This window comes from Paenarthrobacter nitroguajacolicus (assembly GCF_029952445.1).
Taxonomy (GTDB): Bacteria; Actinomycetota; Actinomycetes; order Actinomycetales; family Micrococcaceae; genus Arthrobacter; species Arthrobacter nitroguajacolicus_B.
On the sequence record NZ_JAQPPK010000024.1, the window covers coordinates 1 to 85,850 of the forward strand.

The window sequence follows — 85,850 nt, forward strand, 5'->3', positions numbered from 1 at the left end:
GCACTACCGCGACGCCGGCCCAGGCGGCCGCGACCGGGACGAGCAGCCAGAGCCTGAACGGGACGGTCGCCACCAGGGCGCCGACGACGACGCCGACCACCAGCACCACGCCCGCCTGCGCCTGCATGGCCAGGCGTAACCGAACCGGCTCGTGTCGGCCGTAAAGGGCGGTGAAGGCGCCGATCGCCGCATACAGCAGCAGATCGCCGCGGCCGGACGCCAGGCAAGCCACCAGCGGCACGAAGATTGCCAGGCTGGCGCGGAGGGCGGTCCAATGGGCGCCGGCATGCGGGCCCAGGTCGAAGACTGCCGCCCACCAGGACCGTGCGGCGGTGGCTTGCGTCATTCTAACCTCCCAAAGTAGTACAGGAATGAAGTACTTCAAGGTTACTACACTTGTGAATTACTATTGTGGTTGACCGCGGCGGGGTGGGAGGAGCCGGATGGATCAGGACCCGGACGTACTTTCCGATCACGGCGACGTCGTGGATCGGATGCAGCGTGAGTGGGCCCGGCTGCGCCCCGACCTGAGCTTCGCCAGCCTTGGTGTGATCCACCGCGTGCTGCGCGCGTCCCGTCTCATCCTCGAGGCCAGTGACGCTTTCCTCGCCGATTATGGGCTCACCCGCGGCGAGCTGGACGTGCTTTCGGCGCTGCGCCGCACGGACGAACCTCTGAGCCCAACGACACTGGCCCACACGCTGCTTGTCCCGCGTTCCGCGATCACCATGCGGCTGAAGTCCCTCCAGGTTCGGGGATTGCTGAGCCGGACGGCCAACCCGGCCGACGGCCGCTCGTCCCTGCTCGTCCTCACGGACGCTGGCTCAGCGCTGGTGGACGAGGTGATCCCCGCCCAGCTCGCCCTCGAAGATGCCCTGCTTGCCGAAATCCCGCCCGGGGTTGTGGAAGGCTTGGTCGATCCCCTGCGAGCGCTGACCTCCGTGTGGGAGCAAGGACGCGGCCACCAAGCCGGGTCCAGCAAGAACGGGCGGAGCGGCGCAGCGCCAACGTCCCCGGGCCGCTAAAAGTCCTCCAGGCCTCCACTGACTCGTTCAATAATCAGCGCACTCTGCGTCCGGATTGCCGGCAGTTCGTTGCCACGTCCGCAGATGATGAGTCCGGCGTCTGCGGCCTCGAGGGGTGAACTTGGAAGGACCAGCCCATCCGCGCGCAGGTTCACCAGCGATTCGATGAGGCGGAACACAAGGTCTCCGGGGTTCCCGGCCGCGCCCGCGGAGGGAGCGCTGGCGAGGACTCCCAGAGTCCCATAGATCGCGCGAAGTTCGCGCCGGCTTGCCAGGAATTGTTCGTATTGACCACCGCGGGCTTCTGGGAGGTGGTACAGGATACCCAGGTTCCAGCGGGAGCTGCAGAGTTGGGTGCCGTCGTAGAGCGCAAGGGCGTGCAAGACCACCTCGGCGGACGCTGAACCGCTGGAAACGCCGGACACAGCCTTCGCGAACGACAGGCTGGCGGCCACCGTACTTTCCAAGAGGTCCTTGAGAATGTCGTCCTTGGTTTTGAAGTGGTGGTACAGCGAGGACTGCCTCATTCCTACGGCGTCCGCAATTGAGCGGGTGGAGGTGTTGGCGAAGCCTTGGGTGGTGAAGAGTTCTGCCGCTGCGTCGAGGATTTCTTCCCTGGCGGTGGCGCCGGGGCGGGATGGTTGCTGGTTACGTGGGCGTCCCGGTCCGGCTGAAGTCACCCCTCATTCTTGCACCCGCCTGCCCGCCTTAGACTCCGCGGAACCGCTGCCTCCAAGGTGGTGAGGAAGCGGAAATGTAACCGAAACAGGATGTCTATGCGCCTTTTACAGAGGTGAAACTGTTTGGGGACATCGCACTGGAAAACTATCAATTGACCGGTAATCAGCAGCTTTCGGCCGAGCGCTGCAGTGCCGGACGGTTTTTACCCTTCATCCCGTTCCAGCCCCGGAGAAACCGATGACCTCAACCGTAGTTCCAGCCGTCCATGTGGATGATGCGGACCTCACGTCACTTGGCTACGAGCCCACTCTGCACCGCAAACTCGGCCGTTACGCCTCGTTCGCTGCAGGCTTCTCGTTCGTCTCGATCCTCACCACGATCTTCCAGCTGTTCGCTTTCGGCTACTCATTTGCCGGCCCCGCGTTCTTTTGGACCTGGCCCGTAGTGCTGGTTGGCCAGCTCCTGGTCGCCTTGAACTTCGCTGAACTCGCCGCCCGCTATCCGCTCTCCGGAGCCGTCTACCAGTGGGCGCGCCGGATGGGCGGTGAAGCGGTGGGTTGGTTTGCCGGCTGGTTCATGGCCATCGCCCAGGTCGTTACCGCCGCGGCTGCTGCCATTGCCCTGCAGGTGGTCCTGCCCCAGCTCTGGGACGGCTTCCAGGTGGTCGGCGGCGATCCGGCCCTCAACACGGTCACGGGCGCCTCGAACGCAGTCGTCCTGGGCGCCGTGCTGCTGGTAGCTACCACCATCATTAATTCCCTTGGTGTGAAGCTCATGGCCCACGTGAACTCTGTCGGCGTTACTTGCGAAATCGTCGGCGTGGCCGCCGTCGTGCTTGCTTTGATCAGCGCGGCTCAACGCGGTCCGGAGGTCGTGGCGGACACCACCGTGCTCCGGTCCTCGGACCTTGGCGCTGTGGGTGCCTTCCTGGTTTCGGGCCTGATGGCCGCCTACGTCATGGTCGGCTTCAATTCGGCAGGTGAACTGTCCGAAGAAACCAAGGACCCCCGCCGGACGGCGCCACGCACCATCCTCTCGGCGCTCCTGATCTCCGGAATCGGCGGTGCCCTCATGATCATCACCGCCCTGATGGCCGCACCGAGCCTCGACGACGGCCGGCTCGCCACCGAAGGCCTTCCCTATGTCCTCACCGCAGTCCTTGGCACTTTCTGGGGCAAGGTCCTGCTGGTGGATGTGGCCATTGCCATCTTCGTCTGCACCCTGGCCATCCAAACCGCAGGCTCCCGCCTCGTTTTCTCCATGGCCCGCGACGGCAAGCTCCCCGCATCCGCGCTTCTTTCCTCAGTGCACCCATCCCGCGGCACGCCCATGTGGCCGTCCATCGCCATCGGCGCCCTCGCTGTTGCCGTGCTGGCCATCAACGTCGGCAATGCAGCGCTGTTCACCACGCTCAGCAGCGTCTGCATCGTGATGGTCTACCTCGCATACCTGATGGTCACCGTGCCGCAGTTGGTGAACCGGCTCCGCGGTGACTGGGGTCAGGTTGCACAGACCACCCCCGCAGGTCTCTTCTCACTGGGCCGCTGGGGACTGCCGGTGAACATCCTCGCCGTCCTCTATGGCGCCGTGATGGTGGTCAACCTGGCCTGGCCCAGGCCGGAAGTGTATGACCCCACAGGCGAGAACCCGGTCCTCCTCTACTCGGCACCGCTCATGGTGGCGCTGGTCCTGGTCCTCGGTCTCTGGGTCAGGCGCCGGACATTGGCAACCAAGGCGTAAGCCGCGAATTCCCCTGACCTTAAGAAACCAGCACAGGATTGACATGACACAAGTAACCGATCGCCCCGCAGGCACAGCCACCACGGCAGGCGCACGCGCCCATGCCAGGGAACAGCACGGCAGGACTGCCAAGGCAATGCGCCACGTACCTGCCGCATCCGCTCCCGCCCACCTCCTGGACGCAGCGCCCGACGGCGTGGTCCCCACTTGGGCGGAATCGCTCGCTTTTGGCCGGTACACCACCTTGGCCCTGGCGCGGGGCACCAGAGTCAAGCTCACCGACGTCGGCGGGGACGCATGTGTGCACACACTCCTCTACCGCGGTGGTGCACTGCATGAACGCCTCAACGTGGCCGACACCGTGAAAGTCCATTGGCAGGCCTATCCCGCTGCCGGACATCCGCTGCTCTCTGATGCTGGCCGGGTCATGGCCACGATCGTCACTGACAGCTCCGCACACCATGACGCGTTGACGGGTGCCACCACGCTGGCCGGCAACACCGCGAAGTACGGAGCCGGGAGTCCCCACAGTGCCTCACCGGCCGCACGTGAACTGCTCACCCTGGGCGCACTCAAGAACGGCTTGGGTGTCCGGGATGTTGCCCCGTCAATCTCCTTCTTCAAGGGCATCAAGGTGGACCCCAGCGGCACCATCACGTTCACCGGAAGCTCGGGGCCACGTGCCGCCGTCGAACTGCTCCTCCACATGGACGCCGTTCTGGTCCTCGCCAACACCGCCCATCCGCTGGATCCGCGGGACGCGTTCAGCGGCACGGCCGTGGACATCACTGCCTGGCAGGCGCCACAGGACCTTGTCGCCCTGGAAGCCGGCACCCTGCTCGGCCCGCTCGCCCCGGAGCACCTGCAGGCTCTCCGCAACACCGAACACGACCTCACCGCAAGGAACGCCCGATGACCACAGCAATCACCACCCAGAGCTTTCCTGGAGCCTCCGAAACCGCCCTTGCCGTCGGCCCTGTGATTCTGGACGAGTTCGTTCAGGCGCGTGGCCCTTGGTCGGCAGTCGTGGCCGCCGGGGACGTGCTGACCATTGTGGACCTGGAAGGCAACCAGGCGGTGGACTGCCTCCTCTACGCAGCCGGAGACACCGCGGTCCGCTACTCGGCAGCCGTTACCATCGCGGCCCAGGAATCGATTGTCCTGACCACTGGTTCGGTCCTCAGGGCGGACACGGGCGCGCCACTCATGACCGTGGTGGCGGATGAAGTTGGCGTCCACGACACCATCGGCGGGGCCTGTTCGCAGGAATCCAACACCCTCCGCTACGGCCAGCACACCCGCGAACAGCACGCCTGCGTGGAGAACTTCCTCATCGAGGGCTCGCGCTGGGGCCTGGGAAAACGAGACCTGGTGTCCAACATCAACTGGTTCATGAACGTCCCGGTAGACCCCGATGGCGCCCTTGGCATAGTTGACGGGCTGTCCGCCCCCGGCAAGAGGATTGCCCTGCGCGCCGAGATGGACACGTTGGTTCTTGTCTCCAACTGCCCCCAGATCAACAACCCCTGCAACGGATTCCACCCCACGCCCGCCCGCATGATTGTCACCCGACCGGAGGCAGCACGATGAACACCTTTGACACCCTCCTGATCGCCAACCGCGGCGAAATCGCTTGCCGGATCATCGAATCCGCCAGGAAGCTGGGACTTCGGACAGTAGTGGTCTTCTCGGAAGCAGACCGGGGCGCCAAGCACGTCCTGCTTGCCGACGAAGCCGTCCTCCTGGGGCCGGCACCCGCCAAAGACTCCTACCTGCGCGTCGACGCGATCCTTGAAGCGGCCAGGTCCACCGGCGCCGGTGCGATCCACCCCGGCTACGGCTTCCTGTCGGAGGACGCAGGCTTCGCCGAAGCCGTGGAGGCGGCCGGGCTTGTCTTCGTCGGCCCCACGGCCGCGCAGCTGCGGATTTTCGGCACCAAACATACCGCGCGCGACGCCGCCCGGTCGGCCGGGGTGCCCATGATCGCCGGGTCGGGGCTGCTGGAGAATGTGGACGCCGCCGTCGCGGCAGGCCAGGAGATCGGGTTCCCGCTGATGCTCAAGGCCACCGGTGGTGGTGGCGGCATAGGCATGACCGTGTGCCGTTCCGAAACAGAACTCGCGGAGAGTTTTCCCCGTGTTGCCCGCCTCGCGGACGCAAGCTTCGGGACCGCCGGCGTCTTCGCCGAACGGTATGTGGAAAACGCCCGGCACATCGAGGTCCAGGTCTTTGGCGACGGCAAGGGGCGCGTCGTCAGCCTTGGCGACAGGGACTGCTCCCTCCAGCGACGGCACCAGAAGGTCCTTGAGGAAGCCCCTGCGCCCGACCTTCCGGATGAGCTGCGTGAAGAACTCCACCGCACCTCCCGTGCCCTCTGCGCTTCCCTTTCCTACCGTTCCGCCGGCACCGTCGAGTTCGTCTACGACTCCACGCGCCAGGAAGCGTCCTTCCTGGAAGTCAATGCCCGGCTCCAAGTCGAGCACCCAGTCACCGAAGCTGTGACCGGCGTCGACCTGGTGGAGTGGATGCTGCGCCTCGCCCAAGGCGGCGCGCAAGCCGACGCCGTCCTCGCCGACGTCCCGGACGCCCTGCCGGTGACCGGCCACGCCGTTGAAGCGCGTGTGTATGCCGAGGACCCGGCCCGGGGCTTCCAGCCGAGCGCCGGCATCATCACGAACGCCACCTACCCGGGCGCGGAAGCAGCACGGGTTGATGCATGGGCCGGGACCGGAACCGAGGTTTCCACCAACTACGATCCGCTGCTCGGAAAAATCATCACTTCGGGCACGGACCGGACGGCCGCCTTCGACCAGCTGGCCCTGGCGCTTCGCAGCACGAGGATCGACGGCATCGAGACCAACCTGGGCATGCTCCGTGCCGCCGCCGACCTGGATGAGGTCCGCAGGGTCAGTCACTCCACCAGCACCCTGGACAACGTGGGGGATCCTGAACCACGTATTACCGTTAACAGCCCCGGACTGCAGTCGAGTGTCCAGGACTGGCCCGGAAGGACCGGTCTCTGGCAGATCGGCGTGCCGCCGAGCGGACCGATGGATGATCTCTCCTTCCGCCTGGGGAATACCGCACTTGGAAACGCCGAGGGCGCGCCCGGCCTTGAGTTCACCATGACAGGGCCGAGCCTCACCTTCACCCATGCCACCACCGTCTGTGTCACCGGGGCCGAGGTTGCGGTCACTGTTGACGGGCGCGACGTACCCGCCTGGACACCGGTCACTGTGCCGGCAGGCCGAACACTCGACGTCGGCACGGCGAACGGCAGGGGCCTGCGAGGCTACATCCTGTTCCAAGGAGGGCTGGACGTGCCCGAATACCTGGGCAGTGCCTCCACCTTCACACTGGGCCAGTTCGGTGGCCACGCCGGGCGCGTCCTGCGTGCCGGTGACGTGCTCCGTACGGTGATCTCCGCCGTCGGGCATGTACCGACGGCGGTTGTTCCGCTGGACAGCCGTCCCGCGCTCACCTCCACGTGGGAACTGACGGTCGTCGAGGGGCCGCACGGTGCCCCCGAGTTCTTCCAGCGCGAGGACATCGAGGAGCTGTACGCCACGGACTACGAGGTGCACTTCAATTCGGCCCGCACCGGCGTCAGGCTCATCGGACCCAAGCCGCGTTGGGCCCGGACCGACGGCGGCGAGGCGGGGCTGCACCCCTCCAACATTCACGACACCGCTTACTCAGTGGGCGCCCTGGACTTCACCGGGGACACCCCCATCCTGCTCGGGCCTGACGGCCCCAGCCTTGGCGGCTTCGTTTGCCCGGTCACCGTAGTCACCGCAGATCGATGGAAGCTCGGCCAGCTTCGGCCAGGGGACAAAGTCAGGTTTGTCCCGGTCACAGTCACCCAAGCCCCCTCTGCCAAGGACCTTGGGCCTGGCCGCCAGCTGGTGCTGCCGGGGGATACTGCATGGTCGTCATTGACGGGAACTACCAGCCGTCCTCCCCGCGGCGACGGCGACGACGGCGTACTGGGCAGGGCGCCGGAGGTCGACGGCAGGCCTGCCGTGACTTACCGTCGTTCCGGCGACGACAACCTGCTGGTCGAATACGGTGAGATGGTACTGGACCTTGGGCTCCGCGCACGGGTCCACGCTCTGCACCAGCACCTTGAACAGCTTCGGGTTCCCGGGATCGTTGACCTGACCCCCGGGATCCGGTCGCTGCAGATCAAGGTTGACCCCTCTGTTCTGTCCACGAAGCGGCTGCTCAATGTGGTTCGGGAGGTCGAAGCCGTGCTCCCGGCAAGCTCCGAACTGGTGGTCCCGAGCCGGACGGTCCGGCTTCCGCTCTCCTGGGACGATCCGGCTACTCGCGAGGCCATCGAACGGTACATGGCCGGTGTTCGGGATGACGCACCGTGGTGCCCATGGAACATCGAGTTCATCCGCAGGATCAACGGCCTCGACTCCGTCAATGATGTCTTTGATACGGTTTTCGACGCCGACTACCTGGTCCTCGGGCTGGGGGATGTGTACCTCGGCGCGCCAGTGGCCACCCCCTTGGATCCGCGGCACCGGCTGGTGACCACCAAGTACAACCCGGCCCGCACCTGGACCCCGGAGAACGCGGTGGGAATCGGCGGGGCGTACATGTGCATCTACGGCATGGAGGGCCCCGGCGGCTACCAGTTCGTTGGCCGCACCACCCAAGTGTGGTCCCGGTACGCGGACTCTGCGCCCTTTGAGCCTGGATCGCCATGGCTGCTTCGCTTCTTCGACCGCATTTCCTGGTACCCGGTCAGTCCAGAGGAACTCCTGGACCTCCGGGCCGACATGGCAGCCGGCCGCGGCCGCGGCGTGGAAATCGAAGACGGCACCTTCTCCCTGGCCGAGCACGAGACCTTCCTGGCTGAGAACTGCGAGTCCATTGAGGCATTCCGCCAGAAGCAGGGCGCAGCCTTCGCAGTGGAACGGCAGGCATGGGCCGATGCCGGCGAGTTCGACCGTGCGGAAGCATTGGTCGGCATTGAGGCCCCCGCTGTAGAGGAGGCTGTAGTCCCCGAAGGCGGTTCCCTGGTTTCGGCGCCCTTCGCTGCCAGTGTGTGGAAAGTGGACGTTGCGGAAGGCGAACGGGTAGCGAAGGGCCAGCCGCTGGTGTCATTGGAGGCCATGAAGATGGAAACCATCCTTGAAGCCCCCTGCGATGGCGTGGTGCTCCGTGTCCTCCCGAAGGCCGGATCCCAAGTGGTAGCCGGGGAAGCGGTTGTGGTGCTCGGCGGGATGGAGCTGGAGCCCGACGGCGACGACCTGCAAGCACCCGAACTGGAAGAAGCAGCAGTATGAACACGGTTATGAACGGCAGTGCTACCGCCCGTGTGCATGCCGCACTGGCAGCGATCGACACGGTGGACCGCCCCGAAATCTGGATCACGCTACGGACACCGCAGGAGCTGTTGGCCGAGGCGGCGCGCATTGACGCCGCAGTTGCCGGGGGCGCGGACTTGCCTTTGGCCGGTCTCCTGCTGGCGGTGAAGAACAATGTTGACGTCGCCGGAATCCCAACTACGGCGGGGTGCCCCGGCTTTGCCTATACACCGACGGAGGACGCGGAAGCGGTTGCCCGTCTCCGGGCAGCCGGCGCACTCGTGCTCGGGACAACCAACCTGGACCAGTTCGCCACCGGCCTGGCGGGGACCCGCAGCCCCTACGGTGCAGTTCGGGACTCACGGCGCCCGGAGTACATCTCCGGTGGTTCCAGTTCCGGTTCCGCTGTTGCCGTTGCCCTCGGACTGGTGGACATAGCGATCGGAACAGACACTGCAGGCTCCGGCCGAGTCCCCGCAGGCCTGCAGGGCATTGTGGGTATCAAACCGACGCTGGATGTCGTCTCTACCGTCGGCGTTGTGCCTGCCTGCCGGTCCTGGGACGCCGTCACCATCTTCGCCCGGCACCTGGCCACCGCCGAACTGGCCATGGGCATCATGGCCGGAAACTCGCGGGCTTGGCCGGCGGACATCCGGCTCGCCGCGCCGCAGAGACCCCGGGTGGCTTACCCGGCGGCCCTTCCGGCCCTCCCGGAAGCCTGGGCGACCGAGTTCGCCCGCCACGTAGACCGGCTGCAGGCTTCCGGTGTGGACACCGAACCAATCGGATTCGACGCCTTCCTCGAGGCAGCCCGGTTGCTGTACGACGGCGGCCTGGTCGCCGAACGCTACGCCGCGGTGGGCAGCTTCCTGGAAACGCTCGACGCCGGAACCAAGGCTTCCGGGGACATCGATCCCACTGTTGCGGCCATCATCGGGGCGGCCGGCAACGTGCCGGCGCATCGTTATGTTGGCGACACCGCCCGGCTGGAAGCGCTGAAACGGGAGGCCCTGGCGGCCCTCGACGGCTTCGATGCGCTGCTGATTCCCACCACAGCCTTCCACCCAACAATTGCTCAAGTAGCCGCTGATCCCGTCGGAGTGAATTCGCTGATGGGCACCTACACCAACTTCTGCAACCTGTTCGATCTGTGTGCGGTGGCCGTCCCGGCAGGGGAGGTGGACGGTGCCCAGTTCGGGCTAACCGTGGTGGGCAGGACATTCGACGATGCCGTGGTTGCCGAACTTGCCCGTAGCCTCGAAATCACACCCGCTCCGCCCGAGCTTTTTGCTTCCGGAGCCGCAGGGGAGTCCTGCGTGGAAGGCGGCAGGCCGCCGTCGTCCCTTCCTTGGCCAGTGGCTGCGGGTGCAGTGGCTGTTCCGTTGGTGGTGATTGGGGCGCACCGCCGGGGCCAGCCATTGGCTCCACAGCTGGAGGAACTTGGCGGCGTGTGGGACGGGCCCGTTCGGACAGCACCCCGATACCGAATGGTCGCCCTTGACACGAATCCGCCGAAGCCCGGAATGTACCGCTCGTCCGAAGGGGCCGAACTGGTGGGTGAACGCTGGTTCGTGTCCGAGGGAGGATTGGGAAATTTCCTTGCAAACTTGCCGGAACCTATGCTGCTGGGACGGGTCGAACTCGCCGACGGCACGACGGCGGTCGGATTCGCGTGCGACTCCCTGGCAGCCGCGACCGGAAAGGACATCACCCACTACGGAGACTGGCTCGCTTACCTTCAGGACCCCGACAACGCCCACGGGAAGCCGTCCCGGAGATTGCGGCATGGCCTGGGTGACGCCGTCCTGGCGGGGTTTGCCCGCGGAGGTCCCAGCTAAACCGGACCGATACGCGAAACGTCTGGATTTCCTGTCACGGAAGTCCTCGCAGATGCTCCCTATCCCGTGGTAGAGGCTCCGATCCTTCCGTCAAGCCAATACTGCTGTTCGATCGAGTCAAACGGTTACGTGTCCAAAAACGGAGGCGCTAGGCCGACTGTGGCATGGCATGTGGAAGTTGTTCCGGTAGGCGGTGGTTTTGTTGGTGTTCCAGCCTGCGATGATGCCGGCTCCGAGCATGTGGTCGATGAGGGGTGCGAAGCGGTAGCCGGGGTCGGTCCCTCCTTGCGCCTACATCTGCTCATGCGTGTGAGTGGCAGTAGCGACATGACGCGGATCCGGAAGCGCTCTAGATGTGCAGGGGCATTTCGAGGTGAGAGTTCGGCGGCAATGGTCGGCGAGTGCCATCGAATGGTTCTTGGCCGTATCCTCGAAGCGCACCACGCAAGCGAGCGGGACGCCGTCCCGACGCAGATGAGCGCTCCAGGTTGTTAGCGGCCATGAAAAACTGCCCATCGGTGGCCATGAGATCTGCCCACTTTCTTACTGAACCGACCGCGTCTTGAGCGGTGGGGGCCTCTTCCCGGGATTTGATGACGGTGTCTAAGCGCACCAAAGTCGCCAGAAAGAGGCCCTGTATGAAGTCTGACGGAGAAATCATGGAAATACTTACTGCCTACGATCTGACTGGATCGTTGCGGGCAACCGCGGAACTGACGGGCTGTTCCCATCACACTGTTGCCAGGCATGTTGCTGCCCTGGACGCAGGGCGCCCGATCGCTGAGCCCGCAGCCAGGGACCGTGTCACGGACGGGTTCTTGCCCAAGATTGAGGAATGGGTCGAGTCGTCCAAAGGCCGGATCCGCGCCGATAGAGCCCACGAAAAGTTGCTGGCCATGGGCTATGAGGGTTCGGAACGTTCGGCCCGACGGGCGATTGCACGGGCCAAGGCCGCGTGGCGGTTGGGTCACGTGCGGTTCACCGGCCGTGGATTACCGAGCCGGGGATGTGGCTGCAGTACGACTTCGGTGACGGGCCCCGGATCAATAGGGTGAAGACCGTCCTGTTCGTTGCCTGGTTGGCGTTCTCGAGGTTCCGGCTTGTGATCCCGTTGCGGGACCGGACCGCGCCGAGCGTGTTCGCCGCCCTGGACCGGTGCTTCCGGGTCTTGGGCGGGGCTCCGACCTACGTCCTGACCGATAACGAGAAGACTGTGACCACGGCCCACGTTGCCGGGGTGCCGGTGCGGAACCAGCAGACCCTGGACTTCGCCCGCCACTACGGGGTCACGGTACTGACCTGTCAACCAGCGGACCCGGCGAGCAAAGGCGGTGTCGAAGCATCGGTGAAGCTGGCCAAAGCCGATCTCGTTCCCAAAGACACGAACCTGTGCGCAGACTACGGCTCCTTTGCCGAGCTTGAGGCGGCCTGCGAGGCGTTCATGGACGAGGTGAACAACCGGGAGCACCGCACCATCCGGCGCAAACCCGCCGCAGCGCTGGCTGAGGAACAATCCAGGCAGCACCGGATCCCCGATGCAGCACCGGATCCCCGATGCAGCGCACACGGTCGCGTTCGGGCTGGCCCGCACGGTTCCGGAGAACACCCCGATGGTCACGTTCGAGAATGCTCAGTATTCCGTTCCAGCGCATCTGCTCGGGTCCCGGGTGTTTGTCCGCACCCATGGCGCCGGCCCAGATGAACAGATCATCATCGTCCATCACGGCGCCGCCGGTCCCGTTGAGGTCGCCCGCCATCACCGGGCACGACCAGGCAGCCCTGCCATGGCCGATGAACACTTCCCGGGAACCAGAACCAGGATCCCGGGTGACTATGCAGTCAAAGCGCGCAGCGCGGACGAGGCCGAGTTCCTGGCCATCGGTGAAGGGGCTTCTCGAGGCCGCCGCTGCTGGCACCGCACGGATGAACGTGAAGATGGCCGAGGCGGTGACCTTGGCCAAAATTGCCGGCACTATCGAAGTCGACAAAGCTCTAGGCAACGCGGCCTTCCGGGGCGCTTCGCGCACGGGGATCTGGCCTCGATCCTGAAGGCCGCCAAGTCCCGCACCACCACCCACGCCGCTAACGAGAGCACTTCCCTGACTCAGGGCACCAGCGCCAGGGCAGCCATGGGTGCCCGTCCGTTCACCACACCCATCACTTTGCAGGAGGGCCCTGATGAGCCCGGTCACAACCCCGGACACCAGCGCACCGGCACTGCCAGCGGAGCTGGAAGCGTTGATGCGGCAACTGAAAATGCCCCATGCCCGGGCCCTTGCCCCGGAACTGATCGCGACCGCACGCGCCCAGCGCTGGGAACCCTTCGAGGTCATCAAAGCCCTCTTCGCGGAGGAAACCGCCGGCCGGGCACCGTCCATGCTCGCTACCCGCCGCAAAAGCAGTGGGGTTCCCCACAGGCAAAACCTTCGACGCCTGGGACCCAGTAGTCTCCTCAATGCCCGCGCCTACTCAACAAGCCCTTCGCACCTTGGAATGGATCACCCGCCGGGAAGACCTCGTCGTCTGCGGGCCTTCGGGAACCGGGAAAACATTCTTCCTCGAAGCCCTCGGCCAACAAGCAGTCGAGGCCGGCATGCGGGTCGCCTGGTTCAGGCTAGAAGACCTTGGCGCCTTGATTCGGGCCCACCGCACCGACGACGACGTCACCCGAGCCGTGACCAGAATCCTCCGCGCCGAACTCGTCGTCATCGATGACATCGGTCTGCTGCCCGTAGCCACCGACGCCGCCGAAGGACTCTACCGGGTCGTCGACGCAGCATAGGAAAACGTTCCGTCGCGATCTCCTCGAACCTTGCACCCCGCCGGCTTCGACGAACTCATGCCCAAAACCCTCGCCACCGCCTCCGTTGACCGGCTCCTGCACCACGCCCACGTCTGCCAAACCAGCGGCGGCTCCATCCGCCTCACCCACGCCCTCGCAGGAAAAGGAGTCACCCAACTGGACTAACACCACCCAACAATGGACAACCCCGCCGAGAACCCTCAGTGGGCAGATCTGTTGGCCATCATCGGGCAGTTTTACTGGCCACCAGCAGGCACATCAACTGGCCGCCCGTGGGCAGAAACTAATGGCCATTGACAGCGGCAGGCTCAGGGAGCTCGCAGGAGCTGGGTAGACCCTGTAAGGAAGCGCGCAATATGCCCGCGTCCTGGCAATTAGTCATCGCTGGATCGTCCGTTTGCTCGTTCTTGACGCCACCGCAGGAGTTCTTCGAAGGCGAACCTTGCACTGGCAGTGCGTCGCGCCGCTCCCTCGATAGGTTGAGGAGGTGCCACGAGGTTAGCTCGGTCCGCACCATCCTCACCGGAGTACCGTTCCAAGGAGGCTCGCCATGAAAATTGTCTCGCAGTACGGAATACGTCAGATCGGGCCGGGTGATGGAGCATGATTGAGGTTGCATTGTCGGTGATACTGAAAGCCAAACCCGGCAAGGAGAAGGACGTCGCGGATTTCCTCCGTTCCGGGCGCTCGGTCGTTGAACAGGAGCCGGGTACACGCGCTTGGTTCGCCCTCCAGTTTGACGAATCGACTTTCGGAGTATTTGACGTTTTCCCCGATGACGAGGCCCGCCAAACACACCTCTCTGGGGGAGTCGGGCAGGCACTTGCCGCTCAGGGAGCAGAGCTGTTCAGCGCGGAACCGAACATACAGAACATCGACGTGCTCGCCTACAAGCTTCCCGGTGACGGCGGATAGAGGACGCAAGCCGCCCCTGTGCACCCACCTCATGCACAGGTTTAGGAGCGGAGGGTGACACGCTCGGATAGCAGCCGTGCCGAGGCGTTCAGCGACGCCGTCATCGCGATAGTCATCACGCTCCTGGTCCTTGAGCTCACGCCGCCAGAGACCGAGCCTGGCGGGCTTTTGGCTGGATTGCTGGGGCAATGGCCCGCTTATCTGGCGTATGCGGCCTCCTACATCTATCTGGCCGAGATCTGGCTCAATCACAAATCCGCGTTCTCCCGTATTCGGCAGATGGATATCGGCCTACAGTGGGCCAATCTGGCAATCCTCGCCACGCTCGCCCTTTTGCCTTGGCCGACAGCCGTGATCATCGATACAGCCAAGACTGGTAATCTGGCCGACGAGCGGGTCGCGGTCGCGCTGTACGCGATTGTCGGCGCACTGCTGTGCCTGTCATGGCTGGTGTTCTTCTCGCACTTGGCACGCCATCCTGAGCTCACCGAGGAGGAAGTGGAGGGTTCCTACTTCGCGCGCGAGCGACCACGTGCCCTTGCCGGGGTGGTGCTGTACCTCGCGGCGGGAACGGTAGGTGTCCTCGTCCATCCGTTGGTCGCATCGGTGATTTTCGTGATCCTGCCTGTTTTCTACGGTCTCACCAGCCACGGGTTTGATCACAGGCCGGACTTCCTCCGAGGTCTTTAGGCCGCTGTCCGCCAGCTGTAATCGCGTTACCTTGCCGCACTGACTTTGCAAGCGGGATTCCCGGCCCCTAGGGTACTAAGGAAGCTTACCTTTTTTGGTTGAGTGAAGTAGTCGCCGATCAACATCGAGGAGAACGTGCAGTGCCAGCTGAGGACAACATCAAGATTCCAGGGGCTCCGTCTATTGAGCAGCCCGCCGTAGAAGAGCCCACAGCGGCGCGTGAGCCGTTGCCGCCGAAGCCTGATCAGCAGGGGCCGGAGGCCGTGTCAGCCACGGGGAGCCCCACCGGCGCACCCGCAAACTCACGTGCCCAGTCCGGCCAGTACCTGACAACGGCCCAAGGTCTGAGGCTCGGAGATACAGACCATTCCTTGAAGGCCGGGCCGCGCGGCCCGATTTTGCTGCAGGACCATCACTTGCGTGAGAAGATCACTCACTTTGATCACGAGAGAATTCCCGAGCGTGTGGTTCACGCCAGAGGAGCCGGGGCGCATGGAACGTTCCGCTCTTACGGCACGGCTTCGAAAATCACCAGGGCAGGGTTCCTTGCGCCGGATGTAGAAACCCCGGTGTTCGTGAGGTTTTCCACTGTTCTGGGATCCAGAGGGTCAGCCGACACGGTCCGTGACACCCGTGGCTTTTCCACGAAGTTCTACACGGATGAGGGTACCTACGACCTGGTGGGGAATAACATTCCAGTTTTCTTCATTCAGGACGGCATCAAGTTCCCGGACCTCATTCACGCGGGGAAACCGCATCCTGACAGGGAAATCCCGCAGGCTCAGAGTGCGCACGACACATTTTGGGATTTTGTTTCGTTGCATACCGAAGCGCAAGCCCACACGATGTGGAATATGTCGGACCGCGGAATTCCCCGTTCCTACCGGACCATGGAAGGGTTCGGCGTCCACACATTCCGGTTGGTGGATGCTGCAGGTAAGACCACTCTGGTGAAATTCCACTGGAAGCCGAAGTTGGGTGTTCACTCATTGGTGTGGGAGGAGGCCCAGATTATTAACGGCATGGATCCCGATTTCCACCGTCGTGATCTGGCGGATGCGATCGAATCAGGAGCGTACCCGGAGTGGGAGCTTGGCATCCAGACGTTCCCGGACACTGAAGATCAAATGTTTGAAGGTATCGACCTTCTGGATCCCACCAAGTTCATCCCTGAGGAACTGGCTCCGGTTCAGCCGATCGGGCTGATGACGCTGAACGCCAACCCGACCAACTACTTTGCCGAGACCGAGCAGGTAGCCTTCCACCCGGGACACCTCGTCCCAGGCATCGATGTCACTAATGATCCGCTGCTCCAGGTCCGCCTGTTCTCATACCTGGACACGCAGATTTCACGGCTCGGTGGACCGAACTTCGCCCAAATTCCCATCAATCGGCCCCACGCCCCGGTCAACGACATGCTGCGGGACGGGATGCACCAGACTGCCGTGCATGGGGGAGTGGCCCCTTACCATCCGAATTCCCTTGATGGTGGTTGCCCGTTCATGGCCGGGCAGGACGTGGGAGCATTCGTGGACGTACCTGAGGAAATCGCGGCAGGACTTAAGGAACGGAGAAACCCGGCGTCCTTCGATGACCACTTCAGTCAAGCCCGGCTGTTCTTCCGCAGTTTGACGTCGGTAGAGCAGGACCACGTGATTCAGGCCTACACGTTTGAGCTTGGCAAGTGCTATGAAGCGGTGATCCGGGAACGGCAACTCGTGGCGCTGGCTAACATTGATGCCGGGCTTTGCGCTGCCGTCGCCAAGGGCCTCGGGATGCCGGCTCCCACGGCCACCGTTGACACGCCGGACGTGGAGCCCAGCCCCGCTGTGTCCCAGATTGGCGGGAAATGGCCTGTTGCTGGTCGCGTCGTGGGCATCATCGCGGACAGTGAAGGTGACATGTCGCTGGTGGCCGCAGCACGCGATGCGGTTGACGCGGCAGGCATGGTCCCCCTTGTCATTGCGCCGTCCGGTGGCGTGTTGGAGCCGAAGCATGGTCCCGCAGTGACTGTCCAAAGGAGCTACCTCACAGCACGCTCGATCGAGTTCGACGCAATAATTGCAGCTGGCGGAGGCATTCCGGCAGCCGATGCCATTCCGGGCCGCGATGCCAAGGCTGGTGAACCGGGTGCGACCTCTGATCCGCGTGTGGTTCTCATGGTCTCTGAAGCTTTCCGTCATGGCAAAGCCATTGGCGCCTGGGGTCCAGGTGCCGCAGTTCTGGATGCGGCCGGCGTCCCTCACGATGCCCCCGGAATCATCAGTGGAGAAGGCCCGGACACGGTGATTCCGGTGGTCCGGGAACTGCTTTCTGCACACCGGGCGTGGGAGCGGTTCCCGGCGGCAGGATCAGTTTCGTAGCACTTCCTGTAGAACGCTGTTAAGTTCGACGGCGGTGGGTTGCCCATGCGGGCCAGCCCGCCGCCGTCGTAATTTCCCGGGTGACGGTTGCCCAGAAGTTGTACCCCGGAAACTTGATGCGGGAAACTGGGCCGGTGGCGTGACTGTTCTTCTGTGTCGTCCGGGGCCTGGTGCTGTGCGGGGCAGATCAGTCGACGAGATGGTCATCCTCAGCGCGCCGGATGACCATGGTTCCAGCTGCGGTTTCTTCGCGGAGTGAACGAATGATCTGGGCCTGTGCCTCTTCCACTTGTGACGCCCGAACGGGGCCGGCGGAGGCCATCTCAAATGCCAGGATTTCGCTATTTCGAGCAGAGATATTGTTGCGGACCGTTTCGAGGACCACGCCTGAAGCGCCTTTGAGGGCGATTCCCAGGATCGCTGGACTGACGTTTCGCAGGAGCCGCTGAATGTCCCGCCGCTCGAGCCTGACAATGTCCTTGAATGTCAGCATTTGAGCGCGGACATCGCCAGCGAGTTCAGCGTCAAGCACTTCCAAACCTTCCAAAACCGTGCGTTCTGTCTTTGTGTCCGCCCGGGTGATGATGTCTACAAGCGGCTGGATGCCGCCGACGTTTTCGGAGGGCTTCCCATGTGAGACCGCCGATCCTGCACGCTGTTTCAGCACATCGGCCACGATCGTGACCACTTCGGGTATTCACGGGCTTTGGCTCCGCCCAACCTTTGCTTGGGTTAGCTCAGATGGCAGGGAGTTGCGCGCGTACGAGACGCAATCGTACCTAGGGTACGTAGGAGTCTCATTACTCTGGTCTGCAGAGCAGGAGCACGTGGATTCATTCTTCCCCCACGTTCGCCCCGTTCTGAACGTGGTGAAAGCCACGGATGAGATGATGAAAATCATCGCCGATTTGGAGAGAAAATAGAGTCCCCCCGACTTCACGGGACCAAGGTTAACGTCGCATCAAAGGATCCGCAGCCGGACACTATAGCGCCCTTGATTCCGGCCTGATTGGGGGTGCCGCTCTAAGAGCATAGCCGGGTAGCACGCCGGCAAGCCTGACCGGGGCGAGGCCGTAGAGCCGCTTCAATTACTCGCTCTTGGCATGGCCCGGAGATATGCAGCGTACAAGCCTGCCATTGATAGACCTTCGCCTGCACAACGAGCTTTGGCGGTTACGAAGAGCTCCTCGAATACTGCCGAGGGAAACGGGTGAATCTTCCCCGCTCCAGCGTGGGCCTCGTCGGAGTGGATGCAGGTCATGGACCAGGGCCGGCAAAGCCGCCCTGGAGCTGACCTTGCGGCGTTGCAGCGCCTCGAAGTCCAGCCGGTCCTTGTTCCATGTGACCGCTTCACCGTCCAGGACCACGCCGGGCGGGACCTGTGCGAAGACGGAGCCGGAGCCGTCATAAAAGAAGGCTGTGCGGCGATTCTTGACGAACAATCAGGCGAAAGTGATATCTCTCACGTAGCCTCAGTTCCATGCCCCGTTTCTTGCCTGCTGTTGTGGCTACAACAGCGATCGTCTTTGCCTGTTCCGCGCTTTCTCAGTCTACTGGTTCGGCTTATGCCGCGCCGGACGTGCCAGCCACGATACAAACAGGGACCAACCCCCACGCCGTGGCAGTAAACGCGACGACCAATAAGATTTACGTAGCAAATTCCGGTGATAGTTCCGTCACGGTCATCGATGGGTCAACGAACAGCACTACTGCCGTGAGCGCCGGCGCCAGGCCAATCGGCCTCGTAGTTAATCCCGTCACCAACAAAACGTACGTGGCAAACAGTGACAGTAACTCAGTGACTGTGATCGACGGTGCAACGAATGCCACCGTTACCGTTCCGGTCGGCACTCAGCCCAATGACATTGCCGTCAATACCAAGACGAACAAGGTCTACGTCGCCAACCTTCTGGCGGGTTCAGTAACAGTCCTCGACGGTCTCACCCACGCGACGATCGACGTTGCTACCGGCAACTGGCCGACGGACCTGGTGGTAAATGATGTGACCAACAAGATCTACGTTACAAACCACAATGACAACACGGTGACGGTCATTGACGGACTCTCCAATGACACCGTGAAAGTCCCTACCGGAGAAGGGCCCCGGGACCCCGCGGTCAATGTTGTTACCAACAAGGTATACGTACCGAACAGTTACGGCGGATCCGTGACTGTGATCGAGGGTGCCTCAAATGCGACGTCAACCATCAATCTTCCGATCCCCCCATGGGCCCTCGCCTTAAATTCAACCACCAATAAAATTTTCGCCGCTAACTACCTCGACGTCGGTGCCATCATCGATGGCGCTACTCTGTCTGTGGCGGAAAAGAGTTTCGGCTCTTCAGCGATGGAAATGGTAGTCAACGAATCCACCAACCAACTTTTCAGCGTAAATTACCCCACCAACACGGTCACCGTGTTGGATGGTGCCAGCAACACAACCAAGACGATCCCCGTTGGTGCAGGTCCCAGTGCCCTGGCCCTCAACGAGGCCACCGGCGTGGTCTACGTGGCCAACTCCGACGGCAACTCCGTCTCAGCCCTTCACGTCGAACCCGGGCCGGCGATGGGGCGAAGCGACTATAACGGCGACGGTCATCCCGACGTCCTCGCCAGCGATACCTCTGGTGTGCTCTGGCTCTATCCTGGCAACGGCACAGGTGGTTGGCTTCCACGCGTCCAGGCCGGTCAGGGCTGGAATGTCATGACGTCAATCATCGGTCCGGGTGACTTCAATGGGGACGGTCATCCGGACGTCTTGGCCCGGGACTCTGCTGGAACCCTTTGGCTTTACCCGGGTAATGGCGCCGGTGGTTGGCTTGCGCGTGTCCAGGCCGGTCAGGGCTGGAATGTCATGACGTCAATCATCGGTCCGGGTGACTTCAATGGGGACGGTCATCCGGACGTCTTGGCCCGGGACTCTGCTGGAACCCTTTGGCTTTACCCGGGTAATGGCGCCGGTGGTTGGCTTGCGCGTGTCCAGGCCGGTCAGGGCTGGAATGTCATGACGTCAATCATCGGTCCCGGTGACTTTAATGGCGATGGTCGTGCCGATGTGCTGGCTCGGGACTCTGCTGGAACCCTTTGGCTTTACCCGGGTAATGGCGCCGGTGGTTGGCTTGCGCGTGTCCAGGCCGGTCAGGGCTGGAATGTCATGACGTCAATCACCGGTCCCGGTGACTTTAATGGCGATGGTCGTGCCGATGTGCTGGCTCGGGACGCTGCTGGAACCCTTTGGCTTTACCCGGGTAATGGCGCCGGTGGTTGGCTTGCGCGTGTCCAGGCCGGTCAGGGCTGGAATGTCATGACGTCAATCGTCTGATGGAAGTTTCTGCGCCAGCATGATCCGGATTCCGCTGGGGTCGCGAAGATAGGTCAGCCTGTAAACATCCTGGTAGTTCGCCACGCCACGGAGCGGATGGCACGCATGCTTCGCGGCGATCTAAGCGGCAACGATGGAGGTTTTCGAAGAGCTCAGAAGCTCGCTGATCCGCGCCGCACGCGCTTCCTTAGCGCTGCCCTCGAAGGTCTCCCTGCGCGAAGAGCATTCCGAAGACGAGCTTCCTTGTGGCTGGTTTCCCTGTCGTGTCCTTTCGCAACGTGAATCTCCGGGTGGCGCCATCTCTCCACGGGCGCCCTGACCGGGGCTATACGGTAAGAATGAGGGATGACCAGGAGCCCGTTAGAGCCTCCAGTGAAGCTACCCGTCTTTCCTGGTATGTGTTTTTGGTGGGCTATTCAGTCAGACAACTTCCCGGATGTGTATCCCGAAGGAACCTTTGGGCGCCGTTGTTAGTTAGGGCTGGTCAACGGATTTCTTCCTTGGAATCGCTGCGAGATGTCCGGCCAGGCGACCTTGTCCTTCACTATTCCCGGCCCGCGGTCCGGGGCATCAGCCGGGTGGCCACGCCCCCAGTGCTGGCATACACACCGGCCCGTGGATACAGAGAACCCGAGGAAATGCCGGGAACATCGGTCCTCACGTGAAGTCCACCTAGCATGGGCGGAAAGTCCTCCAAGCGTTGCCGAAAGGACAAGGCCCCTGCATGACGCCTCTTCGGAGGGGTTTTGCTTTAACGTGTGTACATTCTGGCTGGTCGGGTCCCTCTGACCGGCGTGGGGTGTGCCTGGCGCCGTGGGTCGCCCGTTTGGTTGTGGGGCGCGGGTCCAGGGTCGTGGCCGGACGGCCCTCCGCAGTCTCTGTATTGGGGCAATGGGTTCCTGTCTCGGTCCGTCCGGTAGGACGTTGTTGTCCTACACCCCTTCATGGATGGGGGAGCTGAGTGCAACATGACTTCGAGGTCCTGCGCCGAAGTTCTTGTTTTGGCTCGTTTATGCTGGAGTTGAGAGGCGGCACTCGGGAGAGGTTTGTCTCGCCAAAGGGAGTGTGGATATTGTCCACACTTAATTCGACATTATCGCGTGTGAGGGCCAGAGCGACGTGACGCCCGTTCGCATGTGTGATGGCAAAGATCCGCACAAGTCACTCGTGCTGTAGGCCTCAAGACGCATAGTGCATCATCCTGACGCTTCTACCCTCCTGTTGCGAGTCTCTCCCCGCGCCCATCCAGATCGAGCGTGTAGACCACCAGCTGCACCTTGGGCGCGGGCCGTTCCTTCTCACGTTCGGGCCTGCGGACGTAGCCCAGCCGGCGGTAGAGGCGTTGGGAAGGTTCATTGTCGACGGCGGTGTCCAGCACCACGCGCGCGGCACCACGGTCTGCGGCAAGGCGCGCGGATTCGTCGAGGAGTTTTTGGCCAAGACCAGTCCGGCGTGCTTCCGGCAGCACAGCCAGCAACCTGAGTTCCACCTCACCTTCTTCAGCCTGTCGGCTAAGGCTGGAACCAAACGGCAGAAGGCTGGCCGTGCCCACCAGACGCCCGCTATCTTCGTCTTCGGCGACCAGAAGGACTCCTTCGCGGGCCCGTGCCGCGGCATCCAGCAGGAGTTCCAGCCTCTGTTCGTCCGGCTGGTGAGCGCCGGGGAGGTGGTGGCCAAAGCCTTCGTACGTCAGCCGCCCTACGGCGTCGTACTCTTCGGGGCGCGCCTGTCGAATCACGTAGGTGCCGGTGGCGACGGTTGGTGTGGTGGTCATGATTGTCCTTTCGGCTGCGGATCGAGTCCGAGGTGCGATTTCAGGGTTGTGCCCGCGTACTCAGTCCGCGCGAGTCCACGCTCCTGGAGCAGCGGGATGACCCCGGAAGCGAAGCGCTCCAAGTCCTGTGGCAGGAGCGAGAACATGAGGTTGAAGCCATCCGCGGCTCCTTCCGCATGCCAGCGTTCCAACGAGTCGGCTACGTGCTGGGGGGTGCCAATGAAGTCGTAGTTCCTTTTGTCACCTGTGAGGATGGAGTAGAGGTCCTTGAGGGTGACCGCATCCTCGCGGCCGTGGATCTGTTCGCCCGCGGACCGGAAATCTGTTCTGGGGTTGGTGATGGTGGGGATGCCCGACTGGGCCACTGTGGCATCGGCTCCCAGTCCCGTGAAGTCGAGCTGACCGGTGAAGTACTCCTGCAGGAAGTCCAGTACCTGCTGGTCGGTGATGAGGTTGTCCAACTCGCGGATATGTTCCACAGCTTCCTCACGGGTATCCGCGACCACGGGTGAGATTGCCTGATAGACAAATAGTTCGTCGGGGTTACGGCCGAACGCCGATGCCTGCGCACGCACCGATTCCCGGTAGGTTCTGGCCTGCGGAATATCTGGATGGCTCGCGAAAAGGGCGTTCGCGAATCGTGCGCCCAATCTTTGGCCAGGTCCCGAGGTTCCAGCCTGGGCCAGCAAGGGGGAGTGCTGCGGCGAGGGGCCGATGTTCAAGGGTCCCGCAACTTTGAAGAACTCACCTTGATAGCCCACACGGTTGAGTTTGTGACGGTCGAAAAAAGTCCCGGCTTCCTTGTCGTAGAGGAAGGCGTCCGTATCCCAGGAACTCCAGAGGCCTTGGGTTACCTCAACGAACTCCTCGGCGCGGCGGTAGCGGAGGCTGTGATCGAGGTGGTCCCGGGCGCTGAAATTGGCTGCCGTGCTGTTGGTGAGATCCCTTGTGGTGACAATGTTCCAGCCGACCCGCCCACCGCTGATGTGGTCCGCGGTCAGGGCGGCGCGGGCGAAGTTGAAGGGCTCGTCGTAGGAGGTTGATGAGGTCGCAATGAGACCGATGTTGCTGGTAACGGCGCCGAGGGCGGTGACAAGGCCTATGGGGTCAAAGCGGTTGAGAATGCCGGGGTTGGAGGTTTCGTCGATGGCGAGGGAGTCGCCCAGGAAGATGGCGTCGAACTTGGCGGCCTCAGCTGTCCTGGCCAGCTGCACCTGGTGGGCAAAATCTATGCTGGCCTGCGGGAAAGCTGTTTCGTGGCGCCATGACGCCAGATGGATGCCCGTGCCTACAAGGTAGGCGAAGAAATGGATCTGCTGGCGTTCACGCGTAAGTGTCTGGTTCATGGCCCTGTTCCGGGTTGATTGCGGGGACGCCTGTGTGGCGCAGACGCCCCCGCAAACAGCTACTTGGTCTTCTTGATGGCTGCTTCTTCGGCGGTGAGGACTTCCTGCAGCTTGGCAGCAGTCCAGTCGGCCTTGAACTGCAGGTTCCCGTCGTTGAGCTTGGTGACCGAAGCTTCAACTTCGGGTGTGTGATAGGCGTCCACGATCTTCTTCCAGGTGGGGTCGTCCTTGCGGTCCGACTTCACAACGAAGCCGTTGATGTAGGGTGCCAGGGAGTCCGAGTTCAGGTCCTCCTTGAAGATGATCTTGTCGTCGCCGAGGCCGCCTTTCTGGGCCTGCGTGTTGTTAACGACGGCGGCATCGGTGGTGCCCTTCAGGGCATTCACCGTTTGGTTGCTGTCAACCGGGACAACCTTGATCTTGCTCGAGGTGATCTCAGCAGGTGTGGACAGCGAGTTGCCGCCATCCTTGAGCTGCAGCAATCCGGCAGTCTGCAGATTCAGCAATGCCCGGGCCTGGTTCGTGGGGTTGTTGGGGATGGCAACCTCGGCGTCGGCCGGCAGTTCCTCCACGGATTTGAACTTCTCCGAGTACAGCGCAAGCGGATACACCGCAGTGGCACCCACCGGAACCAGTGTGCCGTTACTGTTCACGTTGAACTGGGACAGGTACTTCAGGTGCTGGAACAGATTGATGTCCACTTGCCCCTGCTGGGTCGCCGTATTGATTTGGGCGCCGTCAGTGAAGTTCTTGACCTCCAGGTCGACGCCCTGGTCCTTGAGCTTGTTCTTCAAAATGGTCCAGTGCTCTTCAGCACCGTCGTCCACGCCGATGACCACCTTGGTGTTTCCCGTGGTTGACGAACCACTGGAAGCACCCCCGCATGCCGAGAGCGATATGGCGGCGATCAGGCCGACGGCGGCAACTAACAGGCGGTTCTTCATGGTGCTTCTCCATACAAGGGTATTGATGCGAATGAAAGGTACGGGGTGTTCCCCCTGCCTCACGCTAGGCAGTTGGGCGGGTGGGAACCGAACGCCTTCGCAACACTCCGTCGCCTGCCGTTAAGGAAAGAAACCGCAGGTCACAGGGGGTCACTGGGTTCGATCCGAGGCCGGGGGCGCTGTTGGAATGGGCATCCAATCAACCCAAAAGGAGGCTGCGGTGAGCGCGATCGTTTCGCTGCGCGGCGTCAGCAAGGTGTTCCCGGTCCAAGGTGGCAAACGCACAGGCCAACGCACGGAGCCGGTCCGGGCCGTCGACCATGTCACGCTGGACATCGACGAGGGAACGGTCGTAGGCATTGTTGGTTACTCCGGCGCCGGCAAATCCACATTGGTTCGCCTGCTCAACGGCTTGGAAAGACCCACCGAGGGGCAGGTGTTCGTCAAAGGACAGGACATCTCCTCGCTGCCTGAAAGCCAGCTGAGGAAGGTGCGCGCCGGAACCGGAATGATCTTCCAGCAGTTCAACCTCTTGAAGTCCCGGACTGTTTTCGGGAACGTTGCCTACCCGTTGAAGGTGGCCGGCTGGCCAAAAGACCGGATCAAGCCGCGCGTCGACGAGCTGCTGGAGTTCGTGGGCATCGCGGACAAAGCCGGTTCCTACCCGCGGCGGCTCTCCGGCGGGCAGCAGCAACGCGTGGGCATCGCCCGTGCGCTGGCGAACGCCCCGGACATTCTGCTCGCGGATGAAGCCACGAGTGCCCTGGACCCGGAGACCACCCGCGACGTCCTGCGCCTGCTCCGACGCATCAACAAAGAACTCGGCACCACCGTTGTGGTGATCACCCACGAAATGCACGTCGTCCGCGAAATCTGCGACACCGTGGTGATGATGGAATCCGGTCGCGTAGTGGAAGCCGGGCCTACGTACACAGTCTTCGCTGATCCCCAGAGCGGCTCCACCCAACGCTTCGTCTCCACAGCTGTCCACGGCACACCGGAACCGGAAACCGTCAGCCGCCTCTCTGCGGCGCATCCCGGCCAGCTTGTCTCCATCGGCATTTCCGAGGCTGCGCCCACGCCCCTGGTTTCCGCCACGTTCGAGCGCCACGGTGTGGGCTCAAGTGTGGTCTTCGGCGGGGTTACCGAGATCCAGAACAAGATCCTCGGCACACTCACGTACGAACTCACCGGCAGCGATCACGCGATCGACGCGGCGCTCGCCGACTTAGGCGAGGTAACCGCCGTCGAACGCCAAACGGCCGCCGTCGAGCGACAGACGCCACCTGCCGACGGCGCCGTGCCGCACCTACCCGTCCCTGCCAACGCCGGAGAACAGCCATGACCGACTGGACGACCCTCCTGCCCGTCCTGGGCGAATCCTTCCAACAGACCATTTACATGGTGGTCATTACCGTGCTGCTCAGCGGCGTTGCCGGACTTGCGCTTGGCGTCACGCTCTACGCCACCAGGCCGGGAAACCTGTTTGCCAACAAGGCCGTGTTCTCCTTCCTGAATTTTCTGGTCAACATCATCCGGCCAATCCCGTTCATCATCTTCATCACGGCGATCGCACCGCTGACGTTGATCGTCATGGGAACGACCATCGGAACGACGGCGGCCATCCTTCCCATGGCGCTGATGGCCGGCGTCGTGATTGGGCGTGTCGTGGAGCAGAACCTCGTGGCCTCCGATCCCGGCGTGGTGGAAGCGGCCCGGGCAATGGGCGATAACCGGCTGCACATTCTCTGGGCCGTGGTAATTCCGGAGTCGCTTGCGCCACTCATCCTGGGGTACACCTTCATGATCATCGCGATCGTGGACGTGTCAGCCATGGCCGGGTACATCGGCGGCGGTGGCCTGGGAAACTTCGCCATCATGTACGGCTACCAGCAGTTCAACTGGGAAGTCACGCTGGTGACCGTTCTGATCATCATCGTCATGGTGCAGGCCGCGCAGTTGCTGGGCAACTTCCTGGCCCAGCGCATCCTCCGCCGCTAACTCTTTCAGGAGAAACCTTTATGCCTATCGAATTCCTCGGCATGGGTGCCGGCAACGACTCCACGGAGACCACGCCCGCCACCACGCCCTTCTTCGATCCCGCCTACGCGGTCCACATCGCTAAGATCCACGAAGACAACAACTGGGACCACGTCCTGTTCGCGTACAACTCGGCGACGCAGGATCCTTCCGTCCATGCGGCATGGGTGGCCGCCCACACCGAGCGAATACAGTTGCGTCTGGCGCACCGGCCCAACGTCTCCCATCCGACATTTGCAGCGCGCTCCTTTCTGACCTTGGACCATATTGCCAAGGGTCGCTTGACCGTCCATTTCATTACCGGCGGGAGCCAGGCGGATCAGGCCCGCGAGGGTGATTTCCTGGCCAAGGATGCACGATATGGACGGACGCAGGAGTACATGCAGATCGTCCGGCGGGCCTGGTCGGGCGACTCCTTTGATTGGGACGGCGAGCACTACCGCTTCGAGAATTTCGCTTCGGGCCTGGGCCCATTCAGCGGGAAGCGGCCAGGAATATCGTTCGGCGGATCATCGGATGCCGCCTGGGATGTGGGCGCTGCTGAGGCTGACATCTACGCTTTGTTTGGGGAACCGCTGGCCGATGCGGCTTCGCAGCAGGAGCAGATCCTGGCACGTGCCGCTTCATTGGGGCGCGTTGAACCGTTGCGTTGGCAGATTGCCTTCCGGCCAATCGTGGCGTCCACCGATGAGCTTGCGTGGGAGAAAGCGCAGGCCATCCTTGGGACATTCCAGGCCCGGCGTTCCGCCGGAGAGGTGATCGATCCCGTGCGTCACTATACGGGGAAGGCCGAAGCGGCCGGAACCCAACGGCTCCTCGCGGCAGCGGAGCGTGGAGACCATCACGACCGGGCACTCTGGACAGCGCTCGCCAAGGCTGCGGGCGGCGGAGGCGGAAGTGCGACGGCGTTGGTTGGCTCGTATGACACCGTCACGCAGGCCATCCTCGACTACCATGAGCTCGGTTTCGAGATCTTCGGCCTCCGCGGGTATGACTTCATAAAGGACGCCGTCGAGTTTGGCCAACATGTGATCCCCCAGCTGAAGCAGGAAGTCGCTCATCGGGAACAGGACAGGTCCGCCGAGGAGCTCCGGGCGAACCAGGCAGCGGCCCGTGGCCGCCTGCTTCAAGACCGTTCCTCTCTCACGTAATCACCCGTTTTCCCGCTCCCTCTTTCACGTAGGCACCTGTTCGGTGCAGTCCACTCTCACGATCCGCGTCCGCAGGAGGTGACTGAGGGTTTGGGGTCAGCTGAGGACGGCGGCAATCCGGCCGTCGACCAGGACCGCGAGCACTTCCGGGACCCCGCCCGCCTGGGAGCCGGCCAGTGGCTGGCCTGCGGCAACCGTGCGGTACGGGATACCTGCTGCAAGCGCCGGAGCAGTAGGGTCAACGTCGCCGAGTGATCGCAGGCTCACTACTCCCATCACTTCACGCGGGTGAACCGTCCCGAAGCTATCTCCCCGCTCCAGAACAAGGAACGCAGGCTCGTGAAGGTCCACGTCGCGCGCATGAAGTTCGACGGCGGCCGCAGCGACTGTCAGGCCGCTCGCCAGAAGGTGAACTCCCCTAAGCGCATTGGTGAGCAGGGAGCGTATGGTTCCTGGTGGCGCCGAACCAGACGCTGACCCTCGCGCATGCTCCTGTCGGGGCACCCGGAGTGGCCGCAGGTTTCTACCAGCTCAGCCAACGATTCGCCGCTGCATTGTGCTCAGCAGCGGCGGCAGGCATGTTCCTGCAGGCCCACGGAGAGTCTCGCGGCGAAGCCTCCAGGGCGGCCTTCCATCAGGGCATCGTGATGTGCTGCAGCCTCTTGGGCGTCGCCCTGCTGGCGGGCGGACTCGATTGGCTGCGTGAGGCGCGGGACCGCAAAAGGCGAGTGCCGCCGTCGTGACTTCCGGGAAGGAAGCCGCGACGACTGCGGCAATGCTCACGCCCGACCGCCCGACGGCGGCAGGTACTCAGCGCTCGGAGGCCACCGAACCGGTGGACGCCTGAGTTGTTTCGACGGGCGGGGCCGTGGGACCGGTGGTCGGGACGCCCGCGTCGCGAAGGGCCGGAAACCCGCCGTCGACATGGACCGCGTTGGCATATCCGAGGACTTTGAGCTTCTGCGCGACGGGCCTAGAGCCGTTGACGGAGCCGCAGAACACCACGATCTTTTGTTCCTGCCCGCTAACGTGCGGCAGGCGATGAGACGATGCAGGGCTGAAGTCTTCGTCCACATGCTCACGGTTGACCACCACGGCACCGGGGACGGCCCCGGTGCTGGCGCGGCCGCCCTCGCTGCGGACGTCAATGAGCAAGGCACCTTCTTCGATGAGCTTGGCCGCCTCTTCAGCCGTGATGAGCTGGGTGTCTTCCTGTACTGCTGTTTCGATGGACATGAATGTTCCTTTTGTTGGTGGGCGGAAAAGAGGGGAGCTAGAGACCCCAGGCCTCGGCGAGCAATTGGTAGGAGTTCTGCCGGTCGATGGGGTCGTGGGCAATAGTGGTGATGAGCAGTTCCTGGGCGCCGGTGGCGCGCTGCAGCGTCCGCAGTCCCTCGCTGACCTGACGGGGATCGCCGACGAACCTTGTGTCCAGGCGGTCCTTGATGAGGTCCTCGCCGGCGGTATCCAGGCGCAATTCCAAGGCATCTTCGGGGGAGGGGTACGCAATGGCGCCGTGGCCGCTGCGGATGCCGTAAACCCATTGCGCGTAACCCCGGGCCAAACGTTGGGCATGGCGTTCGTCCGGGGCCACCAGGACGTCGGCCGAAACAATTACGTGCGGTTCCTGGAGTGTGGCTGACGGCTTGAAGTGGGAGCGGTACTCCGCAACGGAGTCCAGCACGCCCGCTGGCGCGACGTGGTAATTCGCCCCGAAGGGGAGTCCCAGCTTACCGGCCAACCGTGCACTGGGACCGGCGGTTGAGCCGTGGACCCAGAACTGGGGCGACTGGCCCAGGGCAGGAGTTGCCGTTACTTCCTCGCCGTGCTGGGTCCTGTACTCGCCAGTGAAAAACCCGATGATGTCCTGGACATCGTTCTCGAAATTGTCCGTGTCGCCGGGGAAACGGCCCAGCAATTCACCCTGCAAGCGGAACTTGCGGGGAAGGACGGCGCCAAAGATCGGGCGAGGTGCGGGGACCAGCAGTCCGTCGACCACGCGATCGACGGCATCTGTGGATGTCGCTGCCGGAACTACTCCGGGAGCCGGCTCGCTGGGCGATTTCGGCGGGCCTGAACGTCCGAAGCCAAGGTCCAGCCGGTCCGGAAACACTGCCGCGAGCGTTCCGATGCTCTCGGCAATCTGGAGCGGCCTGTAATTTCCCAGCAGGGTGGCCGCAGTCCCAACACGGATGGCCTTGGTGGCGGACGCTACCAAACCGGCCAGGACATGTGGGGCTGATCCTGCGACGCCGGTGTTGAGGTGGTGCTCAGCCAGCCAGTACCGCGAGTATCCCAAAGCCTCGGCAGCGACGCCAAGGGCAACGGTGCTTCGCAACGCATCGCCGGGAGTCTGCCCGGCAGACACCGGGCTGAGGTCAAGGACTGACAGTGGGGTAACTGAAGGCTTCGGCATGTCACGACACTACGGATGAGCCACCAGCGGCCAAAGCCGGCCCGTCACCGTTCTCAACCCTGCTAAATCCAGCGAAACCCGGCGAAACGGGCCGTCACAGGAGGGCTGTAACTGCCCTGAAAAGCCTGGCACCAAGGCGTCCGGTCAGAAGCCACGGCCCGCACCGCCCAACGGGCGGATCTGGATGTGAAGGTCCGAAAGGCGCATGGTTAACGAGTTTGTGTGGGCGAGGGAGATCCACCTTTGCGTGATGTTGAATCCCAGGTGCGCCCAGCTGCTGGCGGCCTATTGGTTGTCGGCGGTTCATGCGCTGCTGTTGCCTGGAGGATGCCGGCCGCCTTTAGGCTTGGCGCATGATTGGAAGAATTGATGAAGTGGTGGTGGACTGCCGTAACCCGGCCGCGCTGGCTCAGTTTTGGTCGTTGGTTCTTGGTGGGACACCCGAACACCGAAGCGAGGACTGGTCATATATAGACCCGCCGGGGTGGACGCGGCTGGCTTTTCAGCGCGTACCGGAAGTCAAGCAGGTCAAAAACAGGTTGCATATCGATGTACTCGTTAAGGACGTTCCACAGGCGGCCGATACGGCTGTGGCCCTTGGCGCCGTCCGGGTGGGGTCGATGCATCGTGATTCGCCGGGAAGCTTCCAAGTTCTCCTGGACCCAGAGGGCAACGAATGGTGTGTCGTCCGCCCCAACACGCCTGAGTCGCTCCTGCCCGCGCAAGTTCAAGAAAACGATCGTTGAGCTGGCTTGGCTTTGGTGCCTCGGCTGCCTTCACGTAAGGAAAATGAAAAGCAGCTACCAACGCTGATGCCGAGGCCTGGTTGTACTAGCCCGGACTGCGCTGGGGTTGTCTGTCGGCCACACCTTCGACCGAAGCGTGGGCGAGGTCGCGGAGTTTCTGGTTCCGGTCATTGGAGGCTTTCTTCAGCATGTGGAATGCTTCCTCGTGGCTGCAACTGTTTTGCGAGATGATGATCCCGCATGAGTCAGCCCATCGGGGTAAGGATGAGGAGTCCTCGAGGAGGATGGGCCGCCCGGATTCCAGGGCGTCGATGCATGGGCCTTGCTCCAGGGACTGCTCGATGCGGTCCAGCGGCATTGCCTGGGCGCTGCTGCCGCCGATGGTGGCGGTGCGTTGTGTCGGCCCAACGTCACCGCGCATTCAATGGGCGTGCCAGTGGATCGGGCTTCATGCTGAAGCCCGGACACCATTGAGCGGCCAGGGTGCTCCCCAAGGTGGCAGCATCAATGTATCCGGCTTTACCGTTGCAACAATTCCGCACTCTGGCATGGGGCAGTTCTGTTGCTGATTTGTCCTGAAACAGGCGCTGCATGCCTCTGTGATTCCCGGGAAATAGCTGGCCGGATCCAAGGAGGGCGACGGAAGGCCGCCGTTGCCGCCGAGCGAAGGGAACGTGGGCGGCCTGCCCGCTGCAAGACCGCGCCTGACACCGGCAAACACCGCTATGAACCGGTAGGTAGTCCACCACCGAAGGGCTCCGAAAGTTGAGTACCGACTACTCGGGTGTACACAGGATCAGGAGGTCTTTAATCAATGAAGCGGCTCCCGAAGCAACTGCCGATGTCCCCCACATCCGGCAATTGTTGCCCATGGGTCCGCCAGCCAAGGCCGGATAGCGGTAACCAGAAGCCTGTCCGGTCTTCGGCTTGCCCGGAGCAGTTGCGGGGTGCGGGCTCGCCTACTTCCGTTGCTTCGCCAACGCCCGTCCCAACCGTGCAGCCGCTTCCTCGAGCTTCGGGGCGGGAACCTCACCGTAGGCCAAGCGTAGGTGCCGGTCAGCGTCGGTCCCCGGTCCTGAAGGGAAGAACGAACCCCGCTGGTACTCCACACCCTCGGCACTGGCATCGGCCGCCAGTTGGTCCGGGTCCACTGAAGAGTCTGCCAGTTTGGGCCAGAGGAACAGCCCGCCGTCGGGAAGAACGGTTTCGAACGCCCCCGGCGCCTCGCGATGCAGCGCGGCGACAAGTGTCTCTGCCCGGTTGCGATACAGGCCCCGGGCCCGCTCCAACGTTGCGTCGAAGATACCAGGATCCGAGGTCACCAGCTCGCCGATGATCGCTTGGACCAGCGTGGAGCTGTGCGAATCCTGCCTGCTGCGCAAAGCCACGAGATCGCCGGACAGGCGCTCGGGTGCCACGGTCCATCCGAGGCGAAGTCCTGGCCCCAGCGTTTTGGTGAACGTATTGATGTGGACGACGTGGTCAGAGTTATTGAATTCCTCTACGCTCTCCTGCTTACCGGCGAAGCGTAGTTCGCGGTACGGGTTGTCGGCCAGGATCACGAAGCCGTAGTGCTCGGCGAGCCGGACCAGCTCCCTCCGGGCTTCCCCGGGCAACGTACCTTGGGAAGGATTGTGGAAGTCCGGCACGGTATAGAGCGCGGACGGACGGGCGCCTGCGCGCAACTGGTCCGAGAGGTGATCGACGTCGAGACCCTGCGGTCCTACGAAAACGGGCAGGGTTCGCGCGTCCGACAACTGCAGCCCCCGCAGGAACAGGGGGAAGATCGGATTGTCCACCGCCACCAGGCCGCCGCGTTCCACCACGGATTGGATGGCCAGGGAGAGGCCGTGGAAGCCGCCGTTGGTGATCAGGATCCGCTCCACCGGGACTCCTTCGCGTTCGGCGATCCACTCCCGCAGCGGCGAGATGCCTTCCGTCCGGGAGTACTGGAGCGCCGGCACACCGGGCCTGGACAGAACCCGGGCCGTCGCGGCGGCCAGTTCCTCCGTGGGGAGGACGCTGGGATCCGGGATGCCGCCCAGGAGTTCGATCGCATCTGCCCTGCGGTCCCGCAGCGTCTGGTCACCGAATCCCTTCGGTGCGGTAAAGGCTTCGATCAATGCTGGGCGCCGGGTGGTGGTCAGGATCTGGGTGCTCATGCTGTGGCCTTCGCTAGTTGTTTGGCTTCCGTGGCAACCTCGCCAAGTGCGGCTGCGGGGGTGGCCAAGGGGATGGAGTCGAGGAGTGCGCGGGTGTATGGGTGTTGCGGTCGCGAGAAGATGTCTTCCACCGCTCCGTCTTCCACTACCTGCCCTTTTCGCAGGACAGAAACGGTGTCAGCCACCTGCCTCACCAGGGCCAGGTCGTGGGAAACAAACAGGTACGTCAGATCCAGTTCACGTTGCAGTTTGGACAGCAGCTCGAGGATCCCCGCCTGGACGCTCACGTCCAGTGCGGACGTAGGTTCATCCAGAACCACGACGTCGGGCCGCACCACCAGCGCCCGGGCGATCGCTACTCGCTGGCGCTGCCCGCCGGACAGGTGCGCGGGTCGCCTGGAGGCCACATCGGACGGTAAACCCACAGCCTCCAAAGCCTCGCGAACGCGCTGGGCGCGCTCGGGCTTGGTCCCTACACCGAACTGGTCCAACGGTTCGCGAATGATTCTGCTGACCCGCCAGGTCGGGTCCAACGAGGTGAACGGGTTTTGGTACACGAGCTGAAGGTGCCTGCGGATGTCGCGCACTTCGGCACGGGACCTGCCCGACGTCGATTGGCCGGCTACCGCGATCTGCCCACCGTCGGGCTGTTCAAGCCCAAGCAGCAACCGGACGGCAGTGGTCTTGCCGGAACCGGACTCGCCAACAAGAGCGTGCGTCCGTCCGCGTTCCACGGAGAAGGACACGCCGTCGCAGGCAAGGACGTCCATCCCGCCCGCTGAGAAGCGCTTCGTCACATCCCGAACATCAATCTGGAGCCGCGCTGATGGTGAGGAAACATGCCCAGTGCGGTAGTCGCCGTCGCGCGCTGGTTGAAACGCAGTGCGCTGGTCCCGGTACCTGTCCGGATGAAGCGCAGGCACGTCCGCCTGGAGGCTGCGGGCGTAATCCGTGCGCGGTGCGGCGAAGACGTCCCGGGACGGGCCGCTTTCCTGCACTGCGCCGTCCTTGAGCACCACCAAAGAATCGGCACGTTCGGCCGCGATGGCGAGGTCGTGCGTGATCAGCAGCAGACTGATGTCCAAGTCCCGGCGGAGTTCGGTGAGCATGTCCAGGATCAGCTTTTGCACTGTCACGTCCAAGGCGGAGGTCGGTTCGTCGGCCACAATCAGCGATGGCCGGGGGAGCACGGTGAGCGCGATCAGCACGCGTTGGAGCATGCCGCCGGAGAGCTGGTGAGGGTAGGAGTCGTACACCCGCACGGGATCGGGCAGTCCCACTTGCTCCAGCACGTCCAGGATCCTGCCACGGCGAACTGACGGATCGGTTTCGCCGAGCAGCGCCGCAGCTTCCTGTGCTTGGGCGCCGATGGTTCGGACCGGGTTCAGGGCAGACGCGGGATCCTGCGGGATGAACCCGAGTTGTCGGCCTCGCAGGGGACGGAACTGTTTCTCGGGGAGTGCCAGAATGTCGCGCCCGTTCAACGCCACGCGGCCCGCCGCCGTCGCTTCGCCGTGGGGGAGCAGGCGCAGGACGGCTTTGGCGATGGTCGACTTGCCCGAACCGGATTCGCCAATCAGCGCCAGGCTCTCGCCTTTGGCCACCGAAAACGAGACGTCATGGACGACGCCGGTGGGACCGTAGGCGATCGACAAGCCTTCCACTGTTAATAGGTCAGCTGACACGTCGGTGTCCTTTCGAATTTTCACTTGGCGTTTCGCAGCCAGCGGCTGATGCGGTTCACGGACAGGACGGTGACCACGATGACCAAAGCCGGCGCGTACACGAGCCATGGCGCGGTGACGTACGTTTTGCCGGAGGCGACCAGGAGTCCCCAGTCCGAGGCAGGGGGTGGATCGCCGTAGCCGAGGAAGGCCAGGGAGGCGATGATCAGGATGGACGTGCCGAACTGCAGGACCGCCAGGACCAGCACGGATCTGTAGGCGTTGGGGAGGACATGTCCCAGCAGCGCGTGCAGACGGTTTCCGCCCTCAAGGTAGGACGCTTCAACGTAGCTGGCGCTGCGGACCCGCATCACTTCTGCCCGCATCAGCCTGGCAAAGACGGCGACGGCGGACACTCCGGTGGCGATGGCCGCGTTGATCGTCTGGAAACCCAGCGAGCTGACGATGACCACGGCAAGGAGGAAGCCCGGAATGGCCAGCAGGACGTCAACGAAGCGGCCCAGGACAGCATCCACCCAGCCGCCGCGGAACCCGCTGGCCAGGCCAATGATGCTGCCGACCACCAGTCCGATGAGCACGGCAACCAAGGCACTTGTCACTGAGGAGGCGGTTCCGTGGACCACCCGGGCGTACTGGTCGCGGCCGAGGTAATCGGTGCCGAACCAGTGGGCGGCGCTCGGTGCCGCCAACTTGCTTGCGGTGTCGCCTGTGACGGGGCTCAGGGAGGTGAAGAGGCCCGGTACCAGTGACCACAGGATGACTACGAGGATCACGGCGAAGGACAGGATGACCGTTGCCGGGGGTAGGCCGGCAGTGAGCTTCCGGGACGCCGATCCGACGTTGCGGAGCTGTGCGTTGCTGAGGATGGCAGTCATGCGCCCACCTTCTCTTTGAGTTTGGTCTCCCGGATTTTGACGCGAGGATCCAACAGGGGCGAGGCAAGGTCCGCCACCAGGTTCACGGCGACAAAGACCACGGCTGATAGGGAAACGACCGCTTGAAGTACGGGTTGGTCCTCACCGGTCACGGCCTTTTGGACCACTGTGCCGATCCCATCCCGCCCGAAGATGGTCTCCGTAATCACCGAACCGCCCAGCAACTCGCCCACAATGAGAGCCACCATGGCCACCGACGGCAGGGCTGCGGGCTTCACGAGGTGCTTGGCGAACAGCCTGGCCTCGGTCAGCCCGCGGGAACGTGCCACCACGGCGTATTCCTGCCGGGATTCATGGTCCAGGCTGGCGATCAGGACCTCGGCCAAGGGTGCTGAAACCGGGATGGCCAGGGTGATCGCGGCGAACAGAGTAGCCACCGGGCTGTTGGGATCGGTAGTGGTGAACGAATGCAGCCGGAAGGCGAAGAATTCGATCAGTACCAAGCCGATGACAAAGTTGGGCACCGAGAGGAAGAACGAGGGAATGGACCGGACGATTGCAGCCCACTTGCCCGGCAGATACTGGGCGCCGTAGGCGATGGCACCAGCGAACACAATGGCGATGACCAATGCTGTGGTCGCCAGCGTAAGCGTCGATGGCAAGGCGTCGCCCACCAGTTGGGACACCGGGAGGTTGGACTGCAGGGAGAACCCCAGCTCACCGGTCAGGAAGCGGCCCAAGGACAACAACAGCTGGATGACTACCGGCTGGTCAAGGCCGTAGAAGGCAACAATCCGTTGGATGTCTTCCTCGCTCAAGCCGTGTTGGGGGTCCCTAAGCGTATTGGTGATGGCATCGCCCGGGAGGACGCTGATGATCAGGAACGTGAACACATAGGCGAGGAGGACGACGACGATCGCCTGGGCCGCGCGCGTCAGGGCAAAGCGCCTGTAGTCGCCTGTCACTGTGAAATCCAGGCGGTGTAGAAGTTGGCGTAGGCCAAGCCGTTGTACTGGACGTCCTTGATTTTGGGGCTGATCAGGTACAGGCGCTGGACGAGCTGGTTAAGGGGGATGAAGTAGCCCTGCTCCAGGACATACTGCTGCAGTTCATCGGCAACCTTTTCCCTGGAGGCACGGTCTGAGGCTGTGGCGATCGCGGTGGAGAGGTCGTTCAGCTTCTGATCGCTGGTTCCGAGCCCGAACCAGTCTTCGCCCTTGTTCTGGCTGGTCAACACTCCGGCCACCGTGCCGACGTCGACGAAGCTGCGCGAGGTTTGGAACAGCGGCGGCTTGCTGGCCTGCACGGCCGCGTAGCCGGCGACGTCCACCACCTTGAGGTTGACCTTAATACCCACCTTTTTGAGCTGCTGGGCGATGAGCTCGTCCTCGGCCTTGGTGGAGGGCACATACGGGTTGGGTGTCAGGGTGAATTCGAGGGTTTTGCCGTCCTTGGCACGGTACCCGTCCGAACCGGTTGCCCAGCTGGCGTCGTCGAGGATTTTGTTGGCCTTCCCGGCGTCGAACTTGAAGGTGTCGCTGAACTCGCCGGCTTCCGGTACGTTGCCCTGGATGAAGGTGGTGGCAGCGTTCCAGTCGCTGGTGTAGACGGTCTTGAGGATCTCTTCGCGGTCGATGCCATGCTGGATGGCCTTGCGGACGGCGGGGTCGTTGGTGGGGAAGGTCTGGGTGTTGACCTGGAAACCGTCCACGAAGCCCAGGTAGCGCGGCGTTCCCACGGTGAAGCCCTGGGCCTTGAGCGACTCGATCTCCTGGGGTTCGATGTTGAAGGCGACCTCAGCCTGCCCCGAAACCACGGTTGACGTCCGGACCGAGGTGTCCTTGATGACCTTGTAGGTAATGGTGTCCAGTCGTGCCGGTCCGGTATGACCAAGGGCGGCCGGGCCCCAGTTGTAGTCCTTGCGCTTCTCCAGGACGTAGCTGTCGCCCTGCTTCCAGGACTTGACCACGAACGGGCCGCTGCCGATTTCCTGGCTGAGGTCCGCCTGCGCCTCGACGGGCAGGGCCAGGGTCTTGGGTGAGAGCAGGATGCAGCCGTGATACGCCAGCGTCGCGATGAATCCCAGCGCGGGGGAAGAGAACGAAACCTTCACCGTGGCTGTGTCAGCGGCTTCGGCAGCAACGAAGTTGCTGGATGGGAACAGGCCCACCTTGCTGACGCCGCGGGTGGAATCGCCCTTGGCCCAAGCGGTGAGGTTGGCGACGACGGCGGCTGCGTCCAGCGGGGTGCCGTCGGAGAACGTCACGCCCTTCTTCAGATGGATGACGAAGTCCTTGGCACCATTGAGTTCTTCCCAGCTCTCGGCAACCCACGGGCTGAGCTCACCCTTTTCGTTGACGTACACCAACTTGTCCGTGATCTGGCCCCAAAGGTTGCCCTCGTAGCTGGAGATGGACGTTTTGCTGGAAACCCAGCCGGTGTCGTAGCCCTGGATCAGGAAGGTGATGTTGCCGCCGTCCACGGGTGTGGTGGAACCGGTGCCTGTGCTGGCTGTTGTGCCGCCGCAGGCCGTGACGAGGGCGGAGGTGGACAGTGCGCCGAGGCCGGCGAGGAAGGCTCGCCTGCGGAATTCAGGGGTGTTGAAGGTAGTCATGGGGTTGCTCCTGATGCGTGGGGGATTGCGTTGGGGTAATGCTGCGGGGCGGCTAGATGGCCTTGCCGGGATTGAGGAGTTGCTGGGGGTCGACGGCTGCCTTGAGCGCGTGCTGCAGCTCGCGGCTGCGCTCTGAAAGTTCCAAGGCCGCCCACCCTCGTTTGATGGTTCCCACCCCGTGTTCGCCGGTGACCGTCCCGCCAAGGGCAAGGGCCACCTTCACGAGTTCAGTGGCGGCTTCGGCGAGGGAAGCAGGCGGGTTCGCGTCGTCGTCGGGCGTTTTGTCCTTGGTAATCAGCGGGTGGAGGTTGCCGTCGCCTGCATGCGCTACGGCCGAAATTTCTACACCGAAACGGGCTTCCAAGGCCGGGAAGGCTGCATAGACCTTGGGTAGTTGGGACTTGGGCACGGCAATGTCCTCGCCGATGTACCACTTGTCCTGGGGGAGGCCGCGGCCGCTGCGGCGCAGTTCCCAGAGGCGCGCGCCGTCGTCGTCGGACTCCACGGTCACCCGTCCGCCGGCAGCGGTGAGCGCTGTGGCGAGGTGGGCTGCCTGGTCGCCGATGCCGTAACCGTCGATTTCGATGAGGATGAGCGCGGCGCCCCTTTCCCGCAGCGCGGTTCCGGAGTGGGCGTCGATGTTGGCCAGACTGGAGGTGTCGAAGAACTCGATCGCGGCCGGGCGGACCGGTGAGAGGGTGATGGCTGCGAGCCCCTCGGTGCCTTCTGCTGTGCTGTTGAAGAACGCGGTGACGGTTTTGCGTGCCACGGGGATGGGGCGCAGGCGGACCGTCGCTTTGGTGACGATGCCCAGGATGCCTTCCGAGCCGACGAACAGGGAGGTCAGGTCCAGGCCGGTAACGCCTTTGATGGAGCGGTGGCCGACTGTGATGAGGCTGCCGTCGGGCAGGACGACGTCGAGCGACAGGACCGATTCGCGCGTCACCCCGTATTTGGCGCATCTCAGCCCGCCTGCATTGGTGGCGATATTGCCGCCGATGGAGGAAATGTCGAAACTTGCTGGATCCGGGGCGTAGAAAAGTCCGAATGGTTCCAGGTGCTTATTCAGATCTGCATTGATGACGCCGGGTTCTACTACCGCCACTTCATCCAACGGGGAGACCTCGATGATGTGTGTGAGTTTCTCGGTGGAAATGACTACCTGGTCTGTGTTTGCGGTGGCGCCGCCCGACAGGCCGGTCCCAGCCCCGCGCGGCACCACGGTCACGCCCAGTTCTGCGGCCAGCTTTACGGCTGCCTGAACCTCGGCTGCCGTTGCGGGAAGCACGACGGCGGGTCCCGGCTTTCCGCTGGCGGCCGCGGTTTTAGCGGTGGCTGCGTCGTGGCTGTAGCGGGTGGTCCCGGTGCCGGGCTCGCGGATCTCGATGCCTTCCGCACGTCGGGTGAGCTCACGAATGTAGCCCTGGATGGTGGGGTGTTCGTGGATTGCGGGGAATTCATGGGTGAGCTGCTGAGTTGTCATGCGGGCGTCTCTCTGTCCGGGTGCATGACAAGGCATTCCTGCGCGAAGCACCCAAAAGCTTTTGATGGATATCCCGGTCACAATTAACTGGGTCCTCAAAAGCTAACGGGAATCGGAATTTACGCGCGAATTTTTTGAAACGTCGATCAATACTTCTCAACCGGGGGTAGTAAATCAGACTATTAAGTAAAAGTACGCAATTCTGCGACACCATTCTTTTCCCGCGGTTCTGCCTCGCCTGCCAGCGCGACGAAGATGACGATTGTGGTCTCTTTGTTGCGTTCAGGCGTCGTCCCGAGAAGCCCAATGTCGCCGCATTACCGCTGGAGACGTATCTCTTTGTTACGGGGGAGTGACCTCCGTAATCTCGAGCATGCATCGGCTCTGAAGAAGAGCAAACCCTGCCGCATGAGGATCCCTGAAGGACGTCTTTGCTTTACCGCGTCCTTGGGGGCGGCAGATCATCCCCAGCATCCTCACACATCTCCGTTCATGGCCTGGCGTTACTGCAGGCCGACCATCCCGCAAAGGAATACGTCCGTGTCTTCACCCCAAGACAACTCGTCCACCCGCATCGTCGCTGGTGAAACCACCAAGCCCAAGCGCCGCCGCACTATTGGAATCGGCCTGGCTGTTGGCCTGGTGCTGCTGATCGGTGCTGGCGCCGCTGTGGCGTCCGCTGTCTCGCAGAGCAACCAGGCAGCACCGGCTCCCACTACCTCGCCGGCCGCTGAGTTGAAGCTCGGGTACTTCAGCAACGTCACGCATGGGCCGGCGCTGGTTGGTACCAGCAAGGGCATCTTCGCCAAGGACCTGGGCGATACCAAGCTGACCACGCAGATCTTCAACGCCGGCCCGGCCGCGATTGAAGCCCTGAACGCGGGCGCCATCGACGCGACCTACATTGGCCCGAACCCGGCCATCAACTCGTACGTCAAGAGCAACGGCGAGTCCATCAGCATCATCGCCGGTGCCGCTTCCGGTGGGGCCCAGCTGGTGGTCAAGCCGGAGATCAACTCCGCGGCTGATCTCAAGGGCAAGGTCCTCAGCACGCCCCAGCTCGGTGGAACCCAGGACGTCGCACTCCGGGCCTGGTTGGGTCACCAGGGCTTCAAGACCAACACCGATGGCAGCGGCGACGTGAACATCAACCCCACCGAAAATGCCCAGTCGCTGAAGCTCTTCCAGGATGGAAAGCTCGACGGCGCGTGGTTGCCTGAGCCGTGGGCCTCCCGCCTGGTGCTCGAGGCCGGGGCGAAGGTCCTGGTGGATGAGAAGGACCTGTGGGAGAACGGTGACTTCACCACCACCATCCTGATCGTGAACAAGAAGTTCGCCGCCGAACACCCGGAAACGGTGAAGGCACTCCTGAAGGGCCACGTTGAATCCGTGAACTGGCTCAACAACGCCTCGGCTGCGGAGAAGGCCAGCACGATCAACGCGGTCCTGAAGGACACTGCCGGCAAACCGCTCCCGGCGAACGTGATCGATCGGGCACTGCAGAACATCAAGTTCACCACCGACCCGCTGGCTGGAACGTACAAGAAGCTCCTCCAGGACGGCGTGGACGCAGGAACCACCAAGACCGCCGACATCAACGGCATCTTCGACCTCCGCACCTTGAACGAGGTAGAAGGCAAGAAAACCTCAGCTGGAGGACTTGGGCAGGAGTAGGCGCTGAAGTAAAGGTTGGCGACGGCTTACAAGAGGTGCCTGGGGATATTTATGCCCGGGCACCTCTTTTGTGCTGTGCACAATGTGCGCTCATTATGCGTTGGCCATTATTGATATGGCACCAGCGTGACTTTTCGCGCACGCTTCGGGCCGCACCCGGGGGGGGGTAAGAGGAGATTGGGCGTCTCACGCCGATCGCTTGTACCGTTGGGGCCTGGCAATGAGTCTCCGAGTCCCGGAAGACCTCGATCGCCGGCTGGAGAAGCTCGCCGTCGAGGAACATACCTCCAAGTCGGCGCTGAGTTCTCCGCTGCTCATGCGGTGGCCAGGCTGCGTTCGCGGATGAAGACGTTCATCGCAGCGAGTTCTTCCGGTGTTTCGGACATGGTGAGTTGCTTCATGGGTTCGCGAACGTGCCGGTAGGACTCGGCTGGCATCCATGCCGCGTCGAGGGGTTTAACGCGTTTGGTCCAGGACGGTGCAGTCTGGCCGAGCCGGCGGGCGGTGTAGTTGGTGATGCCGGCGAGGGCGGCGGACCAATGCGGGTCCCTGAGCCGGGGGCTTCGTTGAAGAAGCGGCCTGCCGGCAGTGAGGGAGCCGGTTGCGTAGTCGGCGAGCATCTTGATGGCGAACTCGAAGTCACGGCTTGCAATCAGGTCGTTGAAGGTTTGGGCGTAGTCGCGGCGTGCGGGGTCGTGGTCGCTGCCGCGGGGGATGGGGTCGCTGGCTTCCAGTGACAGACCAAGGGCCGCCAGGACGGCGAGTGTCTTGCCGAGCTCGGCGCGTTCATGACCAGCTTCGAGATCTATAAGGAACTTTCGTGACACCCCTGCTTTGTCGGCAAGGGCCTGTTGGGAGAGCCTGCGTTCCTGGCGGCGGGTACGGATGACCGCTGCGGCCGAGGCCGGTGAGTTGATGCTGGTTCGGGATGTCATGGTGCCCGCCCTTCCCAATCATTGTGTCACCGAATGGTGACAATTGCATTCCTTGGGGCGCAGCCTTCTTCTCGATCCGGTCAGACATGCAGTGTGTGGATGAGCGTGTGACGAAAAGGGCGAAACATCACTGGATAGCAGGGAGGGGTGTTGCGCGGAGAGTGCGTACGCGGAACAAGATTGCGGCCCCGTCCATACCGACGTTGCTTCCTGCGACCTGCGTGTGCGGGGCTCGTGCTCCTCGGACGTCGTCGGCTTCCAGTTCACGGCACAAAAGAGAGGTGTGCAGAATGTGCACACCCTGCCCCGTCGGACTGCGCCGTACGTCGGCCGGATCGAGCCGTACTCGGCGTGGTTTCAAGACTTCCCAGTATTTCCGCGACCCGGAACCCGGTTCGAGTCCACTTCGGGCACGGCACGGCCCTCGTCAAAGGGGTTTTTGCTTTAAGTGTGTACAGAGCTTGACAAGTGCCTCTTCCTCATCGGCCCGGGTGGTGCTCGGCCGCCGGGTGCGGCCCGTTCAGTCAGAGTGGGGGAGCGGGGTCAGCGTCCTGTCGTGTGGGCTCCGCTTACTGGGTTGTGTGGTCATTTGGCATCCTTTCATGCAGTGTTCCGGCGACCCGTGTTGGCCGCTCCCTTCTTCATGGGCAGTGGTTGTGGTCGACGTGACTTTGCGGGAATCCTGCTGAACTTTTTCTCCGAATCGACCTTGCTACGCAGCATGCAGTAGAGGTGGCTTCCCTGTTTGTCTTGCCAAAGGGGTGCGGACAATGTCCACACCTAAAGCAGATAACATTCGGGCACTCCTGGCCCGGTTGCAGAGTATTCACCTCTTCATTGGGTCCCGCAGTTCGTGTCAACATGACTTGGTTCCCAACGGGGGCATGGCCATATATGGGTCCAGGCCCCGCAAGACCAGGCTTCTACCTTGGCCGGGGATTGAAGACGCGGCCATGCCGCGGCCGGCACAGGTGACGTACTGGTGGCTGGCGCGGGACGTGTCATGGTCGATGGATGCTGGAGCGGTACGGGTCTTGGCCGGCGAGTGTTACAACACGCGAAAAAATTGATGCGGGTGGGGACGGCGTCGGCTTTGGCTTCCTCGGATGCCGGCATGAGGTTGTCCCGTTCTATGAGTCAACGGGGTGGCTTCGGGTCTACGTCAGTGAACGCTGCATATCACGTATTGACCAGCAGTCCATCGTGGTGTCGGAGGGCGGGCCAAACGTAAGCTGTTCTGCCAACCGTGATGCCAGTGAGTGGCCGGAAGGGGACATAGACCTTCGTGGTACGCCCTGATGACTGGATCTGATGCCGATAAAACTTCTTTGGATTCCGCCCCATGGGTCCCGAGAATTGGTTTTGCCCGAAAGTCGGCGCCAGTCATAAGCCCGGTAGACTTTGTAGATTTCAGGTGTCCCCTTCGGCTCAATTCCGAGCGGGTTTGAATACAGTTCGGTCGCCCCCCCTTGGGTGGCGTAGGGGGCGACCGTATTTCTGTCCAGACTGGGAGGCAGCTGTTCGCAGGAGAGAGGTCCAGCTGGTCAGGCAGAGACCCCGGTGTGCGGCGTGTCCTCCACGACTACCGTCAGTCCCTCAGGGTTTGAGGCAGCAAGGAGCGCACGGCGTGCTGACGCCACGTGATGGCGCATTGCTGCACTGGCAGCCTCAGGGTTCCGGGTCTGGAGTGCGTACAGGATTGCCCTGTGTTCGTTGAGTGCGTCCCGCCGGGGGTGCTTTCGCGTCAGGCTGCGGTACTGCCTCATGACCAGTGCGTAGAGCAGCTGATCGGTGAAGCCGGAAAGGGTCGGTTGTCGGGCGGAATCGCGGACCACTTTGTGGAAGTGCCGGTTCAACCGTGAATACTCGGCTTCCTGCCGGTCATATTCGGCAGTAGCCATTTGTTCACAGGTTGCGGCGAGGTCTTCGAGTTCCTCGTCTGTGGCACGTTCGGCGGCTTTTCCCGCCAATGCGGATTCGAGGATTTCGCGGGCTTCGAGGATTTCCACCGCTTCTTCGACGGTGAAGATCCGTGTGCGGACGCCGCGGTGGGGTTCGCTGGTGAGGTATCCTTCCGACACGAGTCGCGCGGTGACGGCACGGACCGTTCCCCGCGAGACATCCAGCAGCCCCGTCAGCTCGGCGTCCGTCAGGCGAACGTTCGGCTGAAAATGCCCCGAGATGATGAGGTTCCGCAGGTCCTCGTATGCCTGGACCGTCCGGGTGGAGGAGAGGTCGCCGGCGGCCGTTGCTAGCTCACTCATATGCTGTGACCCTTTCCGTGCTACACCATGTGAATGTATCAGTTAGCACCCAAAGCGGGGTAAAGACTCCGGGTTGTTCTGCTGAAGATCGCTGCCCGGTTCTCCGCAGATGTCGCCGCGAGTACCCGTTCTGCCAGCGCACGGAGTTCTCCCAGCGGTTGTTCGGCCGCTGGGCAGTTTGAACCCCAGGAGATCCGGTCGGCCCCGAAGGCAGCGATCAGCGGCTCCAGGAAGTCCTTTGCCCGGTCGCCGATGTCGTCGAGCCCTTCGAGGGTGCGGTGGGTCAGTTTGAGGTGGAATCCGGGGTGCCCCGCCAGTTCGGTCAGGTCGTTGGCTGCCTTGGTTGGTGAGGTGCGAACGTCGGGGTAGCCGCAGTGGTCCAGGAGGATGGTGGCGTCCGCGTGGCGGGAGAGCAGGTCTTTGAGGACGGGTGCGGTGTCGTCGCCTAGGCGCAGTTGCAGGCAGACCGGGATCCGCGCTTCGCTGGCGGCGGCCCAGAATTCATCCGCTGCAGGATCGGCGAACCACATGCCCTGTTCGGAGACCGTGCTGCCGGTGGTGAACAGCCGGACTCCGGAGAGTCCTTGATCGATGGCTGCGCGCAGGCGTCCGGCGGCGTCGGGGGCGAGGGGATCGAAGGTTCCGACGGCGACGAACCGGTCGGGCCACCGTTTGGCGGAGTCGAGAACGTAACTGTTGTCGTAACCGTAGGCGGTAGTGGCTTGAACGAGCACGGCTTGTGCGATGCCGGTTTCGTCCATGCGCTGCAGGAGTTCTTCGGCCGTTACGGGGCGTTCGGTTGCCCAGACGGATTGGTGGCCGCCGAGCGGTGTCCGGGGGTAGGTGTCCGTGTCGGTGGCGAGGATGTGGCAGTGGCTGTCGACGATGTCCATGGGTCTCCTTCTTTGTTTGGTGTTCTTAGTTGTCTGCGTAGGTGCCCGGCGCGAAGATCGGGTCGCCCGGGTTGCCTTCGGTGAGGCCCTGGTCGCGGCTGAATCGCTGCAGGGCTTCGATGCTGGCCTTGTTGCTGTCCAGCCCGTAGGGAATCGGGTCGCCGCCGATCATGCGTCCTTGCTTGGCCAGCCGCGGCAGGGCCGACCAGGTGGGGTCTTCGTCAAGATGGAGTTGCTTGCTCTGGACGAAAGCGTTGTAGAGCTTGGTGGGCAGCTCCGGGTCCTTTTCAACAAGTTCGTTGCGCACCACGATGACCGAGTGCAGGGGGTAGATCCCGGTGCGCAGGTACGAGTCCCGCTCAATGACGTCGCTGTCAGGAAAGAGCGGGTACGTTTCCCCGGTGTCCGTCACAGGAGTAGCGGACTCCCATCCCGCTGTCGGGGCCCCGGCACGCCCGGTGCCGGCGTTCCCCGTAAAGGCTGCGTCGATTTCACCAGCCGCCAGCAGGGCGCCGAGCGACCGCCCATCGGTGACGCGGTGTGTGTTGGTGGGAACTTTCCCTTCAACGTGGTCATCATCGTCGATGACCCACGTAATCGAGTCCAGGTCCACTCCGTAGTCTTCGCCCAGGATTCCACGTCCCCAGACACCGGTACTGACCGAGTAGGCGCGGACGCCGATTTTGCGTCCGTCCAGGTCAGTGGGGATGACGACGCCGGAACCCGGCGCGCATTGCAGGTCGCCGTGGTGGAAGCGACGGTTGAGGAAAACCGGGATAGCGGTAATCGGCACGCCCGCTTCACGCGCCATGACATACGAGACCGGGGCCAATTCGCAGACGTCGAACTCGAGGTCCCGGATCATCCGACGGTACGCGGCAATGATCGGTTTGACCTCGATCGGCTTGACGACGTAGCCGTCGATGGCAGCGCGGCCATCGAGGACCGCGGCTGAGTGCGGGTAGTCGCCGAGGGCGACGGTGAGGTGTTCCATTCGAACCTCCGATGTGGATTGTTGGACAATACGAACAAGGTAGCACGGGATACTTCGGCTGTCAGTAGGCTCCGCAGAATGACCACCGAGATCGCGAACCCTTGGGATAAGAGCAATTTTTGGCGATCACGCAATCAAATTGTGGCCCTCTTCACAAAGTGGGTCATCGAGTGCTACCTTCATGATTGTTATACAAAATGATTTCGCGGTTGCTTCTCATGCCTCACATCTCCTGCCATCGAGGGCAGGCCCGGCCGCTGACAAGGACCCCTCACCAAACCGGAGTTTTCTGTGATCACCATTGCCCAGCGCGTCTCAGTTCCCCATCCGCCAGAGCTTGTGTGGAGCATCCTGTCGGACCCGCACAAGGTTGTTGGCTGCATCGATGGTTCCCGTCTGGGCGAGTTCCACGACGACGGCAGTTTCGATGCGCTGATGGCCGTCCGTTTCGCCGCCATCAAGGTCTCCTTCAAAGCCCGCGCAAACCTGGTCCTCGATGAAGGGGGCCGGACCGGACGCCTTGAGGCCAGGGGCAGCGACAGCCGCGGCTCCACCCGGGTTCAGGGTCATGCCGATTACGGCGTCGTGGCCGATGGGGACGGATCGTTGGTCATTCTCGAAGGCCAAATCGACATCGGCGGCGCCCTGGCCTCGCTCATCACCACCGGGGCCTCGATTGTGGTGGACAGAATGACCAAATCCTTCACCGAAAGCCTCATCCGCACGTGCGCGGACCTCGACCCAAACAGCGAAACCACTGAACCGGCCGCTGACCGGAAACCGCGTCTGGGGAACCTGTTCAGCCGGGCCGGCAGCACCATGGAAGGAAACAGCAACTAATGCGACTGAACACCATCATTGAGAAGTTCGAAAAGGGGGAGCGCGTCTTTGCGACCTTCGCTTCCCCCGACCCTGCCGGGGCGGTAGCCGTACGCGACGCGGGCTATGACGCCCTCATTTTCGAAGCAGAGCACAAGCCATTTGATGTTCCCCAACTCAAAGACGCCATGCAGTACCTCCTGGACCGCCGCCAGGTCTTCGAAGCCGACACCTTGGCTCCCCGGACCATCCCGTTGGTGAGGATTCCCCCGAACGGCGGTGAAAGGTCGCAGTGGCACGCCAAACAAGCCCTTGACCTGGGCGCATACGGGATCATTTGGCCTCACGTGGACACGGTCGAGGATGCCCGAAACGCCGTCGCGGCCTGCCGGTACCCGAGCATCAACCAGGACCCGGACCGCGAACCCTTCGGCCTGCGCGGTGACAGTCCGGCTTGGGCGGCCCGCTACTGGGGCACACCGATAGGGGAGTACTACGAGCGCGCCGACGTGTGGCCCCTCGCTCCCGAGGGCGAGATTCTGGTGGGTCTCATGATCGAGAGCGTCCGGGCCATTGAGAACCTCGAAGACATCTTGGATCAGGTTCCCGGTATTGGGCTGATCCTCGTCGGAGAGGGAGACCTGAGCCAGGAACTGGGCGTCCCACGGCAATTCGAGCACCCCACGGTCCAAGCCCACCGCAACCGGGTGGTGGAAATCTGCAAGTCCAGGGGAGTGCCGGTCGCCCACCCGCACGTCACATCGAAAAATGTCGACGAGGTCCTCGAGACCGGCTACGACTTCCTGATGACCGCACCGGTGGTGTCCTACCCGGGCCTGGTCCGTGGCCGTGAGCTTGCCACTGCCCAGATCGAAGCTGCCCAGATCCAGCCCAGCCGATGACCGAAACACCAGAGGAAACCATGTACATCGACATCCACGCCCATTTCACCACCGTTCCCGACGCCCTGAAGACCTGGCGGGACCGGCAGATCGAGGAAATCGAGCAGCGCGGCCGTCACCTTTCCGGCGACGATCTGGAAATCCCGGATGAGGAGATTGCGGCCGCCCTGACCAAGGGCCAGCTGGCACTGCAGGAACAGCACGGCATCGACTTGGCCCTTCTCTCACCCATTGCGGGCAAAATGGCCCATCACTACGGCGACCAGGAAACCAGCCTGACTTGGAGCAGGCTCAGCAACGACACGGTGTACCGGGCGTCGGTGCTGTTCCCGGACAGCTTCGCCAATGTCTGCCAGCTTCCCCAGTCCCCGAACGGTGACATCAAGGTCAGCGTCGAGGAACTGCGCCGTTGTGTGGAGGAACTCGGCTTCGTCGGCTGCAACCTTAACCCCGACCACTCCGACGGCTACTGGCAGGCCCCGCCGATCACGGACCGCTACTACTACCCCTTGTATGAGGCGATGGTGGAACTCGGCGTCCCGGCCATGGTGCACTCGTCGATGTCAGCCAACCCTGCCGTTCACGGAACCTGCGCCCACTACCTGAACGGCGACACGACCGCGTTCATGCAGCTGTGCCAGTCGGACCTGTTCCGCGATTTCCCCGACCTGAAACTCATCCTGCCCCACGGCGGCGGAGCGGTGCCCTACCACTGGGGACGCTACCAAGGAGTTATGCAGGACCGGGGCCGGGGTGATCTGCTCGACATCATCGGCGACAACCTCTACTTCGACACCTGCGTCTACGGTGCCCGCGGCCTGCAGCTCCTGGTGGACACGGTTCCGGCCAAGAACATCCTGTTCGCCTCCGAGATGCTCGGAGCCGTCCGCGGGGTGGACCCATCCTCCGGACACCGCTACGACGACACCCGCTTCCTGTTGGACTCCCTGGACTTCACCGATTCCTCACACCGGGAATCCATTGCAGGGGGCAACGCCCTGACCGTCTTCCCCCGCCTGCGTCAGCGCCTCGAACAACGAGGACAACTCCCCTCCAACGCCACGACTGTCGGCGCCGGCACGGCCACGAGCTAAACAGGAGCAACCATGACCAAGGTTTATGAAGCACTGGCGGATGCGTTTATCGCCGAAGGAACCACCCATATTTTCGGCATGACCGGAGATGCAAACATGCACTGGATGTACGCCATGGCAGAGCGCGGGGCCACCCTGTTCGAAGCCCGCCATGAAGGCTCCGGCCTGGCCATGGCCGACGGCTGGGCCCGCGGCGCCCGGAAACCGGGGGTGGCCTCCACCACCAGCGGCCCCGGCGTCACCCAATTGGCCACGAGTCTGGTCTGCGCGGCCCGAGCCCGGACACCGTTGGTGATCTTCAGCGGCGAAGTAGCCCTCGGGGACCTGGGCGCCACCCAGTACCTCGACCAGGCAAAGTTCGCCGACGGTGTCGAGTGCGGCTTCGTGCAGGTCTCGTCTCCGGCCCGGGCCCAGGAAGCTGTGCAAAGGGCATTCTGGCTGGCCCGGACCACGTCCCGGCCCGTGATGGTCAGTGCCCCCACAAACGTCCAGCAAGCCGAATTCGACGGCGCACCCATTTATGTGCCCTCCAGCGAACTGATCGACACCGCCCTGACCCAGCCGGCACCGGAAAGGATCGACCTGGCCATCAAGATCCTGGGTGAAAGCGAAAAGGTCGTCGTCCTTGTCGGCAAAGGCGCCCGAGCCGCCGATGTCGGGGACCTTGTCCTCGAACTGCAGCGCAAAACCAATGCCCTCATTGTCACAACGCTTCAAACGAAGAACTGGCTGCGCGAGAAAAACGACTTCTTCGCCGGGATTTCCGGGCTCTACGGCACCGCCACCGCCCACGAACTCCTGCAGGAATCCGACTGCCTGGTAGCCATCGGTGCGAGCCTGAACCACTTCACCACCGAACACGGCTACCTCTACCCGACGGCCAGGATCATCCAGCTCGACCATGCCGAGCAGATCGTCACCGGTACCGGGCAGCCCGTGGAATGCTACGTCCGCGGCGATGCCCGCCCGTCCCTGGAAGCCATCGTCAAAGCCCTGCCCGACACCCCCGAACACGGCGACGGCTACCATTCCGCCGACATCGCCCAGGCCCTGCGCCAGGCGGACGCCATCACTGAGGACTTCCACCGGGAAGACGGCCGCCTGGACCCACGCGAAGTCATCCTCGCCCTTGACAAGCTCGCCCCGGAGAGCCTGCCGCTCGTTATGGGCAGCGGACACCAAACCGACTTCGGCACTATGCTCTTCACCCGCCCGCGCGAAATCGTGTCCAACTACGGGCTGTTCGGCGCGATCGGCCAAGCACCCATGCTCACCATGGGCTGGAGCGCAGCCCGGGCGAAGCCGACGATGGTGGTCGAGGGAGACGCGAGCTTCATCATGCACCTGGCCGAGTTCGATACCGCCTGCCGATACAACTGGCCGGTGCTGGTCGTGGTCATGAACGATGAAGCCCTAGGCGCCGAATTCCACAAGTCCGGAGCACACGGACTGAACCCCGAACTGACCGCGATACCTTCCCCGGACCTCGGGGCCGCAGCCATCGCCCTTGGCGGCAGCGGTGCCAAGATCCACACCATCGCAGACCTTGAAACCGCCGTCCGGAATTTTGTCGCCAACCCGGAACCAACGGTCCTGGACGTCCGGATCACCCGCGACGTGATCAGCATCCCGTACCGCCGCCTCTGGTACGCCGAGGAAGTATGACCCTGCGCTACCCATCGTTGCCCCGACACAGCCGGACTGTGTTCCCATCCCAGAAAGGAAGGCACGTCAATGACGACCGCCGAAATTGAGTTCCTGATCAACGACCAGGAACTCGCCGGAGCCGCCCAGTCGGCCCTCGAATCCCACTCTTCCATCGCCTCAGTCACAGCCTCGCCCCTGCGCCCGGTCCACAACGGATTCAAAGCCTTTGCCAGCGGCCAAAACTATGAAGTCAGCGAGATCGCGATCGTGACCTTGCTCCAGGGCGTCGCCCACAACCGCCCGGTCATCTTCCTGCCCCTCACCGCGCTGGGACGCCACCAACACCAGACCCTGATCAGCACCCAGGCCTTGTCGGTAGAAGACCTCCCGGGCCGAACCGTGGGTGTCCGCGCGTGGAGCCAGACCACCGGAATGTGGGTCCGCGGGTTCCTCGCCCACCAATACAACGTGGATCTGCGCTCCGTGCGCTGGCGCACGTACGAGGGCGGACACATCGCCGAACAGCCCGAACCCACCTGGGCGGAACGGGCAGAAGAAGGCGCGAACCTGGCCCACGACCTCCTGGAAGGACGCGTCGACTTCGCCGTCATGGGTAACGACCGGCCGAAGGACCCAGCCGTGCGAAGCGTCATCCCCAACCCCGCCACGGCCTCCGAAGAGTGGGCCGAAAAGGTGGGCTACGTTCCGGTCAACCACCTCTTCGCCGTCCGGGAAAGCGCTGCCAATGAGCTGAGCGGCGCCATCCTGGACCTCTACGACGCCGTCTCCGGACAGCTTGAGGCGCGCAAAGCCGGTCCCGGGATCCCGTTGGAACCCTATGGCTTCGAAGCCCTGCGCCCTGCTGTGACCGCAGCGGCGAAGTACGCCTGGGAACAGGACCTCCTGCCCCGCCCGGTCCACTATGACGAACTCGTCGCCGCGACATCCGCGGCGCTCGGTGTTTCCGCCTCACGGCTGGGCGGCTAGAAGTGAGTGGATTGTTATACGAAATGACTGCGAAAGCCTTGAAGGTGATAAGGACCACTGGTAATTTGAACATGGATTGTATAACAAAAGGTCGCTTAGTGAAGGAGGTCCGATGACCACCAACTGGACCGTCGCCCTCCGCGACTACGAACACACAACGCCCCTGAAGAACGGCACGGTCGTCGCCGAGGGTGTAGACCTCGAGTTCGTCGACGTCGAACCCATCCATCGGGCCTTTGCGCCGATGGTGCGTGAAAGCCGCTACGACTTCAGCGAGTTGGCCATCGCCACCCTCTTCCAGGCCCTCGAAGCAGAGCGTCCCGTCATCGCCCTGCCGGTGGTTCTGCACGGGAACTTCCACCACCGTTCCATCTCCATCTGGAACGGTGAAGACAGGGTCCGTCCGGAAGACTTGGCCGGCAAGAAGGTCGGCGTCCGGGCGCACAGCCAGACCACGGGACTCTGGGTCCGCGGCATGCTCGCCGACACCTATGGGCTCCGGTCCCAGGACGTGACCTGGGTGACCACCGAGGGACCCCATGTGGCCACCGCCTCCGAGCCGGCCAACGTTGTACGCACGGATCGGAAGCTCGTGGAGCTGCTCACCGAAGGTGAGGTGTCCGCCGTCGTCATGGGTGCCCGCTCAGCCGACCACGTCCCGGGCCTGGAACCGCTGCTTCCCGACTGGAAAGACCGCCAAGACCAGTACCACCAGGAACACGGCTGGGTGCCCATCAACCACCTGCTCGTTGTTCGACGTGAACTGGCCGAGGCCAACCCCGACGGTGTCCGGGCCGTTTACCGGGCGTTCCAACAAAGCATCGATGCCGCCCGCCCCGCCGTTCCGACGGGAACCACCCGCGAAAAGGTCATCCAGTACGGGGTCACCGACAGCCTGCTCGCCACCCTGGACACGGCACTGCGCTACGCCCGCGAACAAGAGATCATCCACACAGACCTCTCCGCAGACAAAATCTTCGCCGACTTCGAAAAATACGTGGGGGAGCCGTGAACCGCAGCCGCCCTCGCCCCGCACCCTTGAACCCGCGTCCGAGGAGGACCGATGCACTACTTTGACACCCACACCCACGCCATCTCGCCCGACACCGACAAGTTCCCGGTCAAGCCCCTCGGCGGAACCCGCTCGGAATGGTCCCAGACCCGGCACGTCGACGTCGACGGACTGGTCCGAAGCCTCGATGAAGCCGGGATTGAGCGAGCAGCCCTGGTACATGCCTCCACCGTTTACGGTTTCGACAACAGCTACGCCGCAGCTGCCTTGGCCCAATACCCGGACCGCCTGGTCGGTGTCGGAGCGGTCGATTTCCTGGCCGACACAGCCGTAGCGGACCTGGAACACCTGATTCAGGAGCAGGGCTTCAGCGGAGTCCGGATCAGAGTGTCCGACGGAACGACCAAAGTCCCGACGCCCGGTTCAGGAGTGTCCGACGAACGCATGGACGCCGTCTGGGACTACGTCGCAGCCAACAGCATTCCGGTGTGCATCCAGATGCATTCCAAGGACGCACCCAAGCTCGTCCAGGTCCTTCAGAGCCGCCCCGCCATGACGGTGCTGCTGGACCACGCCGGGCGCCCCAACGCAGCCGGCGGCTTCCCCTACCCGAAGCTGGAGGAACTCGCACAGCTGGCCGGTTTCGCTGGTGTCCACGTGAAAATCACGCCTCCCGCCATCAAACGCCTGGAGGAGGAACCGGACGCGAACGTCACCGAGGTCCTCGGCCGGCTCATCGAAACCTTCGGCGCCGAGCGCATCATGTGGGGTTCGAACTTCCCCGCATCCGCCGGGACCTTGCGGCAACTCCGCGACAAGATCGAAGGACTCCTGCCAGAGCTCGACGACACCCAAAAGGCTGCGATCCGCGGCGGGAACGCAGCCCGCATCTATAGCGCGGCAGTGGTCGCGCACTAGCCATCCTGCGCCGTCAAAGCCGCCGGCGCAGAATTAACCCAGGAGGACCAATGAAGAACACCTCAAGCAACGAAGCCCGCGTATTAGGTATCCGACGCCGGCACAGCCTCAGGCTGCTGGCAGTCCTCGCAGCCGTGACCGTCAGCGCCTCAGCGTGCGGCGGCGCCGGGGATGCCACATCCACACTCCCCGCATCCATGGACGAGCTGGTCAAGCAGGCCCAGAGCGAAGCCGAAGTCGCGTGGTCGGCGCCCAAGCCGCTGGAGCAGATGCAGCCCGCGATTGACCTCTTCGAGAAGAAGTATCCCGGGATTAAGGTTAAGTACACCAACACCAAAGCCCCGGACCAGGTCAGCCAGCTCAAGATGGAACAGGCAGCCCGGAAAGTCTCGGTTGACGTCGCCGCAGCCGGCGAGCTGACGGTGCCACCGTCACTGGACTTGGCCGACACTGTCGATTGGGCCGCCTACGGCATCGATAAGGACAACGTCTTCTTCGAGGACAAGGCCGTCTACATCTGGGCCGCACCGAAGGTCTGGGCCTACAACAAGACGATGGTCTCCCCGGCAGATGTCCCCAGCACCTGGGACGACCTCCTCAAGCCCCGCTGGAAGGACGGACAGATCGGCGCCGAATCCCGGGCCTCGTTCATGACCGTCTGGAACCTTGATCCAGCCCTCGGCCAGGACAAGGCCCTCACCTGGGCCAAGGATTTCACAGCTCAGAAGCCCCACTTCACGCCCAACACCACCCAGTCCGAAGGCCTTATCGAAAGCGGCCAGGTCGCCATTGGAACCAGCCTCATCAACCTCGTCCTGCAGGCCCAGAAGTCCGGCGCGCCGGTGGACATCGCACCGCTCTCACCGACCAACACCAACGAGACTTTCATCTACATGCCCAAGGGAGCGCCCCACCCAGCAGCCGCCGTCCTGCTCACCTCCTTCCTTTCCTCGGACGAAGCGCAGGCAGCACTGGCCACCACCTATAACTCGCGAATCCCACAGGAAACAGACTGCTCCAACCCGGACCAGAGCCCCGTGGTGAAGGCACTGTGCGCCGCGAACATCACCTGGCATTCCACCGGCACGATCGAGCACTACGACGATCTTGCCGAATTCTTCCCCAAGGCCCAGAAAGCCTTGGGAACGGATCTTGGGTAGGCGATTGTTATGACCATGAACGCAACGAAGCCGCCGGTCATCAGCGACGCACCGCCCCCGCCGGAGCGCCCGCGCCGGGCCAGGCAGTCCCGCCGGGGACTGGGTAGCACCGCCCTGAACGTGGCAATGATCCTGCTGGTCAGCTACCTGATTGTCGTGCCGCTTGTAGTGCTCTTCTACAGCAGCTTCAAGGCCTCCACCACCAAGCTGCCCTTTGACGTCAAGGGATTCTCCTTCGACAACTACATCCACGTCTTCCAGTCCAGCCGACTTGGTGAGGTCACCCTCAACACGGCCATCTACGTCGCCGGGTCCCTGCTCGTGGCCCTGGTGCTGAGTGTTTCCCTGGCGTACCTCTTCGAACGCACCGACATCCCCGGCCGCAGGTTCCTCGCCCCCATGGCCCTGGCGCCCATGGCCGTTCCCGTCGTCGTGATGGCAATCGCCTGGGCCCTCGTAGCGAACCCCGCCAACGGGCCCCTCGCCATCTTCGTCAGGCAAACCCTGGGGCTCTCCATCGATATCTACTCCCTGCCCGGAATGATCGTGGTCATGGGGATCTTCGGGGTACCGAGCATGTACCTGATGATCGCCCCCGCGTTCGCCAGGCTGAACCCCGAGCTCGAAGAAGCCGCTGCAACTGTCGGCGCGCCCCTGATGCGCCGGCTCCGTCTCATTGTGTTCCCCTTGATCGGTCCGGCTGTCTCGGCAGCATCGATGCTGTTTGTGGTGGTGGTCCTCGAAGGCTTCTCCATCCCGGCGCTGCTCGGTTTGCCGGACCAGATCTTCGTGTTCAGCAGCCTGATCCAGCATTCCCTGGAACCGCCGACAGGCTCGCCCAACTATGGCCAGGCCACCACTTACGGTGTGCTCATCCTCGTGCTGTCCTTCGCGATGCTGCTGATCTACCGACGCCGGATCAAGGACACCCACCGGTTCAAGGTAGTTGTCGGCAAGGCCTACCGGCAGAACCGCACCCCCTTGGGCAAGTGGCGGATCCCGATCTTCATCATCGTGTCCCTGTACATGCTCATCGGCATCGTCCTGCCCATCCTGGCACTGCTGTGGACCAGCCTCTCACCGTTCTCCCGCCCCATTACCTGGGAGGGATTGGGCGATCTGTCATTCATGCAGTTCACCAAGATCCTGACCGATCCGGGAATGGGCGAAGTCATGCTCAACACCGCGATCGTGGTGCTGGTGACGGCAACGGTCACCACGGCGATGTCGGTCTGGATCGCCGTCGCCGCCCACCGCAAATCCTTCCGTGGGAGCGCGGTGCTGTTCGAATCGACCTACCTCGTTTTCGGCATCCCCAGCGTCGTGCTCGGCGCAGCCGTGTTATTCCTCTATCTGTTCGTGCCCATCCCCATCTACGGCACGGTCTGGATCATCATCGTCGCGCTCGTGACCCGCTTCCTGCCCCGCGGCTCCCGCCTGGTGCAGACTGCGCTGCTGCAACTCGATGAAGGGCTGATCGAAGCCGCGCGGGTCACCGGTGCGTCGACGTTCACGGTCACCATGAAAATCCTGCTCCCGCTGCTCCGCCAAGCGCTGTGGAAGTGCTGGCTCTGGGTCTTCGCCCACGCCTTGGGTGAACTGCCCATCGCCCTGCTGCTGACAAGCGCAGACAACCGCACGCTCGTTGTGGAGGTCTGGGACACCTTCACCTCAAGCGTCAACTACCCCCAGGCAAGTGCCTTGGCGGTCATCATCCTGGTCATTTCCATGGTCGCGGTCCTGTTGGTGAACCGACGCGGGGCCTCCGAGAAGGAAGCATAAGCAACATGTCACAGAGCACAACCCACAGCTCGATCACCATCAACGAGCTGCGCAAAAGCTACAGCAAACCCAAGCATGGCGAGCAAGCCTACGCCGTCGACGGCATCTCCTTCGAGGTCCCCAAGGGCCAGTTCGTCACGCTCCTAGGCCCCAGCGGCTGCGGTAAGACGACCACCCTGCGGTGCATCGCCGGACTGGAACAACCCGATGAAGGCCAGATCATCATGGCCGGACAGACGGTCTTCGACGGTGCCAACAAGACCCAGATACGGCCCGAGGACCGGCCCATCGCCATGGTGCCGCAGTCCTACGGCATCTGGCCCCACATGACCGTGCTCGATAACGCTGCCTTCCCGCTGCGGCACGGACGCCACCGCAAAGGCCAGCAAAACATCAAACAACGCACCCTGGACATGCTCGACCAGGTAGGACTCGCACCCTATGCTGACCGTTGGTCAACCCAGCTCAGTGGCGGCCAGCAGCAACGGCTGGCTTTGGCTCGGGCGCTCCTCTCCGAACCCGAGGTGCTGCTGTTGGACGAACCGTTGTCCAACCTGGATGCCAAGCTCCGGGCCAAGCTCCGGCTGGAACTGCGCGCCTTTCAGGAGCAGTTCGGGGTGACCTCCGTGTACGTCACCCACGACCAGGCAGAAGCCCTGGCCCTGTCCGACCTGGTCGTCGTCATGAACCAAGGCCGCATCGAACAGATCGACCGGCCCGAACGGCTCTATCAGCAACCAAAGTCAGCGTTCGTCGCGGACTTCATCGGCAGCGCCAACCTCATCCCCGTCCACCAAACCAGCACGGTCAGCGACGGACTCGTTGCCCAAACCGACATCGGCACGTTCCTCTGCGCCGGCGAAGGCCAGGCAACCGGAGCAAGTGGGCAGGGCGGAAACGTTTGCATTCGTCCGGAGAACGTCGAGGTCTCCGCCACGACGGTTTCCCGGCACAACGGCGCACAGCACAACGAGATGCAGGGACGGGTGATCGGTGCGGAATTCCTCGGCGACCGCCTCGAACTGGTCATTGACGTCGAAGGAACCAAACTGACAGCCTCGACGCCGGCCGTCCTGGCCGTCCGCCCCGGCGACGACGTCTCGATACGTGTCAGCCCCGTGAACGCCCGCTACCTGGCGTCCTGACCAGCCGCCGTCGGGCCCTAAATACTACCCCGTAGCGCCGCGCCCATCGGCGACCACCATTGGATGCATGGACCCGGGGTCTGCCAAAGAGCAGTCCTCGGGTCCATGCCGACGTGCCGGGAGATCCTCTTGCCAAGTACAGAAACCACTAAACCTCTCCAACAAGACACTCACCCGCATGCCTCCGCGCTTCGGCTCACCGTGACCCGGCTGGCCAGGCAGCTGTGGAAACACTCGGGAACAGCCCAGACACCTGCCCAGATGTCTGCCCTTGACGTCTTGGGCCGGAAAGGCCCGCTGCGCGTTGGCCACCTTGCCAGCCTTCAGGGGGTCAGCAAACCAATGGTGACCAGGATGACCGACAAACTCGAAGACACCGTGCTCGTTGAACGAGTTCACGATGACGCCGACGGAAGAAGCTGCCAGATCCGGCTGACCCCAAAGGGCGAAGTCCTTCTGGCCGATGCCAGCAGGGGAGCGGACCAATTCCTCTCCTCCCAACTGTGCGCGTTGACCCCACCAGACAAGCTGGCTTTGAAGCAGGCTCTTCCCGTCCCGATCCGACTGCTGGGGACGAACGCATGAAACTGCTGGGGACGAACGCATGAAACGGTATCTCCGCGCCACCTTTGCCTCCCTCGGCGGGCGAAACTACCGGCTGTACTTCCTGGGACAAAGCATGTCCCAAATCGGAACCTGGACCCAGAAAATCACCCAGGCCTGGCTCGTGCTGGAACTGACAGACTCAGGAACACTCCTGGGCCTCACCCTCGCACTGCAGGCCCTGCCAACATTGTTGCTCAGCCCCTGGGGCGGGCTCTTGGCCGACCGGCTCAACAAACGACGCCTGCTCCTGTGTACCCAAGCAGCATCCATAGTCCCCGCGTTCATCCTTGGCTTACTCACCGCCACAGGTTACGTGACGCTATCGCTGGTCTTGCCCTTGGCCGCGCTCGTTGGCATCATCGAAGCCCTCGACAAACCGGCCCGGCAAACGTTCATCGCCGAAGTCGTTCCCCGGGAGCAGCTCACCAACGCCCTGACCTTGAACAACATCACCATCAACTCAGGAAAGCTCATCGGTCCAGCCATCGCCGGTACCTTGATCACAGGCATTGGGATGGCCGCCAGCTTCTTCGTCAATGCAGCGTCCTTCGGAGTCGTGCTGCTGGCCCTCTTCCTGGTCCGCCAGGACCAGCTGAACGCAGCGGTGCCCGTTACCCGTTCCAAAGGGCAGCTGCGCGAGGGACTGCTTTACGTCATGGCCCAGCCCCGGCTCATCGGACCCCTCTTGTTGCTCACAGTCACCGGGCTCCTGGCCTGGGAATGGACCGTCACACTGCCACTGCTCGCCCGGGACGCCTTCCACGGCGACGCCCAAATTGTGAGCGCCCTGTTCATCGCCATGGGCGCAGGCGCCATCATCGGCGTCCTCGCCATCGCCGGAATCCTGAAAGCCACCACCCGCCGTCTCATCATCTCAAGCCTCACCTTCGCTCTTTTGCTGTCCGCGATCTCCTTCGCACCCGGCATCGAGACAGCTCTCGTCCTGCTTTTCCTCCTCGGCGCAGCCGGCGTGGCCTACCGCGTCATCACCACATCCATGGCCCAACTCGAGGCAAACCCAGCCATGCGAGGCCGCACCATGGCCCTCTTCGTCATCGCAGTCGGCGGAACCTCGCCCGTCAGCGCGCCACTGCTGGGCTGGCTCTGCGAAACCGTCGGTGTGAGAGCAACTCTCATGATCGGTGGAACCGGATGTGTGTTGATGACGCTGGTTGTTTGGTTCTACCTTCGTCGTCGCGAAAACACTCCGCCTGCTACGGCGCCGGCACGGCCCAGCACTGTCAGCGATGGCGAAACAGCCCAGCCCACCGGTCGTTGACTGGACCAGAGAAAGATGCGCTACGCGCGGTTGGCAACGGAGAAGGCTGGTGCCGTATTAGGACCCTGGCTTCACGGCTATGAGTCTTCGTGTCCCGGTAGACCTTGATCGTCGGTTGGAGAAGCTGGCGGCCGAGGAGCACACGTCCAAGTCTGCCCTGCTGTTGCAGGGGGGCGGAGTTGGCACTGCAACGGCACGCACGCCGACGGGAGATCAGAGAGGGTTTGGATTTCGTGATGAGTCACGACGCTGACCTGCTGACCCGTCTTGAGGACGCGTGACCGCGTACCTGGACATAGAGGACGCCCTTCAGGTTGTTGACAGGGTATGGCTCCATATTCGTGACGTTGGTCTGCTGCTTCGGCTCTGGCCACGTCAGCGACAATCGTCATGGGGCCGAGGCGGCCGGGCAGCACGACTTCCTGTTACTACCAGGACCGCTGCCTTTATTGGTCGGACTTCCTCACATGGAACGACGCGAAAAGTGCAGCGATCACAGGGATCAGTACAGTAATCGTCGCGCCAAGCACGTTCTGGGAATCGCCGAGCAGGTTTCGGATCCCGAGGCTTGTCAGCCCTATAAGGAGCCCGATGCCGAGCCAGAACAACCGCTGTTTCTGTGAGGACGTGTTTCGGTTGAGCATTTCAGCAGTTTGTTGCGCAGGAAGCCTTGGGTCGGGGATCCGCGGCAAAGGCGGCCTTACGATGCATGCTCCTGCTAAATGAATTGATGACCGCATTGTTGCCTACTCTCGGTATTCCTGGTTGATGTAGGCGTGCCGCTACTTCGATGGCGGACCTTGGTAGTCCGCTGTCTGGTAGTGCATGCAAAGTCCCAGCTATGACGGGGAACCGTTGAAGCTTGGTGCTCAGGAAGCCGACGCTCCGATGTTAACGACCACGACGGCGGGAGTTATCCTCCCGCCGTCGTGAGCCGTTTGGCTTACCGCCTCGCATTCGTTGGCGGCGCGCTCAGCCTTCAAGTTTGGAATGCTCGCCCAGACGGTGCCATGAACGGTTGTGGTAGACCAGCGCGTCGCCGGGTTCGCCCGCTTGGACGTCACGCATCACGCGCGACTCCAGAGCGTGAACGGCGATGATTGTGGAGGTCCCCACCTCCATGCGATTGATGACAGCGCACCGCACCCAGGCGCGGACATCTTCATACACCGCTTCGCCGGTTGCCAGGGGCGACCAGCGGTGTGTCTGGTCAAAGCGGTCGGCGCCGGGGGTCGCGCCAAACTTGGCCAAATCGACGTCGTGCGCGTCCAGCAGGTGCACGACGACGGTTTCGGCGCGCGAAAGCACCTCCGACGCAGAGGACAGTGCCGAGACCGAGAAAATCAGCAACGGAGGTTCCGCGCTCACTGACACCACCGACGATACCGTCAGTGCCACCGGTCCTTCGCCGGCATCCGCCGTGATGACGGCGACGCCTCCCGGGTGGCCACGGAACAGTGCTTTGAATTCGTCGGCCGAGAGCGAAGACGGGAAGCTTTGATTCGAAGCCCCGAGCCAAGTGTCTGTGGGGTAGGCGTGAAACATCGTTATGACACCCTGGGGGCGGAGCGGGCGAGTTCCTCGCGGATGATGTTCGTCCCTGCGCTGAGAGCACTCAGCTTGGCCAGTGCGACGTCCCGGGGGAACGGTGCCATGCCGCAGTTGGAGCTGGCGATGAGCTTGTCCGCATCGACGAACTGCAGGGCCTTGCGGAGGGTGTTGGCGACGTCCTCCGGGGTCTCGATGGTCTCGCTTGCAACGTCGATTGCCCCGAGCATGACTTTCTTGCCGCGGAGGAGCTCGATGAGGTCCATGGGCACGTGGGAGTTCTGGGATTCCAGCGAGACGATGTCGATGCTGGAGCTCTGAAGCAGCGGGAACGTTTCCTCGTACTGCCGCCACTGTGAGCCGAGCGTCGCCTTCCAGTCATTGTTCGCCTTGATTCCGTAGCCGTAGCAGATATGCACGGCGGTCTCCGCACGCAGTCCTTCTGCCGCTCTCTCAAGCGCAGCCACGCCCCAGTCCTTGACCTCATCGAGGAAGACGTTGAACGCGGGCTCATCGAACTGGATGATGTCCACGCCGGCCGCCTCCAGTTCCTTAGCCTCCTGGTTCAGGATCGCAGCGAACTCCCAGGCCAGCTTCTCGCGGCTCTTGTAGTGGTCATCGTAGAGCGTGTCCACCATGGTCATTGGGCCGGGAAGAGTCCATTTGATCGGCCGGTCGGTGGTTGCGCGGAGGAACTTTGCGTCTTCGACGAATACCGGCCGCTCGCGGCGCACCGCTCCGACTACGGTCGGCACGCTCGCGTCGTAGCGATCACGGATGCGCACGGTCTTGCGCTGTTCAAAGTCGACCCCGCTGAGATGCTCGATGAAGGTCGTGACGAAGTGCTGGCGGGTTTGCTCGCCGTCGCTGACGATGTCGATGCCGCGTCGGCTCTGCTCGTGGATGGCGATGCGCAGCGCATCCTGCTTGCCCTCGAGCAGCGCATCTCCTTCCAACTTCCATGGGGACCACAGGGTCTCCGGCTGGGCGAGCCACGATGGTTTAGGCAGGCTTCCGACAACGGTGGTGGGCAATAGTGTGTTCATGATTGACGATTCTCCGTGGGTCAGTTGACGAGAGCGGGGTATTTGGCGGTCCACTGGTCCAACAGGTCCTTGTGGGGCGTGATGAAGTGTTCCTCCGTGTACTTCGCCTGAGTGATCGCTAGCTGACTGCGCTCGACGCGATCGTAAGCGATCTGGGTTCGCGAGTAGTCCTGCTCTCCAAGGCTCGGCTGATAGACGACGGCGGCGGCGGAGTTCGCGTTATAAACCTCCGGGCGGTAGATCTTCTGGAACGTCTCCATGGTGCTGATCGTGCCGATGAGCTGCAGGTTGGAGTAGTCGTTGAGCAGGTCGCCGCGGAAATAGAAGGCGAGCGGCGCAACACTGCCGCGTGGCATGAAATAGCGGACCTGCAGCCCCATCTTTGCGAAGTACGCGTCCGTCAGTGAGAAATCGTCCTGCTGGTACTCGACGCCCAGGACCGGGTGACGGTTCTCCGTTCGGCGGTAAGTCTTGCTCGTGGAGACGCTGATGCACACGACTGGCGGCTGCGGGAAGCGTTCCTGGCATGCCGGGGAATCGAGGAATTGCTGGAACAGTTTGCCGTGCAGATCGCCGAAGTCTTCGGGAACGGTGGGCTTGCCTGACTCCGCTGCTGCCGCTGGCAGTACGACGCTGAAGTCGAAGTCACGGACGTAGGAGGAGAAGTTGTTCCCCACGATCCCTTGGTGACGGACCCCGTTCAGCTGGTCGACGATCTGGATGTCGAGAACCTCGAACAGCGGGAACTGCTGATCCGTACCTTCGGCAGTGAACTCTATCTGCACGGAAACGATCTCAAGCTCGAGCCTGTAACGGTCCCGGTCCGGGTTGTCCCAGTCTGCGAGATCGTTGAAGCGGCGCCGAATCATGGTCAGGGCGTTGCGGAGGTTCTCCTGGCGGTGCTCGCCCCGTGCCAGGTTGGCGAAATTCGTCGTGATCCGCGAGCCTTCCGACGGGGAGTAGTCCTCGTCGAAGGGGGTCGTGGTGATGCTGAAGGTGAAGTCGTCTGCCATGTGCTGCCAATCCGTTGATGGGCCGGAGACGGCCTTTCCGAAGGGGATGTATCCATGGTGCAGCCTTGCGAGGGATATCAAGTAACTAGTGGTTACTATGCATTCATATAGAATCTTCCTATGCCCCAGATTTCGAGCGGATTGACCCTGCAGCAGCTCCGTTACTTCATAGAAGTTGCAGCCGAAGGGTCGATCTCCGCGGCCGCCGATCTTCTTTACGTAGCGCAGCCGACGATGTCCGCCGCGATGAAGGACCTTGAGGCCCGGGTTGGCCGTGCGCTCCTGGTTCGCTCCGCCCGCGGAGTCACCCTCACCGCCGACGGGGTAGAGTTTCTCGGCTATGCGCGACAGGTGGTCGAGCAGTTCGCTCTCCTCGAGCAGCGCTACCTTGGCAGGCCACCGCGGCGACGTCTGCTCGGGGTGTCAACGCAGCACTACTCGTTCGCGGTGGACGCCTTCGTCCGGATGGTCAAGGGCACTGAGGTGGCCGAATACGAGTTCTCACTGCGTGAGTCCCGTACTTGGGACATCATCGAGGATGTCCGGACGCTCCGCAGCGAGATAGGCATCCTCTACCGGAACGATTTCAACCGGAAGATCATCGACAAGCTGCTCCGGGAATCCGGGCTCGCGTTCACTCCTCTTTTCCTCGCCGATCCGCACATTTTCATTTCACGGAACAACCCGCTCGCCTCAAAAGAGCGTGCCACTCTCGACGATCTCGCAGGCTTGCCGCGGCTAACCTTCGATCAAGGTGCAAACAACTCCTTCTACTTCGCCGAGGAGATTCTCTCCACCATGTCCAGTAAGCAGGAGATTCGGGTATCTGACCGTGCCACGATCTTCAACCTCATGATCGGGCTCCACGGCTACACGATCTCGACGGGCATCATCAGCGGGCAGCTCGACCCGGAGATCGTCGCCATCCCGCTCGACGTTGACGAGCGCATCGAGATCGGCTGGATCGGCCACGCCGCGATTCCGCTTACAGACCAAGCGCAGCGCTACCTCAAGGAATTGCGCGCCGTCGTCGCTGAGTTCGGCGTAACGCTACTCGACTGACTGCAGTTGAGCCGGCGGGTCATTGCCCCTTCAGTGATTGGACGCGGTTGTTGCATCGAGGGCGAATTGGACGATTGCAGCTGGGCAGATCTCCGGGGTTCATGAACGGTTCGGACTCCAGAAGCATCACCAAAGTGTCAACCCGGATTCGAATTCGCGTACTGCCCTCTGTTGGAATGCATTTGCTTGCGGCGACCTCTGGACCACGCTTGGGGGTTGTCCTATGGTTGGGGCATCAGCGGCCGTCGCTCCGGGTGGAGCTCCAGCGCGGAGGCGCATCATGGGTATCATTTCTTCCGGTTTTCGCGGGCGGCGGTCGGCGAATCCTGGCTTGCCTCCCGGGCAGCATGAAACTCAGGACTTTCCGGTCCTGACGGCGGGGCCGGCTCCTTTGATTCCCATTGATGAATGGGAATTCTTCATCGCCGCAGAGAATGGCCAGCGGCTTTCCTGGTCCTGGACTGAATTCATGTCCTTGCCTCAGGAGGAAATCACCAAGGACATTCACTGCGTGACAAGTTGGTCAAAACTGGAAACAACGTGGCGTGGAGTTTCATTGGACACCCTGTTCGAAAACGTGGACACCACCAAGGACTTCGCTACTGCCCATTCTTTCGGCGGCTATACCACCAATGTTCCATTGTGGGATCTCCTGGGTGGCAAGGCATGGGTGGCCTGGGAATTCGATGGCGAACCTTTGGAGCGGGCCCATGGTGGTCCGGCACGGCTTTTGATTCCACATTTGTATTTCTGGAAGAGTGCCAAGTGGATTCACGGACTGGAATTAACCGAGGATGATGTGCCCGGTTTCTGGGAATCGAACGGCTATCATCTTCACGGGAATCCGTGGCGCGAGGAGCGGTACTCGTGAGGCTTTTACCGTGAGTTCCGTGTGGCGGGTCGCTGAAGTTGTGGACGGGATGCCGGAAAATGCCACAGCGAGGACCATCAGGTTGCGGGTGGCTGGCTTGATGGGACACCTCGCCGGCCAACACATAGATGTCCGCCTCACCGCCGACGATGGGTACTCCGCCATCCGCTCATATTCGGTTTCATCGGCAAGTCCGGACGAGCATCTGGACATCACCGTGGATGAATTGCCCGACGGCGAAGTGTCGCCTTACCTCGTCCGGGACTTGGCGGTCGGTGACCAACTGGAGATACGAGGCCCGGTGGGTGGCTGGTTTGTCTGGCGCCCGGACAGGGTGAATGCAGTGCAACTGATCGGGGGAGGATCCGGTGTGGTGCCACTGATGTCAATGATCCGTGCCCATCAGGCTTCGGATAACGAGTCCGCTTTCAGGCTGCTCTACTCACTGAAGTCACCCGAGACCTCCCTCTACGTCGAAGAGCTCCACAGGTTGGACCAGGAATCAGCCAAGTTGACGGTCGACTACATTTACACGCGTTCGACGCCGGAAGGTTGGCCGGCGGGACCGGCGCGCCTTACGTCGGACACCCTTTTGGGCAGGATTCTTCCAGTGGAGGCGAGCCCGGATGTATTTGTCTGCGGCCAAACAGTGTTTGTGGAGACCGTTGCCGACTGGCTTGTGACGGCAGGCTATTCTCCGGAGTCGATTAAAACCGAGCGTTTTGGCGGGACGGGAGGTATCCGGTGAACAGCGCTGACGACTTCGCCGTCCCCGACCCCGAAGACCAGGATGTTGCATCTTTCCATGACCCAATTACGCATGTGGACGGGAATGCAGCGGCCGGCGCACTGTCCGAAGTGTTCCGCATCGACATCATTGCTGCCCTTGGACGCTGCAGGCATTGCGGCTCAGTGAGGGCTTTTGCTGAGGCCATGGTGTTCGTGGACGCACCGGGCATCGTGGTTCGGTGCCGTGACTGTCAAGGGGTGCTGCTGCGTTTAGTGGAAACCCCGACGCGATTCTGGCTGGATTTGAGTGGTCTGAACTACTTGGAGATCGACCGCGATCAATAGGGTGCGGGGTTGGTGATGGGCCGTGCGGGCATTCGAGGCGCATCGGCCTAGCTTTGGATGAGGGATCCGGGCGGTCGTGGCGTGGTGATGGTGTCTGCATGGCGGTGGACGACTTTCCATTGGCCATCTTCAAGCCGGAATACAGTTGTTACCCGGAGTGGAATAGGCGTCATTTCAGTGGAGCCAGCCACCTTGGCCCGGGCCCGTTCGATTTCGACAATGTATGCAAGGTCCGTTCCGGCGAAGTCGGAGATCCGCTCGAACGTGATGGGTTCGCCTTCTCGAAGGAGAGCTGAGGCGCGGTCCATGATGGCCTCCACCGCGCTTCGGCCGCGCCCTGGGGGTCCCAAGGGGTTGGCGAGGGTGACGTCCTCCCTTGTCGAGAACATCTTTTTCTGGGGCGCCGGGTCTCCTGTGACGAAAGCATCGAGAGCCTGGTGGTACTGATCAATGGCGTGGTTGAGCTCTGAAGGCACTTGGCCAATTTCTGTGTCGGACATTGCTGCTCCTCCAGTTTTTTGCTGCTCGGACCTCTGGACGAGGCGAAGCGTGGGAGGTCGGGCCTGATAATTGGAATCGTGGCACCACCGGCCAGCTAAGTCCACCCGTCCATCGACAGAGGACCCGCAGTTCTTCGCGGAGCCACGAGAACTAACTGCCCTCCTCGTCGCCCCAACGTGCCAGTGCAAGGATCGGCTCACGCAAGGCGAGCCCGCGATCGGTCAGCGCGTACGCCCGGGTGTTATGTCGCAGGGGCAAGCGCGACAGTACGCCGGCGGCCTCGAGTTCGCGCAGGCGGGTTGCCAGCATGTTGGTCGGCACTCCGAGGTCGCGCTGGAGATCGCCGTAACGCTGTGGCCCGTCGAGCAGGCGCTCCACGATGAGCAGGGCCCACCGTGCTCCGACGATGTCGAGCGCTGCGGCGAGGTCGCTCACGTTGTCGGGTCGGCGTCCGGCTTCATCCAGAACGGAGAGTAGTGGTAGCCATCGGGGTCATCGAATTGGCGTTGGTACATGAAGGGGTAATCGTCGGTGTCGCCGATCCGTCCGCCGGCCGCGCCGGCGCGTTCGATGAGTTCGTCGACCGCCTCACGGCTGCCGAGGTCGAAGGAGACCGTGACCTTGGAGGGAGTATCAGGTCCGCCGACCAGCTCCTCGGCGCCGCCGACGCTGGCGTACATTTCGCGGCTGCCGAGCATGACGTACTGCTCAGGTGCGATCGCGAAGCAAGACACATTGTGATCGGACATTTCGGTGTTGAGGGTCCAGCCGAGGGCGGTATAGAAGGCAGTGGCGCGCTCGACGTTCTCAACCGGGCAGGTGATGAAAAGGCTCATGTGGCTCATACTTGCAAAATGCAAGTGCAACGTCAATACCCTGCCGTTCCCGGGCATGGGCGCTTTGGGGTCAACACCGGGTCCGCTCCCAGGTAAACGTGGTTTCCGTGTCCATCCCTGGACACTGCGCGTTAGTGCCGGTTCGTTTCCTCCGGCTCACCAAGCGACAGCATGAGTCGGTTGGCCCAGTTGAAGAAGGCTGCGCCATGGATGACATCCGAAACCTCCAGTGCGTCGAGCCCTTCGAGCTTGAGCGCACGGATGTGCTCGGCCTTAAGCTGTGGAGGAGTCTGCGCCAGTGCCTTGGCCGCGGAGGCTATCGCGTTCCAGCGGGGGCCCAGATCAGCCGAGGCACCTTCGTCGAGGAGCCGCTGGATGTCATCTTGCCGGCCAGAGTAGTGTGAAGCGAATCGTGCATGCACGGAGGCGCAGAAGACACAGCCGTTCTCCCGGGAGGTAGCAGCTGCGGCCAGCTCACGTTCGGCGCGTGGCAGCCCTTCCTTGGTGTTGTAGAAGATGTCCTTGTCGGTCCTGGTCCTTGCCCCCAGGATGTCAGGATCCCGGGCCAGCAGACGGAAGTAGTCGCTGGAAGCCCTGGATCGGTCCACGAGTCCCTCGTACTGGCGGTCCGAAAGGTCTTCCACAGCAGGGGCATGCAGCCAGGGTACCCAACCAAGTTGCTCCTGAGTGAAGACCTCAGGGCGATTCAGTGCGGCGTAATTTACCACTTCGTCAGTCATGCGTTGATCCTTACTGTTTGGGCACCTTCAACGGCTGCCGCGAACGTGGAAGAGGTTTCCTGCGCCGCATTGCCGGCCAGGAGTTCCAACCCGGCGATAACCCGGAGCTGGTAAGTCAGGAAGGCGACGAGTTGCGAGAGCGTCACGATTCCCGTGGTCGACCAGCCGGCTCGTACCAAGGCGTCCAACGCATCAGGCGACGCTTCCCGTGGCCGGAAGACCAACAAGTGGGCGTGTTCCAGTGCAACCGCCAACTTTTCTCCCAAAGCTTCCGCCAGTTTCGGCTCGGCGCTCCAGCGGAGGCCCGGTCGGTCCTCGCTGCGGAGTCCGGGCTCGCGGTACTCACCGTAGGGTCCCTGGGCTGCACCGGCAGCAGCTGCCTCATGCAACAAAGCAACCAGATCGGGGTTGAGGTCGGACGCTTCCAAAGCTTCACTGTAGAAGGCCGCGGCTGCCTGGTTGCCGTGCAGCAGCACCACAAACACGGCGACGGCGGTGCGTTCCGTCAGGCTTGCGTCTTCCAGGTGCTCGGCATGGAATAGAGCAACGTAGCTTGATTGCGTGTTGTCACGGGTAATGGGGCGTCGGTGACGCAGTACGTCCAGGGGTGAGCCTGGGTTGATCCCCAAAATAGTGTCGACGGCGTCGGGTTTGGTGGTGCTCATTTCTCTCCTTGCAGGGCGGGTATGAGGGCGTTGGCAGACTTCCAGCCGAGCCTCGGTACTACCTCGGTGGCCGCGAGTTCGATGGAGCGAAGAATGTGTTCGTGGGGTGGGTCGATGGAGTGGACCTGGAAGGACACGTCCGTTGCCCGCTCCAGTGAACTGTCACGGCTGAGCGATTCGACGACGTCCTCCACGGTTCCCACATGGGCATCGGTGGCCGCAATGAGGGATTCCACGTCATGGCTTTCGAAGACGTGGCCTTGGCGTTCGAAGTGCGGGACGATCCGGCGCAGTCCGGTTTCCGCGAAGTGGAGGGCGGTGGCACGGTCGTCGGCGACGAACAGCGTGCGGGAGGCCAGGATCCGAGGCGTGGCTCCGTTGGGGAGTGCCTCAAGGTAGGCGTCGATGATGGGGTTCTGCAGGTGGTCCAGCGGTGCACCCGCCAACGATTCTTCCCGTGGCTGGGTCCGTGACAACATGAGGCCATCGCCGGAGCGGCCTGCACGTTCGCCTCCGCTGCTGGAGAAAGTGGCCTGCCACAGCCTGTCGAGCAGTTGCGGAGCCGCTGGGTAGAGGGCATTGGCCGAGGACTGAATATCCTTGCCGGCCCACGCCTCGGTGAGGAGCTGCAACTTTTCCGTGAAAATCCGACGGCGTTGGTCACTTTCGAGTCCGAACGCAGCGAAAGAGGACGCGGTGCCGCCCGTCCCCACTCCCACTTCAAGCCTGCCACCGGCGAGCAGATCCAGTACGGCAGTGTCCTCCGCCACCCGCAGCGGATCCTCCAGCGGAAGCGTGATGATTCCGGTACCGAGCCGGATGCTGGTTGTCCGGGCAGCGGCGTACGCCAGGAAGACCAGTGGGGCCGGCAGGCCGCCTTCGGCCTCGTTGAAGTGGTGTTGCGCGACCCACGCCGTATCAAAGCCCGCTTTTTCTGCGGTCTGGATTTGCTCCAAGGCCAACCTGTAACGCTCAGCCGGGCCGGCGTCGTCGAGCAGGCGCGTGAAGAAGCCGATCCGTTTGGTAGCTTCTGCTCGGTGGGTCATTGCTTCGCCTTTCGGTTGCCGGGGATCGCCTCGATCAGCTCCCGGGTGTAGTGGTGTTGGGGGTTGTCGAACACCTCGGACACGGTGCCCGTCTCTACCTGCCGGCCCGCGCTCATGACGGAAACGGTGTCTGCGATTTGCCGCACCACGGCCAGGTCATGGGTGATGAACACATAAGTTAGGTCCAGTTCGCGTTGCAGTTCTTCCAACAAGGCGAGGATCTGGGACTGGACGGTGACGTCAAGCGCCGAAACTGCCTCGTCCAGGATTAGGACCTGCGGGCGAAGGACAAGTGCCCTGGCAATGGCCACCCGCTGGCGTTGGCCGCCGGAGAGCTCCCGTGGGTGCTTGGTCAGCAGGCTCTCCGGCAAATGGACACGGTGAAGCAGGTCCCGGACGGCCTTGACGCGGTCCTGGCGGGACACTGGTCCGAAGTTCAGCAGTGGTTCTTCAATGATCCGGGTGATCGTCTGCCGCGGATCAAGAGAGGTGAAGGGATTCTGGTAGACGAGTTGAACGTGCTTCCGGAACTGCCGGAGGCTCTTGGCATCCAATCCGGAGAGCTCGTGGCCGCTGATGGAGATGCTGCCTGAAGTGGGCCGTTGGAATCCGGCGAGGGCACGCGCGGTAGTGGTCTTCCCGGAACCGGATTCACCGACGATTGCGTGGGTGCTGCCTTGGGGAACCTGGAAGCTCACATCGTCCACGGCCCGGAACCGCTGGTTCCGCCCGGTGTCGAACTCTTGGATGAGGTTGTCGACCTGCACTGTGTTGGTGCGGCCAAGCTTGGGCGCCGGGCGGGGAACGACGGGAGAAATCGACGGCGCATCGGCCAGGAGTTGCCGTGTGTAATCGGTGGAGGGGTTCGTGAGCACCTGGGTTGTAGGGCCCTGCTCCTGGACCCGCCCGCCTTTAAGCACCACGACGCTGTCGGCACGGTCTGCCGCCACGCCGAGATCGTGCGTGACAAAAAGGACCGCTGTGCCGGTCTCGGCACGCAGGTCATCAATGAGGTCCAGAATCCGCCGTTGAACAGTGACGTCCAGTGCGCTGGTCGCTTCATCGGCGATGATCAGCTGGGGCTCAAGGGCTATGGCCGCTGCGATCAGGACGCGCTGCTTCATGCCTCCGGAGAGCTCATGGGCGTATTGCCCGGCACGGCGTTCCGGCTCCGGGATGCCCACCCGCTCCAACAGCTCGAGGACCCTTTTTCGCCGCTTCGGCTTGGGAAGCTTGGTGTGCAGGCGCAGCACTTCCTCCACCTGGGCGCCGACGGTGAGAACCGGGTTCAACGAGCTTGTGGGATCCTGCGGGATCAGGGCGATCTTGGCGCCACGGATCGATTCCAGGCGCTTCTGGGACCAACCGGCAATGTCCGTGCCGTTCAGGAGGATGCTGCCACCGTCTACGCGGCCATTGCCGGCGAGCAATCCGATGACTGCCTGGGCCGTAGTGGATTTCCCGGAACCCGATTCACCCACCAAGGCGAGGACTTCGCCGGGCAGGATCTTCAGCGAAACCTCGTGGACCACGCGGCGGTGTTTTCGGTGCCGGTCTGCGTAGGAAACAGACAAGTTCCTAAGTTCCAGTACGGGAACGGTGTCCGGCTGCCCGGGTGCGGCCACGGCCGGATCTGTCAGAACGTCGGTCACGGGTGTACCTTTCGGATCGAATGGCTGATGCGGTTGGCGGACAAAACCACGGCAACCACCACCAGGCCCGGGTAGGTGGTCAGCCACCAGGACGTGGCCACGTAATTCCGTCCCTCCGCGATCAACAGCCCCCACTCCGGGGTGGGCGGGGGAGCGCCGTAGCCCAGAAAGCCAAGGGTGGAAATTGCCAGGATGGCACTACCGAACTGCAGCGCCACGAGTGCCAGCACAGGTCCGGCCGAGTTGGGCAGGATATGGCGCCACAACACGGCGGTGAACGTCCCACCACTACCAAAGGCAGCCTCGACAAAGTCGCTGCGGCGCACGCTCAGGACTTCGGACCGGGAGAGCCTGGCGAAACTGGCTACGGAACCGACACCCACGGCTATGGCGGCGTTCACGGTGCCAAACCCCAGGATGATGATGATGCTCAGTGATAGCAGCAAGCTGGGTATCGACAACAAAACGTCAACTATCCGCATCACCACGGCGTCGGTGATGCCGCCCAAGGACCCTGCCAGCAGCCCGAGGATGGTTCCCACCACGAGTCCAACGGCGACGGCGACCAGCGCGCCGGTGACCGAGTTGATCGAGCCGTGGATCATCCGCGATAGGAGGTCGCGGCCAAGTTCATCGGTGCCCAGCAAGTACTCAGCGTCGGGCGGCAGGAGCTTGTCCCTTGCCTTGCCGGAGACCGGATCATGACTTGTAAAGAGTCCGGGGGCGATGGTCCACAGCGCGACGACGCCCAGGACAAGCCAGGCAAGGAGCAGCCCTGGTTGGATCCGTGGGATGGTGAAGGGCCGCTTGGCTTCCACAGGATCGGGTGTGAGTTCCTCCGCCGGGGACACGGTTTCCTCCACAGTGGCGTGGCTCATGTGAGCGCTCCTGCCTTTCGCTTAAGCCGGGGGTCCAGCACGGGGTACAGCAGGTCCACGGCGAGGTTGACCAGAACAAAGGCCGCCGCGGCGAGGACCACCACGGCCTGCAGCACGGCCGCGTCCTGGTTGTTGACTGCCTGTTGTGTCAGTTGGCCCACGCCGTTGCGCCCAAAGACTGTTTCGGTGACCACGGCCCCGCCAATCAGTTCGCCCAGCAGGACACCAGCAATGGTCAGGGCCGGAAGCACTGCATTTCGGGCCACGTGGTGGCTCAGTACCCAGGCGTTGCTTCCGCCACGCGAACGGGCGACGGCGACAAAGGGCTGGGTGCGTACGTCGTCGATACTGCGGATCAGTACCTGCGCCAGCGGCGCCGACAAGGGGACGGCCAGCGTGGCCACGGGCAGAATCAGGCCCAGTGCCTCCGGTGGGTTGATGACGGGGATCAGCTTCAACCGGAATGAAAAGATCTGGATCAGCACGATGCCAAGCCAAAAGACCGGCACGGAGACCAGCAGGGACGGCAGCGACTGGAGAGCGTCCCTCAGCCAGGCGAAGGGCGCGAGACTGGAGAGGAATGCGATCGCGACGGCCAGGATGACCGCTGCGAGGAAGCCCAGGCCCGCCAGTGCGAACGTCGAGGGGACGGTGGCGGCCAGTTGATCAACCACAGGCACACCGGCCTGAACCGAGTAGCCGAGGTTGCCGGTGAGAAAGCCTCCGAGTGAGTCAAGGTACTGCAGGAACAACGGAGTATCTGCGCCATAGGAGCTGCGGATGTGCGCGATTTCCTGCGGGCTCAGACCCATGTCCGGGTTTTGGTATTTGATCAGCAGGGCATCTCCGGGCAGCGCTTGCAACAGCACAAAGGCTATGGTGAACGCTGCCCAGAGGACCAGGGCGGCCTGGCCGAATCGGTTCAGGAGGTAGCGCGGCATATCAGTTCTTCTTGAGCCAGACGCCGTAAAGGCTTGGACGCCCCACTGCTTCGAAGGCGAGCCCGTGCAGGTACGGTGCCGAAGCAAACACCTGGGGTTCTTCAAAGATCGGGATGACCAGGGCCTGGTCGATGAGATAGTTCTGGATGTCGGCGACGTCCTTCAACCGCTGCTGGGGATCGGTACGTGCTGTTTCAGCTTCGAGCAGGGAGTTGAGCTTCTCATCGACGAAGCTTTTGACTTTCTGACTGCTGCCACCGAGCTGGAGCAATGCGTCCCGGTTCTTCGGGTGGAACTGGCTCTTGATGACATCCGGGTCGGCGCGACCCACCATGGCGACGGAGACCGGGGTCTTTTCAGGATCCAGGCTGTCAACGGTCTTGCTGCCGGAGTCACCTGCCAGGACGTTGAGTTTGACGCCCACCTTCTGCCACTGCTGTGCCACGAGCTGCAACACAGCCTTGTTCTGCGGCTGCGGCAAGGATTCGTAGATCGTCAGGGAAAGTTGGGCTCCGTCCTTGGTCCGGATACCATCGGCTCCAACTTTCCAGCCGGCTTCTTCCAAGAGCTGCTTGGCCTTCTCCGGATCGTGGCCCAACTTGCCGGACAGATCCACGTAGCCGGTGGCGTCCTTGGCAAGTACAGAGGTAGCCACCGGGTAGTTCTCAGAAAAGATGGTATCCACGACTTCATTCGTGTCCGTGGCCTTCAGCAGCGCTTGCCGCACCCGTACGTCGGCCACCAGCGCGTTGTCCGGACGGAAGACAATACTGTCGTTGACCCCTCGAGTGCCCGGCGCGTAGATCTTGAAGTTCTGTCCCGCCACCTGTTTCTCGTCATAAGCCTGGACCTGGCGGATCAGGTCGCCTTGGCCGGCGAGGAGCGAGCCTGTACGCACGCTGTCTTCCGGGGTAACCACGATCTTGACGGTGTCCAGGTAGGCGCGGCCTTGGTGCTCCGCCTTAGCGGGTCCCCAGTTGTAGTCCTTGCGGGCATCCAGGACCAGTTCTTTGCCCAGAACCTCGCTGGCGACTGTGAAAGGGCCACTGCCGATGATGTTGCGGGCGTCGCCGAGTTCGTCGTACTTGCGGTCCAGTGTGCTGATGGAGACGATGCCGGAGCCAATGGTGGCCGTACCCTGGAGAAAGCCCGGCGAGGACTTCTTGAAGTGGAACTTGACTGTCAGCGGGTCCACAACCTCGCTGTGGTCGTAGTTGTTGATGACCTCGGACACAGGCTGGTTCAGGGCCTTGTTGCCCAAGCCATACGTATCGAAATTGCGTGCCACCGCTGCGGCGTCCACGGGTGTGCCGTCAGAGAAGGTAACGCCCCTTCGCAACTTGAACGTGTACTCGGTCAGCTCGGCGTTACTGGACCAGGACTCGGCAAGCCAAGGCTCAATCTCGAGCGTTTCAGGGTTCTGAAAAGTCAACTTGTCAGTTACCTGGTTAAGGACGCCGCCGTTGGGATAGAACCCTCCCGACGGCGGATAGAGGTTGGTATGCGCCTGCTGCTCGAGGTAGACCAGTGTGCCGCCGGTGACTGGTGTGCCGCCGTCGTTAGCAGGACTGGTGGCCTCTGTGCTGGAGCCACAGGCGGCCAGCACACTGGCCAGCGCAAGCGCTGCTATGCCGGCTGAGATGGCGCGGACAGGTTTGCGGAAAACCATGGAGGGGCCTCTTTCGCATAAAACGGAGTGCGGTGCACGACCGCGAAGGGGAGTGAAGTCAGGACGTCTTGACATCACTGTAGGAGGGGCAAAAGCCCCGCGGAATTCCACCGACATCAGCAGTCACTCCAGTTCGCATTACGCAAAACCGGGTCACGCTCCGCAATGAAAACCTGCTAATTGCAGGCCCTAGCAGCCTGTTCGGCCGAAGTGGCAGCGGACCACGCCGACCAGGACCCGACGTACAGGGATGCATTGATGCCAATGGTCGCTAGCGTGAGGACTTTATGGGCGGCCAACACTCCAGCTCCGCAGTAGGTTCCGACGGCGGCTCCGGACGTTAGCCCTGCGTCGACGGCCTTGGCACGGAGTGCTTCGGCGGGGAGCAGCAGGCCGTTGTGGTCGAGATCGGTGGTGCTGGGTGAGCTGTAAGCGCCCGGGATGTGAGTTGCCGGGCCCTGGGAAATCGCGGAAAAGTGCTCTGCTTCCCTCGCGTCGATCAACACGCCGGCAGGGGCGAAGACGGCTGCTTCCTTGGTGCTTAGCGTGGGCAGGCTACCTTGGCCGTGCGGTCCGAAGGGCTTCAGGGTTACAGTTCCTGTCTGTGATTTGGGGCGGGAGATGCTGCTCGGAAGGCCTTGGCCCTTCCAATACCCGTAACCGCCGTCAAGGACTTTGACGTCAGCCAATCCAGCCCACCGGAGTACCCACCAGGCCCGGGCGGCGGACAGGCCGTGGCGGTTGTCATAGACGACGATCCGTGAATCGTCATTGATGCCGAAACCCCGAAGGGCGCGCTGAAGCGTTGTGAACTCCGGAAGGGGCAGCGCCCCGTCGGCGGCGGGCCTGTGACTGCCGGCGTCGGCGAGGACGGTGGATAGCGGGACGTAGTGGGCACCTGGCAAGTGTCCGGCGTCGTATTCCGCCTTAGGGTCGGCAAGCCCGGGTCTAAAACGGACGTCAAGGAGGACAGGCGGCTGCCCGCCGGATAGTTGTTCTGCCAGGTCTTGGGCGCTGATGAAATGTTCGTCCCGGAAGTCGTACTGAACAGCGGCAGTTGCCGGGGGAGGACTTGTTGTACTCATCCGGTAACCCCCGCACTGACGGTGGCGTCCGCCGTCGATGGCTTTTCGCCGGGCAGCAACCCTCCCTGCTCATGAACGTTGGGTGGGACTGCAAGGCCAAGATGGTCGCGCAGTGTGGTCCCTTGGTACCCGTCCCGGAACAGGCCCCGGGCGCGAAGTTCCGGGATGACGCCGCGGGTGAACCGCCCGAACTGGTCGCCCAGATAAGGGGTAAGAATGTTAAATCCGTCGACGCCACCTTCTTCGTGCCAGGTCTGGAGATAGTCCGCCACCTGCGCCGGCGTGCCTACTACCACGCTGTAAGGCACCAGGTGGTTGACCAGAAGATCCCGCCACCTCACCGGCCTCTGGGTGTCGGGAACCCGCCCGGACCTACGGGCGACCAATTCGAGCAAATGTCGGCCGCGGGGGTTGAAGCGCTCGGCATCGGCGGCTGGGACGTGTGCGTCCAGATCGAAGTGAGCTGCTGAAAAGCCCAGCGCATCGTCCAAGGCGGCGAGGCTGCGGGTATCCGGGAATCCTTCCCGTTCGTCATGCGGACCTGGGGAAACAGGTACACCGGACACCAGGAAGTCGTGAATATCCCAGGCTTCCTCGACGGTCCAACCGATAATGGGCAATACGGGGGTGAGGGTCTTGACGGCCTGAGGGTCCCGACCCTGTGCAGCGACTTCCCGGCCCAGCGTGGCGGTTTCAACCGCGGCCTCGGCGATCCCGGGAAGTCCCAGGAGGGCCAGATCGGCGCGGGAGTGAACCAGTTGCCTGGACCGTGAGGAGGTGCCCGCATGAACTAATGGCACGTGGCCCTGGATTGGCCTAAGGACATTCAGTGGCCCGGCCACTTGATGGTGCTCGCCGCGGAAATTGGCCCGGTGGAGTCTGTCCGGGTTCAGGTATGTACCGGATTCCTGATCCGCGACGAGGGCTCCCTCGCCCCAACTGTCCCAAAGCAAACGCAGTGCATCGATAAGTTCCTCTGCGGAGTCGTAGCGCTGTTCGTTTCCCCAGTGGGCGTCCCGCCCATGGTTGGCCGCGGCTCGCGGCTCGGCTCCTGTAACGATGTTGAGCCCAAGCCGCCCACCGCTGAGGCGGTCGATGGAAGCACTGATCCGTGCCAACGTGTAGGCGTCTGAATACGTCGCGTTGACTGTGGCGATCAAGCCGATGCGGGAGGTCACTCCTGCCAGGAATCCCACAGCGCTCAACGGCTCAATGCGGGCTGCAAGGTAGGGATCGCGAAATTCCAGGTCCGGGCCGGTGGCCAGCCAGTCCCCGAAGAAGATGTAGTCCAGCCCGGCACTCTCGGCCTCCAGGGCAGTGGCCCGGATGACATCGGCGTCGTCATGCGGATCATGGTGGGCGCCGGGGTATCGCCATCCGCTCGGGTAGGCGCCTACAGCCCGGAACATGGCGCCGATAATGAGGTGTCTTCGGCGAGGCACCTCGGGGTGGATATTGCTGTAGTTCGCGTGAGAACGGGTCATAGGCAGAAACTAAAACGTTGGTCAGGGGAATTGTGAATGCTACTTAACAGCTCTTAGCGCGGGGTCACCGCGGGACATCAGAGTTCACGAAGGGGTGAGCGGTGGAGCGTGTCCTGGCCGTCAAGGCCGTCGACTGCGGCGTCGCGGACGACCGACGAGGCTCGTCCGCGACGTAGAACAGAAGGCCGCATGATTTGTTGTCACCGGCGCGCAGGGCAGTGAATCACCGTGGACCGTGTCGTCAGAGCGCGATGGTCACCGATTTCACCTGCGTGTACAGGTCGATGCTCTCCGGGCCAAGTTCCCGACCCCACCCCGACTGGTGATAGCCACCGAAGGGAAGTGCGGTGTCCAAGGCGTGATAAGTGTTGACCCACACCGACCCCGCGTTCAGACGACCCGCCACCCGGTGTGCCCGGCTCAGGTCCCGGGTCCACAGCGCAGCGGCGAGGCCGTACTCGGTGTCGTTGGCCGCCTCGATAACTTCCTCCTCGTCGGAGAACGGAATTGACACCGCGACCGGCCCGAAGATCTCTTGACGCACGATGGACATGTTCGGGGTGGTGTCGACGAAGACCGTCGGTTCCACGAAGTACCCTGAGTCTCCCCACCGGTTGCCGCCCACCAGGGGGCGGGCACCCTCACGCTTGCCGGCGTCAAGGTAGCCCATCACCCGCTCCAATTGTTCCTCTGAGACCAGCGGGGTGATGTCTGAGTCGGGATCGTTGCCGGGTCCAATTGTGAGGGCCCGGACCTGTTCGGCGAGGGCGGCGTTGAACTCGTCATAGATGTCCTTGTGAACGTAGACCCGAGTGCCGGCCTCACACGCCTGTCCCGAGTTCAGCGTGAATCCTTGGATTGTGCCGGCCACTGCGCTCGGTATGTCTGCATCGGCGAACACGATGTTTGGAGACTTGCCACCGAGTTCCAGGGACACCTTTTTCAGATTGCCTTGGGCCGCTCCGACAATCTTCTTTCCAACTTCTGTGGACCCGGTGAACGCTACTTTGTCCACATTGGGGTGTCCGGAGAGGGCCGCTCCGGCGTCTCCGAAGCCCGTGACGATATTGACCACACCCGCCGGAACCCCTGCCTCTACCAGGATGCGACCCAGCAGCAGGGCGGTCAACGGAGTTTGTTCGGCCGGTTTGAGGACCACGGTGTTGCCGGTTGCCAACGCGGGAGCGACCTTCCAAGCAGCCATCAGCAGCGGGAAGTTCCATGGGATTATCTGAGCGCAGACTCCCACGGGCTCCCTCCGCGTGTAGGAGTGGAATTCAGCCTCTTGCGGCGCCAGGAGCATGGACGGGTTGTTGGTCGCCCCCTGCAGCTTCGACGGCCAGCCGGCGTAGTACCGGAAACAGTCGGCTGCGGACCGGACGTCAAATGCTCCAGCGATGCCAACAGGCTTGCCGTTATCGAGAGACTCGAGTTCGGCGAAGTCGTCGGCGCGTTCCAGGATCAACTGCGAAATCCGCCACAGCAAGTCCTCCCGCAGGTTTGGCCGCATCCGGACCCAGGAACCCTCATTGAAGGCTGCACGGGCCGCGGTGACAGCGGCATCGATGTCTTCAGCCTCGCCTTGAGGCACTTTTGCAAGCACCTCGCCGCTGGCTGGGTCGTAGGTGGCGAAGGTCTTGCCGGATTTGGCATCCACCCACTCGCCGTTGACCAGCATCTGCTGAGGACTTGCGAGGAACTCCTTCACCCGTGCGGAGGAGATGGACTTTGTGCTGTAGTGATCGACGGTGATGCTCATGAACGATCCTTCCTGATTGACCCAGGGGTCAACCTGATGATGGTGATATGTGGGGACCTGCTCAAAAGGATGTGATGACCGAGCGGATGACTTCGCCCTTCTTCAACTTCTCGTAGCCCTCGTTGACCTGGTTCAGACTGATCTCCTGGCTTACCAGGCTGTCCAGTTCGAAGCGGCCCTGGACGTACATGTCGGCGTAGAGCGCGATGTCCCGTTTGACGTTCGATGAACCCATCAGCACGGCGTGCAGTCGCCGCTGACCGAACAGCGCGTCCAGGGATGCGTCGAAATTCGTGGTTGCGCCGGGAGGGGCGATGCCGATGAGGTAAGCCGTTCCCCCAGGGCGTGTCATCTTTTGAACCTGTTTCTGTGTGGCTTCCAGTCCGATCACCTCGAAGGCATGGTCGACTCCGCCCGTTAGTTCCTGGACCGCGGCAACGGGGTCGGTGGCCTTGGAGTTGATGAGGTGGGTAGCGCCGAACTTCAAGGAGGCCTGGAGCTTTGTATCATCAATATCAACCGCGATGATGTGCTTGGCACCGCAGAGTCGTGCGCCACTGATGGCATTGAGCCCGATGCCGCCCGTACCGACCACCGCTACTGTGTCACCCGGACGGACGTGGGCAGTATTGATCATGGCACCGGCGCCGGTCACCACAGAGCAGCCGAGAAGGGCGGCCTGGGGAAACGGGATCTCTTTGTTCACCACGGCCAGCTGGTTCTCATGGACGAGCACCTGCTCGGCGAAGCCCCCGACGTGGACCGACTGGGCCACGGCAGTCCCGTCCGGGAGGGAGATACGAGGCGCCTGGCCTTCTGTTCGGGAGACGGCGGCCGGGTTCAGGCAGAGCGTGCTCCGACCGGACAGGCATTCGGCGCAGGCACCACAGTAAGGAATCAGACATGCCACCACGTGATCACCCACCTGCATGCTCGTGACGCCTGGGCCGATGGAACGCACCACGCCGGAGATCTCGTGTCCCCCGACGGCGGGCAGCGGCAGGCCGAAGTCGTTCTCTATCAGGTGGAGGTCGGAATGGCACAGGCCCGATGCCTTGACGTCGAGGAGTACCTCCCGACCAATCGGATCATCGATCCGCACATCGTGGACGGTAAATCCCTGGCCCACCTTGGTTGCCAATGATGCTTTCATGAACTTCCCTTCTCGGCCTCAGGTCCGTCACGACTGAATGTGACGAAGGTCCCTAAGAACTTCAGGCTAGGCGGGATGCCGGCGCAGCAAGTGTGCAGATTTGGCACACTGCGAGCAGGTCGATCCCTGATAGCCCGATGTGGTGTCCGCTGCTGGCGTCCGGTCCTCCGGTTTGCGCCGCAACGTTGTCTTAACAGGCAGCCTCAGCTAGTTTTGGGGGGCACCGGGAGCGATGGAGCTTCTGGACCATGGAGGTACAGTGTCTCGACTCACTGCGGAAAAGCCCGACGTATCATCGGCGTGGAAAAGATCGCAACTCTACGGCGTGGCACCCCACTACGTCCCGGCCGTTCCGGGTTCCGGGACGTCAGAAAAACCGGCCACTGCGCTGCTTCGGGCAGCTGCGCCCACGCTGGCCGCAGTGGGTGAAGATCTGACAGGCTTGGAAGTGTCCTTGCTCCTGGCCAACCGTTCGGGACTCCTGGTACAGACCGTCGGTGACAGGAAGTCGTACATCGGTGACCAGGTCGAGAGACGGGGACTGTTCGTCGGCACCGACCTGACCGAAGAGAGGGTGGGCTTCAATGGTGTGGGCACTGCGCTGGAGGTCAGTCGCGGCATTGCCGTCAATGGCAATGAACACTTCATCGAGGCGTTCCGGACATTCTCCTGTTTTGGCGCTCCCATCGTTCATCCCGGGAGCGGGCGCATCGAAGGCGTCCTCAACGTCACTGCGCTTGCCGGCTCGACGCCCTCCCTGCTGGAGGGCTTTGCGCGGAGCGTGGTCCGCCAGATTGAACACCAGCTCGTGCAGAATACACACGCCGACGAATACCGGCTGATGACGGAGTTCCGACGAGCCACCAGCCGAACGCGGGATGCTGTCTGCGCTTTCGGGGACGGGGTGGTAATGAGCAACCAACAAGTGGAAAGCCTCCTGGAGCACATCGACTTCGACACCCTGCGGCGGATGATTGCCGACGCCCGTCCGGACGGTGTGACAACGACCTCGCTGGAAATCAGTGCGGAGCGCGAGGTGGCAGTCGAAACCCGCCTGGTCCCTTCTGGCGGGGCGATCCTAACGTTGCGCCCGCAGTGGCAAGGAGCGATGAGGATCACCCGGGGCCGGCCCCGGCCGGATAGTTCGGGACACGTCTGGGGTTCCCGCTTGAGGTCGGTGCGGGGGAAAACCGGCTCAGTGGCGGTGATCGGCGAACCTGGCTCCGGCAAAACCACAGCGGCGCGGGAGATAGGCGCGTCCCAGCCCATCGTGATGGATGGTCTCGATGCTCAGCTTGACGGTACACAAGCGTGGTCCCAGCGGCTTCTCTCCTCCAGCCGCAGCGGAGCCGCGCAACTCATCATCGACAACATGGATCTACTGGCACCCCCGCAGCTTGCGTTGATCCGTCAGCTCTTGTCCAGCGGCGCCGCCCCCCGGATCATCATGACGGCCACCGCAGAAGCGGTGGCCTGTGACGATTACGTACGATCCGTGGTCGCCTTGGCCGATAATCGGCTGGAGATTCCGCCACTGCGGGCTCGGGTCGCGGACTTCCCGGCTCTGCTGGACGCCGTCTCCCGAAGAATCTCCGGGGGCACGTCCTACACTTTTTCGCCTGCCGCGTTGCAGGCACTGACAAGGCAGCCTTGGCCCGGGAATTTGGCCGAGCTCCACAGGGTCCTCACGCAAGTGCTGTCCGGGCGGACCGGCGGGAGAATCGCTGTGGCCGATCTTCCTGAGTCACATCGGGGGGACAAGACGCAGCCCCTTCTCGGAAGGGACCGCGCTGAACGCGCGGCGATCGTCGAGGCACTTGAGGCCGCCGAGGGCAACAAGATCCAGGCCGCAGCAGGATTGGGTATCAGTCGCACAACGCTGTACCGCCGCTTGCGGGCCCTTAAGATCGCCCACTAGGGCCGGTCTCTGCCAGTTGCTGCCTTGCCCGAACGAGTTGGGGCTGAGGACATTCAAGTCCCCAGCCCCAGCATTTCGTCCGGGTGACCGGACGGCACATCACACCATCGACGGTGTGCCTGAACTGGCCGCCGTGATGGCGTGCAGCGCACGTTCCAGGACATCGCTGATGGAACCGGTACCGTTTGCCCTGGCCAGTATCCCGCGCTCGGAGTAGCGCGAAACGACTGGCTCGGTTTGCCGGTGGTACAGCTCGAGGCGATGCTTGATGACCTGCTCCGTGTCGTCGGTTCGTCCCGATTCGACTGCGCGGGCCAGCAAACGGGACACGAGTTCGCCGTCTGGGACCACAAGCTGGAGCACGGCGCTGATTCCCGGCTTCTCGGCGCTGAGGATGCCATCCAGATAGTCAGCCTGAGCCACGGTCCGGGGGTAGCCGTCCAGGAGGAATCCTTGTTCGGCGTCCCTTTCATGCAGTCGGTCCCGGACCATTTCATTCGTGATGGCGTCAGGTACGAAGTCTCCGCTGTCCATGAAGTTTTTGGCTTCTTGGCCTAGCTGCGTCAGGTTTCTGACGTTCTCCCTGAAGATATCGCCGGTGGATATGGCAGGGACACCCAGCTTCTCCGAGATGAGGGCAGCCTGTGTGCCCTTTCCGGAGCCGGGAGCACCAATAATCAACAATCTCATGTCACTCGTCCTTGGAGGTGTGTTGCTGGGTGGTCTGGAGCGTCTTGTTGGGAGAGATCCCACTGGTAGCGGGCGTAAACCTCTCTGCTGCCTGATTTCTCGACCATTTCCCGGGGCCATGGCCCCTCGGCGGAAAGCCAGATGATCGAGTTGTCCGGCATCACGGCATCCACGATGCCGTTTCGTACGAAGTGTCCGCCTTGGCGGATTTCCACGTGTTGGCCCAAGAGTCGTCCCCAGTCAGGTTGTGGGTGCAGGTCCATGGTTGTTCCTCTCTTCTGCAGAGGCCCTTGTCGCGAGGGCGACATCAAAATGGCGGCGGTGAGGCACCGAAACGTTGCGATAGTTGTGATGATCCGGGTGATCATCCGGTGCCTCACCGCCAGTTCAGGGGCTCGACGGCGACATCACAGTGAGCGTTGTTCCGCACCGTTGTATGCACTCAGTGGGCGGATCAGGGAGTTCGCTGCCGCCTGTTCCATGATGTGTGCGGTCCAGCCGGTGATGCGGCTGGCGACGAAGATAGGTGTGAATGTCGGGGTGTCGAAGCCCATGAGGTGGTAGGTGGGCCCGGTGGGGTAGTCGAGGTTGGGCTTGATGGCCTTGGCCTCGTCCATGGCCTGCTCGAGTCCGTTGTAGAGGCCAAGGAGTTCGGGTCGTCCGTAGTGGGCGATCATCTTGTCCAGTGCGGCCTTCATGGTGGGGACGCGGGAGTCGCCGTGTTTGTAGACGCGGTGTCCGAAGCCCATGACTTTCTTCTTCTGGGACAGGGCATCTTCCATCCAGGTTTTCGCGCGGGAGGCTGCCTCTTCGAGGGACTCTTCACTCCGGATGCCGATTTCGTCGAAGGTGTGCATCACGGCCTCGTTGGCGCCGCCGTGCAACGGACCTTTGAGTGCACCGATGGCTGCCGTCACGGCCGAGTGCAGGTCCGAGAGGGTGGAGGTGACAACCCTGGCGGTGAACGTGGAGGCGTTGAAGGAGTGCTCGGCGTAGAGGATCATTGAGACGTTGAACGCCTCTACCACCTCGGGGACCTGTTCTTCACCGAATGTCATCCACAGGAAGTTCGCGGAGTAGTCCAGATCTTCTCGCGGCTCCACAACATCCTGGCCCCGGCGGCGACGCTGATCGTAGGCCACCACAGCAGGCATGGCCGCAAAAAGCTCCATCGCCTTGGCCATATTGCCTTCCACCGATGAGTCTTCGGCCAGTGGATGACAGGCACCAATGATGGACGTGGCTGTCCTGCATACGTCCATGGGATGAGTCGTCAGGGGAAGCGCGTCGATCGCGAACTTCACCACTGGATTCAGGGCGCGGCCCGCCCGCTCGCGGGCGGTGAATTCGGCCAGCTGCGATTCGTTGGGCAGCTCCCCGTTCCACAAGAGGTAGGCAACCTCTTCGAAGCTGCATTTGGCGGCCAATTCCTGGACCGGGTACCCGCGGTACAGCAGGGAGTTGGTGTCGGGGTTTACCTTCGAGACGGCGGTGTAGTCCACCACGACGCCGGCAAGGCCCTTTCGGATTTCTGATTCAGGCATGATTGGAACTCCTTTGTTCTGTGTCGAATGTTCTGTATCGGGTGCGTTACCGGACACCCGGTACTGCGAAGTTGAATACGCCGGTATCGAATTGGTTGTATGCCTCGTAGTCCACGAGTTCGTAGAGCCGGGCACGGGTGAGCATCTCGCCAACGCGCACCTCCTGTGTGCCCAGGCGTTGAAGGGTCTCGAGAGTACGCTCTGCGGCGCCCATGGCAATGCGGAGGAGGGTGACGGGGTAGATGACCATGTTCACTCCGACTGCTTGGAGTTGGTCGATGGTGAAGAGGTCGCTTTTGCCGAACTCGGTCATGTTGGCCAGGATGGGCACGTCCACGGCGTCGCGGATGGCTTGGAACTCGTCCAGGGTGGCCATGGCTTCGGGGAAGATCGCGTCTGCTCCGGCGTCCACCAGGGCGCGGGCGCGGTCTTGGGCGGCGTGGATTCCTTCGGTCGCGCGGATGTCGGTGCGGGCCATGATGAGGAAGTTCGGGTCGCGGCGGGCGTCGGCTGCGGCGCGGATGCGTTTGGTGGCGGTGTCGAGGTCGACGACGTTTTTGCCGTCGAGGTGTCCGCAGCGTTTGGGGTTGAATTGGTCCTCGATGTGGCAGCCGGCGAGGCCGGCGTTTT

The 85,850-nt window shown here is 62.7% G+C and carries 75 protein-coding genes and 5 pseudogenes; 37 read left to right on the top strand and 43 right to left on the bottom strand.

What is annotated here, in order from left to right:
- Positions 1-346: pseudogene (locus tag PJL15_RS16660) on the bottom strand (hypothetical protein); the annotation flags it as partial.
- 97 nt (positions 347-443) lie between these two features.
- On the opposite strand from PJL15_RS16660, the gene PJL15_RS16665 reads away from it, so the two are divergent.
- A complete protein-coding gene (locus PJL15_RS16665; protein ID WP_281452258.1) occupies positions 444-1,025 on the top strand; it encodes a MarR family winged helix-turn-helix transcriptional regulator in 582 nt (193 codons plus the stop codon).
- Here PJL15_RS16665 and PJL15_RS16670 read toward each other — a convergent pair.
- Positions 1,022-1,705 (bottom strand): TetR/AcrR family transcriptional regulator, encoded by a 684-nt coding sequence (locus PJL15_RS16670; RefSeq protein WP_281452259.1) that lies wholly within the window; start codon positions 1,703-1,705, stop codon positions 1,022-1,024. The two genes, PJL15_RS16665 and PJL15_RS16670, sit on opposite strands and share 4 nt — an antisense overlap.
- A 238-nt stretch (positions 1,706-1,943) precedes the next feature.
- Between PJL15_RS16670 and PJL15_RS16675 the strand changes: the two genes are divergently transcribed.
- The 10 genes and pseudogenes from PJL15_RS16675 (at position 1,944) to PJL15_RS16725 (ending at position 17,376) form a co-directional block, all read left to right on the top strand.
- Complete coding sequence (locus PJL15_RS16675) at positions 1,944-3,446, top strand: amino acid permease (RefSeq protein WP_281452260.1); 1,503 nt, start codon at positions 1,944-1,946, stop codon at positions 3,444-3,446.
- A gap of 43 nt (positions 3,447-3,489) precedes the next feature.
- Entirely contained in the window at positions 3,490-4,362 is an 873-nt protein-coding gene (locus PJL15_RS16680) for an urea amidolyase associated protein UAAP1 (protein ID WP_281452261.1), read from the top strand.
- A complete protein-coding gene (locus tag PJL15_RS16685) occupies positions 4,359-5,036 on the top strand; it encodes an urea amidolyase associated protein UAAP2 (RefSeq protein WP_281452262.1) in 678 nt (225 codons plus the stop codon). The genes PJL15_RS16680 and PJL15_RS16685 overlap by 4 nt, the downstream gene beginning before the upstream one ends.
- Entirely contained in the window at positions 5,033-8,746 is a 3,714-nt protein-coding gene (gene uca, locus PJL15_RS16690) for an urea carboxylase (protein WP_281452263.1), read from the top strand. The genes PJL15_RS16685 and uca overlap by 4 nt, the downstream gene beginning before the upstream one ends.
- Positions 8,743-10,605: an allophanate hydrolase gene (atzF, locus tag PJL15_RS16695; RefSeq protein WP_281452264.1), complete on the top strand. Its 1,863-nt coding sequence runs from the start codon at positions 8,743-8,745 to the stop codon at positions 10,603-10,605. The genes uca and atzF overlap by 4 nt, the downstream gene beginning before the upstream one ends.
- Before the next feature lie 638 nt (positions 10,606-11,243).
- Positions 11,244-12,740, top strand: a pseudogene (gene istA / locus PJL15_RS22635) (IS21 family transposase); the annotation flags it as partial.
- A 320-nt stretch (positions 12,741-13,060) separates the two neighbouring features.
- Positions 13,061-13,573: pseudogene (locus PJL15_RS16710) on the top strand (ATP-binding protein).
- Between the two features lie 438 nt (positions 13,574-14,011).
- Positions 14,012-14,323 carry a putative quinol monooxygenase gene (locus PJL15_RS16715; RefSeq protein WP_281452267.1) on the top strand — a complete coding sequence of 104 codons (312 nt, stop codon included), beginning with the start codon at positions 14,012-14,014 and terminating at the stop codon, positions 14,321-14,323.
- A gap of 54 nt (positions 14,324-14,377) precedes the next feature.
- On the top strand, positions 14,378-15,013 hold the full coding sequence (locus tag PJL15_RS16720; protein WP_281452268.1) for a TMEM175 family protein: 636 nt from the start codon (positions 14,378-14,380) through the stop codon (positions 15,011-15,013).
- Between the two features lie 140 nt (positions 15,014-15,153).
- Positions 15,154-17,376 carry a catalase gene (locus PJL15_RS16725; protein WP_281452269.1) on the top strand — a complete coding sequence of 741 codons (2,223 nt, stop codon included), beginning with the start codon at positions 15,154-15,156 and terminating at the stop codon, positions 17,374-17,376.
- Positions 17,377-17,563: 187 nt separating this feature from the next.
- Here the strand turns inward: PJL15_RS16725 and PJL15_RS16730 are convergent, their stop codons facing one another.
- The gene (locus PJL15_RS16730; RefSeq protein WP_281452270.1) at positions 17,564-18,064 is read right to left on the bottom strand and encodes a FliG C-terminal domain-containing protein; all 501 of its coding nucleotides are present in this window, start codon (positions 18,062-18,064) and stop codon (positions 17,564-17,566) included.
- A 792-nt stretch (positions 18,065-18,856) separates the two neighbouring features.
- On the opposite strand from PJL15_RS16730, the pseudogene PJL15_RS22745 reads away from it, so the two are divergent.
- Together PJL15_RS22745 and PJL15_RS16735 are read left to right on the top strand one after the other, a co-directional pair.
- Positions 18,857-19,117, top strand: a pseudogene (locus PJL15_RS22745) (hypothetical protein); the annotation flags it as partial.
- 33 nt (positions 19,118-19,150) lie between these two features.
- Positions 19,151-20,698 carry an FG-GAP-like repeat-containing protein gene (locus tag PJL15_RS16735; RefSeq protein WP_281452271.1) on the top strand — a complete coding sequence of 516 codons (1,548 nt, stop codon included), beginning with the start codon at positions 19,151-19,153 and terminating at the stop codon, positions 20,696-20,698.
- On the opposite strand, the pseudogene PJL15_RS16740 reads toward PJL15_RS16735, so the two are convergent.
- From PJL15_RS16740 to PJL15_RS16755, 4 genes and pseudogenes are all read right to left on the bottom strand, one after another.
- A pseudogene (locus PJL15_RS16740) lies at positions 20,687-20,818 on the bottom strand (VOC family protein); the annotation flags it as partial. The gene PJL15_RS16735 and the pseudogene PJL15_RS16740 sit on opposite strands and share 12 nt — an antisense overlap.
- Before the next feature lie 1,090 nt (positions 20,819-21,908).
- Positions 21,909-22,472, bottom strand: coding sequence for a GNAT family N-acetyltransferase (locus PJL15_RS16745; RefSeq protein ID WP_281452272.1), 564 nt, complete (start codon positions 22,470-22,472; stop codon positions 21,909-21,911).
- Positions 22,469-23,818, bottom strand: coding sequence for an LLM class flavin-dependent oxidoreductase (locus tag PJL15_RS16750; RefSeq protein WP_281452273.1), 1,350 nt, complete (start codon positions 23,816-23,818; stop codon positions 22,469-22,471). Before PJL15_RS16750 ends, PJL15_RS16745 begins: the two co-directional genes overlap by 4 nt.
- 59 nt (positions 23,819-23,877) lie before the next feature.
- Positions 23,878-24,762, bottom strand: a complete 885-nt coding sequence (locus tag PJL15_RS16755) for a MetQ/NlpA family ABC transporter substrate-binding protein (protein ID WP_281452274.1) — start codon at positions 24,760-24,762, stop codon at positions 23,878-23,880.
- Positions 24,763-24,982: 220 nt separating this feature from the next.
- On the opposite strand from PJL15_RS16755, the gene PJL15_RS16760 reads away from it, so the two are divergent.
- From PJL15_RS16760 to PJL15_RS16770, 3 genes are read left to right on the top strand one after another with little or no spacing between them, the layout of a single operon-like run.
- Entirely contained in the window at positions 24,983-26,107 is a 1,125-nt protein-coding gene (locus PJL15_RS16760) for a methionine ABC transporter ATP-binding protein (protein ID WP_281452275.1), read from the top strand.
- Positions 26,104-26,763, top strand: coding sequence for a methionine ABC transporter permease (locus PJL15_RS16765; protein WP_281452276.1), 660 nt, complete (start codon positions 26,104-26,106; stop codon positions 26,761-26,763). The genes PJL15_RS16760 and PJL15_RS16765 overlap by 4 nt, the downstream gene beginning before the upstream one ends.
- A gap of 20 nt (positions 26,764-26,783) precedes the next feature.
- Positions 26,784-27,953 carry an LLM class flavin-dependent oxidoreductase gene (locus tag PJL15_RS16770; protein ID WP_281452277.1) on the top strand — a complete coding sequence of 390 codons (1,170 nt, stop codon included), beginning with the start codon at positions 26,784-26,786 and terminating at the stop codon, positions 27,951-27,953.
- 96 nt (positions 27,954-28,049) lie between these two features.
- Here PJL15_RS16770 and PJL15_RS16775 read toward each other — a convergent pair whose 3' ends face one another.
- Entirely contained in the window at positions 28,050-28,220 is a 171-nt protein-coding gene (locus PJL15_RS16775; RefSeq protein WP_281452278.1) for a hypothetical protein, read from the bottom strand.
- Positions 28,221-28,408: 188 nt separating this feature from the next.
- On the opposite strand from PJL15_RS16775, the gene PJL15_RS16780 reads away from it, so the two are divergent.
- A complete protein-coding gene (locus PJL15_RS16780; protein ID WP_281452279.1) occupies positions 28,409-28,696 on the top strand; it encodes a hypothetical protein in 288 nt (95 codons plus the stop codon).
- 67 nt (positions 28,697-28,763) lie between these two features.
- Here the strand turns inward: PJL15_RS16780 and PJL15_RS16785 are convergent, their stop codons facing one another.
- Positions 28,764-29,189, bottom strand: a complete 426-nt coding sequence (locus PJL15_RS16785) for a rhodanese-like domain-containing protein (RefSeq protein ID WP_281452280.1) — start codon at positions 29,187-29,189, stop codon at positions 28,764-28,766.
- Positions 29,190-29,226: 37 nt separating this feature from the next.
- A complete protein-coding gene (locus tag PJL15_RS16790; protein ID WP_281452281.1) occupies positions 29,227-30,369 on the bottom strand; it encodes an LLM class flavin-dependent oxidoreductase in 1,143 nt (380 codons plus the stop codon).
- Between the two features lie 353 nt (positions 30,370-30,722).
- Between PJL15_RS16790 and PJL15_RS16795 the strand changes: the two genes are divergently transcribed.
- The gene (locus PJL15_RS16795) at positions 30,723-31,115 is read left to right on the top strand and encodes a VOC family protein (RefSeq protein WP_281452282.1); all 393 of its coding nucleotides are present in this window, start codon (positions 30,723-30,725) and stop codon (positions 31,113-31,115) included.
- Positions 31,116-31,200: 85 nt separating this feature from the next.
- On the opposite strand, the gene PJL15_RS16800 is transcribed toward PJL15_RS16795, so the two are convergent.
- From PJL15_RS16800 to PJL15_RS16830, 7 genes are all read right to left on the bottom strand, one after another.
- Positions 31,201-31,536 carry an ANTAR domain-containing protein gene (locus PJL15_RS16800; RefSeq protein WP_281452283.1) on the bottom strand — a complete coding sequence of 112 codons (336 nt, stop codon included), beginning with the start codon at positions 31,534-31,536 and terminating at the stop codon, positions 31,201-31,203.
- 538 nt (positions 31,537-32,074) lie between these two features.
- Positions 32,075-33,277 (bottom strand): PLP-dependent aminotransferase family protein, encoded by a 1,203-nt coding sequence (locus PJL15_RS16805; protein WP_281452284.1) that lies wholly within the window; start codon positions 33,275-33,277, stop codon positions 32,075-32,077.
- Positions 33,274-35,070: an ABC transporter ATP-binding protein gene (locus PJL15_RS16810; RefSeq protein WP_432443832.1), complete on the bottom strand. Its 1,797-nt coding sequence runs from the start codon at positions 35,068-35,070 to the stop codon at positions 33,274-33,276. The genes PJL15_RS16805 and PJL15_RS16810 overlap by 4 nt, the downstream gene beginning before the upstream one ends.
- Complete coding sequence (locus PJL15_RS16815) at positions 34,983-35,837, bottom strand: ABC transporter permease (RefSeq protein WP_281452286.1); 855 nt, start codon at positions 35,835-35,837, stop codon at positions 34,983-34,985. The genes PJL15_RS16810 and PJL15_RS16815 overlap by 88 nt, the downstream gene beginning before the upstream one ends.
- A complete protein-coding gene (locus tag PJL15_RS16820; protein ID WP_281452287.1) occupies positions 35,834-36,802 on the bottom strand; it encodes an ABC transporter permease in 969 nt (322 codons plus the stop codon). Before PJL15_RS16820 ends, PJL15_RS16815 begins: the two co-directional genes overlap by 4 nt.
- Entirely contained in the window at positions 36,799-38,451 is a 1,653-nt protein-coding gene (locus tag PJL15_RS16825) for an ABC transporter substrate-binding protein (protein WP_281452288.1), read from the bottom strand. The genes PJL15_RS16820 and PJL15_RS16825 overlap by 4 nt, the downstream gene beginning before the upstream one ends.
- A gap of 52 nt (positions 38,452-38,503) precedes the next feature.
- On the bottom strand, positions 38,504-39,934 hold the full coding sequence (locus PJL15_RS16830; RefSeq protein ID WP_281452289.1) for an FAD-binding oxidoreductase: 1,431 nt from the start codon (positions 39,932-39,934) through the stop codon (positions 38,504-38,506).
- 540 nt (positions 39,935-40,474) lie between these two features.
- On the opposite strand from PJL15_RS16830, the gene PJL15_RS16835 reads away from it, so the two are divergent.
- Entirely contained in the window at positions 40,475-41,608 is a 1,134-nt protein-coding gene (locus PJL15_RS16835) for an ABC transporter substrate-binding protein (RefSeq protein ID WP_281452290.1), read from the top strand.
- 314 nt (positions 41,609-41,922) lie between these two features.
- Here the strand turns inward: PJL15_RS16835 and PJL15_RS16840 are convergent, their stop codons facing one another.
- From PJL15_RS16840 to PJL15_RS16855, 4 genes are all read right to left on the bottom strand, one after another.
- Positions 41,923-42,543: a helix-turn-helix domain-containing protein gene (locus PJL15_RS16840; RefSeq protein WP_281452291.1), complete on the bottom strand. Its 621-nt coding sequence runs from the start codon at positions 42,541-42,543 to the stop codon at positions 41,923-41,925.
- Positions 42,544-44,087: 1,544 nt separating this feature from the next.
- Complete coding sequence (locus PJL15_RS16845) at positions 44,088-44,807, bottom strand: GntR family transcriptional regulator (protein WP_281452292.1); 720 nt, start codon at positions 44,805-44,807, stop codon at positions 44,088-44,090.
- 38 nt (positions 44,808-44,845) lie between these two features.
- Positions 44,846-45,700: an amidohydrolase family protein gene (locus tag PJL15_RS16850; protein ID WP_281452293.1), complete on the bottom strand. Its 855-nt coding sequence runs from the start codon at positions 45,698-45,700 to the stop codon at positions 44,846-44,848.
- 25 nt (positions 45,701-45,725) lie between these two features.
- Positions 45,726-46,694, bottom strand: coding sequence for a hypothetical protein (locus PJL15_RS16855; RefSeq protein WP_281452294.1), 969 nt, complete (start codon positions 46,692-46,694; stop codon positions 45,726-45,728).
- 291 nt (positions 46,695-46,985) lie between these two features.
- Here PJL15_RS16855 and PJL15_RS16860 point away from each other — a divergent pair, with 291 nt between their 5' ends.
- The 13 genes from PJL15_RS16860 (at position 46,986) to PJL15_RS16920 (ending at position 60,298) form a co-directional block, all read left to right on the top strand.
- Positions 46,986-47,534: an SRPBCC domain-containing protein gene (locus tag PJL15_RS16860; protein WP_281452295.1), complete on the top strand. Its 549-nt coding sequence runs from the start codon at positions 46,986-46,988 to the stop codon at positions 47,532-47,534.
- Entirely contained in the window at positions 47,534-48,415 is an 882-nt protein-coding gene (locus PJL15_RS16865) for an HpcH/HpaI aldolase family protein (protein ID WP_281452296.1), read from the top strand. The genes PJL15_RS16860 and PJL15_RS16865 overlap by 1 nt, the downstream gene beginning before the upstream one ends.
- Positions 48,412-49,509 carry an amidohydrolase family protein gene (locus PJL15_RS16870; RefSeq protein WP_281452297.1) on the top strand — a complete coding sequence of 366 codons (1,098 nt, stop codon included), beginning with the start codon at positions 48,412-48,414 and terminating at the stop codon, positions 49,507-49,509. The genes PJL15_RS16865 and PJL15_RS16870 overlap by 4 nt, the downstream gene beginning before the upstream one ends.
- Positions 49,510-49,521: 12 nt before the next feature.
- Positions 49,522-51,174 (top strand): thiamine pyrophosphate-binding protein, encoded by a 1,653-nt coding sequence (locus tag PJL15_RS16875; protein WP_281452298.1) that lies wholly within the window; start codon positions 49,522-49,524, stop codon positions 51,172-51,174.
- A 69-nt stretch (positions 51,175-51,243) separates the two neighbouring features.
- Entirely contained in the window at positions 51,244-52,143 is a 900-nt protein-coding gene (locus PJL15_RS16880; RefSeq protein WP_281452299.1) for a hypothetical protein, read from the top strand.
- A gap of 112 nt (positions 52,144-52,255) precedes the next feature.
- Positions 52,256-53,155 carry an ABC transporter substrate-binding protein gene (locus PJL15_RS16885; protein ID WP_281452300.1) on the top strand — a complete coding sequence of 300 codons (900 nt, stop codon included), beginning with the start codon at positions 52,256-52,258 and terminating at the stop codon, positions 53,153-53,155.
- Between the two features lie 51 nt (positions 53,156-53,206).
- A complete protein-coding gene (locus tag PJL15_RS16890; RefSeq protein WP_281452301.1) occupies positions 53,207-54,073 on the top strand; it encodes an amidohydrolase family protein in 867 nt (288 codons plus the stop codon).
- 50 nt (positions 54,074-54,123) lie between these two features.
- Positions 54,124-55,233, top strand: a complete 1,110-nt coding sequence (locus tag PJL15_RS16895; RefSeq protein ID WP_281452302.1) for an ABC transporter substrate-binding protein — start codon at positions 54,124-54,126, stop codon at positions 55,231-55,233.
- A gap of 9 nt (positions 55,234-55,242) precedes the next feature.
- A complete protein-coding gene (locus tag PJL15_RS16900) occupies positions 55,243-57,015 on the top strand; it encodes an ABC transporter permease (RefSeq protein ID WP_281452303.1) in 1,773 nt (590 codons plus the stop codon).
- A 5-nt stretch (positions 57,016-57,020) separates the two neighbouring features.
- Positions 57,021-58,160 (top strand): ABC transporter ATP-binding protein, encoded by a 1,140-nt coding sequence (locus tag PJL15_RS16905; protein ID WP_281452304.1) that lies wholly within the window; start codon positions 57,021-57,023, stop codon positions 58,158-58,160.
- A 261-nt stretch (positions 58,161-58,421) separates the two neighbouring features.
- The gene (locus tag PJL15_RS16910; RefSeq protein ID WP_281452334.1) at positions 58,422-58,745 is read left to right on the top strand and encodes a MarR family winged helix-turn-helix transcriptional regulator; all 324 of its coding nucleotides are present in this window, start codon (positions 58,422-58,424) and stop codon (positions 58,743-58,745) included.
- A 19-nt stretch (positions 58,746-58,764) separates the two neighbouring features.
- On the top strand, positions 58,765-60,045 hold the full coding sequence (locus PJL15_RS16915; protein ID WP_281452305.1) for an MFS transporter: 1,281 nt from the start codon (positions 58,765-58,767) through the stop codon (positions 60,043-60,045).
- A gap of 79 nt (positions 60,046-60,124) precedes the next feature.
- Positions 60,125-60,298 carry a ribbon-helix-helix protein, CopG family gene (locus tag PJL15_RS16920; protein ID WP_281452306.1) on the top strand — a complete coding sequence of 58 codons (174 nt, stop codon included), beginning with the start codon at positions 60,125-60,127 and terminating at the stop codon, positions 60,296-60,298.
- Between the two features lie 193 nt (positions 60,299-60,491).
- Here the strand turns inward: PJL15_RS16920 and PJL15_RS16925 are convergent, their stop codons facing one another.
- The 4 genes from PJL15_RS16925 to PJL15_RS16940 all read right to left on the bottom strand — a co-directional run bounded on the left by PJL15_RS16925 (position 60,492) and on the right by PJL15_RS16940 (position 63,652).
- Positions 60,492-60,689, bottom strand: coding sequence for a hypothetical protein (locus PJL15_RS16925; protein WP_281452307.1), 198 nt, complete (start codon positions 60,687-60,689; stop codon positions 60,492-60,494).
- 328 nt (positions 60,690-61,017) lie between these two features.
- A complete protein-coding gene (locus tag PJL15_RS16930; RefSeq protein ID WP_281452308.1) occupies positions 61,018-61,590 on the bottom strand; it encodes a flavin reductase family protein in 573 nt (190 codons plus the stop codon).
- 2 nt (positions 61,591-61,592) lie between these two features.
- Positions 61,593-62,639, bottom strand: a complete 1,047-nt coding sequence (locus tag PJL15_RS16935; protein ID WP_281452309.1) for a methionine synthase — start codon at positions 62,637-62,639, stop codon at positions 61,593-61,595.
- A gap of 20 nt (positions 62,640-62,659) precedes the next feature.
- On the bottom strand, positions 62,660-63,652 hold the full coding sequence (locus PJL15_RS16940) for a DUF1852 domain-containing protein (protein ID WP_281452310.1): 993 nt from the start codon (positions 63,650-63,652) through the stop codon (positions 62,660-62,662).
- A 120-nt stretch (positions 63,653-63,772) separates the two neighbouring features.
- Between PJL15_RS16940 and PJL15_RS16945 the strand changes: the two genes are divergently transcribed.
- The 4 genes from PJL15_RS16945 to PJL15_RS16960 all read left to right on the top strand — a co-directional run bounded on the left by PJL15_RS16945 (position 63,773) and on the right by PJL15_RS16960 (position 66,659).
- Positions 63,773-64,714 (top strand): LysR family transcriptional regulator, encoded by a 942-nt coding sequence (locus tag PJL15_RS16945; protein WP_281452311.1) that lies wholly within the window; start codon positions 63,773-63,775, stop codon positions 64,712-64,714.
- 280 nt (positions 64,715-64,994) lie between these two features.
- Positions 64,995-65,585 (top strand): molybdopterin-dependent oxidoreductase, encoded by a 591-nt coding sequence (locus tag PJL15_RS16950; RefSeq protein WP_281452312.1) that lies wholly within the window; start codon positions 64,995-64,997, stop codon positions 65,583-65,585.
- A gap of 10 nt (positions 65,586-65,595) precedes the next feature.
- The gene (locus PJL15_RS16955) at positions 65,596-66,333 is read left to right on the top strand and encodes a ferredoxin reductase (RefSeq protein ID WP_281452313.1); all 738 of its coding nucleotides are present in this window, start codon (positions 65,596-65,598) and stop codon (positions 66,331-66,333) included.
- Positions 66,330-66,659 (top strand): DUF6510 family protein, encoded by a 330-nt coding sequence (locus PJL15_RS16960; RefSeq protein ID WP_281452314.1) that lies wholly within the window; start codon positions 66,330-66,332, stop codon positions 66,657-66,659. Before PJL15_RS16955 ends, PJL15_RS16960 begins: the two co-directional genes overlap by 4 nt.
- A 47-nt stretch (positions 66,660-66,706) precedes the next feature.
- On the opposite strand, the gene PJL15_RS16965 is transcribed toward PJL15_RS16960, so the two are convergent.
- The 14 genes from PJL15_RS16965 to PJL15_RS17030 form a co-directional block, all read right to left on the bottom strand.
- Positions 66,707-67,159 carry a YybH family protein gene (locus tag PJL15_RS16965; RefSeq protein WP_281452315.1) on the bottom strand — a complete coding sequence of 151 codons (453 nt, stop codon included), beginning with the start codon at positions 67,157-67,159 and terminating at the stop codon, positions 66,707-66,709.
- A gap of 151 nt (positions 67,160-67,310) precedes the next feature.
- Positions 67,311-67,595, bottom strand: coding sequence for a winged helix-turn-helix transcriptional regulator (locus PJL15_RS16970; RefSeq protein WP_281452316.1), 285 nt, complete (start codon positions 67,593-67,595; stop codon positions 67,311-67,313).
- Positions 67,592-67,996 carry a VOC family protein gene (locus PJL15_RS16975; protein ID WP_281452317.1) on the bottom strand — a complete coding sequence of 135 codons (405 nt, stop codon included), beginning with the start codon at positions 67,994-67,996 and terminating at the stop codon, positions 67,592-67,594. Before PJL15_RS16975 ends, PJL15_RS16970 begins: the two co-directional genes overlap by 4 nt.
- Before the next feature lie 131 nt (positions 67,997-68,127).
- Positions 68,128-68,736, bottom strand: a complete 609-nt coding sequence (locus PJL15_RS16980; RefSeq protein ID WP_281452318.1) for an alkylhydroperoxidase domain protein — start codon at positions 68,734-68,736, stop codon at positions 68,128-68,130.
- A complete protein-coding gene (locus PJL15_RS16985) occupies positions 68,733-69,401 on the bottom strand; it encodes a CMD domain protein (protein ID WP_281452319.1) in 669 nt (222 codons plus the stop codon). Before PJL15_RS16985 ends, PJL15_RS16980 begins: the two co-directional genes overlap by 4 nt.
- Entirely contained in the window at positions 69,398-70,447 is a 1,050-nt protein-coding gene (locus PJL15_RS16990) for a putative FMN-dependent luciferase-like monooxygenase (protein WP_281452320.1), read from the bottom strand. The genes PJL15_RS16985 and PJL15_RS16990 overlap by 4 nt, the downstream gene beginning before the upstream one ends.
- Positions 70,444-72,099 (bottom strand): dipeptide ABC transporter ATP-binding protein, encoded by a 1,656-nt coding sequence (locus PJL15_RS16995; protein WP_281452321.1) that lies wholly within the window; start codon positions 72,097-72,099, stop codon positions 70,444-70,446. Before PJL15_RS16995 ends, PJL15_RS16990 begins: the two co-directional genes overlap by 4 nt.
- Complete coding sequence (locus PJL15_RS17000; RefSeq protein ID WP_281452322.1) at positions 72,096-72,977, bottom strand: ABC transporter permease; 882 nt, start codon at positions 72,975-72,977, stop codon at positions 72,096-72,098. Before PJL15_RS17000 ends, PJL15_RS16995 begins: the two co-directional genes overlap by 4 nt.
- Positions 72,974-73,918 carry an ABC transporter permease gene (locus PJL15_RS17005; RefSeq protein ID WP_281452323.1) on the bottom strand — a complete coding sequence of 315 codons (945 nt, stop codon included), beginning with the start codon at positions 73,916-73,918 and terminating at the stop codon, positions 72,974-72,976. The genes PJL15_RS17000 and PJL15_RS17005 overlap by 4 nt, the downstream gene beginning before the upstream one ends.
- A gap of 1 nt (position 73,919) precedes the next feature.
- Positions 73,920-75,587, bottom strand: a complete 1,668-nt coding sequence (locus PJL15_RS17010; RefSeq protein WP_281452324.1) for a TIGR04028 family ABC transporter substrate-binding protein — start codon at positions 75,585-75,587, stop codon at positions 73,920-73,922.
- 176 nt (positions 75,588-75,763) lie between these two features.
- Positions 75,764-76,672: a sulfurtransferase gene (locus PJL15_RS17015; protein WP_281452325.1), complete on the bottom strand. Its 909-nt coding sequence runs from the start codon at positions 76,670-76,672 to the stop codon at positions 75,764-75,766.
- Positions 76,669-78,156, bottom strand: coding sequence for an NtaA/DmoA family FMN-dependent monooxygenase (locus PJL15_RS17020; protein ID WP_281452326.1), 1,488 nt, complete (start codon positions 78,154-78,156; stop codon positions 76,669-76,671). The genes PJL15_RS17015 and PJL15_RS17020 overlap by 4 nt, the downstream gene beginning before the upstream one ends.
- Before the next feature lie 241 nt (positions 78,157-78,397).
- Positions 78,398-79,915, bottom strand: coding sequence for an aldehyde dehydrogenase family protein (locus PJL15_RS17025; RefSeq protein ID WP_281452327.1), 1,518 nt, complete (start codon positions 79,913-79,915; stop codon positions 78,398-78,400).
- Between the two features lie 61 nt (positions 79,916-79,976).
- Positions 79,977-81,068 (bottom strand): Zn-dependent alcohol dehydrogenase, encoded by a 1,092-nt coding sequence (locus PJL15_RS17030; protein WP_281452328.1) that lies wholly within the window; start codon positions 81,066-81,068, stop codon positions 79,977-79,979.
- A 259-nt stretch (positions 81,069-81,327) separates the two neighbouring features.
- Between PJL15_RS17030 and PJL15_RS17035 the strand changes: the two genes are divergently transcribed.
- On the top strand, positions 81,328-82,986 hold the full coding sequence (locus tag PJL15_RS17035; RefSeq protein ID WP_281452329.1) for a sigma-54-dependent Fis family transcriptional regulator: 1,659 nt from the start codon (positions 81,328-81,330) through the stop codon (positions 82,984-82,986).
- Between the two features lie 99 nt (positions 82,987-83,085).
- On the opposite strand, the gene PJL15_RS17040 is transcribed toward PJL15_RS17035, so the two are convergent.
- The 4 genes from PJL15_RS17040 to PJL15_RS17055 form a co-directional block, all read right to left on the bottom strand.
- On the bottom strand, positions 83,086-83,676 hold the full coding sequence (locus PJL15_RS17040; protein WP_281452330.1) for an adenylate kinase: 591 nt from the start codon (positions 83,674-83,676) through the stop codon (positions 83,086-83,088).
- Positions 83,673-83,939 carry a hypothetical protein gene (locus PJL15_RS17045; RefSeq protein WP_281452331.1) on the bottom strand — a complete coding sequence of 89 codons (267 nt, stop codon included), beginning with the start codon at positions 83,937-83,939 and terminating at the stop codon, positions 83,673-83,675. The genes PJL15_RS17040 and PJL15_RS17045 overlap by 4 nt, the downstream gene beginning before the upstream one ends.
- Positions 83,940-84,083: 144 nt before the next feature.
- Positions 84,084-85,220 (bottom strand): bifunctional 2-methylcitrate synthase/citrate synthase, encoded by a 1,137-nt coding sequence (locus PJL15_RS17050; RefSeq protein ID WP_281452332.1) that lies wholly within the window; start codon positions 85,218-85,220, stop codon positions 84,084-84,086.
- A 46-nt stretch (positions 85,221-85,266) separates the two neighbouring features.
- Positions 85,267-85,850, bottom strand: a 584-nt coding sequence (locus PJL15_RS17055; RefSeq protein WP_281452333.1) for an isocitrate lyase/phosphoenolpyruvate mutase family protein, incomplete at its 5' end; no start/stop codon positions are given.

Coding starts and splice junctions, on each gene's coding strand:
- PJL15_RS16665 (WP_281452258.1), top strand. CDS start 444: ATGGATCAGGACCCGGACGTACTTTCCGATCACGGCGACGTCGTGGAT.
- PJL15_RS16675 (WP_281452260.1), top strand. CDS start 1,944: ATGACCTCAACCGTAGTTCCAGCCGTCCATGTGGATGATGCGGACCTC.
- PJL15_RS16680 (WP_281452261.1), top strand. CDS start 3,490: ATGACACAAGTAACCGATCGCCCCGCAGGCACAGCCACCACGGCAGGC.
- PJL15_RS16685 (WP_281452262.1), top strand. CDS start 4,359: ATGACCACAGCAATCACCACCCAGAGCTTTCCTGGAGCCTCCGAAACC.
- uca (WP_281452263.1), top strand. CDS start 5,033: ATGAACACCTTTGACACCCTCCTGATCGCCAACCGCGGCGAAATCGCT.
- atzF (WP_281452264.1), top strand. CDS start 8,743: ATGAACACGGTTATGAACGGCAGTGCTACCGCCCGTGTGCATGCCGCA.
- PJL15_RS16715 (WP_281452267.1), top strand. CDS start 14,012: ATGATTGAGGTTGCATTGTCGGTGATACTGAAAGCCAAACCCGGCAAG.
- PJL15_RS16745 (WP_281452272.1), bottom strand. CDS start 22,472: ATGACCACCACACCAACCGTCGCCACCGGCACCTACGTGATTCGACAG.
- PJL15_RS16750 (WP_281452273.1), bottom strand. CDS start 23,818: ATGAACCAGACACTTACGCGTGAACGCCAGCAGATCCATTTCTTCGCC.
- PJL15_RS16755 (WP_281452274.1), bottom strand. CDS start 24,762: ATGAAGAACCGCCTGTTAGTTGCCGCCGTCGGCCTGATCGCCGCCATA.
- PJL15_RS16765 (WP_281452276.1), top strand. CDS start 26,104: ATGACCGACTGGACGACCCTCCTGCCCGTCCTGGGCGAATCCTTCCAA.
- PJL15_RS16770 (WP_281452277.1), top strand. CDS start 26,784: ATGCCTATCGAATTCCTCGGCATGGGTGCCGGCAACGACTCCACGGAG.
- PJL15_RS16785 (WP_281452280.1), bottom strand. CDS start 29,189: ATGTCCATCGAAACAGCAGTACAGGAAGACACCCAGCTCATCACGGCT.
- PJL15_RS16790 (WP_281452281.1), bottom strand. CDS start 30,369: ATGCCGAAGCCTTCAGTTACCCCACTGTCAGTCCTTGACCTCAGCCCG.
- PJL15_RS16795 (WP_281452282.1), top strand. CDS start 30,723: ATGATTGGAAGAATTGATGAAGTGGTGGTGGACTGCCGTAACCCGGCC.
- PJL15_RS16800 (WP_281452283.1), bottom strand. CDS start 31,536: ATGCGCGGTGACGTTGGGCCGACACAACGCACCGCCACCATCGGCGGC.
- PJL15_RS16805 (WP_281452284.1), bottom strand. CDS start 33,277: ATGAGCACCCAGATCCTGACCACCACCCGGCGCCCAGCATTGATCGAA.
- PJL15_RS16810 (WP_432443832.1), bottom strand. CDS start 35,070: ATGGCTCGTGTACGCGCCGGCTTTGGTCATCGTGGTCACCGTCCTGTC.
- PJL15_RS16815 (WP_281452286.1), bottom strand. CDS start 35,837: ATGACTGCCATCCTCAGCAACGCACAGCTCCGCAACGTCGGATCGGCG.
- PJL15_RS16825 (WP_281452288.1), bottom strand. CDS start 38,451: ATGACTACCTTCAACACCCCTGAATTCCGCAGGCGAGCCTTCCTCGCC.
- PJL15_RS16830 (WP_281452289.1), bottom strand. CDS start 39,934: ATGACAACTCAGCAGCTCACCCATGAATTCCCCGCAATCCACGAACAC.
- PJL15_RS16840 (WP_281452291.1), bottom strand. CDS start 42,543: ATGACATCCCGAACCAGCATCAACTCACCGGCCTCGGCCGCAGCGGTC.
- PJL15_RS16845 (WP_281452292.1), bottom strand. CDS start 44,807: ATGAGTGAGCTAGCAACGGCCGCCGGCGACCTCTCCTCCACCCGGACG.
- PJL15_RS16850 (WP_281452293.1), bottom strand. CDS start 45,700: ATGGACATCGTCGACAGCCACTGCCACATCCTCGCCACCGACACGGAC.
- PJL15_RS16855 (WP_281452294.1), bottom strand. CDS start 46,694: ATGGAACACCTCACCGTCGCCCTCGGCGACTACCCGCACTCAGCCGCG.
- PJL15_RS16865 (WP_281452296.1), top strand. CDS start 47,534: ATGCGACTGAACACCATCATTGAGAAGTTCGAAAAGGGGGAGCGCGTC.
- PJL15_RS16870 (WP_281452297.1), top strand. CDS start 48,412: ATGACCGAAACACCAGAGGAAACCATGTACATCGACATCCACGCCCAT.
- PJL15_RS16875 (WP_281452298.1), top strand. CDS start 49,522: ATGACCAAGGTTTATGAAGCACTGGCGGATGCGTTTATCGCCGAAGGA.
- PJL15_RS16880 (WP_281452299.1), top strand. CDS start 51,244: ATGACGACCGCCGAAATTGAGTTCCTGATCAACGACCAGGAACTCGCC.
- PJL15_RS16885 (WP_281452300.1), top strand. CDS start 52,256: ATGACCACCAACTGGACCGTCGCCCTCCGCGACTACGAACACACAACG.
- PJL15_RS16890 (WP_281452301.1), top strand. CDS start 53,207: ATGCACTACTTTGACACCCACACCCACGCCATCTCGCCCGACACCGAC.
- PJL15_RS16895 (WP_281452302.1), top strand. CDS start 54,124: ATGAAGAACACCTCAAGCAACGAAGCCCGCGTATTAGGTATCCGACGC.
- PJL15_RS16900 (WP_281452303.1), top strand. CDS start 55,243: ATGACCATGAACGCAACGAAGCCGCCGGTCATCAGCGACGCACCGCCC.
- PJL15_RS16905 (WP_281452304.1), top strand. CDS start 57,021: ATGTCACAGAGCACAACCCACAGCTCGATCACCATCAACGAGCTGCGC.
- PJL15_RS16910 (WP_281452334.1), top strand. CDS start 58,422: ATGTCTGCCCTTGACGTCTTGGGCCGGAAAGGCCCGCTGCGCGTTGGC.
- PJL15_RS16915 (WP_281452305.1), top strand. CDS start 58,765: ATGAAACGGTATCTCCGCGCCACCTTTGCCTCCCTCGGCGGGCGAAAC.
- PJL15_RS16920 (WP_281452306.1), top strand. CDS start 60,125: ATGAGTCTTCGTGTCCCGGTAGACCTTGATCGTCGGTTGGAGAAGCTG.
- PJL15_RS16925 (WP_281452307.1), bottom strand. CDS start 60,689: ATGCTCAACCGAAACACGTCCTCACAGAAACAGCGGTTGTTCTGGCTC.
- PJL15_RS16930 (WP_281452308.1), bottom strand. CDS start 61,590: ATGTTTCACGCCTACCCCACAGACACTTGGCTCGGGGCTTCGAATCAA.
- PJL15_RS16935 (WP_281452309.1), bottom strand. CDS start 62,639: ATGAACACACTATTGCCCACCACCGTTGTCGGAAGCCTGCCTAAACCA.
- PJL15_RS16940 (WP_281452310.1), bottom strand. CDS start 63,652: ATGGCAGACGACTTCACCTTCAGCATCACCACGACCCCCTTCGACGAG.
- PJL15_RS16945 (WP_281452311.1), top strand. CDS start 63,773: ATGCCCCAGATTTCGAGCGGATTGACCCTGCAGCAGCTCCGTTACTTC.
- PJL15_RS16950 (WP_281452312.1), top strand. CDS start 64,995: ATGGGTATCATTTCTTCCGGTTTTCGCGGGCGGCGGTCGGCGAATCCT.
- PJL15_RS16965 (WP_281452315.1), bottom strand. CDS start 67,159: ATGTCCGACACAGAAATTGGCCAAGTGCCTTCAGAGCTCAACCACGCC.
- PJL15_RS16975 (WP_281452317.1), bottom strand. CDS start 67,996: ATGAGCCTTTTCATCACCTGCCCGGTTGAGAACGTCGAGCGCGCCACT.
- PJL15_RS16980 (WP_281452318.1), bottom strand. CDS start 68,736: ATGACTGACGAAGTGGTAAATTACGCCGCACTGAATCGCCCTGAGGTC.
- PJL15_RS16985 (WP_281452319.1), bottom strand. CDS start 69,401: ATGAGCACCACCAAACCCGACGCCGTCGACACTATTTTGGGGATCAAC.
- PJL15_RS16990 (WP_281452320.1), bottom strand. CDS start 70,447: ATGACCCACCGAGCAGAAGCTACCAAACGGATCGGCTTCTTCACGCGC.
- PJL15_RS17000 (WP_281452322.1), bottom strand. CDS start 72,977: ATGAGCCACGCCACTGTGGAGGAAACCGTGTCCCCGGCGGAGGAACTC.
- PJL15_RS17005 (WP_281452323.1), bottom strand. CDS start 73,918: ATGCCGCGCTACCTCCTGAACCGATTCGGCCAGGCCGCCCTGGTCCTC.
- PJL15_RS17010 (WP_281452324.1), bottom strand. CDS start 75,587: ATGGTTTTCCGCAAACCTGTCCGCGCCATCTCAGCCGGCATAGCAGCG.
- PJL15_RS17015 (WP_281452325.1), bottom strand. CDS start 76,672: ATGAGTACAACAAGTCCTCCCCCGGCAACTGCCGCTGTTCAGTACGAC.
- PJL15_RS17020 (WP_281452326.1), bottom strand. CDS start 78,156: ATGACCCGTTCTCACGCGAACTACAGCAATATCCACCCCGAGGTGCCT.
- PJL15_RS17025 (WP_281452327.1), bottom strand. CDS start 79,915: ATGAGCATCACCGTCGATCACTACAGCACAAAGTCCATCTCCTCCGCA.
- PJL15_RS17030 (WP_281452328.1), bottom strand. CDS start 81,068: ATGAAAGCATCATTGGCAACCAAGGTGGGCCAGGGATTTACCGTCCAC.
- PJL15_RS17040 (WP_281452330.1), bottom strand. CDS start 83,676: ATGAGATTGTTGATTATTGGTGCTCCCGGCTCCGGAAAGGGCACACAG.
- PJL15_RS17045 (WP_281452331.1), bottom strand. CDS start 83,939: ATGGACCTGCACCCACAACCTGACTGGGGACGACTCTTGGGCCAACAC.
- PJL15_RS17050 (WP_281452332.1), bottom strand. CDS start 85,220: ATGCCTGAATCAGAAATCCGAAAGGGCCTTGCCGGCGTCGTGGTGGAC.